Source organism: Dechloromonas sp. ARDL1 (assembly GCF_051122455.1).
Taxonomy (GTDB): domain Bacteria; phylum Pseudomonadota; class Gammaproteobacteria; order Burkholderiales; family Rhodocyclaceae; genus Azonexus.
In genome coordinates this window covers 3,881,472-3,994,679 of the sequence record NZ_CP168939.1, presented here as the reverse complement: position 1 = coordinate 3,994,679, position 113,208 = coordinate 3,881,472, and the positions used below count along the sequence as shown (strand labels likewise).

The window sequence follows — 113,208 nt, the reverse complement described above, 5'->3', positions numbered from 1 at the left end:
ATGCTCGCCGCCGGCCATCGCAACCTGCGCATCGAGCGGCACAGCCTGCCCCTATGGGGCATTCCAGCCGGCCTGCTGTGGGCACTGTCGGAATTCATCCTGACGCCGGAACAATTGCCCGATCTAACCCAGCGTGCGCTCGCCTGGCTCATGCTGATGGCAACCGTGCTGGCCACGGTCGGTACGCTCGACTGGTACTGGACGCGGCAGACCAAGGCGGCGCGCGACGAGGCCTGGTCTTTCATTCATCGCCAGGTAATCAAGATCTGGTGGTTGATGATGGGCTTGGCCACGCTGGCCACCTTCGCCATGTTTTTCTACGGCGGAGCTTACATGGTGTGCGCCGTCTGGCTGGTCTGCCTGGGTATCGGCCTGTATGTGCACGGCTTGTTTTCCGAGGAACTGCTGGAGTGGGCGGGCCTGCTTGCCATGCTGATCGGGATAGGCGGGCTGGTCGCTCAATTCCCTTACGAAACCATGCGCTGGATAGCCGCCGCCGTCTTCGGCATCGGTCTGCCGCTGCTGGGCCTGATGCTGGACCATGGTCGGCATCGTCCTGCCTTGTTCCGACTCGGCCAGATGTTGCTCTGGCTTTCGGCCGTGCTGATCGGCCCGCTGCTCATCGAAACGACTGCCCACCGCGAGGGGATTCCCGACACCCGGGCAGTGCCGCTTGCCGAATTTCGGGCTGACCCGCAGGCCCGGGAAGGTAGCCGCATTGTCGCCATTCCGGCCGGTACCGCCGTTCCGATCGAGCTGGAACTGGGTGGCGACCTGTTCGTTGGCAACGTCGGCAAATCCGGGATGACGCTGAACACCGCGCAAGACATCGAACTGCTCGTCCGCGATGGCGAACTGACCGGTGACGTGCGCCTGGCCGGCGGCGACTGGCAGCAATCGCGCCGCGTACGCTGGATTTCCATTCCCTGGCTGAAAGCAACGCTGACGCCCGCCCAGGGGCCACTCGTGACCGGTAGCCTGATCGTGCAGATTGGCGCCCGCTGAATTCTCTTTCGCTCCTGGAGTCGCTCATGAAAACCTGCCGCCCCACCTTGCTTGTGGTCGTTACCCTCGCGCTCGGCGCCTGTGCCAACCTATCCGCACCTTCGGCGGCCGACATTGCCCGTCTGCCGGTCGTTGACTATGGCCAGAACCCACCCGCCGACGAGTTTGTGCTGCGCTACCCAGCGGGCACCGACCTGCCGGTCATCGCCCGCTTCGAAGGCTCGCTGCTGGAAAAAACCGACCGGGCAATAATGACAGTGCGTATCAAGCGCGATGTATACGTCTATCGGGAGCTGGCCAGCCTCGACGGAAAATCCTGGCAACCCGGCAACCAGGTTGTCGGTGGGCGTGTATGGATGACGCTGCCGGGCCACAAGGATCAAAAACTGGATGCCGTCAGCGCCGGTGAGATCGGTGCCGAATTCAACCTGAAATAGCGACTGATTCCCCATGGAAGAACTCGATCCCCTGCTCCATCAGCCACTCCGCACGCAACTGGTAGCTTTCCTGGCGGGTGCCGGCGAACAGACCTTTTCCGACCTCAAGCGCCAACTCGGCGTATCGGATGGCAACCTGGATGCCCACCTGAAAAAACTGCTGGCTGCCGATTACGTTGCGGTGCGCAAGGAGTCCGGAAACGGCCGGCCGCAGTCGTTCTTCGTACTCACACCACGAGGCTTGGCCGCACTCAACGACTACGTCCGCGCCCTACAGCGCCTGCTGCCGCTGGCCGGCAGCAGCGACGCACTGCCCGCTGGACTTCCCGGCCGCAGGCTTGCGGCCGACTGAGCGACGCCGACTCCTCATCGGGTTGGCGCTATCTCTGTCATGCCATTTGTTGTTCTTCGGCCTGGCTGAGCACCGTCGGATAGCGCATGCTCCGCGCGCAGCATTGCCGCTGATCGTCGCTTTGCAACCGGGAAAGGCCACGAATCCGGTATCGAAAATCGCTCCGTTAGGGGCTGGCAGCTCCCCGATCGTGTCCCCCCCGCCACGGCGGACTACGCCATCCGCAGCCCGAGCGCCATCCGCAACAACGCCAGAAGAAACTCACCAAGCCGGGGCCGGAAGCACGGCGTCTTACCTTCCGGATGCCGCCGGCTTGCTCGACGCCGCTCGGCGACAACTCGACAGCGAAAGCCGCAGGCGGATGCTCGACCCCATGTTTTCGCCCCCCGAAGTATCTGCTCGCGTGCGTCGGACTGATGCATTTGAGCGTGCCTTGGGGACCGGCACGCAACGTGTCGAACAATTGGCTGACGGTTCGGTTCGCGTCACGACCTCCAATGGCCGACAGCATTGCCTGCAGCCGATGCCGGAGGTGGTGGCGCGCGGCCTGCCCCAGGCGCCCATCAGCACGCCGACGAATTGCCCGTGAGTCGGCATCCGGCACCCCGCGCGAAACCGTCTGCCTCCCTAGGCCCAACGCCAACGCGTGGGCAGCAATGCCAAAATTCGCGATCAGGAAAGGATGACTCGAAAACTTGCCGATTGTGAGTCCAAGGCCCGGTCGCATAAGGTGTGCCACAAACACACATTCAGGAGCCGCCATGGACATCACCACGCTGCAAACCCTGCTCTTCGTTCCTGCCGACCGCCCGGAACGCTACGCCAAGGCCTTGGTGAGCGGCGCCGACGCAATCATCATCGACCTCGAAGATGCCGTTGCCACCGCCGCCAAGGACAAGGCCCGCCACATGCTAGCCGACTGGCTGGCAACCCAGCCCGCCAAATGCGTGCTAGTCCGCATCAACGCCATCGACACCCCCTGGTTCGCCAGCGACCTCGAACTCTGCCGGGCCCCTGCCGTCGCCGGCATCGTCTTGCCCAAGGTCGAAAACGCGCAGGCGCTCGCCGACATCGGCGAATTCGCCGGCAAGCCGCTGATGCCCATCATCGAGAGCGCTGCCGGGCTGGCCGCGCTGAACGCCCTGGCCGGCAGCCCGCACGTCGCCCGACTACTCTTCGGGAAACTTGATCTCGCCATCGACCTCGGCCTCGACTATCCGCCACCGCCCGGCGAAGACCCGGAAGAAAACGTCTTTCTCTTCGCCCGCAGCCAGCTCGTCCTAGCCTCACGCAACGCCAGCCTCGCCCCACCTGTCGACGGCGTCTACACCCCCCTCGACGATCCCGACGGCCTGATCCGTTACGCCAGGCGCGGCGCCCGTCTCGGCTTTGCCGGCATGTTGCTGATTCATCCCCGGCAAATCGACCCGGTACGCAGCGCCAACACCCCGAGCCCGGCACAAATCGACTGGGCCACCCGCATCGTCGCAGCCACCGAGAGCGCCGCCGGGAGCGCCACCACGCTCGACGGAAGCATGGTCGACGCCCCCGTCGTCACCCGCGCCCAACGCATTCTCCAGCGTGCCGGAGCGGCTTGAAAATATTCCACCGACACGGCCTGACCAGCTGAACCTTGGCTCACCGCCATCCTCAATCGGCGCGCCGCAGGTGTTCGACCAGCTGCCGCGCATAGCTGGGCAGCGCGTCGAGCGAACGGACTGCGATCTGCAGCCGGCGCTCGGCCCAGTCGTCGGCCAGCGGCACGACGGCGAGTGAGTTGGCATCACCGAAACGTTCGGCCGACGAGCGCGGCACGATGCCGATACCGAAACCGCATTGGGCGAAACGACAGACCGCGTCGAAACTGCGGGTTTCGACGCGGATGTGCATGCTCTTGCCCAGATGCTGCGCTTTTTCGTCGAGAAACGACTGGATCGCCGCCTGCTGGTCGAGGGCGATGAAATCCTCTTCGACCACCGCTTCGAAATGCAGCGCTGTCGCCCCGGCCAGGGGGTGATCACGCGCCATGACGACAACCAGCAGGTCGTCGCGGAAGGGGAAACATTCGAGCCGGCCGGCGTCGACGCTGGCCGCGAAGATACCAACGTCGGCCCGCCCTTCGGCGACGCGGCGAATCACTTCGACCGACAACACTTCCTCAATGCGGATATCGACCTGCTGGTGCTGACGCAGGTAGGCACCGACCGTTTCGGGCAGGAAGCCGAGCATGGCATTGGTGTTGGCAGCCAAGCGCACCAGGCCGCGAAAGCCGCGCGCATGTTCCTGCAGCTCAGCATTAAGCAACTGGAAGTCGTAAAGCCAGCTCCGGGCGTGACGCAGGAAGACACGCCCGGCCGGGGTCAATTCGACGCCGGCCTTGCTGCGGCTGAAGAGAACGCTGCCGGTTTGCTCTTCGAGCTTGCCGATGCGTTTGCTGACGGCGGCCAGCGCCAGATGGCAATGCTGACTGGCGGCGGTCAGCGAACCTTGTTCGGCCGCCGCGACGAATATTTTCAGGTCGCTGGTATCGAAATGCATGCTCGCCCCTCCCTTCGCAATCAGCGAAGGATATACCGAAAAATCGCCGATTAACAAAGAGTTGGCCTGCCCCTAATCTGCTTCCCGAGACGAACCAGAGGAGCAAACAAGATGTCCGGAACAATCGATACCGCCCTGCTGCAACAGTGGCAGGGCCGCCAGGAAGTCCTTTTTGACACCGCCACCGCCTTTCCGCTGCGCGCCCTGAAGGCGACGCTGGAAGCGCCTTACGTCCAATCCAGCAACATGGGCGAAACCTTGCCGCCGCTCTGGCACTGGCTCTATTTTCTGCCGCTGCATGCCCAATCGGCGCTGGGCGCGGATGGCCATGCCAAAAAAGGCGGCTTCCTGCCGCCGGTGCCGCTGCCGCGCCGGATGTGGGCGGGCGGCCGCTTTGGTTTCAGCACCCCGCTGCGCATCGGCGACCCCATGCAAAAGACCTCGACCATCGCTTCAATCAAGGTCAAGGAAGGGCGCAGCGGCCAACTGGTCTTCGTCACCGTGCGCCACGACATCGCAGTTGCCGGGCAGCCCCGCCTGTGGGAAGAGCACGACATTGTTTACCGCGATGCACCCGCTGCCGATGCGCCGATCGTGCCGCCAGTCAAGGCCGAAAGCGGTGCCTGGCGGCGCGAAATTGTGCCCGACGACGTGCTGCTTTTCCGCTATTCGGCGCTCACCTTCAACGGCCACCGCATCCACTACGACCGCCGCTACGTCACCGAAGTCGAAGGCTATCCCGGCCTGATCGTGCATGGGCCGCTGATCGCCACGCTACTACTCGACCTGCTGCAACGGGAAATGCCTGGCGTCGCGCTGACCGGCTTCGAATTCCGCGCCGTGCGACCGACCTTCGATACGCACCACTTCCACGTCAATGGCCAGCCTTCGGCCGACGGCAAGACTATCCGCCTGTGGGCCAGCGACCATGAGGGTTGGCTGACCATGGACGCCACCGCCACCCTGGCCTGAGGTAGAGCGACGATGCAACCCTTGCAAGGTATTACCGTTGTTTCGCTCGAACACGCCATCGCCGGCCCGTTCGCCACGCGCCAACTTGCAGATCTCGGCGCCCGTGTGATCAAGGTCGAACGGCCGGGCAGTGGCGATTTCGCCCGCGGCTACGACAAGCGGGTGCGCGGCCTGGCTTCGCATTTCGTGTGGACCAACCGTTCCAAGGAAAGCCTGTCGATTGACGTCAAGCACCCGCGGCTGGCCGATGCGCTGTTCCGTCTGGTGGCCGGGGCCGACGTGCTGGTCCAGAACCTCGCCCCCGGCGCAGCCGACCGGCTTGGTCTGGGTTACGAGACGCTGGCGGCGATCAACCCCGGCATCATCGTCTGCGACATTTCCGGCTACGGTTCGGACGGTCCCGACCGTGACCGCAAGGCGTACGACCTGCTGATCCAGAGCGAGTCGGGTTTTCTCTCGGTAACCGGCACGCCCGAAGAAATGTGCAAGGCCGGGCCGTCGATTGCCGACATCTCGGCCGGCATGTACGCCTACAGCAACATCCTGGCGGCGCTGCTCGAACGCGGGCGCACCGGCAAGGGCCGGCACATCGATATTTCAATGCTCGAATCGCTCGGCGAGTGGATGAGCTACCCGCTCTACTACGCCATCGACGACCAGCCGCCACCGCCCCGCGCCGGCGCCGCGCACGCGACGATTTTCCCCTACGGCCCATTCGAGGCGTCCGACGGCAATCGCCTCATGTTCGGTCTGCAGAACAACCGCGAGTGGGTCAGTTTCTGCCGCCTCGTCCTGCAGCGCGACGATCTCGCCAACGACCCGGCCTACGCCGACAACGCCGGCCGGCAAGCCGCGCGGCCGACGCTGGAGCCGATGATTCGCGACATCCTGCGCCAACTCCCGCCGGACGAAATACGCCGACGGCTTGATCAGGCGCAAATCGCCAATGCCCGCGTCAATAGCGTGCACGAATTGTGGTCGCATCCGCAACTGGCTGCCCGCCAGCGCTGGCGCAGTGTAGGCACGCCAGCCGGGCCGGTGCCGACACTGCTGCCACCCGGGAGCTGGCCGGAAGCCCCCCGCCTCGACCCGGTACCGGCGCTCGGCGAACACACCGACCGCATTCTCGACACGCTCGGCATTGATGCCGCCGAACGCGCCGCCTTGCGGGCTGCCGGCGCGATCCAGTAAGACCGCCCCCCGGGGCTGCCCGCAGTACCCACACCCATAACAGGAAGAGACATCATGAAAAAACTCGCAACCGCACTCCGTTTTGCACTGCCCCTGGCCCTCGGCATTCTTGCCGTCGGGCCGGCGCTGGCAGCGGACCCCATCGTCATCAAGCTCAGCCACGTCGTCTCGGTCGACACATCCAAAGGCCGTGGCGCCGAACAGTTCAAGAAGCTGGCCGAGGAACGAACGAAGGGCCGCGTGCAGGTGCTGGTCTATCCGAACAGCCAGCTCTACAAGGACAAGGAAGAACTGGAAGCACTGCAACTCGGTTCGGTGCACATGCTGATTCCGTCGCTCTCCAAGTTCGGGCCGCTCGGCGTCAAGGAATTCGAGGTCTTCGATCTGCCCTTTCTCTTCCCCGGCTTTGCCGAGGTGCACAAAATCACCGACGGCCCCCTCGGCCGGCAGATGCTCGACAAGCTTGAACCTCGCGGCATCAAAGGCCTGGCCTTCTGGGACAACGGTTTCAAGGTGATGTCGGCCAACAAGCCGTTGACGCTGTCGAGCGACGCCAAGGGCTTGAAGCTGCGCATCCAGTCGTCGAAGGTGCTCGAAGCGCAGATGCGCACGCTGGGCGCCCTGCCGCAGACCATGGCCTTCTCCGAGGTTTACCAGGCACTGCAAACCGGCGTCATCGACGGCACCGAGCAAACGCCGACACAAAGCTACAGCCAGCGTTTCCATGAAGTCCAGAAACACTATACGGCCACCAATCACGGTTATCTCGGCTACGCCGTCGTGGTCAACAAGAAGTTCTGGGATGGCCTGCCGCCGGATGTCCGCAGCGCGCTGGACAGCGCCATGCGCGATGCCACCGTCTTCGTGAACCAGCTGACCGAGAAGGAAAACGAGGACGACCTCAAGCGTATCGCCGCCTCCGGCAAGGCCAGCGTCACCCAGCTCACGGCCCAGCAGCGGGATGCCTGGCGGCAAGCCCTGCTCCCCACCTATGGGCAGGTCGAATCGCGTCTGCCGAAAACGCTGGTCGAGGCCATCCGCAAGGAAATCGGCGGAAAATAAACCACCATAGGCGGCGACCCCGCCTCCCCTCCCGGAGAAGTCCCCATGCTCGACCACCTGGATCACCTCGTATTGACCACGCGCGACACCGCCGCCTGCATCCATTTCTACGAAACGGTGCTCGGCATGCGGTGTGAAACCTTCGGCGACAACCGCACGGCCTTTGTTTTTGGCCGACAAAAGATCAACCTGCACGAATACGGCAAGGAATTCCTGCCCAAGGCGCACCTGCCGGTTCCCGGTGCGCTCGATCTGTGCTTCATCGCCAGTCGACCGCTGGACGAAGTCATCGCCCACCTGCATGCACATGGTGTCCCCATTGTCGAAGGCCCGGTCAAACGGACCGGCGCGCTCGGCCCCATCCGATCCATCTATGTGCGCGACCCCGATCTCAATCTGATCGAAATCGCCGAAGCTTGGTAAGATCAAGCACTCTCTGGAGAGGTCGCGCCGAAGCATGGTTTGGACAACCCGTCGTCGAGATCGAAAGAACGGCTGTCTGACAATTGTCGGCGCGTGCTCAGACCTCCATCCGGGGTTCTCGATATCACGTCACTTTCTCCGGACCCGAATTGCAACCATCGAACGCTTACGGCACTGGCCTGGCCCTTATTGCCGCACTTGGCTTCTCGCTCAAGGCAATATTCGTCAAGTTGGCCTATCCCTACGGCATCGATGCAATCACCTTGCTCGCCTTGCGTCTCGGCTTTGCGCTCCCTGTCTTTCTATGGGTCGGCCTGTCCAGTCAAAAGGCTGGCGACAGCCTGAGCCGCGAGGATTGGGGAAAGCTCCTGCTGCTGGCCTTCTGCGGCTACTACGGATCGAGTCTGCTCGATTTCTGGGGACTGGAATACATTTCGGCCGGGCTTGAACGGCTGATTCTATTCACCTATCCGACGCTGACCATCCTGATCGGCGTCCTATTCCAGGGCAAGCCCCTCACCCGGCGCGAAGGTATTGCCGTGGCACTGTGCTACACCGGCATCGGATTCGCCTTCGTGCATGACCTCAATTTCGGCGATACGCGCAGCGTGGTGATCGGCGGCGCCCTGGTCTTCGGATCCAGCATTCTTTACGCCGTGTATCTCTCCGGAAGCGGCCCAATGATCACCCGCCTTGGCGCCATGCGCTTCTCGGCGCTGGCCATGCTGATGTCGTCAGCCATGACGCTGCTGCATTTCATGGCCGCCCAGCCGTTCTCGGCTTTCATCCAGCCGCTGCCGGTCTACGGCTGGGGGCTGGCCATGGCCCTGTTTTCAACCATCGTGCCGGTATTCGCCCAGTCGGCGGCAATCCGCCGCATCGGCGCCGGGCGCGCCTCCCTGTATGGCATGGTCGGCCCCATCCTGACCATCGGTTTCGGCTGGTGGCTGCTCGGTGAGCACATTTCCGCCGCGCAGACCGCGGGCGCCGTCTTTGTTGTCGTCGGTATCCTGATCGTCAGCCGCAAGTAGTCGCTTCGGTTAGAATCCGGAGCATGATCGGCATTCTTCTCATCACGCATGGAAGCTATGGCGAGGCGCTCGTTCAGAACGCCTGCCACGTGCTGAACAAGCGCCCGCTGCAACTGAACCAGCTCGGCCTCTCCGCGCAGGACGACCCGCTCGACCTGCTGCCGCTGGCCCGCCAGATGTTGCGCCTGGTCGATAGCGGCCGGGGCGTGCTGGTGCTGACCGACATCTTCGGCGCCTCGCCGGCCAACCTTGCCCTCAAGTTGCTCGATCCGGGCCGTATCGAAGGCTTGGCTGGCGTCAATCTGCCCATGCTGCTGCGCGCCCTGAACTATCGCGACAAGGACTTGGAGACCCTGCTTGTCCGCGCCCGCGATGGTGGCCGCGACGGCATTCTCAACATGCAAGACCATTAACCGGAAACGATTCATGCTGACCCAGGAAACCGAAATCATCAACAAACTTGGCCTGCACGCCCGCGCCTCGGCCAAACTCACCCAGCTCGCCGGCAAGTACAAGTGCGAAGTGTGGATGACCAAGGGAACGCGCCGCATCAACGCCAAGAGCATCATGGGCGTCATGATGCTGGCCGCCGGCAAGGGCTCGAAGGTGACCCTGGAGACTGACGGCGCCGACGAAGCCGAGGCCATGGAGGCCCTGCTCGCGCTGATCGCCGACTACTTTGGCGAAGGGGAATAGACTCGATGAGCTTCACGCTACACGGCCTGGGCGTTTCCGGCGGCATCGCCATCGGGCGAGCCATGCTGATGTCGCACGCGACCCTCGAGGTCGCCCACCTGACACTGGCGCCGCGCCTGATCGACAAGGAAATCGAGCGCTTCGACGCAGCCATCAAGGCGGTCAAGGAAGAACTGATCCTGATGAAGGAAAATACCGAGCACGCGCCGGCCGAGCTCAACGCCTTCATCGACATCCACACCATGTTCCTGGAAGACCCGGAACTGGCCGAAAAGCCGCGCGACATCATCCGCGAGCGACGCTGCAATGCCGAATGGGCGTTGGTCCAGCAAATGGAGCATCTGGTCGACCAGTTCGATCAGTTCGAAGACACCTACCTGCGCGAGCGCAAGTTCGACGTGGTGCAGGTCGTCGAGCGCGTGGTCAAGGAACTGCTCGGCCACCCCGGTCGCGCCGCGCTGAAGAATGCCAAGAAGTCCAAGGAAGAAAGCCTGATCGTCGTCGCCCACGACCTGTCTCCGGCCGACACCATCGCCTTCAAGGAACACCGCTTCGCCTCGTTCATCACCGATGTCGGCGGCGCGACTTCGCATACCGCCATCCTTGCCCGCTCGATGGCAACTCCTGCCGTCCTCGGCCTGGAAAACGCCCGCGGCCTGATCCGTGACGGCGAACTGCTGATTGTCGACGGCCTGCGCGGCGTCGTCATCGTCAATCCGGATCAACGCATCCTCGACGAATACCAGCTGCGCAAGGAACAGATCGAGCTGGAGAAATCCAAGCTCAAGCGCCTGAAGACCGCCAAATCGGAGACGATCGACGGCGTTGAGGTGCAGTTGTTCGCCAATATCGAGCTGCCGGGCGATGTCCCGGTCGCCCTCGACTGCGGTGCCGAAGGCATCGGCCTGTTCCGTACCGAATTCCTCTTCCTCGACCGTGGCGACATGCCCGACGAGCAGGAGCAGTACGAGGCCTACAAGAAAGTGGTCAAGGGCATGGGCGGCCGGCCGGTCACCATCCGCACCTTCGACCTCGGTGCTGACAAGGATCTGAACCCGAACGCCAGCGCCGGCGACCGCGTCAAGACCAACCCGGCGCTCGGCCGCCGCGCCATCCGCCTGTCGCTGGCCGAACCGCGCATGTTCCAGACCCAACTGCGCGCCATCCTACGCGCCTCCAAGTACGGCCCGATCAAGCTGCTCATCCCGATGCTGGCGCATGCCCACGAAATCGACCAAACGCTGGCCGCGCTGGAACAGGCCAAGTCCAGCCTGCGCGGTGAAAAGGTGGCTTTCGACGAAAAAATCGAAGTCGGCGGCATGATCGAGATTCCCGCTGCCGCGCTGGCCGTCGGCCTGTTTCTACGGCGCCTCGACTTCCTCTCCATCGGCACCAACGACCTGATCCAGTACACGCTGGCCATCGACCGCACCGACGAGCAGGTCGCCGCCCTCTACGACCCGCTGCACCCGGCCGTGCTGATGCTGATCGCCCATACGCTGGCCAGCGCCGAGAAGGTCAACGTCCCTGTATCGGTCTGCGGCGAAATGGCCGGCGACCCGGAACTGACCCGCCTGCTGCTCGGCATGGGACTGCGCATCTTCTCGATGCATCCTTCGCAGATACTGAAGGTCAAGCAGCACGTGCTGAAGTCGGAGGTCAACGACCTCGCCCCCAACGTCCGCAAGATCCTCCGCCTGGACGAGCCGGGCAAGCTGCGCGAGGCGCTGGAGAAGCTGAACGGCTGAGGTCCGCGAGAAACCGGTCGGCATGCCGGCCCTCTCGGCAAGCCGCCGGGCTCAGCGAACCTGCATTGATCCCGCCAAGGCTGCCGTTGCCAGCGGCGGTTCGGCGGACAGACCGGCCCGCCGCTTCAGTTCCGCCAGCACTTGCACGGATGTCGCGCGCGAGGCGGCCAGTTGTTCGCGGCGATCCCGCTCGTCGATCAAGGCCCGCGCCTGCTGGCACCAGGCCAGCATCTTTGGCTCATGCGCATGGTGCAGGTGGTGTCGGCGGTGCATCGTAAACCACCGATGCGCCTCGGTTTCATCCACCACGACGCCTTGCCCTGTCTGGTACATCAGCCCGATCTGTAATTGCGATACCTTGTCGCCCTGTTCGGCAGCCTGTCGATACCACTGCAAGGCCTTCGCATAATCCAGAGGCACTCCATCACCGTACTGGTGAATGACGGCCAGGTTATAGGCAGCATCGACATTGCCCTGGTCGGCCCAGGAGCGCCATATCGCTACCGCCCGTTGCGTTTCTCCAGCCTTGTGCGCCATGGCGGCAAGACGCAAATCATCGTCGGCCGGTGTCGCCGATACGGTAACCCCGTACAGGGACAGACAAGCCATCAGGATATGACGGTACAGCAGTCGGCGCATGTTTGGTCTCCAGTCGTCCAGGCCGCCATGACGACTGAGAATCAGCCACGGCGGGATTATCGCCTTGAATGCTATGTCTTCCCCCCCGTGCTTTGGAATTAGACAAATTGTCGCGCGACAATTTGTCACATTCCCGCGTTCCGGCTGAGAGAGGAGAATCCCGCCCACTTACATACCAATAAAGTTCAGGGAGAACCACATGAGGTATCAACTCCGTCCATTGGCGACCGCCGTTGCGCTCGCCTGTACCGCCATGGCCTGGCAACAGGCCCATGCCCAGACGACGCTCAACGAGGTCGTCGTCAACGCCGGCAAGATACGCGATGCAGCGACACCGCAGCAGATCGGCTCGGCGGAGATTTCCGCCCAACACGCCATTACCCGCGACACGGCGGCGCTGCTGCGCGATGTACCGGGTGTCAGCCTTTACGGCGCTGGCGGCGTTTCCAGCCTGCCTGCGATCCACGGCCTGGCTGACGATCGCCTGCGCATCACCGTGGACGGGATGGATTTCATCGCCTCCTGCCCCAACCACATGAACCCGCCGCTGTCCTACCTGGACCCGGCCAACGTCGCCAAGATCAAGGTCTTCGCCGGCATCGCGCCCGTCAGCGTGGGCGGTGACAGCATTGGCGGCGCCATCGTCGCCGAAACCGCGCCGCCGCAGTTTGCCGCCCCCGGCCAGGGCACGCTGACCAAGGGCGAGATCGGTGCTTTCGCCCGCAGCAACAACAATGCCATCGGCGGCAACCTGGCGGCCACGCTGGCCACCGAGAGCCTCAGCATCAGCTACACCGGCGCGCTGGCCAAGGCCGACAACTACAAGGCTGGCGGCGATTTCCGGCAAAACACGGTAACCGGCCGCATCGGCCATACGGTGGCGCGCGATGAAGTCGGCTCCACCGCTTACGAAAGCCGTACCCATACCCTCGGCTTCGCCCTGCGCGGCGGCAATCACCTGGTTGAAGCCAAGTTCGGCTACCAGGATGTCCCGTATCAGCTCTACCCCAACCAACGCATGGACATGCTCGGCAACGAGCAGAAACGCGTCAACCTGCGTTACCTCGGCCAGTTCGACTGGGGTCTGTTCGAGGCCCGCGCCTATCACGAACGCGTCGATCACTTCATGGACTTCGGTGCCGACAAGCGGATCTGGTATGGCGCGTCATCAGGCAGCGGAGCGAACGGCTCGCCGTGTTCGCCGATCAGCAGCACCTGCGCCTACGGCATGCCGATGTACTCCGCCGGGCGGACCACCGGCATCAACCTCAAGGGTGACATCGAGCTCGGCCAGGGCGACCTGCTGCGCCTGGGCGCCATCTACCAGCATTACACGCTGAACGACTGGTGGCCGCCTTCCGGTTCCGGCATGTGGCCGGGCACCTTCGAGAATATCAACAACGGCAAGCGCAATCGCCTGGGCATCTTCTCCGAATGGGAGAAACGCTTCGGGCCGCAATGGACAACCCTGCTCGGCGCCCGCTACGAGCGGGTCGAGAGCGACGCCGGCAACGTTCGCGGCTACGGCACGGCCATGGGCAACCAGCAGGTCGATACCGCCGCCTTCAACCGCCGCAGCCACAACCGCAGCGACGACAACCTCGACCTGACCGCACTGGCCCGCTATACGCCGAGCCAGACTGCCGACATCGAATTCGGCCTGGCCCGCAAGGTCCGCTCACCCAACCTGTACGAGCGCTACACCTGGTCCACCTGGAGCATGGCGGCAGTCATGAACAATTTCGTCGGCGACGGCAACGGCTATATCGGCAACCTCGACCTGAAGCCGGAAAAGGCCTACACCGCCTCCTTCACCTTCGACTGGCACGCCGCCGACCGTAGCTGGGAACTCAAGGCCACGCCGTACTACACCCATGTCGACGACTATATCGATGCCGTCCGCTGTACCGCCGGCTCGGCCTGCACGGCCGCCAACAACAGTACGCGCAACCAGTTCGTGGTGCTGCAGTACGCCAACCAGTCCGCCCGCCTGTACGGCCTCGACCTCTCCGGTCGCGCGCCGCTGGCCAGGACCGGGTTCGGCGAGTTTGGCGTCAAGGGCCTGGTCAATTACACCAAGGGCGAAAACCGCGACACCGGCGACAACCTGTACAACATCATGCCGCTCAACGGCAAATTCAGCCTGACCCACCAATTGGGCGGCTGGGCGAATGCCATCGAATTTGTTGGCGTTCAGGGCAAGCAGGACGTATCGGGGGTGCGCAACGAAATCGCCACTGCAGGCTACAGCCTGACCCACCTGCGCGGCAGCTACACCTGGAAGAACGTACGCGTCGATTTCGGCGTCGAAAACCTCTTCGACCGCTACTACGCCCTGCCCACCGGTGGTGCCTATACCGGCCAAGGCCGGACGATGAGCCTCAACCCGGCCGACGGCAGCATGCCCTGGGGCATTGCCGTCCCGGGCATGGGCCGCTCGTTCTACGCCGGCCTCAACCTGAAGTTCTAGATCACTACCGCCAGCGATCAACCCCGGCCCGGTGCCGGGGTTTTTGCCATCTATATCGGAGATTTCGCATGCCGAGCCCGCACAACAGACCGCGCCAAGCACGCCAGGCCGACCCCGGCGCCGAAATCCACGCCGCCGGCAGCGAGGGCAAGGCATGGCGCGTGAGCGAAGGGGTCATCCGCTTCGACCACGTTGCAGCCGATGGCCATGCCGCCTTTGCCAGCCTGGCCATTGCCGGCGACATCATCGGCTGCGAGACGTTGCTGCTGGGCTGCTATACCTTCCGGGCCACGGCGCTGACCCATTGCCGCCTCGATCCGTGGCCGGAAGGCGGGAGCGCCGACAACGCGACCCTGCTCGCCTCGCTGAGCCGGGCGCAGCAGCGGGCGGCCGATCTGGTGGCGCTACGCGGTGGCCAAGCCAGCGACCGCGTCCTGGGACTGATCCGCCTGCTCACTGACCCAAACGGTCGCGTCGTGTTGCCCACGCGCCAGGACATCGCCGACATCACCGCCCTGCGCTTCGAAACCATTTCCCGCATCGTCAAGCAACTCGAACGCAGCGCGGTCATTCGCCCCATACGCCTCGACGGCGTTCATGCCACGCGCAGTTTCGCGCTGGCAAGCCTGGCGGGCTAGCGCGCCGGTTCGGTCAGAAAAGCGATCTTGACGATGTTGGCTCGCTGGGCTGCCGCCATCACGTCGGCGACTTTTTCGTAGGGCACCTTGCGATCGGCACGCAGATGCAGCTCCGGTTGCCGGCTGCTGGAGGCTGCGAAACGGCCATCCAGCGCATCGCGGGCCAGCGCTTCACCGTTCCAGAAAATCCGCCCGTCGATGTCGATCGCCAACTGGATCACCTCCGGCTTTTCGTCCAGCTTGGTGGCCGAAACCTGGGGCAGGTCGATCGGCACCGCCTGCTGGAAAAGCGGGGCGGTGATAATGAAGATGACCAGCAGCACGAGCATCACATCCACCAACGGCGTGGTGTTGATTTCGGCCATTGGCTGGCCGGCTCCACCTTCGTCGAAACTCCCGAACGCCATGATCAGACCACCTGCTTGGCGCGCGCAGCAGCAATGTCGACCAGCTGGGTATTGCCGCCGACCCGGACGCCGGTTGTCAGGTAGGCGTGCAGGTCATGAGCGAAGCCGTCGAGCTGCACGGCCAGGAGCCGGTTCGAACGCGTGAAGGCATTGTAGGCCAACACGGCAGGAATGGCGACGAAGAGGCCGGCGGCCGTCATGATCAGGGCCTCGCCCACCGGACCGGCCACCTTGTCGAGGACCACTTGGGTGGCGCCGGAAAGCCCGACCAGCGCGTGATAAATGCCCCAGACCGTTCCGAACAGGCCGATGAATGGCGCCGTCGACCCCACCGAGGCAAGAAAGGTCAGCCCGCGCTCGATACGCGCCTGGGTATTGACGATGTGCGAACGCATGGCCCGAGTGACGAATTCGCTGGCGTTGACCCCGGCACCAATACCGCGTGCCGCATTCTGCTGATGCGCCTGCGCGGCATGGGCTCCAGTCAGCGCCAAACCGGCGAAGACACCGGACGGATCGTCGCGGCGCAGGGCCTCAAGCGCCTCGGGCAGCGAATTGGCGCTCCAGAAGGAGTTCAGCACGCGATCCGGCGACCGCGAGGCCCGCCAGGCCGACAGCAGCTTGCCGAGAATGACCGTCCACGAAGCGACCGAAAGCAGCGCCAGTATCACGGCGGTGGTATGTGTCACCAGGTCGCCCTGGCTCCAGAAGTGGGCCAGGCCCATGGATGAATGCATGAAATTTCCTTTGTGAATCAGTCAAGCGCAAAGGCGATCGGGACGACCACCGACGAATCAATCGGCTCATCACCGCGCCGGGCCGGAACAAAGCGCCAGCGCCCCACGGCATCCATGGCCGCGGCATCGAGACGTGGAAAACCGCTCGACTTCGAAACGACCACGTCCAACGCGGCGCCCTGGGCGCTGACACGCACCTTCAGCAGCACCTTGCCCTCCTCGTTCAGGCGACGGGAAAGCGCCGGATAGACCGGCTTCGGGTTATGCAGGTAGTCGGCATCGAAGCGCGCGGCCACCACGGCGACCGGTGCCGGCACCGGTGGTGCGACGGGCTGCGGCACCGGGGGAACCGGCGGTTGCGGGGCCACGATAAAGCTGCTGGGGGCCGCCGGGGCGGGTACTGCCAGAACCGGTTGCGGCTGAACGGGCGGCGGCTTGCGCACTGGTGCTTTTGGCGGCGGGGGCGGCAGAGGCTTCGCTGTAGCCGGCGGCTCCTCGATCATGGGCAATAGCCGGACGCTGATGCTGGACGGCAGGGCAATAAGCTCGTTCTTGACCGAAAAGAAAAGCAGGGCATAGGCCAGCACGGCATGCAACAGGACGACGGCCAGAAGGTTGACAGCCCGCTCCGCTGGCGAGGAATGGGGCTCGACCAGATCCAGAGGCGGCAAGACCAGCGCCTCGCTCACAAGCCTTGATCCATATCAAAATACATATATAAAACAGCCGCTTACGATGAAACACATTGTAATCGAGTGATGTCGCAATGCCGATGCGGCATATTGTCGCAGATTGAAGTTAGCACTTCTCTGCCGATGTGTGTTCCACCACGTTGCCTGCATGTCAGCGTAACGCAATGAGGCGTTCATTGCCGGCCGATACACGCCAGCCGGAAAGTCAGCCAGAAGACGCTACCTTCGCCGAGCACACTGCGGCAGCCAGCATCGCCCCCCATCGCCTGGGCAATCCGCCGGGACATCGCCAGGCCGACGCCGAGGCCGCTGTAGATGCGGCTCTGCGAATTGTCGCCCTGCTCGAAAATCGAGAACAGCCGGCCGATATCCTCGGCGGCAATACCCACCCCCGTATCCTCGACCTCCAGATGCAATACCAACTCGTTCCCTGAAAGCGATTCGACCTTCGTGCGCAACGTGATCCTGCCGGTCGGCGTAAACCGAACGGCGTTATCGATGTAATTGGCAATTGCCCGCCGAATGAGCATGGGGTCACCCACCACCTGGGTATCGCTCACGTCCGTCTCGAGCACGAACTCCAGGCCCTTGGCACTGGCTTGATCGGCAGCCAGACCCGCCATGTCGTCGATCAGCATCGACAGGGTAAACACCTGCCGCTTCAACTCGAGTCGGCCGGAGTCGATCCAGCTCATTTCAAGGATGGTATCGATGGTCCGCGTCAGCCCCTGAGTCGCCGCTTGAAGCCGCTCCGTCAATTGCGTCTGCTTGTCGGTCATTTCCTGACGCTTGAAGATCTGCAACAGGCCGTTGATCTGGTGCAAGGGTGTTCGCATCTCATGGCTCATGTTGGTCAGAAAGCGGCTTTTCACCTCCGACAGCCGCTCGGCAGCCTCGCGCGCCAGCGATAGCTCGCGCGTGCGTTCGCTCACCTGGTCTTCAAGATGGTCACGATACTGCGCCAGCTCGATCTCGAGGGCACGCTGCTCGGTAATGTCGTGCCCGATACACAACAAGCCTTCAAAATGTCCGTTGGTCCCGAGGATGGCGCGATTGAACCAGCGCACCCAGATTCGCCGTCCATCCCGGGTCACGTTTTCGTTCTCGTGCTCGGCATACGCATCGGGATGATCGAGAATAGCCGAGATCACCCCTGGCAAATCGCGCTCCGTCACGCTCTCCGACACCGGAACGATAGTCTCGACGATGGGTCTGCCGATCACTTCGTCGGCATGGAAACCGAACACCCGTTCGGCCACTTCGTTGAAGTACTTCACCTCGCCCGACGGCGACAGCCGGAGAATGATGGCGTTGGCGTTCTCGACCAGCTCGCGGTACTTGCGTTCGGCGCGTTGCCGCTCGCTCGCCTCGCGCTTCAGCGCGAGGTTGATGCGACGCATGCGTGCGGCCACCATCAGCGCGACCACCAGCAGGAACAGCGTGATCGCCATCGACCACAGCAACCAGGCCGGAATCGTCTGACGCCGATCCGGGGCGTAGAGGAAGGATTCGATCTCGAAATCCCCGGGTATCAGCTTCTGGCTGGCATAGACCGCAACCACGTGCCGCCAGCGCCCAGGATTCATGTAGCCGGCCTCGACGATATCCGGTCGTGTCAATTCGCGAATCTGCTCGGCCTCGAAACGCAAGTGCTCCAGCGATTTGCCCTGCGTGTTGTAGCGGTCGACGATCAGCTGCGCGATTTCATCCGAATGGTCCAACGCATAGACCAACCCTTTCAGCGTCGCCTCACGGAAAGCCCGGACCAGCTCGGGACGCTTGTCCAAGGTCGGCTCGACGGTGAACAACATGTTGCCAAACAGGTCTATCCCCGCCGAACGCGGCGTGAGCAGCAGATACTCGTGCTCGCGTCCACGTACCAGGAAAGGCTCGTTCGAGAGATAGACCGCCTTGGCTGCATGCTCGCCGTGATCGACCGAAGCCAACGTCCAGTCGGTTTGCGGCACCAGCTTCAACCGGTTCGCCGGCAAGCCCGACGCTTTCAGATAGGCCTCGATTTCGTCGCGGCTATGCACATCGACGGCAACCGGCCGGTCGGCCAGGTCAGTCACGCTATTGATACCGTTCGCCCGCCGGGCCAGCAGCCCGATCGGCGAATGCTGCATCAGGGCCGCCAGAGCGACTACCGGCTTGCCATGATAGCGGTCGATGACCAGCGATGACGTACCGACGCCGAAATCCGCCTTTCCGGAAAGCACCGTCGACACGGTATCGACGCCCGGATCGCCTTCGAGAATATCGACCGCGAGGCCGGCATCGCGGTAATAGCCCTTGGCCTCGGCGGCATAGAAAGCCGCAAATTCGAACTGATGCTTCCAGGGCAATTGCACTGAAACACGCTCGAGAGCCGGCACCGTGCCAGCCCAGGCAGCGCAGGCGATTACCAGCAAGTAGCGGCAGATCCAAAGCAGAGTGCCAGGATCAAGGCGGACACGCAAAACTCGCCCCCAATCCGCCCGGTTCAATGGACCGGCTGAAATCATGAAAATATCGGCATTGCGTGCCCTGAATGGAACGGTTTGGGAAAGACTTGGCAAGACGGTGTAGGCCTGGACAACGGGGTCTGGAAACGTGGACGTGACGGCGGGGACCGAAGTCCCCGCCGGCTGTCTTGGGTAATAAGGCTTCAGCGGCCCCAGCTAGCCGTTATTAGGCGGCGATAGCGAATTGCTCATCATTGGCAATTATGGATTTGCTTCATTAACGTCGATCGCCTGACGAGTTGCCTGCGCACCTTTGCCCGCCCTGTCGAAGCCAGTACACCCCCATCCAAACGCACTCAGACAAATGCCCTTGGGTGGAGGTGAGGGGAATCGAACCCTTATCTAAGGAAAAAGTTTGAATTTTGACTGTGTGTGTTAGTCACATGCACCGCAGAATAGTCTATACTAAAGCATGCACAACCGTGCACTATTGTAAAAAGCAGTCGTTGTTACACTTAGTGACAACCTGACAGTGGTGAGCAGTTGTTTTTTGAGGTGACCAACCCCATAATCAACTTATGGCTGTTATTCCGGTGACTCGGAAACGCTCTGGACAGGGGTTCGATTCCCCTCACCTCCACCTAAGCCCATAGGGGTACAGGCTGGGAATATACCAAGCTGTTGGCTTAGGTGGGGGTGTACTGGTTTCGACAGGGTGAAAGAAGAGAAGCAGGCAGCTCGAGAGGCGACGGACGTAATCCGCGCAAATCCATAATTGCCAACGATGAGCAATTCGCTATTGCCGCCTAAAAACGGCTAGCCGGGGCTGCTAGAGCCTTGTTACCAAAGATAGCCGGCGGGGACTTCGGTCCCCGTCGTCACGTCTAAGCTATGTGCTTCCACGAGCGCATTTAACGGTTCCCTGATGCCACCTGGCTGACGTATTAAAGGACAGCCACCGACCCTAAGCAGCCTCTCGAGAACCTAACTTCAAACGACCGCAATGTGACTATCAATCGACATCCAGTTACCCCAGACCTCATTTGCATCTCGAACTTACCGAGGGTTCATGGCTAGCAAATCGACAATCAGCGTTGGCTTCGTCGATTGCGCTGTACCGAATCATAAATTATCTCTCAAGCCACTTTAGTAACGTGCTGTATAGCCTGTCAGGGTCAACAGGTTTCGATACAAAGTCATTCATGCCAGCCGCAATACAGCGTTCCTCATCTTCGTTGAAGGCGTTTGCGGTCATTGCCACAATGGGAATGTCCTTACCTGTTTCCAATTGTCGAATGAGCTTGGTTGCCGTCAAGCCGTCCATTTTCGGCATCTGCATATCCATGAAGATTAAGGCATGTGTTCCCGGCTGATGCCAGACGCCTGCTGTGGAGCATGTTCGTTGTGAGGTGCCCCCCGTAATCAGTGCCACCGGCAATTTAGTAAAGTCCGTTTTCGAGAAGGAGAATGGACTTGAAGAAGCGGTTTTCAGAAGAGCAGATCATCGGTTTTTTGCAGCAGGCGGAAGCCGGCGTGGCGATCAAGGAACTGTGCCGGCAACACGGCTTCAGTGACGCCTCGTTCTACAACTGGCGGGCGAAATTCGGCGGCATGTCAGTTCCGGATGCGAAGCGCCTGAAGGAACTGGAAGCCGAGAACGCCAAGCTCAAACGCCTACTGGCCGAATCGATCCTTGATGCCGAAGCTCTCAAAGCGGCCTTGGGCCGAAAGCGCTGAGCCCCCAGCAAAAGCGTGAGTCAGTCATGGTGATGCGGAAAGCGACAGCAATTTCCCAACGCCGTGCCTGCCAGCTGGTGGGTTTGTCACGCACGGTCCTGCATTACGTATCGAAGGCGCAGCCGGAGAACGAGCAGTTGCAAGCCAGGCTGGTCGAACTGGCCGGCGAGCGCCGCCGGTTCGGCTATCGCCGCTTGCATGCGCTGGTTCGGCGAGAGGGCGTTCGAGCCAATCACAAACGGATTTATCGGCTCTACAGTGATGCCGGTCTGTCAGTTCGGCGCCGCAAAAAGCGACATGGTGTGGCTGTTGAGCGGCAGGCACTGGAACGCCCTACCGAGCCCAACCAAGTTTGGTCGATGGATTTTGTCAGTGACGCGCTGGCCAATGGCCGCCGGATCAAGGTGCTGACCATCGTCGATGATTTCAGCAAGGAGGCCATCGATCTCGCGGTCGACTTCGGCATTTCAGGCCATTACGTTACGCGTGTTCTTGATCAGGCGGCTCGCTTCCGGGGCTACCCCAAGGCCATTCGAACTGACCAGGGACCAGAATTTACCGGCAAAGCGCTCGACCAGTGGGCCTGCCAGCATGGCGTTCAGCTCAAACTGATCCAGGCCGGGAAACCCACGCAGAACGCGTTCATCGAGAGCTTCAACGGACGCTTCCGAGATGAGTGCCTGAATGACTATTGGTTTACGAGCTTGCCACAGGCTCGTATCCTGATCGCCGCCTGGCGCCGGGACTACAACCAGCATCGGCCGCACAGCGCATTGAATTATCAAACCCCGGCAGAGTTCGCGGCCGAGCATCGGGCAACCACCTCTGCCCAGCCAGCCGCCGAAGAATGTCTTTAACGGTACAACCCAAGGACTTTTACTAAAACGCCCTTGGCACTAAAACCGGGGGCACCTCAGGCGGCCTGCAATTCGCCAAACAGTTTCAGTGCTGTGCGCCGATCCCGTTTCGGACGGCGGGCATCCGCCTCCAGTGCCTTGATCAGGCGCGCCGCATACGGGGCAATCTTGATGTTCGGGTTCTGCCGTTCGTACTTCGGCTCCGCCCCTTCCGGTGTCCGTAACCAACGTTTGACGGTGTTCCGGCTATACCCCGTCTTCCGCGAAATCTCGGACAGCGATAGGCCATCCCGATAAAACAACCGCCGAATCCTTCCCAGATCCTTCATGGTGATCATCTCCTAAAATCCTGCTCAAAAAATGAGCGGACGAGTTAATCACCCTGGTCAATTTTCAGCGCGCACACCCCCACTTTTCTGGTCAGTTTTCAACGAGCGTCAACACGCTCCGGAGGCGCTGGAATTCGCCGCCCCGTTTCAATCATCATGTCCTCACGAGCAGCTTGTAGCCTCAGCGCTTTCAGCTGACGGCGTAGCTCCGCATTTTCGGCCACCAAGGCAGCATTTTGCTGTTCTAGTTGGTGAACGCGTCTTTCCAGAAGCTTCGCTTTTGTGTCAAGCCCACCCTCGCTACGCACACGGCGACTATTCGATGTAGCGCCCTCTTGAAATGCCTTAACAGGCAAGTCAACCTTGACGTCAGCCAGAAGCGCTTTCAGTTGAGGATTCTTGTAAAACGACTGTCGTGGTATTCCAGAGGCCTCTGCAATGGCACTGATGCTGAGCGCCCCATCTTCGTTGCGAGGCAGCGCATCAACAGATTCCAGATAGGTCCGAAACGTCTGTACGTACTCGGCACCAACCACCTTCCCGCTTTTCATGCCTTCCTCCCAAGCTTTCTTTCCTGCTCAAGAAGGGTGCGATATGCCTGCAAAAATGCCCGAGCACGTTGCCCACTCACGATGACTTGGCGACCAACTGGAGCCGCTAGGTCACGTATTTCCTCTTTTTCAAAATCGACCTGGACAACCTCAAATTCAGCATTGATTCTTTCCAGTATCAGCTTGAGAGCCATGACTGTATTACTGAAGTCGACATGCAGGCTTGCCCCCCCTGAAGGAACCGGATGCTCTTCTTCAGTCAACGCTACCGTTGATGCCGATAGCCTATTTTCCAAGGCGGCAACGCGGCCCCTGAGAGTTTTTGCTTCTAGTCGTGCATCGAAGAGCTTTGCCTTCAGCAACTCAGGCGTCGCGTCATCATCACCAACCAAGGCGCTTGCGCCGGGCTGAGAGGCTAGATGGTTCAGCATAAGGCGCTTGTAAGCGGAATTGCGACACAAAGTAGTTCGATGGACACCTGTCCGCTCGGCCACCTCGGTAGCCAGAGGCTGCAACCCCTCAAATCGCAGCTTTCGCTTCCGTAGAATACTCAGAGCATCCTCAATGAGTCGCAAATTGCTATTTAGCTGGGCTTCTCGATACCCGGAGAAATTATCAGTACCTTTCGGGGCCCCCATTAACGGATTCTCCCGAGCAGACTAGGTCCGGAAACGACCCCAAGTTCGTTTCGTTTGCCGCCTGACAGCATTTCGGCAACTGCAGGAATTCCAACCCCCTTGGCATCGGCCATTGGCTTGATGAGGCTCGCAAAAGCAGCCAATTCGCTGTAAGGCTCGAGGTCCAGAAGCGCGGCATCATCTTCGCGGCCGGCGCGGGCCATGATGATTTGCACATACTTGGTTGCGCGAGCTCTGACCTCGGGTGATTCCAGCGATGGGTAGGCGTTCGAGTCCGCAATCCGCTGAAGGAAGAACTCTGCCGTAGTCGAGTCTCGAGTTATAAGTTGAAGGTGGCGTTTCACCATTTCTGGTTGGTCTGCATGATAGCCCTCATGATGGGGCCCCATACTTTGCATCTTGTCATGCAAAATCTGGGAAGATAGTTGCCAGCCTATAAGCTCTTTTGCATCCAGACTTTGGGTGCGATGCAATGCATCTTTCTGACTTTGCGTCGCACCTTTTCGGGTTGCCAAGGCTTGGATTTGCAGAGCAGTCATCCGAATGCGCTCCTTTAACTCATTTTTCTTGGCTGCGATGGCCGGCAAATGGTCGATGCACTTAACCGCGAGGGGACACAAGCCACAGCGTTGCAATCCCCCAGTCCTAACTATTATTTCCGATGGACACTGATTGCCTACCGGGCAGACATGGGTCGGGTGCCAACGTATGACACTGGATGGACTCCGGCGCAGCAATTCAATACTGCTTTCTTCATCGGATGTCAGGTCATTTAAGGACCACAGCGCGACCCCGGGCATAAATCCGAATTCATGAATCGCCTTATCACGGTCAATTGAAAATGCCGCGCGTACTGAGCTATCAGCGCCTTCGTTATCGATGTACCCCGCTCCACTACCGTCGACGTCATAGGCAACATCTTTTAGCCTTGCCTCAATTCTCTCCAACTTACCGACAATCCGAGCTTTAGAAGGAACTTGGTAGTGGTTGGTGGTTACCGTTTGGGTATGTCCTAACTGTTCGGCGATTTCGGAAACCTCAAGGTCACCGTCCTTCAAGGTTGCATAGGTGGACCGCGTCGCATGCGGCGTATGTACCGTGACAAACTTTACCTTACAGAATTGAAGCGCATCCTTGTCGCGAGTGGTATCCAAAAATGAGCCGCTTGCATCAACTGCGGGCTCAATCGTAACCAAACCAAGCTTCTCCCGGTAACCATCTACACCCCGGAAAGCATTGTTATAAAAATCCTCAAACCCTGTCAGTAACTGGAGCCACCTCACGCTGTAGGTGTTGTCGCCAAATGGCATCATGCCTTTATATGAGCGAAACAAGGGCACAATTGGGTCGAATCTGGAGTTTTTCCTACCTTCATACAGAACTGCCTCATCTACATCCAAATCGGCAACTGCTGCCTGAAAATAAGATTCAGCGAGAAGGCTACGCCGCACCCGCCACGAGACATACGTTGTCCAAGGTTCATCACGAGATTTGTCGGTATTGACCAGAAGAAGGGTGAAGCTCTCAGGCGGCTCCCAAGTATGTAGAAGACCTATTTGCGTATCCACTCTACTTACTGAATCCCAGGCAAACCTGTCTAGCCACTGTACATTCTGTCCGCGGAGCCCTGTCTCCACCATGGTGAGAAGCATTCGAACGATGGTGAGATGCGTAAGCGTCCTTTCATGGCCGTCTGGCGAATAGTTTGAAACAGAGAGAAAGTGGTGCCCGCCAAACAAAGTAGCGGGGATCATTTTGGAGACAGCAGAGGTTGTTAGCGGCGGACGGCGTGGCCGGCCGAATTATCCGCTTGAATTCAAGCGCCGATTGGCCGTGGAAGCTTGCGAGCCCGGGGTGTCGGTGGCGAAGCTAGCGCTGCGGTACGGGCTGAACACGAACATGGTGTTCAAGTGGCGGCGGCAATATCGGGCGGGGCAGTTCGAGATACAGGGCGACTCCAAGGCCGTTGGGATACAGCCTCAGCCCCTGTTCCTGCCCGTAATTGCAGAACCGGCGGGCGACACAAAGGCCACCAAGGCGACGATCACCGCGGCGGCGGGATATATCGAGATCGTCCGGGGCCAGACCAGCGTTCGTGTGTGTGGCGATGTCACGGCCTCGGCACTGCATCTGGTACTGGATTGCCTGGCGTCCAGGGAATGATCGGACTGCCGGTAGGAACGCAGATCTGGCTGGCGGCCGGCGTGACTGATATGCGCCGTGGCTTTGATGGACTGGCTGCCATTGCCCAGGAGCAATTGGCGGCAGACCCATTCAGCGGTCACGTCTTCGTGTTTCGTGGCCGGCGCGGCGACCTCGTCAAACTGCTCTGGTGGGATGGCGATGGTCTGTGCCTGTTTGCCAAGCGGCTCGAACGCGGGCGCTTCATCTGGCCGAATGCCACCGATGGGCGAGTTCATCTGAGCAAAGCCCAACTTGCCATGCTCCTGGAAGGGATCGACTGGCGGCGTCCTGCGCGTACCTGGCAGCCCGAGCGGGCGGCGTAAAGCCGGCCTGCGGGGGCTGTTCACTGCCCCTGAATTCCCGTAGACTTCGGTCATGCCCAAGCCAGACCAATCCTCTACCAGCCAGGCTTCCTGCGAAGTCGATAAGCTGCGCCAGCAGGTTGAAAGGCTGCTTGAGGAGAACGCCCGTCTGAAGCTGCTCGTCGCCAAGTATCGTCGCCTGCACTTTGGCCAGAAATCGGAAACGCTGGCGCAATTGGGGCAACTCGATCTTGGGCTGGCGTTCGAGCCACTGCCGCTCACGCCGGCTTCGCCGATATCGTCCGCGCCGGATAAACCGGCCGACACGCCGCGAATCAGGAACCGCAAGCCCTTCCCGGAAACAGCGCCCCGCGAAACGGTGACGCATATGCCGACGGCAGAGTGCTGTCCGGATTGTGGCGGGCAATTTACGCACCTCGGTGAGGACGTTTCGGAAATGCTCGAGTACGTGCCAGCCAGTTTCAAAGTGATTCGCCATGTGCGGCCGAAACTGGCCTGCACCCGGTGTGATCACATTGCCCAAGCGGCGGCCCCCGCCCGTCCGATTCCCCGCGGCTTTGCCGGTCCTGCCCTGTTGGCTCACGTGCTGGTCGGTAAGTTCTGCGATCACTTGCCGCTGTATCGGCAAAGCGCCATTTATGCACGCAGCGGTCTGGACCTGGACAGGGCACTCCTGGCCGAATGGGTTGGACATTGCCATGACTTGCTCTCGCCGCTGGTGGATGCGATCCGGCGTTATGTCCTGGGCGGCAGCAAGGTACATGCCGATGACACACCGTTACCAGTGCTCGCGCCGGGCAAGGGGCGAACCAAGACCGCAAGGCTGTGGACGTATGTGCGGGATGATCGCCCAGCGGGAAGTGGCGATCCGCCAGCAGTCTGGTTTGCCTACTCGGAAGATCGCAAGGGACAACATCCCCGTGATCATCTGAAATCCTTCCGCGGCATCCTGCAAGCCGATGCTTATAGCGGGTTCGATGCCTTGTACGAGATTGGCAAGATTCAGGAAGCCGCCTGCTGGGCGCACGTCCGGCGCAAATTCGTCGATGTCTATCGGGCCCAGGCTTCGCCCATCGCGGCCGAGGCCATTGCCCAGATTGCCGAGCTGTATGCCGTCGAAAGTCAAATCCGTGGCCGATCGCCCGGTGAGCGGCAGGTCATTCGTCAAGTGCAAGCCTATCCCTTGCTCAAGATCATGCATGCCTGGCTCGACGCTCAGCGCCAGCGGATATCACGCAAATCCGGCCTTGCCGATGCAATCAGCTATGCGCTCAATCACTGGTCTGCGTTGATCCGCTATGCCGCAGATGGCCGAATCGAGATCGATAACAATGCGGCAGAGCGTGCATTACGCGGAGTCGCTTTGGGGCGAAAGAACTACCTGTTCGGCGGCTCGGATGTCGGCGGCGAGCGCGCAGCCAGCATGTATTGCCTGATCGGTAGCGCGAAACTCAATGGGATTGATCCCGAGGCTTACTTGCGGACAGTCCTGACCCGGATTGCCGAGCATCCGATCAATCGGATTCATGAGCTACTCCCGTGGAATCTTTACCCCGATCACGCCACCGTTGAACAGAAAGCTGCCTGAAATGAGTAACGTCATTGCGCTGAAGAAGCCCAGAGCCAAGAAGATTCCCGATCTGCTGCAACTGAAGATTGAGCTGGCCTGGATCAAGCCGACCATCTGGCGGCGCATCCTGGTGCCGGAGTCGATCACGCTGGGCAATCTACATCAGGTCCTGCAAGTCACCTTCGGCTGGTGCGATTACCACTTGCACGAGTTCGACTTTGGTGGCAAGCGCTTCGGCATTCCCGACCCCGAATTCGATTGGGAGCCAGTTCGCCCGGAGACACGAGTCCAGCTCAAAACCGCCTTGGGCGGCATGAGTTCGTTCAAGTACATCTACGACTTCGGCGATCACTGGGAACACCGGGTCAAGGTCGAGAAGAAATTGCCAGGCGATCCCGAATTGAGCCACCGTGCCATGCTCCTGAAAGCCGCGAATGCCACACCTCCGGAAGATGTCGGTGGCGCGCCCGGTTACGCAGACTTCGTGGCAGCCATGACCGACCCCAACCATCCCGAGCACCAGTCGATGTCCGAATGGCACGGCGATGCCTTCGATCCCGCATTCGTGGACGTCGTCGCCATTAGCCTCGCTTTACACGACCTGAAAATCTGATTTCAAGACGGCTTCGGGACGACGCTTACTGAGATGCGGCATATTCAGCACCATGACCCGATTTTCGCCATAATTCAGCCGGCATCCCTTCACATAGATACCAGCAAGCCCTTCTGGATTCGCCTGAATTGAGCGTCTGGCTACCGGATAGATGCTCGGAATCCAACGAATAGGTAGCACCTCTCCTCGGTAGCGCACGTACGGAACATACCCCCAGGCAGCAGTGTTATAGCCATACACCTCACCAAAGGGCAAATTCTTAAATCTATCGGTGCTATAGGCACTTTGTTGCAGGTATTCACCAAAAGCTTCTAGGGCTTGGCAATAGAATACTAAGAGTGGGAACACGTCCTCTGCAAAAGGTACTTTATTGGTTTTGGTTCTTGCTGAGGACTTAACACGGTCAAAGTCGAGGCGAATTGGGTTCACCATCTTCTTTCCAGCAATCAGGTCGTTATCCTCAAATGCGGTGATAACAAACTGAAAGAAGCGCTGCCAATGCCCAAGCATGATGTTTTTCCCATCAGGCAGTGGCCGACGTAAATGCAGTAACTCAACCAGGGTTTTGGGCAGCACCACATCATGGCCGCCTTGCTCACTGTGAAAAACCGTTCGCGATACGAAAAGGTATCGAGCAAAGTGCTTAGGCGCCGATGGCAACTCAACGGAATTTTCTATGTGAGTCTCATTCCACCAAGGCAAGTACATCAGCACATAGTCAACCAACATGTGCAGACTCATGCGGACCTCTTTATCGGTCTCGTAATTGGCTTCTCGGTGCGCAATCCAAGCATTCATGGCCGCGAACCATAACCGGCCCATTTCTTGAATTGGGATGTGCTCACGGCCTGGGTAGGGAGTTGGGGTTTGTAGCCAATTTTCCTTACGAAAATCGGAGTTACGACTCCCCGCCAATGACTCAAAGTAGCGCTCCGGAGCATCAGAGTCTCCGCTAGCTGCGATTTCCCGCAAATTCAAGATGAACGGCGGCTCACCCCGTTCTGCTCTTCGATTTTGGGCCATCTGATTGTTCTTTTGCCGCCGTATCGCAATCAGTTCCGGAGTCTCAACTCGCTCCCGTTTATGTCCATGTACTCGCATCCCGGCAAAGTTTTTCGGGTCACGCCTAAATTCATCAAACGGCATCAGTAAAAACTGCGAAGAAGCTTGCCACATCATAAACTGATGCCGTAGCTCCCGGGGCAGAAGGTTCGGTGCCAATGACTCAAGAGCATATAGGAATGGCAACACAGCCAACGCACTTCCCGTTGCAGCGAGTTCCGGGGCATGACGGACAACTGATTGGGTTACTCGCGCCAAGTCATCAATGGAAACATCGCTCACCTCCCTCCAATCCGTAGCAGAAACCAAGGAGGCGATTCGCCGGGAGCCTCGTTCAGGTAAATCTGGGTCGTCGCGAAGAGCCTTGTATGCTTGCAAGACGAGAGGCCGCACTCGAACTGCCTGGAATTCAGGAAACTCTTCTTTGGAATAGTCTTGATGTGCCGGCAGCAATATTGCTGCGTTGTAGGACAAATCTAGTAACGCAAGATTAACTGCTTCGCGTATCCGTGCCCATTCTCGATAATTTGTTGTATGCGGGAACCCAAGAGTTGCTGCCAGTGCGAACAAGTCCTCAGAGGGGTTAAATATGGCCTTCTTAACCTTACCCCAAACCAACCCCTGTACATCTATTAACTGGCTTTCCAAGGAACACAGCGGTTGTGGCTGCGGCCATGATGGATATGCCGAGAGGGCCATTTCAGAGGCTGCTGCGCGTAATGCAGATGTAGCCAATGGAAAAAACTTCTCGGGCTTAATAGCTAGTTGAATTTCACTCGATTCGTTTATCACCGGCGCGCTCTCGATGTGATTTGACCATCCGTAAGCAACCGGGATGCGATTGCCGGCGGCAACCCTGTCATCGAATCTTGATGCGCCAGCATTGCTTGGTCATGTCGAACAAGCTTTTCCATGAGCTTAGCTGGTCTTGGACGAGCGTATTTTCTTGTTGAATTGATGTCTTCATGGCCCATCAAAAGTTGCACTTCAGCCTCAGTCAAGCCAGGCATAAGCTGACCAGGCACATTGAAATCGTTCAGCATATGCATCCCGTAGGCATGTCGAAGGGAGTGCACTGTCATGACATGTTCAGGGGCAAATGGAGGCCCCTTGATTCCGGCACGAATAACTGCCGCCGTAAAAGCTTCATTCAGAGTTGAATCAGCCGCCTCGCGCAACGGCTTTCCCGCATGCTGGCCACGAAGATACTGGAACACAAAATTATTCCCATCCACTGGCAACACATATTCTTGCTGTCGGTATTGCAGCAAAAACTCGAAGAACCAACTACGATAGGGCTGCCGAAGGTAGGTCCAAGAAACTACGCGGCCCTTGAACCTTGAGAATCTCTCGTCTTCAGGCAAATCTCGGCCATATCGCGTGTAATCTGGGTCGAGCACGTAAACCGTTTCGTTCTCAAAATCGATGTGCTCCCACTCGAGATTGAGTGCCTCCGAGCGACGTATGCCGCTAGCGGCCAACAACGTCCACAAGGCCTTATCTCGCCAAGAGAAGGTCGCCTCCAGAAGCTTAGGAAACTGCGCCATCGGAAACTCAAGCAGCTCGAGGTCCGCCTGCTTTTTCCGCTTGCGCCCGCCCGACAATCCTCTTGGGCGCGACAATTCACTTCCTCTAAAACGAATTACACCGCCTAACATTGACGATTGCTTGATGTGTTGAACCTCGGCTCGAGACAGCATTGATGCGCCGTCAATGGCTTCAAGCAAGGGGGTGTAATCGAGTGTGCTGGCCTCGACCAGCTCTTTGGTCACACCACCGCGCAGCATCGCGATTTCGCGGGCTTCGTTTTCCAGCATGGCACATAACCGCAAGAAGCGATTAAGGGCAGCCAAGGTGTTGTCCCAACTGCCGGGCTGGAGCGCACGAATCTCCAATCGATTAGCGACTCGCTTCAGTGCGGCTTCTCGTTGCCTAAGCTCGTCTGCCACGCCCGTTACATCCCGCTCGATAGCAGTGGCCCCCAGAGAGATGTTCTCTCCATGCGAAAGGAGCAGAAGGTAGTAGTCGATGGCCTGGTTGACTGCACTTCGCGTCACAGGCCCCTTGCCGAGAATTTCAACCTCGTAGAGGTAGTCTATAAACCTGGATACAACAATGGCATAACGCCGTCTTGTTGCAAAGGCATCGCCTGCTATCGAGCGACAAAACTCGTCAAAGACGGGAACGGGAAACCCATCACAATCCGTGAGGCGCCAGCTTACTTTGCCGACGACAACAACCTCTTCCCTTTTTACATTCTTTAAAGACATAAAGCGCTCCCTTGTGCACCGTTATCTTACGCAGATAAAGGTGCACAAGGCAAGCGCCTTAAAAACTTAGAAAAATCTAGGGAGTTATCCACCCTTCGGTCGGATTAAAAGTGCACAAAACACACCCTTAGATAAGAACCCCTGTCCAGAACGCCTCCAGATTGCCGGAATTACAACCATGCTTCGAATTATGGGGGTGGGGTAGGGGTTTTTCAAGCCGCTGCCGATAAAAATCAGTGGCCGCACCACATCCGCATGCCGCCCCCACCAAAGACAGCACGCGACCGCTCGGTTGCCGACAGCGTCGAACGCACGCGCAGGCTGGTCCCGTCGAACAGCACGTTGAAGCGTGCCGGCTCGTTCCAGTCGTCGCAGTAGCGCCACTCCCAGACCAGTTCATCGCGCGCCTTGAAATAGATAGTCCAGGGCTGCACGGGCGGGCCGATGGTACGGACGACATCCTCCTGGGTCATGCCGGCCTGAATGCGCGCGAAGTGCTTCATGGTCAGCACGTTTTCGCGCGACACGAAACGCCCTTGCGCATCGCCCCGCACGAAAAAGGTGTGATATCCCATGGGCCCGAAGGGATAGACCAGCGTTTCGCCGCCATCGGCCTCACGCCAGCGGATGGATGGAATGCCCATGGTCCGTTCGACATCGACCAGCTGGGCGTCGACCGGAACCCGTCCGGCTGCATCGTAGCCAGCGCAACCGGCCAGCAGGCTGATTGCCAGGAAGCAGAGGGCGGCGCGAATACTCATGGCAAACGCTTACTCTCGCTCGGCGCTCAACAGGCGCTCGCAATAGCGGGCGATGAGATCCACCTCCAGATTGACCTTGCTACCGGGCTGCAGGCGATTCAGGGTGGTATTTTCCAGCGTGTGCGGGATCAGGTTGATGGTGAAATCGGTGCCGTTGACTGCATTAGTGGTAAGGCTGGTGCCGTCGACGACGATCGACCCCTTGCGGGCGATGTAGCGGGCGATTTCCTTCGGCGCGCGGATTTCAAGCAGGCGGTTGTCGCCGATCGCATCGAAACGCAGCACTTCGCCAACCCCATCGACGTGGCCGGATACGAGGTGGCCGCCAATCACGTCGGACAGACGCAGGGCCTTCTCCAGATTGACCGGCCCCGGCTCGGCAAGACCGACGGTACACGACAGGGTTTCCGGGGAGACATCGACGGCGAAGGTATTGCCTTCCCTGGCCACCACGGTGAGGCAGACGCCGTTGTGGGCGATGGAGTCACCGAGCGCGACATCGCTCAGGTCGAGTTTGCCGGCGTCGACATGCAGGCGGCAGCCCACTTCGCGAGGCGTGATTTCGGTAATGCGGCCAACTGCCGCAATGATTCCAGAGAACATGAGAGACCCTGTTGATACAAAGCGAACACTTTATCACGCCGAATTGAGCCCTTGCCGGGTACGAAAGCACACCCGGCCAAGGCCTCTGCAACCCGAGGGCCAACGACCGCCTCGGCCCCGCCAATCACGCCCGTGTCATGGCCCTGCCCGAGAGCGAAAACAGGAAACACGCCCACCCTGCATTCAAGAGACGCTCTGCCCCGAAATGGGGCGACGACGCGTGATAGACTCCATTCTTTCCTTTTCCGGGGTGAAATCATGATTAAAAAACTGACCGTCGCCGTTCTCGCCACCTTGTCCACCGCTGCTCTGGCCGACATCAACGTCGGCGTTTCCGTCGCCGCTACCGGCCCGGCCGCCTCGCTCGGCATCCCGGAGAAAAACACCTTCGCCCTGCTGCCGGCAACCATCGGCGGTGAAAAGGTCAATTACATCGTCCTCGACGATGCGACCGACCCGACCGCCGCGACCAAGAACATCAAGAAGCTGATCAGTGAAAACAAGGTCGACGTCGTCGTCGGTTCGACCACCACCCCGAGCTCGCTGGCGATGATGGACGTCGCCGTCGAGAACGAAACGCCGTTGATCTCCATGGCCGGCTCGGCCATCGTCGTCGAACCCATGGACGACAAGCGCAAGTGGGTGTTCAAGACCGCCCAGAACGATGCCCACATGGCCACCGCGCTGGTCCAGCACATGACCGACAAGAACGTGCAGACCGTCGCCTTCGTCGGCTTTGCCGATGCCTACGGCGAAGGCTGGTACAAGGAATTCGCCAAGATCGCCGAAGCCCGCAAGCTGAAGATCGTGGCCAGCGAGCGCTACCAGCGCAACGACACCTCGGTGACCGGCCAGATTCTCAAGATCATCGCCGCCAAGCCGGATGCCGTGCTGATCGGCGGCGCCGGCACCCCGGCCGCCCTGCCGCAGAAGGTACTCAAGGAAAAAGGCTACAAGGGCCTGATCTACCAGACGCACGGCGTTGCCAACAATGACTTCCTGCGCGTCGGCGGCAAGGATGTCGAAGGCGCCTTCCTGCCGGTCGGCCCGATGGTCGTTGCCGCCCAGTTGCCGGCCGATCACCCGGTCAAGAAGTCGGCCATGGAATACGTCACCAAGTACGAAGCAGCCCACGGCAAGGGTAGCGTCAGCTCCTTCGGCGGCCACGCCTGGGATGCCGGCGTGCTGCTGCAGAACGCCGTTCCGGTCGCGCTCAAGAAAGCCAAGCCGGGCACCGTCGAGTTCCGCCGCGCCCTGCGCGACGCGCTCGAAGGCACCAAGAACGTTGCTGGCGCCCACGGCATCTTCAACCTGACGCCGAACGACCACCAGGGCTTCGACCAGCGCGCCCGCGTCATGGTCACCATCGAAAACGGCACCTGGAAGCTCCTGAAGTAATCGGTCACGCGCCCCCGGCGTCGCTCCGCATGCCTGCCACTGGCGGGTAGCGGAGCGACCCGGCGGTCGCCAGGCCCGATGTCCCTGATTTATCGAACCCCCGGCGCGCCTGACGCGCTTTTTCTCTTTTTGTTGGGTCGCTGATGGACCTCCAGATTCTCCTTCTCCTCGGCCAGGACGGCATTACCAACGGCGCCATCTACGCGCTGCTCGCCCTCGCACTGGTTCTTGTTTTCGCCGTCACCCGCATCATTTTCATTCCGCAAGGCGAGTTCGTCGCCTTCGGCGCGCTGACGCTGGCCTCGCTGCAGGCCGGGCAGGTACCGGGAACGGTCTGGCTGCTCCTCGGGCTCGGCTCCGCGGTAGCCTTGCTCGACGGCTATCGGCTGGTCCGCGACGGCCAATTCGCCAAGCTGCCGACGCTGCTCATCACCAACGTCGGCATCCCGCTGCTGGCGGCGGCCGGCCTGTTCGCCATGCCGCCCAGCCAGTTGCCGCTGTGGGGACAGGTCATCCTCGCCATGTTGCTGGTCGTGCCGCTCGGCCCGATGATCTACCGCATCGCCTACCAGCCGCTGGCCAGCGCCTCGGTGCTCGTCCTGCTCATCGTCTCGGTGGCCGTGCACCTGGCCCTGATCGGCCTCGGCCTGCTCTTCTTCGGTGCCGAAGGATGGCGCACCCCGGCCTTCACCGACCTCAGCTTCGAACTGGCCGGCGCGCCGCTGCAGGGGCAGACCATCCTCGTCGTCGTCGCCTCGGCCCTGCTCATCATCGGCCTCTATTTCTTCTTCGAGCGCACCATCTACGGCAAGGCCCTGCGCGCCACTGCCATGAACCGCACCGGCGCCCGGCTGATGGGCATTCCGCCCATCCTCGCCGGCAAGCTGTGCTTCACGCTGGCCGCCGCCATCGGCGCCTTCTCCGGCATCCTGATCGCGCCGATCACCACCATCTACTACGACTCCGGCTTCCTGATCGGCCTCAAGGGTTTCGTCGGCGCCATCATCGGCGGCCTGGCTTCGTACCCCATCGCCGCGCTGGGTGCCATCCTGGTCGGCCTGCTCGAATCCTTCTCCTCCTTCCACGCCAGCGCCTTCAAGGAAGTCATCGTCTTCACGCTGATCATCCCCGTCCTGCTCTGGCGCTCGCTGACCGCGCACCACATCGAGGAAGAAGAGGAAAAGGGCGACGAGGTGACCGGCGGCAACGCCCCCGGCAAGGCCGCTGCAGCTGGCGCGCTACGCCGTCACGCCCCGCTGCTTGCCTTCGTTGCCGTGCTCGCCGTCGCCCCGCAGGTACTGCCCGAGTTCTCGGTCACCCTGCTCAACTACATCGGTCTCTACGCCATCGTTGCGGTCGGCCTCGTGCTGCTGACCGGCGTCGGCGGCTTGACCTCCTTCGGCCAGGCCGCCTTCGTCGGCCTCGGCGCGTACACCACGGCCTGGCTGACCACCGTGCACGGTGTGTCGCCCTGGCTCACGCTGCTCGTCGGCCTGGCGCTGACCGCCGCCGTTGCGCTATCGCTCGGCTTCATCACCCTGCGCATGGGCGGGCACTACCTGCCGCTGGGCACCATCGCCTGGGGCATCAGCCTGTACTTCCTGTTCGGCAACGTCGAATTCCTCGGCGGCCACACCGGCATCACCGGCATCCCGGCCGTCTCTCTGGCCGGCTGGGAACTGAAGTCAGGCCGCGAATTCTTCTACCTCATCTGGCTGATCCTGCTGCTTGCCATCGTCAGCATCAGCAACCTGCTCGACTCGCGCGTCGGCCGCGCCATCCGCGCCCTCAAGGGCGGCACCGTGATGGCCGAGGCAATGGGCGTGAACACCGCTCGCGAAAAGATCGTCATCTTCCTCATCGCGGCCCTGCTGGCCTGCGTCTCCGGCTGGCTGTACGCCCACCTGCAACGCTTCGTCAATCCAACGCCCTTCGCGCTGAACCAGGGTATCGAATACCTGTTCATGGCCGTGGTCGGCGGCATCGGCCATGTCTGGGGTGCGGTACTCGGCGCCGGCGTCATCACCATCCTCAAGCAGTGGCTGCAGGACTGGCTGCCGCAACTGCTCGGCCAGAGCGGCAATTTCGAAATCATCGTCTTCGGCATCGCCATGGTGCTGGTGCTGCAAAAGGCGAGGGCAGGGCTGTGGCCGGTGATCCTGCGCCTGCTGCCGGCCCGCGCGATTCACCGCGAAGTGCCGCAGGCCGAACCGCTGCCGCGCCGCCAGCCGGCCGCCAGCGGCACCGTGCTGCTCGAAGCCAGCGAAGTCACCAAGCGCTTCGGCGGCCTGGTCGCCAACAACAACATGAGCCTGAGCGTGAAGGCCGGCGAGGTCATGGCGCTGATCGGCCCGAACGGCGCCGGCAAGAGCACGATGTTCAACTGCATTTCGGCGGTGAATCCGGCCACCGAAGGCAAGATCGCCTTCCTCGGCGAATCGACGGCCGACCTGCAGGCCCGCGACATCGCCAAGCGCGGCATGAGCCGAACCTTCCAGCACGTGCGCCTGCTCGGCAACATGAGCGTGCTGGAAAACGTCGCCATCGGCGCCCACCTGCGCGGTGGCAAGGGCGTGCTGTCGTCGGCTCTGCGCCTCGACCGCGCCGAGGAAAACCGCCTGCTTGCCGAAGCTGCCCGCCAGATCGAGCGCGTCGGCCTCGCCGAGCACATGTTCGACCCGGCCGGCAGCCTGGCGCTCGGCCAGCAACGCATTGTCGAGATCGCCCGCGCGCTGGCCTCCGACCCCTGCCTGCTGCTCCTCGACGAACCCGCCGCCGGCCTGCGCTACCGCGAAAAGCTGGCGCTGTCCGACCTGCTTCAAAAGCTGCGCGCCGAAGGCATGGGCATCCTGCTCGTCGAACACGACATGGATTTCGTCATGGGCCTGGCAGACCGCATCGTGGTCATGGAATTCGGCGAAAAGATCGCAGAAGGCCTGCCCGAGCAGGTTCAGAAGGACCCGAAAGTACTTGAAGCCTATCTGGGAGGGGTCGAATAATGAGCATGACCCACCTGCACGACAACGAGGTTATCCTCGACGTCAAGAACCTGCGTGTTGCCTACGGCAAGGTCGAAGCCCTGCACGAAGTCAGCCTGACCATCCGCCGGGGCGAGATCGTCACCGTCATCGGCCCCAATGGCGCCGGCAAGACGACCCTGCTCTCGGCCCTGATGGGCCTGCTGCCCTCCAACGGCGACATCGTATACATGGGGCATCCGCAAAAGCAGGATCGCTCGGTCGAGCATCTGGTACGCCACGGCATGACACTCGTACCCGAAAAGCGTGAGCTGTTCGCCGAAATGAGCGTCGAGGACAACCTGCTGCTCGGCGCCTTCGACCGCTACCGCACCGGCCACCGCGACGAGATGGAGACCATGGACGAGGTCTTCGAACTCTTCCCGCGCCTGCAGGAGCGCCGTGCCCAACTGGCCGGCACCCTCTCCGGCGGCGAGCGCCAGATGCTGGCCATGGGCCGCGCCCTGATGGCCAAACCCAAGCTGCTGATGCTCGACGAACCCAGCCTCGGCCTGGCGCCGCTGATCATCAAGGAAATCTTCCGCACCATCTCGGCGCTCAAGGAAACCGGTGTCGCCATCCTGCTCGTCGAACAAAACGCCCGCGCCGCGCTTCAGGTCTCGGACTACGGCTACGTGCTGGAGACTGGCGAGGTATCGCTCGCCGGGCCAAGCGCCGAACTGGCAGCTGATCCGCGCGTCATCGAGGCGTATCTTGGGCTCGGCCAAAAACACTGAGCCGCCACCGCCTGGGATGCCAAGCTTGGCACACCCATGATCCAAAAAAAGGAACCCGATGGGTTCCTTTTTTTGGATGGGCAGCAGTTACCTTCTTGGCATCAGCGTGTGACCGTGTTTCGGCCCGAGCGGCCGGTCACAGAATCAACACATTCTTAATTTTGAATGTCCGCTTTTTACTAGGGCACTTTTGCATGAATGCCCCCAGACGAATGACTCGTCATGTCGCATAGTTTGTATTAAGGTCAGTATCGAGGTACTTGTTTGCAGTCACGGTCGCTCGGCAGCCTTCAACCAATCACCTAAGCCATTGACTCCCAGCGAAAGTAGGGTGTCTTGTGCGACGACCACACGCTGCAGCATCGCTCCATTGTCAGACTCTTCTCGTTCTTCTGCTTCAGCAAAGAGACGGGTCATTAGCTGGGTGAGGCTATCCTGGTGGTCATATAGATATGGTTTGGACTGGCTGACATAGGCCAGATAAATCTCAGTTGCAGCCAGCGCTTGTTCGGGATCAAGCTGCGAGATTGCATTAAGCCATTCATGAAACCCGAAGAGACGATGATGCTTTTTCTCTTTGTCGCTATCGCTTTTGAATACCTCAAAACAACGTCGAATCAGCTCGATCGGAACAGAAATCACTGCTGACTTGTCATGGAAAAGATGCCCCAACTGCTCCGCAACCGCTTCGGCATGAGTAGCGCCAGCATTCAAACCAGCATCCAAACCGGAAAGGCATTGCTCCCGGTGCTGCTGGATATTTTCATAGTTTGTCCAAACGGTGGCTGCCCCCTGCCATGCCTCTGTTTTATCCAAGGCTTTCAAGTCCTCCAACAACTCTGCTAAGTCGATTTGCCGAGCCATGGTCGCCAGCGCCGAAATGCGCCCCCATGTTTCTAGGTCTTTGCCGCTTCCTTCGTTACGAAGACGCGCCAGCAAAGGCCTTACTACTTCGAAATGACTGTGGTAGGCGTAATAAAGGCAGGGCTCCGCGATTTCCCAAAGCCTGTCCGCATCCTGCATGGCGAGATGGAGCAAATCCCATCCAAAATCAAAAGCTTTGCTCTGCAAATATGGCAAGCGCCGCAGGATCAGCGAACGAACCGCAGGGTGTTCGTCACGGGCAAAACGGCGCAAGGCAGGTGCCAGCAATTCAGGAAATTCACTACCGCGCTCGTGCAGGTTATTCGCCACGATCATCAAGGCTTCGGCAACGTCACCCTTCACCATATTGATGCCCATGGAGATCAACCCAACATTATCTCCCTTGATGGGATCGTTTTCATGCAGGCTTTCATAGCCTATGGCAAGAAAAATCAGCCGCTCGGCGTTTTGCGCATCGTATATAACGTTGGAACAGGCTTCCAGCGCATTGGCTGCGGAGCGTCGGCATTGCCAATGCCTAGGATGCCTATCCAGTTCGTCAAGAATCAACCCTGCCAAGACAGAAGCATCGGATTCTTCGATGGGTTCCCATGTGCCGTTGGTTTGCAGGTTGCCATGACGATAAGCCAAGTAAGTGGCGACGCCGTCCATGATGTCGTCCCGAAACCTTTCAGGAATGTCTCCCCAATGGGTAGGCAAAAAGCCCAGGAACCGCATTGGATGGCGAGAGGAGGCCTCTCGTAGTTGCCAGCCAACCTGGCTCTCACCGCCAACCAGAAAGTCATCAAAATTGCTTTTATGCCCTGAGTAGTGCGACAACAAGCGCAACACTACGTCATCATCTGAACTGAGGAATACCTCGTATGAAAACGGTGCGCTTACCCAGCCGCCACGCGAACGAATATCTGGCTGCCGAATCAACGCTCCTGCCTTTTTCTCATATTCATCCATCACCGCTTGCGATGCGGGCGAACGCAGATAGCTCGGAATCGTGACAATCAGTTCTGCTTGTTCCTTCAGTAACCAGAAACTGCGATGTTCATCAGCAAGCTCCTTCTCCCAAATACGCAAGATGCTTGCCATTACAGCATCTTGCGTTGGGATATCAAGGAAGGTAAATGCCGAATGAATCAATGTCCCTAGTTCGTAGGAAAGCTCAAACTCCAGCAAACTGCTATCGCACAACATGCGTCCAATTAAATCAACGTTGGCTTCAGGTAATGCAGTGCAAGCGAGGACGGCGAAGTAGATCAGCGCCCCTTCGCGGTTGAAACACAGGCGTTCACGGTTGTTTTGCCACCAATTCGAGTTTGTTCTTGCGTGATGGAGGATGGCCATCTCAACCGCTTCTAGCAGGGCATTCATACTGCCCGAGTTCCGAGTATCTCTAAAACTATGCGTATCTTCGTATGAGGTTTCACTCAAGAAACCATATCGGTAGCCGATGCGGGTTTCGCCATAGCGCGATAAGCGAACGTTGCTCCAGCGTTCAATCGAATTCAATGCCAAATCAAGTAACGCTGTGGATTTCTCCATGCGTTGCCGAAGCAAATTTTCCTCACTGTCGCCGAACTCATGGGCATGGCAACGCAATTTGCTGTCGAAGCTGTACTCAAGTAAGTCCTCGTCGCTTACGCCATCTGCGATATATCGCCAAAGCAGAACATCATCCGCCACACCTGCCGCCACACAACGTGCGATGGCTCTCCCAAGGGAACTGTGCTTGGAGCGCGGCAGATCGAGCAACCGTTCAAGTAGCGGAACAATTAGTGCAACATTCTTGAGTTTTATGTCAGATAGATGGAACCCAAGCTGCTCTGCAATACCATTGCCGTCCAGCCAATCCAGTGATAGCGCCTCCATCCATAGCTCGAGCACGCTAGCGGCATCTTCGTTTCCCCACTGCGCTATTCGATAAATATGGCTTGTCATCCCCTCGGCATCCCGTGCCCTCCTCAAGTCGGGAACTAGATGCTTTAACCAGAAGTAGTGCCACTCAATTGCCCTGGCACCATAGATCACCTGAAACACGTCGCGGTGGTGTTCGCGCAGATCGCGGATCAATGGCCAGTCCTCATCCTGCGGTTTCTGCTCCGCAAATGATTCGGCAACCAAACGTCTGATGTGGAAGGCCGCATTGCCCGTCAACACGGTACGTAGCTGCTTCCTGAATTCGCGACGCTCGCCCAGCGCCAACTGGGCGACAAAACTGCGAATGCTGGGACGAACAAAAGGAACAGGGGGGAGGCCCTGAATGAATTCGTTCAGCGTAGCGCCACGGCGCACGGCCCCGCTAATGACCAGAACGTCTAGCAAGGTTTGATGCCCGAACGCCAGTTTGCCATCCATGGTTTCCTGAAGAACGTTAAGGCTGCATAGCACCCTGCGAACTTCATGTGATGCGCCGAAACGCTGATGCGGCACGACTAAACTGCGTGAATTCAGCATGTCTGATGCAATGGCTTCTATAGCCTGTATTGCAGCATCCCCCAATGCGTCATTGGTCCGCACGATAATATCGAGATAGCGTTGCGCCAAGGCTTGACTGGTCACCACGTTGAAGCTGCCTCCTCGTTGTGCCAACTCGACGAACAATGCCAGTTCGCGAGGATTCCTTATCAGCTCACGAGTAACCGCGTCGATGGAGAACGTTGCAATCCCCAACTTATCGAGCAGCGGCGCTACTTCGGCATCCCAGTCCAAAGGTTGGCACTTCAACTCGCAATCCCATTTCCGTTCGGCAATTCGACGGTCGTAATGCCTATCAAAGTCGCGGCACGCTGTAACCACGGAGACATTGGGAATCAACAGCAAGCGGTCTATCTGCGCCAAAAAGTAGGTCAGCACGCGATGATCGCGAGCGATGGAGAGCACATCCAGCGAGTCTATGACCACAACCACATGCGTTTTTTCTGCCAGACGGGCAGCTTTCTCGACCCAATCCGACGACAGCCCCTGCGCCTGTCGATCTTGCGCCGTACCCAAGTCGGCGAATTCGCGCGATTGAATGAACAGCGGCGCAATGTCTGAATGGGTTTGTACGCGTTGCTCCAGTGCCTCTTGCAACGCGAGCATTACGCAAGTCTTTCCTGAGCCGGGCAGCCCGGTGAGCAAGATGGCACGCTTCTTTGCATCAATGGCGGCAAGTAGCTCGTTCACTAGCGGGCTGGAAATGCACTGCCCCGCAATATCTCTCCGCCATGCTCTGCCGATCGTCGAGGTGCCGGCAAACGACAAACGTACCTCGGCAAGATCCATGGTGGGGACCAGCATTGCTCCAGCCTCATGAAGAATGGCCTTGAGGTCGTCTTTGGTTAATCGGAACCGAGCAGCGGATGTGCTATCACCCCCCATGCGCATCCCGAGTTGATCGAGGTGCTTCCAAAGAGCATTGAATGCGGCACCAGGATTGCTTGCCATATAGCGCAAGCGTTCCTGTCGCAGATTGGCCAGGCGCTCCAGTCCATCAGTGGTCACAAACTCTGTGCGGCGCAGGAATTCGTAGGCTGAAAGATTGGGAGCGCACGTGGCGAGACGTCCCACCAAATTTGCATTTGTTGCTTGGTGCTCCTTGCCTAAACTTGATTGGTAGCTGGCCTCATCATTCTGAGTCGAGCTGTGCTCTCTCAATTTCGCGAGGTCGCCAAAGTCGTTGCGTGAATAGAAGTGCACCTTGGCATTCTGATTTTTGCCCAGCAAGCTGGAGGCTTTGTCCAGCTCATCCGCGAGGTCGGCTATTGACCATGCCCTGAAATCGGTCTGATTCTTTTTGCACTGACAGGCAATCAGTGTGCCGTCGGCTTTGCCGACCACCACGTCGTCTACCGAATACGCTATCGAATCGATTTCAAGCCAAAGACAGTCCGGATCGGACAGGACTGTCAATGCCCAATCAAATGCCACTAACGTCTGATAACCGTCACCACGGTTTGAGCGTATGCCCGCGATGCTCATCTACTGACTCCTGTTGGAATGCATGCATCCACTTGTTCCGAATACACGCTAGTTTATGACGTAAGCTTCATTAGATATTCGTATCGGACAATCTTGAGCAACCGACCTGCAACATATACCGATATTCCCAGAAGCGGACGCTGAAACGGTCTAGACATTTTCGTTGTCCGGTCGCAAAGGCCGACAAGCCGACTGCCACCCTGCCACAGATTTTTCATTCCATACGGCAGCAGCCCTTCACTAACTCGGTACGTTTTTTATAAACACCTCAATCTGCACCGCCATTCGTGCCACAAGACCCACTGGACTTTGCTACATGATTCGACAATACTCGAATCATGGAAACCTTAAACGCTGCCGAACTGCTTGCTGCACTGGGTCATGAATCCCGCCTGGCCATCTTCCGACTGCTGGTCGAGGCGGGTCCGGATGGGATCAACGCCAGCGCGATTGGCGAGCAATTGGGCATGGCGCCGGCCACGCTGTCGTTCCACCTGGCGCATCTGAGCCGTGTGGGCTTGATTACGGGCGAGCGGGAAAGCCGCTTCATCCATTACTCAGCCAACTACGGCACGATGGATGACCTTATCGCCTTTCTCACGCACAACTGCTGCCAGGGAAACGCCTGTCTTCCCCAAACCGCCTGTTGCGACACCACCGAGAAGCGCCGCGCCAAAACTGGAAAGAAAGCATGATGCCGAACCTCAAGACCGTGCTGGTGTTATGTACCGGCAACTCCTGCCGCTCCCAGATGGGCGAGGCCATCCTGAACCATGACCTTGCCGGCCTCGTACGGGGCATTTCAGCGGGAACCGATCCGCAACCCAAGGTCGCGGATGGCGCCATTGCGGCGCTCAAGCTGGCCGGTCTGCCCACCGAGACGTTGATGCCCAAGCGCGTTGAGGCGGTGATGACGGAAGACATCGACCTGATCGTCAGCGTCTGCGACAACGCCAAGGAAACCTGCCCCGTCTTTCCCCGCCCGGTGAAGCGAATCCATCTTGCTTTCCATGATCCGCATGGCGAGCCGCTGGAGCGCTTCATCGCTGTCCGTGATGACATCCGCGCCCGGCTGGTGCCAGCCGTTCGCGAAGCCTTGGGCGTTTGAGGGGGCGCGATGTCCGCACAATGTGAAATGACGGCAAAACGGGCGGACTGCGCTCCGATGAGCGTTTTCGAGCGTTTCCTGACCGTCTGGGTGTTCCTGTGCATCGTCATCGGTATCGCTGCCGGTCAGTTGGCACCCGAGGTATTTCAGGCCATCGGCCGGCTGGAAGTTGCCCGGGTCAATCTGCCCGTCGGCTTGCTCATCTGGGTGATGATCATCCCAATGCTGGTGAAGGTTGATTTCGGTGCCTTGGCCGAGATCAAGCAGCACGTGCGCGGCATTGGCGTCACGCTGTTCGTCAACTGGCTGGTGAAGCCGTTCTCGATGGCTTTTCTCGGCTGGTTGTTCATCCGCAATCTGTTCGCGCCCCTGTTGCCGGCCGAACAGCTGGACAGCTACATTGCCGGTCTCATCCTGCTGGCTGCCGCACCGTGCACCGCCATGGTTTTTGTGTGGAGCCGGCTGACCAACGGACACCCGCTGTTCACGCTGTCGCAGGTCGCAATCAACGACACCATCATGGTCTTTGCGTTTGCACCACTGGTCGCTTTCCTGCTCGGGATTTCGTCGATTACCGTGCCCTGGAACACGCTACTGACCTCGGTTGTACTCTATATCGTGATCCCGGTTGCGCTGGCTCAACTCTGGCGCAGATCCCTGCTTGCCAAAGGGCAGGCCGCATTCGACGCCGCCATGGCCAGGATCGGCCCGTGGTCCATCTCGGCGTTGCTGGCAACGCTGGTGCTGTTGTTTGCCTTCCAGGGCGAAGCCATCCTCAGGCAGCCGCTGGTCATTGCGCTGCTGGCGGTGCCCATCCTGATTCAGGTGTTCTTCAATTCGGCACTGGCCTATTGGCTGAACAAGACGGTGGGCGAAAAGCATAACGTCGCCTGCCCATCCGCGCTGATCGGGGCTTCCAATTTCTTTGAACTCGCCGTCGCTGCCGCCATCAGCCTGTTCGGGTTCGAATCGGGAGCGGCTCTGGCTACCGTCGTCGGTGTTCTCATCGAGGTGCCGGTCATGTTGCTGGTGGTCAAGGTCGTGAACGCCTCGAAGGGGTGGTACGAAACGGCGTAGCCAAGCCGCGCAACAGGGAGTCAAACATGAACTGGATGATGACCGCGTTTCAAGGAGGGCTCGATAGCCTGGCCGCCTATCTCGCCGCCCATGTGCTGCTTTGCCTGGTGCCGGCTTTCTTCATCGCCGGGGCGTTGTCGGCCTTGGTGCCACAGCAGTCGATCATCCGTTTTCTCGGGCCGGATGCGCCCAAGTGGAAATCCTATTCCGCCGCCGCTGGCGCCGGGAGCTTGCTGGCCGTTTGCTCGTGCACCATCCAGCCCTTGTTCGCCGGTATCTACAAGAAAGGCGCCGGCCTTGGCCCGGCCATTACCTTCCTGTTCTTCGCGCCGGCGGCCAACATTCTGGCCCTGGCCTATACCGGCGTCGCGCTGGGCGCCGAGTTCGCCATCGCCCGCATCCTGTTGGCACTGTCATTCGGGGTCGGCATCGGGATGATCATGGCCATCATTTTCCGCGAGACGGATGTTGCCCGTGTCGCTGATGCCCGAACGTTTGCCGAAGGGGGCGACATTCCCGGTAAAACGCTGCTTTTTGTCGGTGCCTTGGTTGCCTTGTTGATTTCCGGCACCTTGAAGCTGGATTTCCTCAAGGCTGTTTTGTTCAGCGCAGAACTGCCTTGGCAGGGTGCTTCCGCCATTCAACAAACGCTCGACCGGTGGGTGCCGGTCAACGAGAGTATCGGTGCCGAAGGGCTGAGTCTGCAGGGCGCGCTCCTGATTGTCCTGCTGGCGGGCATCGGCATTTTCGCCTGGCGAGGACTGGGCAAGGTCGACGAAGGCTTCAATCGTTTCACCCCGATCGCGCTGGGATTGACCCTGCTGACCCTCATGTTCGCTGCGCTGGGCTTCACGGTGGGCAACGCGGGCGTTACGCTGGTGGTCACCGGCAGGACCGTGGCAGTGACATTGTTCTGTCTCGCGCTCGTGCCATTGGCTCGCCGCTTTGATGACTGGGATGTGCAGCAATGGCTATGGGAAACCTGGCGATTCGTGAAGATGATTTTTCCCTTGTTGGTCGTGGGCGTGTTCGCGGTTGGCGTCATCCGGGTTTTCATCCAGCCCGAGTGGATTCGGGCAATAGCCGGCGAGAACACCTTGTTGGCCAATCTGGCAGGCGTGGTTTTCGGGGTCTTCATGTATTTCCCGACACTGGTCGAAGTCCCGATTGCCAAGATGTTCCTGTCGCTCGGCATGCACCCGGGCCCGCTGATTGCCTATCTGATGGCCGACCCGGAGCTATCCTTGCAAAGTATCCTGATTACCGCAGCCATCATCGGCAAGCTGCGGGCTTGGACTTACGTCGGGCTGGTTGCCCTGTTTTCAACCATCTCGGGATTAGCCTACGGCGCCTGGGTCAATGGCATGTCGCCATGGATGCTGGCCGGTTTCGTTGGCAGCTTCATCGCCCTCATCATCGGCTCGTTGCAGTGGGTTGAATCCTGTCGCCAGGGAAAATCAAGGAGGGCATGATGCTCATCAAGATACTGGGAAGTGGCTGCGCCAAATGCAATCGTCTGGAACAGCTGACCCGCGATGCGGTAGCCGAACTCGGGGTGGAAGCCTCCTTGAATCGCCCCGGGTTTCGTAGAGGCTCCGAGGTTTAAGTGCAGGCGGTCGTTGCCTGCACAAGGGATTGTGAATAGTACCGTTCCTCCGCCTCGGCGGGCGGGATGTTTCCGATGGGCTCGAGGAGTCGAGTGTGATTGAACCAAGTCACCCAAGTCAGGGTGGCCAGCTCCAGGGACTCGATGGTTTTCCAGGGGCCCCGGTGATAAACCAATTCGGCTTTGTAGAGGCCGTTGATGGTTTCAGCCAGGGCATTATCGTAAGAGTCGCCTTTGCTGCCGACAGAGGGCTCGATGCCTGCTTCGGCCAGCCGCTCGGTGTAGCGGATGGAAACGTACTGGCTTCCCCTGTCTGAGTGATGAATCAGTGCCCCGTCACGCTTGGGCTGTCGGTCATACAGCGCCTGCTCAAGCGCATCGAGGACAAAATCGGTACGCATTGACCTGCTGACACGCCAGCCGACGATACGACGAGCGAAGACATCAATCACAAAGGCGACATAGACAAATCCCTGCCAAGTAGAGACATACGTAAAATCAGAGACCCACAGTTGGTTCGGGCGCTCGGCCTTGAACTGGCGATTCACCCGATCCAGCGGGCAAGGCGTACGGGTGTCGCTGAAGGTCGTTTGCATGATCTTGCCGCGCCTGACGCCTTCCAGGCCAAGATGCTTCATCAGCCGTTCGACCGTGCAACGCGCCACGGGCGTTCCCTCACGGAGCAATTGCCGCCAAACCTTGCGGACACCATAGACTTGGAAATTGGCCTGCCAAACCCGTTGAATCTGAGGAATCAGCAATTCATCCCGTTGCGCCCTGGCGCTCCGCAGGGAAGGATTGCGTTGCCGGGCAGCGTGACGCCAATAGCCAGACGGGGCAACCTGCAATAGCTTGCAGAGCGGCTCGACCCCATATGTCTCCCGGTGCCGGTCAATAAATGTCCTCACTTCTTCTTGAGGCGGTCGAGCTCCGCCTGCGCGAAAAACGCACTGGCTAGCCGCAGAATTTCGTTGGCCTGACGGAGCTCCTTGTTCTCCCGCTCCAAGGCTTTCATACGCTCACGCTCATCGGTGGTTATCCCATCGCGCCGGCCCGTATCCACTTCATGTCGCTTGACCCAGTCATGCAACGTCTGGGCTGCGCAACCAATCTTCGGGGCTATCGATTCAATGGCTGCCCATTGCGACGGATGTTCTTTGCGGGCTTCTTGTACCAGCCTCACCGCACGTTCTCTGACTTCAGGGGAATATCTGTTTGATTTGCTCATCATGGCTCCATTCTCTCAGGTAATGGAGCCTCCTCAATTCCCGGGGCGATTCACCTTCGAGCATGTGAAGGAGATGGACAAAATCATGGCCTATCCGATCATGACAACGCCGGCACTCGTGGTCGACGAACAGGTGCTGGTTTCAGGGCGGATGCCCAGCAAGGATGAGTTGCTGGCTTGGCTGGACAGGCGATGAAGCGGATAGTGGCCGGTGGGGAAGGCATCGCCCCCTTAACCGGCCAACGCAGCGTTGACCTCCCGGGCGATAGCCCGCAAACACAAGATTTCAGCGTTGTCCCCGTTCCTCATCGCGACGCCGCGGTGCTTCGTGGCCATCCGGTGAGGTGGGCTGCTGACGCGGCGGGTCGACTCGGGGAGGAGGCGGAGCGCTCGGTTGCGGCTGGGGAGGGCGCTCCATGCGCGGCATCTCCCGAGGTGCTTCACGTGGCGCTTCCCTACGCTGCTCACGTTCCTGCATCTGAACGGCGGGTTGCGCACGCTCTTCCCGGCGCATGCCTGGCGCTGGCATCTCCCGGCGAAGCGGCACCGGAGCCGATTGGGTTTCCTGGGGGCGGGACATCTCGCGCATTTCGCGGCGCTGCTCGCGCTCCTGCGGGGAAAATGCCGGATGCGACCGCTCATTCCTGCGTACCTCGGCGGCCGGTACTTCCCGATAGACCGGGGAACTCGGGGGCATTGCCTCCTGCCGGCGAGGGGTGTCGCGCGGCCCGGCGGGCTGCGCAGCGCCCTCCGGCGACCGTAACTCTCTGTCCTGGCGCTGCATTTCGCGCATTTCCCTGCGTGGCTGACGTTCCTGCTGCGTGAAGGCGGGTTGCGAACGCTCGTCGCGGCGGGACTCGCCGATGCCCTCGCGAGCCGGGCCGATTGCCGGCGGACGCCCTGTTTGAACCGGCGCGGCACCCGGCGGCAAGATTTCCCGATGCCGAGGTTGGGCTGTGCTTTCAGCCTCGCGGCCTCGCCTGTCCATGAGCGGCATTCCCTCCGGAGTATGGGGTCGATCGCCGCGGGTGCCCTCGGGGATGGCCTGGCGCGGCGACGGCAGTTCGCCATCGCGCAATGGCCGGCGCTCCGCCCTCGGATTGCGCTGGGCATCGAATTCCCGTCCCTGCGGATGCATGGCGGCCGGGGCGGGGGCTACCCACTGGGCGCTGGGGGCCTGCCGGGCGAGTGGTGCCCGGTCGAGGTCGCGGCGTTCGCGGTGGCGTATCTCGCTGGCCGAGATCGGACGACCTTCCTGCATCTGCCGCGCCGGCACGACGGTAACCGCCTGTGGCGAGGCATGGTGGGTGTAGGCTGGCGGAGCACCGCGCACGACCCGTTCGATATGGGTAACGTTGGTGACGTGGGTGATGTTGATCTGCCGCACATAGGTCGGGCTGTAGCGATAGGCCGGGACATAGACTTCGCGCGGGGCGAGGGGGAACCAGCCGACGGCGGGCGCCGAGCCGAAGCTGAAGCTGACGTTCCAGCCCGGGTTGCCGACCCAGCCGACCAGCGCCGGCGCATAGACCGGGCGGGCAACAATACGCCCCGGAACCCAGCCCCAGCGCCCGGCGATCAAGGCCCAGCGCCCGTAATGGAAGGGTGCGAAGCCCCATGGTGCCTGGTCGATCCACGTCCAGCCCCAGGGCGCGACCCATGCCCAGCGGCCGTGACGATAGGGTGCCCAGTCGCTGGCGACGCCGCGCGGGTACCAGACGGTGCCGTAGTCGCTGGTCGTTCGCCAGTCGCCGTAGGCGTCGAGATCCTGGTAGCCGGTCATATGCGGCGAGACGTGGCGGCGGGCCGTGTCCGCCAGGGTGGCGTTCTCGCGCTGCGCCACCCATTGGTCGAAGCCGTCGTAGGCGCGGGCGGCTTCCAGTCGTTCGCCACCATCGCTGTCCAGCACGGCCATCTGGCCTGCCGCCACGGGCAGGGTCCGCCGGCCATTTTCGAAGGTGGCACGGCCGGCCAGGACCGTCAATTCGCTGCGCTCGGCATACACATTGATGCGATAGCGGCCCGGCGTCAGGAAACGCACGTTGCCGTCTGGCGTCATGACCTCCACGTCGTCGGCCTGATCGCGGTCGAGCACGGTGACTGCCAGCGTGCCGCCGCTGAGGCGGACATCGACGCGGTGGTCGTCGACAACCGGAAACTCGACCTCGCTGTCGCGGCTGAGGCGGTAGGCGGTCGAGCCGATCCACACTTCGGCGCGCCCATTGCGGCCACTGTCGAGCACAGCGCCGCTGCTGACCGGCCAGTTGAGGGTGGCCGCTCCGCCTTGCTCCTTCCGGTCGACCTTGAAGCCGACATCGCCCTCAAGGTAGGACAGCCGGCCGACACGGCCCGGTGGGTCAAGCTGGGCCAGCGCTGGCCAGGCGATGAGCAGCAGGATGGCAAGGAAAAGGCGGCGGAGGGACTGCAGCATCTCGGACTCCCGGAATGGGGAAGGCCTGCGCACGCGGCAGGCGACAAGCAATCAACGCATCACTTCGGCAAACGGATGATCGACTGCCAGCGGTAAATGGTTTCAAAATGTTGCGCCCCCGACGGGGCGCAGGACTCAGCTGTTGTCGATGGCGATGCCGTATTTCTTGGCGACCGACATATACAACTGCCGTGCCGAGGCGACCTTCGGGTTCTTGCGGTCCTTGCGCTGCGCTCGCTGCAGGTAGTCGAGCGCCCTTTCGGCCAGCACGGCATCCCAGCCCTTCTTCTCCATCAGCGTATAGATGGCCTTGGCCGCATTGACCAGGAACTGCAGGTTGGGCACCTGTTCGACAGCCTGGATCAGCAGTTGGACAGCGCCTTCGAGATCGCCGCTGCGGGCGGCCATGACCCCGCGGTTGTTCAGGTCGACGATTTCCTTGCCGACCTGATCGAGAATGGCCTTGCCCGCCTCGGCCTGCCCGGTTTTCTCGAAAACGTTGGTGATGTGGTTGATCAGGTGGGAATCCTCGTGGTTCTCGGCGGCCACCTGACGCATGATCTGGTTCGCCTCGCTTTCCTTGCCCGTCGCGAAGCAGGCGTGGGCCAGGTCGACGGCCAGGCGCTGCGAGACATGCTTGCCCTTTTCGGCCGCTTCGGCCCGAATCTGGCGTTGCAAACCCAGCGCCTGATCGACCAGCCCCTTGGCCTTTTCCTCGGCCCCTTCGGCATGCAGGCACAGGCTTTCGGTAAGCAGGGCGGCCAGTTCAGCCTGCTTGTCGCCACGCCACTCCCGTTTCATTTCCGCCGCGATCTTGCGCGATGCTTCAACATGTCCGCGCTCGACCAGCACGCGCGACAGGTTGGCAAAGTCGTCCACGGTGCGCAGGCTGGAACCCTTGCTGCGCTCGATGACCTTGCCGTAGGCCTTCTCGGCAGTCAGCAGATCCTTGTTGCGGGCGGCCACATCGCCCACCATGCGCTGGCGCAGGGTGTTGTGCGGCGAGGCATCGGCTGCCCGCTGCAAGGACTGCTGGGCATCGGCCAATCGCCCCTGCGCCTCGTGAACCGACGCCAGGAAATCGTAGGCCGAGAGGAATTCCGGCGTTTCCTGCGTCACCTGCTCGGCCAGCTGCTCGGCCTCGTCGAGCGCCCCACGGTCACGCAAGGCCGTCGCCAATCCCATCTTGGCCCACGGCACGACCCGCCCCTCGAGCACGCGGCGGAACACCTCTTCGGCCTCACGCGTCCGCCCCAACTGGTGCAGTAGTTCGCCCTTGAAGCGCAAGGCGTCGTACATGTACAACGGCTGCTGCTGGATCACCCGGTCGCAGGCGGCAATCGCCTCTTCCAGCGAGCCATTCTCGATCTGCGTGTAAATACGCCCCAGCACGTGCTTCTTGTAGATCACCTTGACCAGCCGGCCCTGCAACTGCTCGGCGGTGAACGGCTTGATCAGGTAATCGTCGGGCGCCAGTTCGGCCAGCGCCACGACATTGGTGTAGCTGCGCTCGCTGGTGATGATCATGTACACCGTAGACAACGGGATCAGGTGGGCGTGCCGCAACTCCTCGAGCAATTGCTGGCCGTCGCGCCCGTCGTCGAGGACGAAATCGGACAGGATGATGTCGAAGCGGTTGCTCTTGACCTGGCGAATCACCTCCGCCGAGTTGCCGGCGCCATGCACGGCCGTGACGCCCAATGCCCCCAGCATCAGGCGCAACGCATCCCGCGCCGGCGGATGGCGGTCGACGATCAGAACGCGCTTCTTGGACAAGGACTGCTGCAGGACCAGCAGCATCTCGTCGTTGTCCAGCGGGCTCGCTCCCTTGGTTTGGCTCGTGCTCATGGCATCAAATTACTTGAGATCGCCAGACGCGGCAAGCCATTCGGCCGCCCCACGGCCAGCCGGCGCCATTCAGCGCAGGCCGGGATATATTCTGCAAGCAGAGTCTGGAATACTCGCCGAACCGGTATTCGCCAAAGGAGCGACGATCATGAAAGCTGTACGGAACATCCTGCTGGCCTGGCTGTGGCTGACACTTTGCCCGGCCGCTTTCGGGCAGACGGTCGTGGACATCCCGACGCGTCCCGAGGTAAGCCAGCGCCTGCTGGTCATTCCCGCCGCCAGCCCCCGCGCAACCGTCATCCTGCTGGCCGGGGGACACGGCGGACTGGGCATTTTCGCCAATGGTTCCTTCCGCTGGGGGGAAGGCAACTTCCTGATCCGCAGCCGCCAGATGTTCGCCGAGCAGGGGCTGAATGTGGTGATCGTCGACGCCCCGTCCGACCGGCAGAACGCGCCCTATCTGGCCGGATTCCGCCAGACGGCGGAGCACGCCGCCGACATCAAGGCGGTCATCGCCTGGGCACGGGTTCAATACCCCGGCCCGGTGTGGCTGGTCGGAACCAGTCGCGGCACGCAATCGGCAGCCTTCATCGGAACACAGCTGCAAGGCCCGGATGGGCCGGACGGCCTGGTGTTGACCGCGACCATCCTGAGCGACAACAAGGGACGCGCCGTTCCGGCAATGGCGCTGGATAAACTGCGCATTCCCGTGCTGCTTGTCCATCATGAGCAGGACGGCTGCAGCCACTGCGCCTACGCCGACATCCCGGGCTTGCAGGAAAAACTCCGCCACCTGCCGCGCACCGGCTTGTTGAGCTTCCAGGGCGGCGCCAATCGGGGCGACCCGTGCGAAGCCTATGCCCACCACGGCTTCAACGGCCTGGAAAAAGAGGTCGTCGCACAGATCGCGACTTGGATTCTATCCACTGAAAACTGATCGCCAGCGGGCCGCTTCAGGCGCGATAAACCTGTGTTTTTTCAGCCACCTGACGTAAAATCCGCGGTCCGATACTGCGCTGCAACAACCCCATCCCGATGCTCTATCCCACCCGTTTCGATGTCATCGTCGTCGGCGGCGGTCACGCCGGCACCGAAGCTGCGCTCGCCGCAGCGCGGACGGGAGCGAACACGCTGCTGCTCACCCACAACCTCGACACCCTCGGGGCGATGAGCTGCAACCCGTCGATCGGCGGCATCGGCAAGGGCCATCTGGTGCGCGAGGTCGATGCGCTGGGCGGCGCCATGGCAGCCGCCACGGATGAATCCGGCATCCAGTTCCGCATCCTCAACGCCTCGAAAGGCCCGGCCGTGCGCGCCACCCGCGCCCAGGCCGACCGCGTGCTGTACAAGCAGGCCATCCGTACGCGCCTGGAAAACCAGCCTAACCTGACTATCTTCGCCCAAGCCTGCGACGACCTGATCATCGAAGGCGACCGCGTTGCAGGCGCCGTCACCCAGCTCGGCATCCGCTTCATGGCGCAGGCGGTGGTGCTGACCGCCGGCACCTTCCTCAACGGCAAGATCCACGTCGGGCTGGAAAACTACACCGGCGGCCGCATGGGCGACCCCCCGTCGGTCTCGCTGGCGGCCCGCCTGAAGGAGCTGAACCTGCCGCAAGGCCGCCTGAAGACCGGCACGCCGCCGCGTCTGGACGGCAAGACCATCGATTTTTCGGTGATGGAGGAACAGCGCTCGGACGATCCGCTGCCCGTCTTCTCTTTCCTCGGCAACGCCGTGCAGCACCCGAGGCAGCTGCCGTGCTGGATCACCGAGACCAACGAGCGCACGCACGACATCATCCGCAGCGGCCTCGACCGCTCGCCGATGTACACCGGCGTCATCGAAGGCGTCGGCCCGCGCTACTGCCCCTCGATCGAGGACAAGATCCACCGCTTCGCCGACCGCAACCAGCACAACGTCTTCCTCGAACCGGAAGGCCTGACCACACACGAGATCTACCCGAACGGCGTGTCGACCAGCCTGCCTTTCGACATTCAGCTCGCCCTGGTGCGCTCGATCCGCGGCATGGAAAACGTGCACATCCTGCGCCCCGGCTACGCCATTGAATACGACTTCTACGACCCGCGCGGCCTCAAGGACACGCTGGAAACAAAAGCCATCAACGGCCTGTTCTTCGCCGGCCAGATCAATGGCACCACCGGTTATGAAGAAGCTGCCGCCCAAGGACTACTCGCCGGTATCAACGCCGTGCGCCACGTGAAGGGCGAAGCAGGCTGGTGCCCGAAGCGCAACGAGGCCTATCTCGGCGTACTGGTCGACGACCTGATCACGCGCGGCGTCTCCGACCCCTACCGGATGTTCACCAGCCGCGCCGAGTACCGCCTCAGCCTGCGCGAGGACAACGCCGACCTGCGCCTGACCGAACAGGGCCGCGCCCTCGGCCTGGTCGACGATATCCGCTGGGAAGCCTTCTGCCGCAAGCGCGACGCCATCGCCGCCGAGCAGGAGCGCCTGAAATCGACGTGGATCAACCCGAAGATCACGCCGGCCGAAGATTGCCTGCGCGTGCTGGGCAAGGCCATCGAGCACGAATACAACCTGTTCGAATTGCTGCGCCGCCCGGAAGTCAGCTACGCCAGCCTGCTCACCCTGCCCGGAGCCGGCGAAGCCCAAGGCGACCCGCTGGTCGTCGAGCAGCTCGAGATTTCAGCCAAGTACCAGGGCTACATCGACCGCCAGGCCGAGGAAGTCGCCAAGTCGGCCAGCTACGAGAACACCGCGCTGCCAGCCGATCTCGACTACAACGCCGTGGCTGGCCTGTCCAACGAGGTCAAGCAAAAGCTGGCCCAGCACAAGCCGCAGACCATCGGCCAGGCCTCGCGCATCCAGGGCATCACCCCGGCCGCCATCTCGCTGCTGCTGATCCACCTCAAGCGGCACAACCTGTCGCAGGCGGCGGCATGAGCAGGAAGCAAGCTTCCGCGACGAGCGAGGCACAGCGTGGAATGCGACCGCCCGCGAGTGCCGCCCCGGCCGCTCAAGAAAAAGCACTCGCCGTGTCGCCGCTGCCAATCGGCCGCGACCCTCATCCTGCGATCGGAGCGGCCGCATGAGCGCACTGGCGGCAGGCCTCGCCGAGCTTGGCATCGAACTGTCCGCTGGCCAGCAGGACAAGCTGCTCGCCTTTCGCGACCTGCTGCTCAAGTGGAACAAGACCTACAACCTGACCGCGCTGCGCGATCCGGAACAGGCCATTTCTCACCATCTGCTCGATTCGCTGGCGATCCTGCCGCATGTCGGCTCCGGTCCGCTGCTTGATGTCGGCTCCGGCGGCGGTCTGCCCGGCATCCCGCTGGCCATTGCCCGGCCGGAACTGTCGGTCAGCATGGTCGACACCGTGCAAAAAAAGGCGACCTTCCTGCAACAGGCCGCCATCCAGCTCGGCCTAAGGAATGTTGCGGCGCACCACGCCCGCGTCGAACAATTGCCCGGCCAGTATGAACAGATCAGTTCGCGCGCTTTCGCCGAGCTCAAGCTCTTCACCGACCTGACCCGTCACCTGCTCGCTCCCGGCGGGCGCTGGCTGGCCATGAAGGGCGTCCGCCCCGATGACGAAATCGCCGCGCTGGCAAGCGACATCGTCGTCGAGCACATCATTCCGCTGCACGTGCCCGGCCTCGACGCCGAAAGACATCTCATCATCCTGAAAGCGGGCTCATGAAAGTACTCGCCATCACCAACCAGAAGGGCGGCGTCGGCAAGACGACAACGGCCGTCAACCTCGCCGCCTCGCTCGGCGCCGAGGGCAAGCGCGTCCTGCTCATCGACATGGACCCGCAGGGCAACGCCACCACCGGCTCCGGGATCACCAAGAAGGAAGCGCTGCCGACCGTCTACCAATTGCTGATCGGCGCCGCCTCGCTGGTCGAGGTCTGCATCAAGACCGACTTCGCCTTCGACATCCTGCCGGCCAACCGCGAATTGGCTGGCGCCGAGGTCGAACTGATCGAGCTCGACAAGCGCGAATTCCGCCTCAAGGCTGCGTTGCAGCAGAACCACGACGAATACGACTTCGTCCTCATCGACTGCCCGCCGGCGCTCAACATGCTGACCGTCAATGCGCTGGTCGCCGCCGACTCGGTGCTGATCCCGATGCAGTGCGAGTACTACGCACTGGAAGGCCTGTCCGATCTCGTCGAAACCCTGCGCAAGGTGCGCCACGGCCTGAATTCCCGCCTCGAAATCGAAGGCCTGCTGCGTACCATGTACAACGGCCAGAGCACGCTGACCCAGCAGGTGTCGAACGAGCTGGAAACGCACTTCGGCAACAAGGTTTACCGGACCATCGTGCCGCGCAACGTCCGCCTGGCCGAAGCGCCCTCCTATGGCAAGCCGGTCATCGCCTTCGACAAGAACTCCCGGGGCGCGCAGGCCTATGCCGCCCTGGCCAGGGAAATCCTCGAAAGGACTCCAGCATGATCAAGATGAAAGGACTCGGCCGCGGCCTCGACGCCTTGCTGGCCGGCACCGACGAAAAACGCGCCGACGAACAGCGCAGCCTGCCCATCGAACGCCTGAGGCCCGGCAAATATCAGCCGCGCACCCGCATGGACCAGGAGTCGCTCGGCGAACTGGCCGCCTCGATCAAGGCCCAGGGCGTCATGCAACCCATCCTGGTCCGCGCCGTCGACAAGACGCCGGGGGCCGAACGCTACGAAATCGTTGCCGGCGAACGCCGCTGGCGCGCCTCGCAGCTCGCCGAGCTGAGCGAAGTGCCGGTCCTCGTCCGCGACATCCCGGACGAGCAGGCGCTGGCCATGGCGCTGATCGAGAACATCCAGCGCGAGAATCTCAATCCACTGGAGGAGGCCCAAGGGCTGCAGCGCCTGATCGACGAATTCGGGCTGACCCACCAGCAAGCCGCCGACGCGGTCGGCCGCTCCCGCCCGGCCGCATCGAACCTGCTGCGCCTGCTGCAACTGAGCCCTCCAGTTCAGGAACTGCTGATGACCGGCAAGCTCGATATGGGCCACGCCCGCGCCTTGCTGCCGCTCACCGGCGCCCAGCAGATCGCCGCCGCCCAGCGCATCGTCCAGAAAGGCCTGTCGGTCCGCGAGGCAGAACGCCTGGTTCAGCAAATCACGAATCCGGCCAGGAAGCCGGCCGAACAGCCGGTCGACCGCGACCTCCTGCGCCTGCAGGAAGAGCTGGCCGACGGCCTCGGCGCCAACGTGCAGATCAAGACCAACAAGAAAGGGGCCGGCAAGGTGACCATCGAATTCGGCAGCCTCGAACAGCTCGACGGCCTCCTCGCCCGCCTATCCACGTAACCGATGTCACTAAACGTAACGCACTGTCTCTACGGGAAAACCCCTAATTTGTGCGCCGCGGAAATTGACTCTTATGTAAGACTTGGTTACACTCTCGGGGTTTTTGATCGAGGTATGTCTTGCACCCGCAGGTAAGCTGGATTCTCAGTCGCCAAGCGGCATTGATCGTCGTTCTCGCCCTTGCGGCATGGCTGGCGTTCGGTGATCTTGCAGGCATCTCGACACTGATCGGGGGATCAATCGGCATCGTCGCCAACCTGGGTTATGTACTCCGGGCCATGCGACTGAATGTCGGACTGGACCCGGTAAAAGCTTACCGGGCGCAGACTGCGGGCGAGGGGTTCAAGTTTCTTCTCACGCTCATCGGCTTCGCCCTTGTGTTTTTGAAGTTCAAGGAGGTGGCGGTCGTTCCGCTCTTTCTTGGATACGGATCGACGATTGTCATCTTCTGGGTGGCACTCTTGAAGCAACGTTGAGCTGACTGGAGAAATCATGAGCGCTGAAGGCGGCCTGACCACAACAGGTTATATCCAACACCACCTGACCAACTTGGCCGTCTGTTCCGACGCAGCCAAGGATGCCGCTGGCCACTGCCACGGCTTCTGGACCTTCCACCTCGACACCCTGCTGGTTTCCGGCCTCCTCGGCCTGATCGTCTTCGGCCTGATGGCCAAGGCCGCAGGCAATGCCAGCGCCGGCGTTCCGGGCAAGCTGCAGAACTTCGTCGAAATGGTCGTCGGCCTCGTCGACCAGCAGGTGCGCGACACCTTCCACGGCAAGAGCGCCCTGGTCACTCCGCTGGCCATCACCATCTTCGTCTGGGTGTTCGTCATGAACGCCATGGACTTGATTCCGGTCGACTTCCTGCCGGTCGCTGCCAGCGCCGTCGGCGTGCACTACTTGAAGGCAGTGCCGACCACCGACCCCAACCTGACTTTCGCGATGTCCATCACCGTGTTTTTCATCATGCTGTGGATGAACGTCAAGGTGAAGGGTTTCGGCGGCTTCATGCACGAAGTCTTCTCCGCACCGTTCGGCGCCAAGCTCGCCCCGGTCAACTTCATCTTCCGCGTCGTCGAAGACATCGCCAAGCCGATCTCGCTGGCACTGCGTCTCTTCGGCAACATGTATGCCGGCGAAATGGTCTTCATCCTGATCGCCTTGCTCGGCATCTGGCAGCTCCCGCTGGCTTTGCCCTGGGCCCTGTTCCACATTCTGATCATCACGCTGCAAGCCTTCGTGTTCATGATGCTGACCATCGTGTACATGTCCATGGCTTCCGAGTCGCACTAAGTCGTTTTTGTTTTCCCGTAGTTTTTACTTTTAACCCCGCATTAACCTACCTTACTGAGGAGTAAACATGGAACTCGCAACCGTTCTCTCCAACACCGCTATCGCTGTTGCCATCCTGATCGGCGCCGGCGCTCTGGGCACCGCTATCGGCTTCGGTATTCTCGGCGGCCGCTTCCTGGAAGGCGCTGCCCGTCAGCCGGAAATGATCCCCACCCTGCAAGTCAAGATGTTCATCGTCGCCGGTCTGCTCGACGCCGTGACCATGATCGGTGTTGGTATCGCTCTGTTCCTGCTCTTCGCAAACCCGTTCCTGGCTCTGCTGAAGTAATCATTCACGCCCCTGAAACCCTTATCACCAGGAGGTTAGCGTGAACATCAACGCTACACTGATTGGCCAGGCAATCTGGTTTGCTCTCTTCATCTGGATCACGATGAAGTACGTCTGGCCGCCGCTGCAAAAGGCAATGGCGGACCGTCAGGCACAGATCGCTGAAGGCCTGGCTGCAGCCGAGCGCGGCAAGCACGAGCAAGAGCTCGCTGCCAAGCGTTCCGCTGATGCGCTGCGTGAAGCCAAGGAGAAATCCGCGGAATTCGTGGCTCAAGCCGAAAAGCGTGCGCAACAGATCGTCGAAGAAGCCAAGGGCAATGCCAAGGTTGAGGCCGACAAGATTGTCGCCGGCGCCAAGGCAGAAATCGAACAGGAAGTCGAACGTGCCAAGCAGCAACTGCGTGAGCGCGTCGCCGAACTGGCGGTTGCCGGTGCCGAGAAGATCCTGCGCAAGGAAATCAATGCGTCCGTGCATGCAGACATGCTGGGCGCCCTGAAACAGGACCTGTAAGCAATGGCTGAATCCGTCACTATCGCCCGTCCTTACGCCGAAGCGCTGTTTCGCGCTGCCAAGGAAAGCGGCAATCTGGCCAAGTGGTCCGAGCAGATCGCCCTGCTGGGGCAGGTGGCTGCCAATCCCGAAGCCCGTGCGGCAGTCGGCGATCCGAACGTGGCAGCCCCGCAACTGGTCGACCTTTTCCGGTCTGCCTGCGGTACGGCGGTAGGTACGGAGCTGGCGAACTTCATCCAGCTGCTGTCCAACAACGACCGTCTGGGGCTGTTGCCGGAAATCGCCGGCTTGTACGAAAGCTACAAGCAGGCCGAGGAAGGCACCAAGCAGGCCGAAATCGTTTCGGCCTTCCCGATCGATGATAACCAGGTGAAAGCCCTGGTACCGCAACTCGAAGCCGTCTTCAAGACCAAGCTCGAAGCAGCAGTGTCGGTTGACCCGACCCTGATCGGCGGTATCAAGGTAATCGTTGGCGACCAGATGCTGGATGCTTCAGTCCGCGGCAAGCTTGACGCCATGGCTACGGCGCTGAACAACTAGGAGAATTTCATGCAGTTGAATCCTTCCGAAATTTCTGAACTGATCAAGAGCAAGATCCAGAACCTGCAAGGCGCATCGGAAGTGCGCACGCAGGGCACGGTGGTGTCCGTCACCGACGGTATCTGCCGTGTGCACGGCCTGCAAGACGTTATGCAGGGCGAAATGCTGGAATTCCCCGGCAACACGTTCGGCATGGCGCTCAACCTCGAGCGCGACTCTGTCGGCGCCGTTGTTCTTGGTGAATACGAGCACATTTCCGAAGGCGACGTGGTCAAGACCACCGGTCGCATTCTGGAAGTCCCCGTTGGCCCGGAACTGCTGGGTCGCGTGGTCAACTCCCTCGGCCAGCCGATCGACGGCAAGGGCCCGATCAATGCCAAGCTGACCGACAAGATCGAAAAGGTCGCGCCGGGCGTTATTTGGCGTCAGTCCGTTTCCCAGCCGGTGCAGACCGGTCTGAAGTGCGTTGACTCCATGGTGCCGGTCGGCCGTGGCCAGCGCGAGCTGATCATCGGCGACCGCCAGACCGGCAAGACCGCCGTCGCTGTCGACGCCATCATCAACCAGAAGGGCAAGGGCCTGTTCTGTGTTTATGTCGCCGTCGGTCAGAAGGCCTCCACCATCGCCAACGTCGTTCGCAAGCTGGAAGAGCATGGCGCGATGGAATACACCATCGTTGTCGCCGCTCCGGCTTCGGAATCCGCCGCGCTGCAGTATCTGGCTCCCTACGCCGGCTGCACGATGGGCGAATACTTCCGCGACACCGGTGAAGACGCCCTGATCATTTATGACGATTTGACCAAGCAGGCTTGGGGCTACCGTCAGGTTTCCCTGCTGCTGCGCCGTCCGCCGGGCCGCGAAGCCTACCCGGGCGACGTGTTCTATCTCCACTCCCGTCTGCTGGAGCGCGCCGCTCGCGTTTCCGCCGCCTGGGTCGAGAAGCTCAGCAATGGCGCCATCAAGGGCAAGACTGGTTCGCTGACCGCCCTGCCGGTTATCGAAACCCAGGCTGGTGACGTTTCCGCTTTCGTTCCGACCAACGTGATTTCCATCACCGACGGTCAGATCTTCCTGGAAACCGACCTCTTCAACGCTGGTATCCGTCCCGCGATCAACGCCGGTATCTCCGTGTCCCGCGTCGGTGGCGCTGCCCAGACCAAGCTGATCAAGAAGCTCGGTGGCGGTGTCCGTCTGGCCCTGGCCCAGTACCGCGAACTCGCTGCCTTCGCCCAGTTCGCTTCCGATCTCGACGAAGCGACCCGCAAGCAGCTGGAGCGTGGCCGTCTGGTTACCGAGCTGATGAAGCAGCCGCAATACTCGCCGATGAGCATCTCCGAAATGGCCGTCACGCTGTACGCAGCTGACAAGGGCTACTTCGACGATGTCGAAGTCAAGCGTGCTCTGGAATGCGAAAAGGCCATGATCGGTTACCTGAAGACCAACTGTGCCGACCTCATGAAGACCATGGAGTCGACCGCTGATCTGAGCGCCGATTCCGAGAAGGCACTTGCTGCCGGCATCCAGGCTTTCAAGAGCAGCTGGGTCTGATCTAGGAGAACGCCATGCCTAGCGGCAAGGAAATTCGCAACAAGATCAAGAGCGTCGAAAACACGCGCAAGATCACCAAGGCCATGGAGATGGTGGCTGCATCCAAAATGCGCAAGGCGCAGGACCGGATGCGTGCTGCCCGTCCCTACGGCGAGAAGATCCGGCGCGTTGCAGGCAACCTGTCTCATGCTTTGACCGAATACCGCCACCCGTTCCTGGTGAACCGCGAACAGGCCAATGTCGGCCTCGTTCTGGTCACCTCGGACAAGGGCCTGTGCGGTGGCTTGAACTCCAACCTCCTTCGCGTCGCTGTGGCGAAGATGAAGGAATTCGAGTCTCAGGGCAAGAAGCTTCAGGCAACCTGCATCGGCAACAAGGGCTTCGGCTTCATGCAGCGCTCCGGTGCCAAGATCGTCTCGCACGTGACCGGTCTGGGCGACACGCCTCATCTGGAAAAGCTGATTGGGCCGGTCAAGGTTCAACTCGACGCCTACATGAAAGGCGAGATCGACGCGTTGTATATCGGCTATACCCGCTTCATCAACACGATGAAGCAAGAACCGGTGTTCGAACAATTGCTCCCGCTTGCCGGCGATACCGTCGGTAGCGCCTCGCACAAGTGGGACTATGTGTACGAACCGGAAGCCAAGTCGGTCATCGACGATCTGCTGATCCGCTATGTCGAAGCATTGATTTATCAGGCCGTCGCAGAAAATATGGCCTCCGAGCAGTCCGCCCGGATGGTTGCCATGAAGTCTGCTTCGGACAACGCCAAGACCGTAATCGGCGATTTGAAGCTGGTTTACAACAAGGCCCGTCAGGCTGCGATTACCAAGGAACTCTCGGAAATCGTCAGCGGCGCCGCCGCGGTGTGACGCGTAGATTTTTATTTTTGGGGATTTGAATATGAGTCAAGGTTCAATCGTTCAGTGCATCGGCGCCGTTGTGGACATCCACTTCCCGCGCGACGCGATGCCGAAGGTCTACGACGCGCTCAAGCTGGATGCTTCCGAAGCAAACGGCATGGCTGAAGACGGCCTGACCTTCGAAGTGCAACAACAACTGGGTGACGGCGTTGTCCGTACCATCGCCATGGGTTCGTCCGACGGTCTGCGTCGCGGCATGAAGGTGAACAACACCGGCGCCGGCATCTCCGTGCCGGTCGGCATGGGCACCCTGGGCCGCATCATGGACGTTCTCGGTCGTCCGATCGACGAAGCCGGCCCAATCGACACCAACGAGCTGCGTGTTATTCACCAGCCCGCTCCGAAGTTCGACGAACTGTCCTCCTCCGTCGATCTGCTCGAAACCGGCATCAAGGTTATCGACCTGATCTGCCCGTTCGCCAAGGGCGGCAAGGTCGGCCTGTTCGGTGGTGCCGGCGTCGGCAAGACCGTCAACATGATGGAACTGATCAACAACATCGCGAAGCAGCACTCCGGCTTGTCCGTGTTTGCTGGCGTGGGCGAGCGTACCCGTGAAGGTAACGACTTCTACCACGAAATGAAGGACTCCAACGTTCTCGACAAGGTCGCGATGGTGTTCGGTCAGATGAACGAGCCGCCGGGCAACCGTCTGCGCGTCGCCCTGACCGGCCTGACCATGGCCGAGCGTTTCCGTGACGACGGTCGTGACATCCTGTTCTTCGTCGACAACATCTATCGCTACACCCTGGCCGGTACCGAAGTGTCCGCGCTGCTGGGCCGTATGCCTTCCGCCGTGGGCTACCAGCCGACGCTGGCCGAAGAAATGGGCCGTCTGCAAGAGCGTATCACCTCGACCAAGGTTGGCTCGATCACCTCGATCCAGGCCGTTTACGTCCCTGCTGACGACTTGACCGACCCGTCTCCGGCCACCACCTTCCTGCACCTCGACTCCACGGTCGTGCTGTCGCGTGACATCGCCTCGCTGGGTATCTACCCGGCCGTTGATCCGCTCGACTCCACCTCCCGCCAGCTCGACCCGCAGATCGTGGGCGAAGAGCATTACGCCGTTGCCCGTGCCGTGCAGATGAACCTGCAGCGCTACAAGGAACTGCGTGACATCATCGCGATTCTGGGTATGGACGAACTGTCTCCTGAAGACAAGCTGGCCGTGTCCCGTGCTCGTAAGATTCAGCGCTTCCTGTCGCAGCCGTTCCACGTTGCTGAAGTCTTCACCGGCTCGCCGGGCAAGTTCGTTTCCCTCAAGGACACGATCAAGGGCTTCAAGGGCATCTGTGCTGGCGAATACGATCACCTGCCGGAACAAGCGTTCTACATGGTCGGCGGTATCGAGGAAGTCATCGAAAAGGCCAAGACGCTGCAGTAACGCAACGTCTAAAAGGAGCTAGTAATGGCTATGACTGTTCATTGTGATGTCGTCAGCGCTGAGGAATCAATCTTCTCCGGCCTGGTTGAAATCGCAGTATTCCCGGGTGAATCCGGGGAGCTCGGCATCCTGCCGCGTCACACGCCGCTGCTGACCCGCATCAAGCCGGGCACCATTCGTCTGAAGGTGCCCGACCAGAGCGAGTTCGAGCTGGTGTATGTGTCCGGTGGCATGCTCGAGGTTCAGCCCGACATGATTACCGTGTTGGCTGATACCGCGATCCGCGCCCACGACCTTGACGAAGCCAAGGCACTCGACGCCAAGAAGCGTGCCGAGGAAGCGCTCGCCAATCGGAATGCCGAGATGGACTACGCGGCAGCCGAAGCAGAGCTGGCACAAGCTGTCGCTCAGTTGCAAGCAATTCAGCGTCTGCGCAAGCACACGCACTGATCCGATAACAACGGACAAAAAAGGCAGCCTAGGCTGCCTTTTTTATTGGCCTGCTTTTCCCGTCTAAATGCGGGAGAGACGTTTTTCCAGACGCGCCACGTCATCACGCAAGGCATTCACCGCATTACCGAATGCTGCGGCATCGGCTTTTCCTGGCAATAGCCCGGATTCCTCGACAGCATATTCATGGAGATTTGTCAGGGCATTAGCGGCGCCCTGACGCAAGCTGCCGGCAACGGAGCGTCCGATACGGACGAGTCGATATGCAGGTATATCGCCGATCACGGCGGCCAAGTCAGCTTCAATATCCCATTCAAGATTGCGAAAGACAAATGCAAGACTCTCCGCAACGTCAACGGAACCTTCCAGCTTAACCGACGAAAACAGCTGGTCGCGCTCGAGTAGCACGCGAACGGGGGCATCCGGCGGCAACGTCAGTCGCACATCTGGATCATCGCTTCCAGTGGCAAGATGAAACATGCCGGCGTGGTCCAGAGCGAGCCGAATCGAGAACAACGGCCCGGCCACAACCAGCAATTGCGCACCGGCATGCTTTCTCAAGCGCTCCTGAGCCCATGGTGCGCTAGCAATCAAGTGGTTCAGGCCACGAACCCCGAGGTGCCTGACGAAATCCATGCCGCGTGTGTGCCTTAGAACTTGTAACCGCGATGCAGGGCAACGACACCCAGGGCGAGATTGAAGTACTCGACCTTTTCGAGGCCGACATTTTCCATCATGGTTTTCAACTCTTCCTGGCTCGGATGCATGCGGATCGATTCGGAGAGATAGCGATAGCTGTCGGCATCGTTGGTAACCAGCTTGCCAACACGTGGAATGACCTGGAACGAATAGAAATCGTAGGCCGGCGCCAGCGGTTTCCAGATTTGTGAAAATTCGAGTACCAGCAAGCGCCCACCCGGACGCAGAACACGACGCATTTCGGCCAGCGCCAAATCCTTGTGGGTCATGTTGCGCAAACCGAATGCGACGGTGACGCAATCGAACCAATCGTCGGGGAAAGGAAGCTTTTCGGCGTCGCACTGGGCAACCGGGAGCAGGTGTCCCTTGTCGAGCAGACGATCCCGACCGTGGGCCAGCATGGCATTGTTGATGTCCGTTAGCCAGACCTGCCCGCTTTTCCCGACTTTCTTGGCAAAGGCCAGCGACAGATCGCCGGTGCCACCGGCAACGTCCAGAACACGCGAGCCTTCGCGCACGCCGCTGCGCTGAATGGTGAACGCTTTCCACAGACGGTGCATGCCTGCTGACATCAGATCATTCATCAAGTCGTAACGGCTGGCGACTGAATCGAAGACATCGGCGACGCGACGGGCTTTTTCCTGCTCGGCGACGGTTTCGTAGCCAAAATGTGTGGTTTCGTTGCTCATGACTTTAATGGTGATGGCCGCAACCGCCGCCCGAAGCGGGGCGCGAGGTGGTATCGATATCGCGGGACAGGCCTTGATCCTCGATCTGTTTCAGGTATTCCTGCCACAGCTCGTCATGGTGCTTACCCAGGTTGTAGAGCATGTCCCACGAATACAGTCCGCTGTCGTGCCCGTCGGAAAATACTAGGCGCAGCGCATAGGTACCGACTGGTTCGATACGTTCGATATCGACGTTGCGCTTGCCAGTTTGCAGGGTTTCCTGCCCCGGCCCGTGGCCGCGCGCTTCAGCTGAGGGCGTGTAGACGCGCAGATATTCGAAGTCCAGCGCATAGGCCTCGCCGCCTTCGTAGATCAGCTCGAGGCGCCGGGATTTCTGGTGCAGTTTGATTTCGCTCGGTATCGGCGTATCGCGGTCTATACCCGCCATGGTGTCCTCCGGGAGTAAGGGCGATAGTTTAGCGCACTCACTCCCCGGAAGCGCGAAGATAGGTCAAAGTCGCTGGAAGCTGATTCGATCGAAATCAGTACCGCACTGCAGCATGTGGTTCATGCGCAGTTGCCCCGATTCGCCGCCTTCAGTGAAGAAATCGAGCATCCGGCTGGCTTGGTACAAACCCGAAGGAAGAACGATCGAGGCCTCCTCGCCGATGGCCGGAAGGGCCGGCAGCAGGAAGGCCTGTACATAACGCTCGGCGTTGCCACCACCCTGGATCGCCTGGCGTATGCCAATCCCCGTCGGCATTCCGGGAAGCGTGGCAAGGCCGACCACTAATCCTCCAGCTTCGTCCTGCATCAACCACGTTGCCTGCGCCAGCAGGAAGTGATCACCGTCATGGGGATGGAGCGCCATCAACTGCCCGTGCATGATCCGCTGACCGGCACAGCTGCGCGTCAGGCGAAAGCCGTTAGCCGAATGGTTGATGACGTGCCACTCATCCACCGGAAAACTGATTTGTGGCTTGATGGCCAGCATCTGCCCCGGCTCGACCCGATCGCGGAAGGTGAATAGCTGATCGAATTCGCTACGGGAGTAACTGGATGCGGAATCCGGCTGCGTAAACTCGCTGCCGGTCAGACAATAATGCATCGCTTCGAAACCTACCGCCACGCGCGCAATCCCTTCGGTCGCGAAACGGCGGAATCGGCGCGGTGACGCCGCCTGACTCCATGGACGCACCAAATGTTCGAGCAGGGCGACCACATGCCCCGAAGTTTCTTCTCCCAATCCCAGCTGCGACGGTGTCACGCGCTGCCTGAGCTGGCTCAGCATATGCGCAACCTGCAGCGCAAGCCGCGAGGTATCCAGGCGCCGCGCATCCGCGCTCGGTTCCTCGCTATAGGTCGTTGGATGCAGCGGTACATCCTTCATTAACTCGATCAGATAGGGCGGAACCTCCAGATCGTCGTCGAGTTTATGGATGGAAACCAGCGGTGCCCACATGCCGGCCCAGCGCCGGATCAGATTCAGATTGCGCACACTATTGCTGTACGGACTGGCGATTTCGATCAACAGCAGCGTGGCGTATGCCGCCGCGCAATGGGTGGCTTGCAGGCTGCTCTCGAGCACGTCTTCGACTGGCGTATAAGCAACGCCCCACTCCTCGGCGCTTGCGTAGTAGCCATGCATGTCGAGCCAGATGCCAGGTGGCAGTTCGCGCCGTGCGCGGTAATGCTCGAGGATGACCATGCCGGTGTAGTACAGGCAACGATGCAGGATGGTCGCCACCAAATTCACGTATTGCGGATTCTGCGCATCCGGCCGTTCGAGCCGGGCGCACATCGCGTAGGCCTTGCCCATCTTGCGCCAGGCAGCCACCACCTGCTGGAAGTAGCTTTCCTCCTCGTTACCAAAGGGGATGGCCCGGTTGTGATACCGCCGCGCCATTTCTTCCTCGACGAAACACAGCGGTGCGCGCGCCTGCTCCAGCAACGCGAGCATAATGCCCGGGTCGGGCGGCGATAGCAGCAAGGCGTCGAGAAAGCGCATCAACTGCCGTTCGCTCAGCAGCGGATTGGCCAAGGCCAGTTGGGCGAGATAGTCCGAACCGCTGCGCAGGTCGGTGATCGTCAGGGGAAGCTCGCTACCGGTCGTGTTCATTGTCATTGCCCCCCTTCAAGATGCCGCAGCGCGTGCGACAACGCGGCAGCAAGCTCGGCATCACCAACGATGGTGCGTTGTACAGCGCTTTCGCGCCGCACGCTTCCCCAAACCGGCTCGGGAAAATGCCGGTCATCCCGCCAGCGGGGGATGACGTGCCAGTGCATGTGCGGCACGACATTGCCGAAACTGGCCAGATTAATCTTGTCTGGGGAATACAACTGCCTAATCACCGCCTCGACAGCGAAAACCACCTGCATCAGATAATTGCGGGCACTCTCCGGCAGGTCGGTCATTTCACGCACATGATCCTTCCAGATCACCCGGCAAAAGCCCGGATAAAACGGATCATCGACCCGAATGACCCGACAGGCCCCGGATTGCCAGAGGAGCGTTCCTCCGGATTGGACACAAAGTTCGCAGGATGGGCTGCCGGCTTCCACGTTTTCGCGCTCCAGTAACAATTGGATGTATACAGGAGTTAAATATCACGGACAGCTGCCGTAAACGAAACAACTATTTCACGGACAACAGCCGACAGGTGCAATGATCAGAGGAGGACGCGCTCGATACCGCCGTTGTTCGCCTTGCCGACGTAATCCGCCATCCAGTTGTTACCGAGCAGGTGCTTGGCCATTTCGACCACGATGTAGTCGGCCTTGGTATCGGCGTCGTCATCATAGCGCGACAGGCCCTGCAGACAGGCCGGGCAGGAGGTCAGAATTTTGACGTCGCCCTTGAAGCCGTCGGCGCGCAACTTCTCGGCACCCTTCTCGATTTCCTGCTGCTTGCGGAACTTCACCTGGGTGGCGATATCCGGCCGCGAATAGGCAAAGGAACCGGAGTCGCCGCAGCAGCGGTCGGACAGCGGAACCTCCTGGCCCATCAGCGACTTGGTCACCGCCAGCGGGTTATAGGCCTTCATCGGCGTGTGGCAGGGGTCGTGGTACATGTAGCGCGTACCCTCGACGCCTTCCAGCTTGACGCCCTTTTCCATCAGGTATTCGTGGATGTCGAGCAGGCGGCAGCCCGGGAAGATCTTTTCGAACTGGTACTTCTGCAGCTGGTCCATGCAGGTGCCGCAGGACACGATCACCGTCTTGATGTCGAGGTAGTTCAGCGTGTTGGCGACGCGGTGGAAGAGCACGCGGTTGTCGGTGGTGATCTTCTGGCCGGTATCCTCATCGCCGGACGAAGTCTGCGGGTAGCCGCAGCACAGGTAGCCCGGCGGCAGCACGGTGGTGGCGCCGACTTCGTAGAGCATCGCCTGCGTAGCCAGGCCGACCTGCGAGAACAGACGCTCGGAACCGCAGCCCGGAAAGTAGAAGACGGCATCCGACTCCTCGGTCGTCTTCTGCGGGTTGCGGATGACCGGGATCACCTTGTCGTCCTCGATGTCGAGCAGACCGCGCGAGGTGCGCTTGGGCAGGTTGCCCGGCATCGGCCGGTTGAGGAAGTGGATGACCTGTGTCTTGACCGTCGGCGCCCCCACGGTGGCCGGCGGATGGGCGCGATTGTCCTGCACCAGGCCGACGGCCTTGGCCGCCTTATGGGCCAACCGCTGGGCCTTGAAGCCGAAATCCATCATCACGCCGCGCATCAGCTTCAGCGTCGCCGGGTCCTTGATGCTCAGGAAGGCCATCGACGCGGCCGTACCGGGGCTGAAACGCTTCTTGTCCTGCTTGCGCAGGAAATTGCGCATGGCGACCGAGACGTCGCCGAAGTCGATATCGACCGGGCAGGGCTTCACGCAGCGATGGCAAACCGTGCAGTGGTCGGCGACGTCATTGAATTCATCGAAATGCTTCAGCGAAATGCCGCGCCGGGTCTGTTCCTCGTACAGGAAGGCCTCGACTAGCAGCGAAGTGCCGAGAATTTTGTTGCGCGGGCTGTAGAGCAGGTTGGCGCGTGGCACGTGGGTCGAGCAGACCGGCTTGCACTTGCCGCAGCGCAGGCAGTTCTTGACCATGTCCGAAATCTTGCCGATCTCGGACTGTTCCATGATCAGCGACTCGGTACCGAGCAGGCTGAATGACGGCGTGTAGGCGTTGCCCATGTCGCCGCCGGGCATCAGCTTGCCCTTGTTGAAGCGGCCTTGCGGATCGACCTTCTGCTTGTAGGCACGGAAGGGGCCGATTTCGTCGTCGGACAGGAACTCCAGCTTGGTGATGCCGATGCCGTGCTCGCCGGAAATGACGCCATCCAGCCCGCGCGCCAGGTGCATGATGCGTTCAACGGCCTTGTGCGCCGTCTGCAGCATCTCGTAATTGTCGGAGTTGACCGGGATGTTGGTGTGCACGTTGCCGTCGCCGGCGTGCATGTGCAACGCGACGAAGACGCGGCCGCGCAGCACCTCCTTGTGGATGCCCTCAACACGCTCAATGATCGGCCGGTACAACGTGCCGTCGAAAATCTTGCTCAGGCGCGCCTTCAGCTCCTGCTTCCACGAAGTGCGGACCGAGAAGTCCTGCAGGCGGTGAAAAAGAACCGGATTGGCCGCCCTGTTGGTCAGCTCGCCGGCTACCACGCCGTATTCGGCAAAGTGCGCCTCGGCTTCGGCCAGCGGCATGTCCAGGTTATCCAGCAGCCAGGCCCAGCGACGGCGCACCGAGGCCACGTAATCGAGCGCGGCTTGTCGGCGGTCGCCGATCAGCACGGCCTTATCGACGTTGGCATCACCTTCGTGCAGCGGCAGATCGCCCTGCAGGAATTCGGACAGCGCGTCGCACAGGGCCAGCTTGTTCTGCGTCGACAGCTCGATGTTGATACGTTCGATACCATCGCAGTACTCGCCCATGCGCGGCAGCGGGATCACCACGTCTTCATTGACCTTGAAGGCGTTGGTGTGGCGCGAGATGGCGGCGGTACGCGACCGGTCGAGCCAGAATTTCTTGCGCGTCTCGGCATCGACGGCGATGAAGCCTTCGGCGGCACGCAGGTTGCACATGCGGACCACTTCCGAAGCGGCGGCCATCACGGCCTTTTCGTCGTGGCCGACGATGTCGCCGATTAGCACCATTTTCGGGCGGCCATGGCGCTTGGCCTTGGTCGCATAGCCGACGGCCTTCACATAACGCTCGTCGAGGTGTTCGAGGCCGGCCAGCTGGACGCCGGCCGCATGAGCGGCACCGCCCGGCTTGAAGTAATCGGTGATCTCGACGATGGCCGGCACGGCTTCGCGCACTTGTCCAAAGAATTCGAGGCAGACGGTACGTGCCACCGGCGGCATCTTGTGCAGCACCCAGCGGGCGGCGACGATAATGCCGTCGGTGCCTTCCTTCTGCACGCCCGGCACACCGCCGAGGAACTTGTCGGTCACGTCCTTGCCCAGGCCGACCTTACGGCAGGCCGCGCCCGGCATGCTCAGGATTTCTTCCTTGAGCAGCTTCTTGCCGCTCGGGTCGAAGCGCTTGAGGCGGAATTCGACCAGTTCCTGCTCGTGAATCTTGCCGTAGTTGTGGTTGAGGCGTTCGACTTCCAGCCAGTTGCCGTCCGGATCAACCATCTTCCACCACGCCAGGTTGTCGAGCGCGGTGCCCCACAGCACGGCTTTCTTGCCGCCGGCGTTCATGGCGATGTTGCCGCCGATGCAGGACGCCGAGGCCGAGGTCGGGTCAACGGCGAAGACGCGGCCAGCCAGCGAGGCGGCTTCGGAGACGCGGTCGGTAACCACGCCGGCCCCGGTGCGAATGGTGGCGTAAGGTTCGCTATGGCCGGGGAGAACGATGTTCTCGACCGGGCTCATGTCGATCAGCTTCTCGGTGTTGATCACCGCCGAGTAAGGCGTCAGCGGCACGGCGCCGCCAGTGTAGCCGGTGCCGCCCCCACGCGGGATGATGGTCAGGCCGGCTTCGAAGCAGCCGCGCACGAGGTGGCCAATTTCTTCCTCGGTATCCGGGTAGAGAACGACGAAGGGGTATTCGACACGCCAGTCGGTGGCGTCGGTGACGTGCGAGACGCGGGCCAGCCCGTCGAAGGCGATATTGTCCTTGCGCGTGTGCTTGCCGAGAATCTTCTGGACCTTGCGACGCAGGTCGTAGGTTTCGGAAAAACGTGCGGCGAAGCGGTCGACAGCAACCTGCGCCGCCTCGACCAGGCGCTTGACCTTGGCCGAACGCTCCGGGTCTTCCGACTCGCTCTCGGCGCGGCGCTTCTCGACTTCCTTCAGGCGATGGCGCAGGGCATTGACCAAGGCGTCGCGCCGCTCGCGGTTGTCGAGCAGATCGTCTTCCAGATACGGGTTGCGCTGCACGACCCAGATGTCGCCCAACACCTCGTAGAGCATGCGCGCCGAACGGCCGGTGACGCGCTCGCCGCGCAATTCGTCGAGCACCGCCCAGTTATCGGCGCCGAGCAGACGAATGACGATCTCGCGATCGGAAAACGAGGTGTAGTTGTAGGGGATTTCGCGCAGGCGGGCAGTCATGGAAGCAGCCGGGGTCTATCAAAAGGTGGATTTTAGCGTATTGCGGCACAACACGAGGGGCCGGTAGACCCCAAAAGGCTGCTTCGGTTCAGTTCAGCAGGGTGCTTTGCGCAACCAGCCAGTAACGGGCGAACTTGCCCGCCGCCATGAACAGGCAGCAAGGCAGCCAGTGCAGGCGCAGCCAGCCGGCGGCGACACATAGCGCGTCGCCGATCAGCGGCGCCCAGGCGAGCAGCAGGGCCGGGCTGCCCCATTTTTCGAGCTTGTCCTTGTGCGGCAGTTTTTCCAGCCTTTGCCAGCGCGGCAGGAAGCGGCCACACCACCACGAGGTCATGCCGCCCGCCGTGTTGCCCAGCGTGGTCAGTGCCAGGGCCGGAGCGACTTCGCCCGGATGGAGTTTCAGGAATCCCCAGAGCAGGGCCTCCGAACCGCCGGGTAGCACGGTCGCCGACAGGAAACTGGTCAGTAGCAGGCCCCACAACCCGCTTTCCGCCGTGACGTTTAGCCACTCCACCCGTAGAATCTCCCTTTTGCCTGAATGAGTTGCGCCCAATGCACCCGGATTATCTCGAAAAAGTTCTCAATGCACAGGTTTATGACGTGGCCGTCGAAACGCCGCTCGACCTGGCCGGCAACCTTTCCGCCCGGGTTGGCAACAAGATTCTGCTCAAGCGAGAGGACATGCAGCCGGTTTTCTCGTTCAAGCTGCGCGGTGCCTACAACAAGATCGCCAGCCTGTCGGCGGAAAAACTGAAGCGGGGCGTCATCTGTGCATCCGCCGGCAACCACGCCCAGGGCGTCGCCCTGTCGGCGGCCAAGCTAGGCTGCCGGGCGGTGATCGTCATGCCGGAGTCGACGCCGGGCATCAAGATCGACGCGGTTCGCCGCCGCGGCGGCGAGGTCGTGCTCGCCGGCTCGTCGTATGACGACGCCTATGCCAAGGCGCTGGAGCTGGAAAAATCCGAGAAGCTGACTTTCGTGCACCCTTTCGATGATCCGGAAGTGATCGCCGGGCAGGGCACGGTCGCCATGGAAATCCTGCGCCAGCATTCGCGCCACAACGGGCCGATCCATGCCGTATTCTGCGCCATCGGCGGCGGCGGGCTTGCCGCCGGGGTGGCCGCCTACATCAAGCGCCTGCGCCCCGAGATCAAGGTCATCGGCGTCGAGACCTACGACGCCGACGCGATGAAGCAATCGCTGGCCGCCGGCAAGCGCGTGCGCCTCAACCAGGTTGGGCTGTTCGCCGACGGCACGGCGGTCAAGTTCGTCGGCGAGGAAACCTTCCGCGTCTGCAAGGAATATCTCGACGAAGTCATCCTGGTCGATACCGACGCCATCTGCGCGGCGATCAAGGATGTTTTCGAGGACACTCGCTCCATCCTCGAACCCTCCGGCGCGCTGGCCGTGGCCGGCGCCAAGGAATACGCCCGCCAGAACAAGCTCAAGGACAAGAACCTGGTCGCCGTGACGTCCGGTGCCAACATGAACTTCGACCGCCTGCGCTTCGTTTCCGAACGCGCCGAGTTCGGCGAGCGCCGCGAGGCAGTTTTCGCCGTGACGCTGCCGGAGAAGCCCGGTGCCTACAAGAAATTCCTGGCGCTGATCGGCAACCGTAACGTTACCGAATTCAACTATCGCTACCATACCGACCGCGAGGCGCACGTCTATGTCGGCGTTCAGGTGGCCGACCGCAAGGAATCGCTGAAGCTGCTCGAAAACCTGCAGAAGCACGGCTACCCGACGCTCGATCTGACCGAGGACGAGATGGCGAAGAACCATGTTCGCCACATGGTCGGCGGCCATGCGCCGGCAGTCTGCGAGCAGGAGAAGAATGGGGGCATGAAGGAACGGGTCTACCGTTTCGAGTTCCCCGAACGGCCGGGCGCGTTGATGAACTTCCTGACCCAGATGAGCGCCGGCTGGAACATCAGCCTGTTCCACTACCGCAACCATGGCGCCGACTATGGCCGCGTACTGGTTGGCATCCAGGTGCCGCCGAAGGATATGACCGAATTCAAGCACTTCCTGAAGAATCTCGGCTACGCTCATTGGGACGAGAGCGAGAATCCGGCCTACAAGCTCTTTCTCGGCTGATTCGACAACTGCTACAGGGCGTTTTCAGTCTAAATTACCCAACAATATTAATATTCGTTGGGTAATTCTCAACGCCAGCGTATAGTTACCCAATGCTAGTGCATTTCGTTGGGTAACCCATGCTCACCAAGCCGCTCTTCCACCGTCACGAGGCCTTGTATTGCGCCCAATACCGGGAACTGAAAGAGCGGTCGCTCACCGCCGATGCCTTTCTGCCCGGCACTCCGGGAACCCTGCACCGGCGTAACGGAACCGGATACGCCTACTGCTATCGCGTCTTTTATCCGGTGCCCGGCATACAGGCTGAAACGCTGGTCGGACGCGCCGACGACCGGGCAGCCGTCGCCGCCATGGGCCAACGGATGACAGATGCCGCGTGGGCAGCCAGACAGGTCGCCGCCCTGCGCAAGGCCGGATTTCAGGTTGCCGACAAGCGCATGGCCCGACTGCTGGTCGAGTTGCACAATCTCGCCGCCTTCTCCGCCGGTCTGCTCGTTGTGGGCGAATTGGCCATACAGGCCTGGCTGAACGAGCTGGGCGTCACCCCCCGTTCGGGGCGCCGAGCGGCCTCGACCATCACCTGCCTGCAGCTGGGCGCCCAGCCCGCATTTCTCGATTTGCCGATCGTCCCCCGACTGCCATTCGTGCCGGTCGATGATGGATCAGCGATAGGAACAGGCCTAGCTGGCCTCGACACGCTTCGTGTTTGGCTCGGCTTCGCCGGTCAGAACGTCGAGCCCACGGTAGCGAGTCGGGGCTGGATGGCCCGCGCGGCAACGGCTTACGATTATCTGCTCGAAGCGCCGGAATCAGCTGCCATGCTCGCCGGCGGCCATTGCATTCCGGTGCTCCTGCCATCCGCAGGGCGACTGGTCTGGCACACGCTGTTCGACTGCGCGTCCGCTGCCGCCACCGAGCGGGCGGCGCCGGTCCGCGCCCAAGTGCTGGCCCTGGCGGCGGCGCTGATCGAACACGACCCGTGGGCGCTCCTCACCGCCTGGGAAAAGGCCCCCGCCACGCTGACCGAGCCGATTCGCTCCTTGCGCCTCGCACTCGTGGCTGAGGCTGCCGCTCACGCCGAACTGTGCGACTTGCTCGACGACTGCCTGCGCTGAACGCGGCAGTCGCCGACACTCACACGGTCACGACGATGCGCCCGTCAATACCGCCCGTTTTCATACGGCTGAAGATGGCATTGATGTTGTCCAGCTTGTCCATGCTGTAGTGGGCAGCAACCTTGCCTTCGCCGGCGAATTCCAGTGATTCCTGCAAATCCTTGCGGGTGCCGACAATCGAGCCGCGTACCGTCTTGGCATTGAGGACGACGTCGAAGATCGGCAGGTCGAAGCTACCGGGCGGCAGGCCGACCAATGACATGGTGCCTCGCTTGTGCAGCATGCCCAACGCCTGGCTGAAAGCGGGCCGTGAAACGGCGGTTACCAGCGCGCCGTGGGCGCCGCGAATCTGGCTCTGCACCAGCTGCACCGGATCGCTGCTCGCGGCATTGATGACCTCGTCGGCCCCCAGGCTGCGCGCCAGGGCCAGCTTGTCGTCGGCCACATCGACGGCGATGACGTGGAAGCCCATTGCCTTGGCGTATTGCACCGCCATGTGGCCCAGACCGCCGATGCCGGAAATGACCACCCAGTCGCCAGGCTTGCAGTCGAGTACCTTGAGGCCCTTGTAAACCGTCACACCGGCGCACAGCACCGGGGCAGCCGGCGCGAATTCAAGGCTATCAGGCAGTTTGCCAACATAGGCCGGGTCGGCCAGCACGTACTCGGCGTAACCGCCGTTCACCGAATAACCCGTCATCTGCTGGCTGTCGCACAAGGTTTCCCAGCCGGTGATGCAGTGCTCGCAATGACCGCAGGCCGTATGCAGCCACGGCACGCCGACGCGGTCGCCTTCCTTGACCCAGGTGACGCCCGCCCCGACCTTGGCGACATAGCCGACGCCTTCATGGCCGGGGATGAAGGGCAACGGTGGCTTGACCGGCCAGTCGCCATCGGCGGCGTGCAAATCGGTATGGCAAACGCCGGAGGCTTCGATCTTGACCAGAATCCTGCCCGCGGGAACCTCGGGAACGGCCACCTCTTCGATGACCAAGGGCTGGCCGTAAGCATGGACGACGGCCGCTTTCATTGTTGCTGCCATGATCTACTCCTTGTGAGAGTCTGGAATACGCCGGATAGGCGATTGATTGGCACCGGCAAATGCCTGACCGGCACCGCTGCCAACCAATCTAAGCCGTTTTGCAGCGTGCCGGTTTGCGTTTGGTCAACAATCGGCAAGGAACGAGGCGAGATGCCAGCCCCGGCTGGCAAGGCATGGCTATTCAGTTGTCCAACAAGGTCATGTGCCGCGCCTGCCAGTCGAGTACGGCTGTGCGCGTGCTCATTTTCGCCGCCAACGCGGGATATTCCCGACGGACGACATCGGCGGCGAAGGCGGACAGAAAACGAGATTTCAGCTCGGCCCGTGCCCGGTCGACGCCGATTTCATCGAATGGAACCGAGGCCAGTAACAGGAACCCGTCGGATGGAATACGCCCGGCCTTCATGTTGTTCTCGATAATGCCGGCAGCCTTGCGCACCGGGTCGGCCAGATCGGGGCTGTAAGGCCCGATGATCAGCGCCAGGTTGGGGGTATGCAGGAAATCGAAGCCACGCCCCACGCAGATCACCCATTCGCGATGCTCGATATCGAGTAGACGTTCGCGGTGCGCCGTCTGACTTCGGATTTCGGCGATATGGTCGAGGTTGCCGCGCAGCAGGGGAAGCAGATCCTGGCGCATCTGGGCCGGCATATCGGGGAGCAGGGCGGTCAGGCGAGGTTCGAGCGCATCCCGGTCGGCATCGTCCAAGACCGCCAGATCAAGCACCTCGCCATGCGTGCCGTGGACCGACAATGCCTCCTCGTCGGTTTCGAAACCGCAGACCAGCGGATAGACGGTACCGTGTCCGGCGCCGAAAAGCTGGGTCATCTGGCTGCGGATCTGCTGGGTATGCGCAATGGCGGCGGCCGTGTCGTAGGCGAAACCGGCGCAGCCGCGTTTCGGGTTGCCGCGCGACCAATGGTAGGTGATCAGGAACAATACGCGACGCCCGGCAGCGGTCATGCGCAGGGTGTGATGGACAACCACTTCGCCAAGGTGCGGCCAGCCGAGATCGAACATGCCGCCCAGGTTGCGGAAGGGCATCAGGATGCCGGCGGGCGTGTTGGTGGCGACCGGAATATTGATCCGCCCGTCCATGCATTTGAGCACGGCGATAGCTGTCGGATGCTCGGCCAGATAGCGCTGCCGCCCCAGCCAGGCCTCGGGGCTGCGAAACGTCTCGCCATGTCGACGGGCGAGATCGAACAGCCAGTCGATCCGCTGGCCGATGGGTTGGTTGTGGATATCGGTCATGTCCCCTCCGAGGACGCATAGGGCGTCGCGGATTGTGTTTTTTCGGTGTCGCTCTCGCTGGAGCGTCCTGTCTTTGTACCGTCGACAGACGGTGACATAAATTTCCGTTGGTTATATTTATGTAAAAAATCATTCTTTCTGGAAATATCACAACCTGACTAGACTCCGGTCATACGAAATTTTTATCGATTGATTGGAGTCCCTCATGCGCAAGATTGCCCTGTTATCGGCCCTGACCCTCGCTTTCGGCATCGGCTCGGCCATCGCCCAGACCACGCTGCTCAACGTCTCCTATGACCCCACCCGCGAGCTCTACAAGGAGTTCAACGCTGCTTTCAACAAGCACTGGCAGGGCAAGACCGGCCAGAACGTTCAGGTCCGCCAGTCACACGGCGGTTCCGGCAAGCAGGCCCGCTCGGTGGCCGACGGCCTCGAAGCCGATGTCGTGACGCTGGCACTGGGCTACGACATCGATGCGCTGGCCGAGCGGAAACTGATTCCGACCGACTGGCAGAAACGCTTCCCGAACAATTCCTCGCCCTACACCTCGACGGTCGTCTTCCTTGTCCGCAAGGGCAACCCGAAGGCCATCAAGGACTGGAACGACCTGGCCAAACCGGGCGTCGGGGTCATCACCCCCAACCCCAAAACCTCCGGCGGCGCCCGCTGGAACTATCTGGCGGCCTGGGCCTGGGCGCTCAAGCAGCCGGGCGGCAACGAGCAGAAGGCCAAGGAACTGGTCACCGCCATCTTCAAGAACGTGCCAGTGCTCGATTCCGGCGCCCGCGGCTCGACCACGACCTTCGTCGAGCGCGGCCTGGGCGACGTGCTGGTGACCTGGGAGAACGAAGGTATCCTCGCCGTCAACGAACTGGGCAAGGACAAGTTCGACATCGTCTATCCCAGCCTCTCCATCCTCGCCGAGCCACCGGTCGCGGTGGTGGACAAGGTGGTCGAAAAGCGCGGTACGCGACTGACGGCACAGGCCTACCTCGACTACCTGTATTCGGAGGAAGGCCAGCAGATTGCCGCCAAACACTACTACCGCCCCACTCACCCCAAGGTTGCGGCACAACACGCCAAACAGTTTCCCAAGCTCAAGTTGGTGACCATCGACGACACCTTCGGCGGCTGGCAGAAGGCACAAAAGACGCACTTCGCCGACGGTGGCACCTTTGACCAGATCTACCTGAAGAAATAACCCGCGCCATGCCCGTCGAAGACCTGATCCGCTACTTCAATGCCGCCGACGCCAGCAGCGACAGCACGCTGTACGTCGCCGGCGACCGCGTCGAAGCCTGGCATGGCGGCCTGCATCTCGGTTCGCTGTTCCAGCCCATTGCTGACTTGCGCAGCGAATGCGTGCTTGGGCATCAGGCCAGCCTGACCGTGCGCCGCACCGACGGCGCCTACCTGCCGCCCGAAACCCTCTTCGACAGCTGTGCCGACGGGCCGGCCGTGGTGTATCTCGACCGCCTGTGCCGCACCTTGCACGCCCTCAACTTCCTGGCCCAACACCGATCCACCGGCGGCTATCTGCAGGTCGGGGTCCATCCGCGCCACCTGCATGCCGTCAGCAACCAGCATGGGCTGGTCTACGAGGCCATCCTGAAACGATGCGGCCTGGGACCGGCCGATATCGTGCTCGACATCGACGCCGACACCAGCGAACTGGGCAGCCACGGTGCCCATGCCCTGGCCAGCTACCGCCTGCGCGGCTACCGGCTGGCCCTGCACGGGCCGGAACAAGCCCTGGCCCTGCCGGCCGTGCTGGCATTACGACCCGACATCCTGCGCATCGCGGCAGCCGACCCCTCCGCCTGCGCCACCGTACCGCGCTCGGCAATGCGGATCGAGATCGCCGGCATCGACGACGGCGAGGCACTCGGGAATGCGCTGAGCAACGGAGCCGATCTTGGCACCGGCCGCCTGTTCGGCGAACCGTCCACGGCCTGCCGAGCCACACACACCGGGGCGAGAAACCCCTACAATCCCCCTTCTTCGTACGGAGCCCGACCATGAAAATCGCCAACAACGTCACCGAACTCGTCGGCAACACGCCGCTCGTCAAGCTCAACCGCGTGACCGCCGGCGGCGGCGCCACCGTCGTCGCCAAGCTGGAATTCGTCAATCCCGGCCACAGCGTCAAGGACCGCATCGCCGTTGCCATGCTCGACGCCGCCATCGCCGCCGGCAAGATCGGCCCCGATACCGTCGTGCTGGAACCGACCTCGGGCAACACCGGCATCGGCCTGGCCATGGTCTGTGCCGCGCGGGGCATCAAGTGCGCCTTCACGATGCCCGAAACCATGAGCCGCGAGCGCAAGCTGCTGCTCAAGGCCTACGGCGCCGAACTGATCCTGACCCCGGGGCCCGAAGGCATGGGCGGCGCCATCGCCAAGGCCAAGGCACTGGCTGAAAGCGACGCAAAATATTTCATCCCGCAGCAGTTCGAGAACCCGGCCAACCCGGAGATTCACCGCAACACGACGGCCGAGGAAGTCTGGCGCGATACCGACGGCCAGGTCGACATCTTCGTATCGGGCGTCGGCACCGGTGGCACTGTGACCGGCGTCGGCGAAGTGCTGAAGGCGCGCAAGCCGGGCGTCAAGATCGTCGCCGTCGAACCCGATGCCTCGCCGGTGCTGTCCGGCGGCCAGAAGGGCCCGCACCCGATCCAGGGCATCGGCGCCGGTTTCGTGCCGGGCGTGCTGAACACCGGTGTCTACGACGAGGTGATCCGCGTCACCAACGACAACGCCTTCGCCACCGCCCGCCGGATGGCGACCGAAGAAGGCCTGCTCGTCGGCATTTCTTCCGGCGCCGCCACCTGGGCCGCGCTGGAACTGGCCAAGCGGCCCGAAAACGCCGGCAAACTGATCGTCGTGATCATCCCTTCCTTCGGCGAGCGCTACCTGTCGACGGCGCTCTACCAGCACCTCGAGGTCTGAGGCGCTGCGCTTGAGCCCCTTCGATACTGTCATCGACCGCCGCGACTCGGATTCCGAGAAGTGGCGGAAATACGCCGGCCGTGACATCCTCCCGCTGTGGGTCGCCGACATGGATTTCGCGGCACCACCAGCAGTCCTCGCCGCGCTGCACCGGCGCCTGGAACATGGCGTGTTGGGCTATGGCGGCCCTTGGTCGTCGCTGACGGAGTCGGTACTTACTCACCTTGAAAACGAGTACGCGTGGCGCATCGAGCCGGAGTGGATCATCTGGCTGCCGGGCCTGGTCAACGGGCTTAACGTCGCCTGCCGCAGCATCGACGGCGAGGTGCTGACGGCCGCGCCGATCTACCCGCCCTTCCTGTCCGCCCCCCATCTTTCCGGCCACAAGCTGAACCGGATCGACCTGAGCTGCACCGGCACCCGCTGGCACTGGGACATGGATGTACTGCAACAAGCCACGACACCTGCAACCCGCCTCTTCCTGCTCTGCCACCCGCACAACCCGGTCGGCCGCTGCTGGAGCCGGGATGAGCTGCTGGCCCTGGCCGGGCATGTCGAAGCCAACGACCTGATCGTCTGCTCCGACGAAATCCACTGCGGGCTGATCCTCGACGAGGACAAGCGGCACATCCCGTTCGCCAGCCTGTCGCCGACCATCGCCCAACGCACCATCACCCTGATGGCGCCGTCCAAGACCTTCAACATTCCCGGCCTCGGCTGTGCCTTCGCAGTCATTTCCGACCCCGCCCTGCGCCGCCGCTTCGAACGCACCATGCTCGGCATCGTCCCGCATGTGAACGTGCTCGGCCTCGCCGCCTGCGAAGCGGCTTTCCGCGACAGCGGCGACTGGCACCGCGACCTGATCGTCTACCTGCGCGGCAACCGCGACCGCGTCGCCGAAGCGATGTCCGGCTTGCCCGGCGTGCGCACGGCCCCCGTCGAAGCCACCTACCTGGCCTGGCTCGACATCCGCGACCTGCAGCTGAACGATCCTGCCGCCCACTTCGAAGCCCACGGCCTCGGCCTATCAGACGGCGCCGCGTTCGGCTGCCCCGGTTGGCTGCGTCTCAATTTCGGCTGCCCGCGAGCGACGCTGGACGAAGCCCTGCGCCGTTTCGAGCAAGCCTGCCGCGCCGTATGAATAGCTACACGCTGACCCTGGCCATCTTGCTCGCCGCCTCCATCCTGCAAATCTGGACCAGCGCGCTGGCCATCGAGAGCGTCCTGCGTCGCCAGCAACCCAGTGGCCTGCGCCGCATCTGGCTGGCCGTCGCCGGCACCGCCATGCTGTTCGCGCTGCACGACGGCTATGCGCTCGAACTTGCCCTGCGCACCGGCATCTACGACCAGCGCCAAGCCATCCTGGTCGGTCTCGCCGCACTGACGATGGCCTACGCCATCCACGGCTTCAGACGGCGGGAAGCCTGACCGCTCCGGCTTCGGTCACCAGCCAGTCGAGGCGCTGGTCATGCGCTTCCGGACGGATGGTCGGCAAGCGATTGATCTCGAATCCGACCCCCACCGCCAGCGGGCGAGGGGAGAGGGCGGCCAGCGTGCGGTCGAAATAGCCGCCGCCGTACCCCAGCCGATAACCATCCGCGTCAAAGCCGTTGAGCGGCAGCAACAACATGTCGGGCTGCACGAATTCGCCGGCGGTCGGCGTCGGAATACCGTAACGATCGGCGGCCAGCTGCGTATCGGGCGTCCACAACCGGAAGGCCAGCGGTGCGCCTTCCCGAACCACAACCGGCAAGGCGGCCGATACCCCTTGTGCTGCCCAGCGGGGAATGGCCGCCCGCACATCGGGTTCGTGCTTGATCGGCCAGCAGAACGCCACGATGCGCGGCAGCGGCAGAGCCGTCAGCAGATGGTCCACGATGCGGGCCGACAGGGCTTCGTGTCCGGCATCACTCAATGCCGCCCGTCGGGCCACCATGTCGCGCCGCAATGCCCGGCGCCAGGCCGTGTTATCCTCGTTCGATTCTTGCATCGCCATAATCTAGCATGAAGTTTCACGCCCGCCTTACCCCCTTGGCACTGGGCCTTGCGCTCTCGCTGTCCGCCTTCGCCCAGAATGGCGACATGGCCTTCCTGACTGCCCGCGACGCCTTCCGCGCCGGCAACCTGAACAAGCTGGAACAAGCCATCGGCCAACTCGGCAACCACGAACTCACGCCCTATGCCGAGAACTACCGGCTGCGCATGTGGATGGACAAGGGCGACCCGGGCAATCTGCGCGACTTCCTGCAACGTTACGAAGGCAGCTACGTCGCCGAAAAACTGCGGGCCGACTGGATACGCTGGCTGGGCAAGCGTTCGGCCTGGAACGAGGTCGATGCCGAATTCCCCCGCTTGCTCGCCCCCGAACCCGACGTCAGCTGTTACAGCCAGCAGGCCCGCCTCGCCCGCGACGATCGCAGCGTGCTGGCCGAAGCGGAAAAACAGTGGCTGACCATGCTGGAGCCACCCGAGCCCTGCCGCCCCATTTTCGATGCCCTCGTCGCCAGCCAGAAGATGAGTACCGACGACGTCTGGGCGCGGGCTCGCCGCCAGGTCGAGGCCAACCGCCCGGGCTGGGTCCGGACGACGCTGAATTATCTGCCCGACAGCCAGATGCCGGACAACCGGCAGCTCGACAACGCCCTCAGCAGCGCCATGGGCTACCTGATCAAGCAGGGCACCGGCAACGGCAGCCGCGCCGGCCGCGAACTGGCCGCCTTCGCCATCGCCCGCGTTGCCGCCAACGACCCGCGCACCGCCGCCGACGAGCTGGAACGGCTCAAGGGCAAGCTGCACGACAGCGAACGCCAGTGGGCGTGGAGCCAGATCGCCCTGCAGGCGGCCAAGAAGCACGCCCCGGAAGCAGTCGGCTGGTACAACCAGGCCGGCAAGACCCCGCTCTCGGAAGACGCTGCCCAATGGAAGGTGCGGGCCGCGCTACGCGCTCAGGAATGGGGCGTCGTCCGCAACACCATCGAGGCCATGCCGGCCGAACTGGCAGCCAAGCCTGAATGGATCTACTGGCTGGGCCGGGCACTGCATGCCGGTGGTCGCACCAGCGAAGGCAACGCGCTATTCGAGAAAATCGCCGGACAGCCCAATTTCTACGGCAACCTCGCCGACGAGGAACTCGGCCACACCGTTCTGCCGCCCCCCAAGGCCAAGGCGCCGACCGCCGAGGAACAGCGCGTCGCCCGCGACAATCCGGGCATCCGTCGTGCCCTGGCCTTCTTCCGCAACGATATGCGCACCGAGGCGGTCAAGGAATGGAACTGGTCGCTGCGCGGCATGGATGACCGCGAACTGCTCGCCGCCGCCGATCTCGCAAAACGTAACCAGATCTGGGACCGCGCCATCAACACCGCCGACCGGACCAAGAACGAGCATGACTACACGCTGCGTTTCCTCGCTCCCTACGGCGAAACGGTACGCCCGGCCGCCCAGAACCAGTCGCTCGACGACGCCTGGGTGTACGGCCTGATGCGCCAGGAAAGCCGCTTCATCACCAACGCCAAGTCCAATGTCGGCGCCTCCGGCCTGATGCAGCTGATGCCGGCCACCGCCAAGTGGGTGGCCAGGAAAATCGGCCTGCGCGACTTCAGCCATGGGCGGGTCAACGATACCGAAACCAACGTTCTGCTCGGCACCACCTACATGCGCCTGGTCATGGAAAACCTCGACAACCACCCGGTGCTCGCCTCCGCGGCCTACAACGCCGGCCCCGGCCGTGCCCGCAAGTGGCGCGCCGACCGCCCGCTGGAAGGCGCGATCTACGCCGAGACCATCCCGTTCAGTGAAACGCGCGATTACGTCAAGAAAGTAATGAGCAACGCGGTCTATTATTCAGCTATCTTCAATGGCAAACCCGATTCGCTGAAAGCCCGCCTCGGCACCATCGGCGCTCGCACGGCGGATGTTCCCAAGGATTCCGACCTCCCCTGATCCGCCATGGCCATACATTCCGACTCCTTCGAGGTACTGCGCAACTGCCGGGCACTGTTCATCAAGCATCTCGGCGCCCTGCTGCAGGATAGCCATCTGGTTTCCGCCCCGGCCGTCGCCGCTATTCAGGATGGAGCGGCAGCCTACTTCGACGAAGTCATCGCCACCGACAAGCGGGGCAGTTTTGCCGACGAAGTCGACGGCCTGACCGCCTCGCGCATCACCCTGCTCGCCGAGGATGACCTCGAACTGGGCATCCGCCTCGACAACCTGACCGCCCGGCTGTTCGAGAACTCGGGGGACAGCCTGTGGAAGCTGCATCTGCGCTTCGTCACGCTGCTGCGCCGCCCCGATTTGCCGAAAAGCGACAACCCGGTCGGGCCGAAAAGCATCTGCCGGGGGCTCGATGCCTTGTTCGCCGCTGCCGGTGCCGGCAGCCTCGACGACAAGCTCAACCTGCTCGACCAGTTCGAAACCCATCTGCGTCGGAACCTGCCCGGTCTGTACGCGGAGCTGAACGCCTTTCTCGAGAATGCCGGCATCGATACCGCCCAGCCGGCCATCATCACCGCCGCTGACGGCACGATGCAGCCCCGGGAAACGCCCGCCACCGCCTCTGGCAGCGCCCTCCAAAGCTTGCAGCAACTGCTGACGGCCCGCCTGCCAGCCACCCCGCAAGGTGCGGCCTTGCCATCCGGCGCGGCGGCCAGTCTGCTCAGCCAGTCGGCCCTTGAACAGCTGATGTTCCGGCTCGAAGCACTTGAACGGATAGGGCGCTTCGGCCCGCCGGTGATTCCCGGCAGCAAGCCCGCCAACGAACCCATGATGCCTGCGCTGTTTGCGGAGGGCGCCGCCCCCGAGGCACCGAAAATCATCCGCTCGGGTGAACTCGGCATCCCGAAAACGACCACCGAAAGCGTTGCCATCGACACCCTGGCGATGATCTTCGAAGCCATCTTCGCCGACCCGGAACTGCCCGACGCGCTGAAGGCCATCATCTCCAGCCTGCAGATCAAGCTGCTCAAGATGGCGATGAAGGACAGCACGTTGTTCACCGACACAGCGCATCCGGCCCGTCTGGTCCTCGATCGCATGGCTGAAGCCGCGCAGGGGCTGCCTCTCGACGTCTCGCCGCGCCACCCGGTTTGCGTCCGCCTGTTCGAACTGGCTTCCCACCTGCGTCTGGAGCCGGGAAGCGACAAGGAGGCGTTCGCCACCACGCTGGGTGACCTCGACGCCCTGATCACCCGTCGCCGTGAGCAGATCGCCGCCGACGCGGCACGCTACCAGCCCTTGCTCGAACAGCTGGACCGGCAGGACGTGCTGGCGAGCCGCGTGACGCAGATCATCCGCGCCGCGCTGCAGAAAAGCCCGCCCGAACCCGTCCGCCACTTTCTCGACCGGACCTGGCGCCAGGCACTGCTGCACATCGGTCGCGAGGCCGGCCCGGACAGCCCGCCATGGCAGGAGTACGCCGCTGCCATCGACGAACTGTTGTGGTCCCTTCTGCCCAAGACGGCCGCCGAAGAGCGCAAACAACTGGCCCAGCGCGTGCCGCCCATGCTCAGGACGCTGAAAGCGGGGATGGAGCGTGCCGGCTTGCCGAACAGCGAGCAGGAAGCCTTTCTCGATACCTGCTTCCAACTGCAGACCCAGGCCCTGCGTGCCACTTCCGGCACCAGCACAGAAAATGCCGGCAGTCCGTCGGTCGAGCCATCAGACAGGGCCCCAGGCGAGCCGGTAAGCAGCCAGCTGCGGTCTGGTGACCTCGTTCTGCTCAGCTTCGATTTCCCGGAACCTCAATCGCCACCGGCTCGCGTACCGGCCTATGCGCCGGGCGACTGGATCGCCGCGGTGCTCGGCGATGGCGAGCCGCGCACCGGGATGGTTGGCCGCATCAGTCCCGACACGCGACGCGTTCTCCTGCTCAATCCGGAAACCGGGCTCGCGGCCGCCGTTCACCCGGCCATCCTCGACCATCAGTTCCGCGACGGCAGCGCCGAAATCCGCTCCAGCCGTTCCTTGTTCGACCTTGCGGCACAACGCGCCCTCGGTCAGGCGGGCAAGCAGGCCGGCGATGCATAGCCGCCTACCAAGCCATCCGGCCGCCCGAAAATGGTCAAATTGCCTTAAAATCCGACTTTTACGAACGATACAAGTTTCCGGGGTTCCACATGGACATCAAAAAGGTCTTGCTGCTGGGGGGTAGCGGTTTCATCGGCACCTACATCGCCAATCGCCTGTCGCAACGCGGTATCGAAGTCACCATCCCGACGCGCCGCCGCGAACGCAACAAAGCGCTGATCATCCAGCCGGGCGTCGACATGCCGGAAGCCAACATCGGCTGCGAAAAGACCTTGACCGAACTGATGCGCGGCCACGATGCCGTGATCAATCTGGTCGGCATCCTGCACAGCCGCGACGTCGTGCTGCCCTACAGCCGCGACTTCGCCGAAGCCCACGTCGAACTGCCGAAGAAAATCGTTGCTGCCTGCAAGGCCACCGGCGTCCGCCGCCTGGTGCACATGAGCGCGCTGAATGCCGACCCCAAGGGCCCGTCCGAATACCTGCGCTCCAAAGGTGATGGCGAAGCCGTGGTGCTCGCCGCCAAGGGTGACCTGGACGTCACCGTCTTCCGTCCGTCCGTCATCTTCGGCCTCGGCGACTCCTTCCTGTCGATGTTCGCCAACATCCTGAAAAAAGTGCCGTTCTTCCCCCTCGGTTTCGGCCATGCCCGCTTCCAGCCGGTGTGGGCTGCCGATGTCGCCGACGCCTTCGTCGATGCACTGGGCGACGTGAATACCTATGGCCAAACCTATGAGTTGGCCGGTCCGAAGGTTTACACCCTGCGCGAACTGGTCGACTACACCAAGGAACTGACCGGCAGCACCGCTACCATCGTGCCGCTGTCGGAAGGTTGGGCCTACCTGCAGGCCGGCCTGATGTGGCTGGCCCCGAGTCCGATGTTGTCGCCCGACAATCTGCGCTCGATGGAAAAGGACAGCGTCTGCGAAGGCGCCTCCAAGGCACCGGCCAACTGGCGCCCGACCGCGCTGGAAGCCATTGCGCCGACCTATATCGCGTTGAAGACGCCGAAAGGCAAGCTGGACAGCTTCCGCTACCGCGCCGGCCGCTGAACAGGCGGCCCGCCTCGCCAGCTGTGCAGATTTACCTCGTCGGCGGTGCCGTCCGTGACGAACTGCTCGGCCGGCCCAACGCCGACCGCGACTACGTGGTCGTCGGCACCACCCCGGAAGCCATGCTCGACAAGGGCTTCCGGCCGGTGGGCAAGGATTTCCCGGTCTTCCTGCACCCCGAGACACACGAGGAATATGCGCTGGCTCGCACCGAGCGCAAGACCGGCCGCGGCTATCACGGCTTTGCCTTCCATGCGGCCCCCGATGTCACGCTCGAAGAGGACCTCACCCGCCGCGACCTGACCATCAACGCCATGGCCAGGGCCGCCGACGGCAGCCTGATCGACCCCTTCCGCGGCCAAGCCGACCTGCAGGCCAAGGTATTGCGCCATGTCGGCCCGACCTTTGCCGAAGACCCGGTGCGCATCCTGCGTCTTGCCCGCTTTGCGGCCCGCTTCAGCGACTTCTCCGTCGCGCCGGAAACGCTCGAATTGATGCGCGGCATGGTCGCCGACGGCGAAGTCGATCACCTGGTCGCCGAGCGCGTCTGGCAGGAACTGGCCAAGGGACTGATGGAAGAGAAGCCGTCGCGGATGATCGAGGTGCTGCGCGATTGCGGCGCCTTGGCTCGCCTGCTGCCGGAGGTCGACAAGCTGTTCGGCGTGCCGCAACGCGCCGATTACCACCCGGAGATCGATACCGGCATTCATACGCTGATGGTCATCGACCAGTCAGCCCGGCGCGGCTTCGCTCTGCCGGTCCGTTTCTCGGCGCTGACTCACGACCTCGGCAAGGCGGAAACGCCGGCCGACATCCTGCCGCGCCACCTCGGCCACGAGGAACGCAGCGTGCGCCTGACCGAGCAGCTTTGCGCCCGGCTGCGTGTGCCCAACGACTGCCGCGACCTGGCTCTGCTGATGGCCCGCTACCACGGTAACGTGCATCGTGCAGCGGATCTCAAGGCAAGCACCCTGGTCACGCTATTCGAGAAAACCGACGCCCTGCGTCGGCCGGAGCGCTTCCAACAGCTGCTCGATACCTGTCTGTGCGACTATACCGGCCGCCTGGGCTGGGAAAACAGGGCCTACGACAGCCCGCAGCGCTTGCTGGCGGCACTCGCTGCCGTCCAGGCCGTACCGGCCGGGGAGATCGCTACCGCCTGCGCCGACAAGGGACGGATACCCGAACGCATCCACATGGCCCGGGTGCTCGCCGTCAAGCAGGCCTTAAATGAGCCGGGAGAGCAGCCAGAGCAATAGCGAAAAAATGATCGTCGTGGCAACCGGAAACGCATAGTTCCGGCCGCGGAAGCGGAAGGCGAAATCACCCGGCAGCTGGCCGAAGCGAATGAAGCGCGCCAGATGCGGCGCGATGATGCCCAACAGGAAAATCGCCACCACCAGCGTCAATAACCACTTCAGCATCGTTGCCCGGCTTTACCCTAAAAACCCTATTAGAACACGGCACCAACCGACCTCATGCTAAAAACACAGACCATCGCCGGCCTCGAAATTTTCTCCTGCCTGCCCGACCGTGAAACCGACAAGCCGTCCTTACTGTTCGTGCACGGTGCTTTCGCTGGCGGCTGGATGTGGACCGAAACCTTCATGCCCTTCCTCGCCCAGGCCGGCTACCCCTGCCATGCGCTCTCGCTGCGCGGCCACGGTGGCAGCGAGGGCCGAGAGCATATCAACTGGCACTCGGTCGCCGATTACGTAGACGACCTGAAGACCGTGACCGACTGGCTGGGAGAAGAGCCCGTCCTGATCGGCCACTCGATGGGCGGCTTCATCGTGCAGAAGTATCTCGAACATCGCCCGGCCCAAGCTGTCGCACTGATCTGCTCGGTGCCGCCGCAAGGCCTGATCGCCTCCCAGTTTCACCTGCTGTTCAGCAAGCCGCACCTGTTCCTCGAACTCAACCGCATCCTGAGCGGCGAATACACCGACACGGCAACGCTGCGCGAAGCCTTGTTCGCCGGCGATGTTGACGAGGCCATGCTGGCGGCCTGGATGACCAAGATGCAGAACGAATCGCAGCGCGCCATCCTCGACATGACGATGTTCAACCTGCCCAATCTCTTCTCGATGCACCGCCCGCCGATGCTGATCGTGGGCGCAGAAGACGACGTACTGGTTCCCGCTTTCCTGGTCCAGACGACAGCCAGCACCTACGGCCAGCGCCCCCACATTTTCCGTCGCATGGGGCATGCCGTAACCCACGAAAAAGAATGGCCGCTCGTGGCGGCCTGTTTGCGCGACTGGCTGGAAGAACTCAAGCCCTGACGTCGATGTTGTTGCCGAGGTTGGGCGGGTTGCTGGCGACCTGCGGCAAGGCTTGCAACAGTTGCAAGGCCCCTTGCGCCTCGATATCGATGGCCTTGCGGAGCACCGCGGTACTGACCGCATCCGACAGTTGCGTCGGAGTCAGCGTCGAGGCTTGACCGGAAATTGATGCAATGTCCATCTTGCGCTACCTCCGTTTAGGACACATTATCCCTTCAGTGTATCCGAGCCTGCGACAAGTTCAATGAGCGATTTCGACCCGACCGGCCAACTTTCAGCAATCAGCCAGGCCATTCGTGCCAAGCGCGAACGCAAGAACCCGACCACGCAAGACATCGAGGCATTGGAAGCGGCGCTCGTCGCGGATATCGAAGCCTTCGACCTGGACGCGGCCGAACGCCGGGCCCGCCGGGAATATCTCGCCAGCAGCGGCGCCGGAATGGCCGACTCGGAACTGGTATTTCCTGAAATCGCCCCCCGGAAATCATCCGAGGCCCCGCCCGCATCGCCGCCCATATCGCAACCCACAGCATTGGTCGAGCCGCCCCCTACCGCGCAAAACCTTGCCGATGCTCCGGCGCCGGCGGTCGCGACGGGTGGCCTGCTCGACCAGTTGCGACGCCAGGCGGAAATCCGCCAGCGGGAAATCCACAGCGCGCTGGCCGAGCGAACAGCCACCAACGAGGCAATCGACCAGGCCTTGAAGCACCTCTTTTTTTTCCTGCATGAACTCGTCCAGCAGTTGAACATCGTCAAGCCGGGCATCCCGCGCGACTATCCGCTGCTCGAAAAATACCAGCTGAGCCGCCTGGCCTGGCAGGAAGGATTCGCCGACTACCGGACGCAAAGTCAGAGTGCTGGCGCATTGGTCGAGCTGGTCACCTTTTCATACCGCCTGAACGGGCCCGGCTTACTGGTAATCGGGCGCGATGGTCCGGCTGTCGAGCGTTTCCGAACCATGCTCTTCGATTTCGGCCTGCCGTTCACCTGCAAGGAATTCAAGAACGAACGCCGGTATGTCGAACATGCCGAATTCGAGATTCGCAGCGATGTCAGTGTCAGTGTTCGCTGGCGTGCCGATTTCACCAAGGGCGCCATCATCGTCGAAGCACGCAACCTCGAACGCCTGGGCAGCACGGTCCACACCTTGCGCCCCGAGGCCATCGACCAGGCCTTGCTGGACGACTTCGGACACCTCGTCCTCGGCCAGCCCAACCGCTTCCGGGAGCTGGCCAAGCGCTGAACAGGCCTAGTAGCCAGTCACGCAGGTTTGGGTCGATGCCGAGGCACGCATCCGCGCCCCGGTCGCGCGAAGCGAACTGCAGTCATGGCCGCAGCCATGGCGAGGATGAGCGACAAAGCGCGCAGGGATGCGGCGCGTGCCGAACATAGCCGAACCTGCGTGACTGGCTACTAAAGCCGCCAGCCTTGGTCGCCGCTGGCAAAGCCGAGGAGGGCATCGTCGATGCCGCGTCCGATGGCGATGACCTTGAACAGTTCTCCCATCTCGTGCGGCATCAGGAGCGTATTGACGGCTCCGCTCGCCCGGATGTACTCCGGCGTGCCGCCGGGTATTTCGCCCAGCAAATCGAGGATGCCGCAATTCAGCAGGAATTGCCCCTGGCTGGCATAGCCGAGCAGGTCCAGCCCCGCGCCATGCGCCCCGGCGATCACCGCCGTGAAATCGACATGGACCGTGACATCCTGCAGCCCCGGCAAATAGAACGGATCGGGATGGGCATGATGCCGGTAGTGGCACATCAAGGTGCCGCGACCGCGCTGTTGGTGATAAAACTCACGACGCGGAAAGCCGTAGTCGATCAGGAGCAGGGCGCCCCGATCGAGACGGTGCCCCCATTCGGCCGCCCAGGACGACACCGCCAGGCTGATTTCACTCTCAAAACCCGGCGGCAGCTGACATTGCTCGCCGATTTGCCGGGCAGCGGCAAGCAGGGCACCGCTTGCCGGACGCTCCTCCCAGACAAAGCCCGCATCCCCATCAAGCGCGACACCGCGATCGAAAATGCCATTTTCTCGCCAGGCCACGACATGGGCCGGCATGGCGTCGAGCAGTTCGTTGGCGACCACCGCGCCGGAAAAGTGATCCGGCAATCGATCCAGCCAACTCACCCGTGGCAGTAGATGGGGGACCGCCGCCGCCAGGGTTTGTTGCTGCCGTTCGCGCAGGTCGGCGGATAGATCGAGGATGAAATAGCGCTCCGGCAACCGTCCCAGATGCTCCAGTTCGAGCAGGAGATCTGCCGCGAGTTGACCGGAGCCGGCACCGACTTCGAGCACGTACGGCGACGACAGGGTCATTACCTGCATGACCTGGCGGGCCAGCGCCCGTCCAAACAAGGCAGAAATCTCCGGTGCCGTCACGAAATCGCCGGCGGCACCGAATTTGCGTGCACCGGCCGCGTAATAGCCCAACCCCGGGCGATAGAGCACCTGCTCCATGAAGCACGCGAACGAAATCCAGCCGCCGGCAGCCACGATGTCGTTCTCGATAGCCTGGGTCAGACGCTGGCTATGGGCGATCGCATCGGGAGGAGGAGCTGGAAGATTATTCATCGTAATTGAAAAAAATATCGATTTTAAGATAAGCGCAACACAAGCGCTCTATGTTATTTTTGTCATCAGATCATACAGGGGAGAGCACCCGTGCAGATCAATCAAGTCATCAGCCGCAAACCGAGCGAGCTCGGTCGCGCCCTCGCGCCCCTGGCCGGTCAACGGAGCGATCTGCTCCTGGTCTTCGGAGCGATCAATCATTTTACCCATCCTGGCCTTCACCAGTCCTTGGCAGACATTGCCCCGCAAGCTTGCTTGCTCGGCTGCTCCACCGCCGGCGAAATTTCAGCCGCCGGCGTCGATGATGGAACCTGCTGCATCACGGCAGTCACCTTCGACAAGGTTGGGCTGAAGCCCGCCAGCACGACTCTAAATGGCATGGACGACTCGTTTGCCGCCGGCGAACGTATCGGCCGGCAAATCCAGGCACCTGACCTCAAGGCTGTTCTGGTCTTTGGCCCCGGGGTCCGGATCAACGGCAGCGCCTTGGTCGACGGTATCTCCAGCATTATTGGCCTCGCTGTTCCCATCACCGGCGGCCTGGCCGGTGATGGCGGCGCGTTCAAGGAAACCTTCACCCTTGGCCTGGACGGCATCAGCAACGATGCCGTGGTAGCCGTCGGCCTGAGCGGTGACAGCCTCCGTTTCGGGCACGGCTCCTTCGGCGGCTGGGAGCCTTTCGGACCGGCCCGCAAAGTAACGCGCTGCGAGGGCAACATCTTGTACGAACTCGACGGCGAACCGGCGCTGGAAATCTACAAGCGTTACCTCGGCGACCATGCCCGCAGCCTGCCAGCCTCGGGCCTGCTATTTCCCTTCGCGATGCTCGGCGACGACCACAACGCCATCGGCTTGATTCGTACCATCCTCGGGGTCGATGAAGCCTCGGGCAGCCTGATCCTGGCCGGCGAAATCGATGCCAACGGCTACCTTCGCCTGATGCATGCCAGCACCGACAAGCTGGTGAATGGCGCCGAAGCAGCCGCCGAGGCAGCGGCCGGCGTGTTCCAGTCAACGGAAAAGACGCTCGCCATCCTGGTCAGCTGCGTCGGTCGCAAGCTGGTCATGGGAAGCCGGGTCGACGAGGAGGTCGAGGCCGTAGGCGATGTATTCCGCAGCAAGGCAACCCTGAGCGGATTCTATTCCTATGGCGAGATCAGCCCCTTTACTCCGGGATCGTCCTGCAAATTACACAATCAAACGATGACCATCACCTGCCTCGGTGAAACCTGAACCGATTCGACATGCAGAAAACCCTCCTGCGGCAACTGAAACGCAGCCTTGGCATCACGGACGAAGCGGCTTTGACGGCTTTGCTGGCCGACATGCCAGCCGCCATGACCAATGCCGACCCGGCACTACGTCCGCTTCTGAAGGGATTGGGCGATTTTTTGGCAAAGGTCGATGCCACGTACGAACAATACGAACGCGACCTTGAATTGCGGACACGCAGCCTGGAAATTTCATCCTTCGAGCTGAGTACCGCCAACGAGAGGCTTCGCCAGTCGCTAGCCGGCCGGGAAAACGCACTGCGCTCGCTCCGTCAGACCATGAACGAACTGCTTCCGGGAGGTGCAGGGAGTGATTCTGAGCAACTGGCCGACGAAGAAATTGGAGTACTTTCCGAGCGCATCGCTGCCGTTGTTGCGGAAAACGAGTTGAGTCGACACGAGCTCGCCAACCAGAAATTCGCACTTGATCAGCACGCCATCGTCAGCATCACCGATACCCAGGGAACCATCCTGTATGCCAACGACCGTTTCTGCGAGATCAGCGGCTATCCACGCGAGGAGTTGCTGGGGCAGAACCACCGGATCATCAAATCAGGGCATCACCCCTCCGAACTGTATCGCGACCTATGGACAACCATCTCGGAAGGCCGCGTGTGGCGAGGCGAAATGTGCAACCGCACCCGCCAAGGGAGTACCTACTGGGTCAACGCCACCATCGTGCCCCTGCTTGGCCCGCAAGGTATCCCCGAACGCTACATCGGTATCCGGACCGACATTTCCGATCGAAAACGCATCGAGGCGCAGCTCTCCGAACAATTGCATCTGGTCGAGGAGCTGATCGAAACCGTTCCCTTGCCGATCTACATCAAGAATGCCGAAGGACGCTACGTGCGCGTCAACCGGGCTTTCGAAGCGTTCTCCCAGATACCCCGCGAATCCGTGCTGGGGCGCACGCTGCACGACCTGCTCCGCCCCGAGGATGCTAGAGTGCATGTCGCCAAGGATGCCGAACTGTTCACCAAAGGTGGAACTCAATCCTATGAGGCGCAGATCCACCTCAAGGACGGGTCCCATAACACCATCTACAACAAGGCAGTGCTGACCCGCCCCGACGGCAGTATTTCCGGCTTGATCGGCACGATCATCGACATTACCGACCGCAAGCAGGCTGAAGCCGACATGCTGCGCGCCAAGGAAATTGCAGAGGCCGCCAGCAAGTCCAAGAGCGATTTTCTGGCCAACATGAGCCATGAAATCCGGACGCCAATGAACGGGGTGATCGGCATGACCGATCTCGCACTCGAAACCCCCCTCAATCCGGAGCAGCGGGAGTATCTGACCATCGTCAAATCGTCGGCCGAATCCTTGCTGACCGTCATCAACGACATCCTCGATTTTTCGAAGATCGAAGCCGGCAAGATGATCGTCGAGGATATCCCTTTCGATCTGCATCGCCTGATTACCGACACGCTGAAGCCGCTGGCCCTGAAGGCCCACGAAAAGCGGCTCGAGCTACTGAGCGACCTGCCGGCGGATATCCCGCGCTTTGTCCGGGGCGACCCCGGCCGCCTGCGGCAGGTACTGGTCAATCTGATCGGCAACGCCATCAAGTTCACCACGCAGGGCGAAATATCCCTGACTGCCGAGTTCATGCAGCAGCAAGAACAGTATGCCGTTCTCCATTTTGCGGTCCACGACACCGGTATTGGCATCGCACCGGACAAGCAGGAGGTCATTTTCGACGCCTTCGCTCAGGAGGACACGTCAACGACCCGGAAATACGGTGGGACTGGGCTCGGCCTATCAATCTGCCGGCGCCTCGTCGAATTGATGCGAGGATCGATGTGGCTGCACAGCAAAGTCGGCGAGGGAAGCACCTTTCATTTCTCCCTGCAACTCCGGCTAGCCGACAGCAAGGGATTTGATGCGCCACCTGTCGTCGATGTAAAAGGGCACCATCTGCTGGTGGTCGATGACAACGCAACCAATCGTCGGATTCTGAAAGGCATGCTGGCCACCATGCAGGTCACCGCGCAATGCGTCGACTCTGGTGCCGCCGCACTGAGGGCGATGCGAAACACTGACAAGCCAATCGACTGCATCCTGCTCGATGCGCAGATGCCGGAAATGAACGGCTACGAACTCGCCAGCCGACTACGTGCCGAGCACAAGGTGCTCCCGCCGATGCTCATGCTTTCTTCCGGTGCCTCACGGGGCGACGCCCTGCGCTGCGAGGAATCCGGAATCGCCGGATTCTTCGCCAAGCCGATTTCTAATGACGCGTTGATGACCACCCTCGGACGCCTGTTCGCGGCCCCGGCGCTCCCGCCGGAGGGTAATCCCCTGCTCACCCGCCACGCCCTGCGCGAATCCCAGCAATCACTGCGAGTCCTGCTGGTTGAAGATCATCACACAAACCAAAAACTCGCCCTGGGACTGCTCGCCAAATGGGGACACGAAGCCACGCTGGCGCAAAACGGCCAGGAGGCGCTGGATATTCTCAGCAACCACCGCTTCGACGTCATCCTGATGGATATGCAGATGCCGGTCATGGGCGGCATCGAGGCCACGCAACACATACGGGCGCGCGAAACCTCGCAGGGCCTGCCCCGGACACCGATCATTGCCATGACCGCCGCCGCCATGCATGACGACAGGGAGGCCTGCATTACCGCAGGTATGGACGACTACCTATCCAAGCCAATCAAGGTCAGGGAATTCCAGCAAAAACTTGCCGCCTATGCCCGAACTGTCTGATTAGACATCGAAAATTACCTGTCCGACAGCTTATCCAGAGAGTAAACTTGCGGCTTTTCGCAATCGCGGGTCGGGTCACTCCGTCAGTCACAATGAACAGCTCCAACACCCTGCAAAAACTCCGCAAGTTCCTCGAAGGTCGCACCGGCAAGGCGATCATCGACTACAACATGATCGAGGACGGCGATACCGTGCTCGTCTGCGTTTCCGGCGGCAAGGATTCCTATACCCTGCTCGCCATGCTGATGGCCCTGCAGCAGCGCGCCCCGGTCAAGTTCCGCCTGATCGCCATGAATCTCGATCAGAAACAGCCCGGCTTTCCGGCCGATGTCCTGCCGAATTACTTCAAATCGATCGGCATCGACTATCGCATCATCGAATCCGACACCTACTCCATCGTCAAGGACAAGATTCCCGAAGGCAAGACCACCTGCTCGCTCTGTTCCCGCCTGCGCCGGGGCATCATCTACCGTACCGCGAAGGAGTTGGGGGCCAACAAGATCGCCCTCGGCCATCACCGGGACGACATGGTACATACGCTCTTCCTGAACCTGCTGTTCGGCGGCAAGATCAAAGCCATGCCCCCCAAGCTGGTCACCGACGACAAGGCCCATGTCGTGATCCGCCCGCTCGCCTATTGCGCCGAGGTCGATATCGCCAAATTCGCCCGTGGCATGGAGTTTCCGATCATTCCCTGCAACCTGTGTGGCTCTCAGGACAATCTGCAGCGCCAGAAGATTCGTGAAATGATGCAGGAATGGGATAAACGCTACCCGGGACGTACCGAATCGGTATTCACCGCCATGCAGAATGTTGTTCCATCGCACCTGGCCGATCTGGACCTCTTCGACTTCCATGGCCTGACCCTCGACACCCCGGTCGACGAGGGCGATATCGCCTTCGATAGCCCCGAAATGCCTATCAGTGGAACCATCCCTATAAGTCTAAAGGCATAATGCATAATGAGGGCAGAGCAGCATATAATCTGCTTTCGATAATTTTTCCATTTCCATTTCCGGTCCTGGCTAAGCAATGAGCGCTACGCAACGCAGATTGACGGTCATGTTCGCCGACGTTTCCGGCAGTACGGCGCTTTTCGAAAAACTAGGCGACCGGGAAGCCATGCATGCCGTCGAGCGCTGCCTGAAGCGCATGAAGCGCTCCATCGACGGCTACAAGGGAAAGACGGTCCAGATTGTCGGCGACGAATTACTGGCCGCCTTCGAGACTGCCGAAGAGGCCTGCCAGGCTGCAATCGACATGCAACAACGCATCGCCGACCTGCCACCGGTTTCCGGCCTGAAGCTGACTATCCGTATCGGTCTCCACAGCGGGGTCGTGCAGGAAAGCGAGGGCAAGCTGAGTGGGGCGGCTGTCAGCACGGCGGCACGCATCGCCGGCATTGCCCGACGCGACCAGATCCTGTGTAGTTCGGAGCTGGTCGGGGAGCTGCCTCAACCCGGGATCATCACCGTCGATCCCATGCCCAAGCTGGGCACCGTTGCCGAAAACGGAACCGAACTATCGCTCTTTCAGGTGCACTGGCCCAGCTACCAAGGAACCTCATCACCCCTCTCGACTTTCGGCGAAGTCAGCCGTCTTCCAGTCGAACGCCTGTGCATCCGTTATCGCGGCAAGGCCTTTCTGGTCGATGAAAAGACCCCGGTCCTCACAATCGGCCGCGACCTCGGCTGCAAACTGACCATCGACGACCGCAAGGCTTCGCGCCAACATGCCCGCGTCGAACGCCGCAACGACGGCTTCTACCTGATCGATACCAGTACCAATGGCACTTTCGTGACCTTGTCCGGCCGCCAGGAAGTCATGGTTCGCCGCAATGAGATGCAACTCGACGGCAAAGGCAAATTCGGGTTCGGCAGCTCCGCCAACGACCCACAGTCGGACCTCGCCGACTTCGAGCATCTGTAAACGGCAATCGGCCGCCTGAAGGCGGCCGACGTCGGATATATTTCTTCTCGGTTCGGATTACTTTGCGGCAGCGTCAGCCGAGCATTTCTTCATGAAGCTGTTCTTGGCGGCACCGGCCAGTTTCTTTTCCTTGGCCTTTGCGGCGCACTCGGCGTTTTCGGCGGGAGCCCCGGCGTCGGCTTGGCATTTCTTCATGAAACTGTTCTTGGCAGCGCCAGCCAGCTTCTTTTCGGCTGCGCGGGCAGCACAATCGTCGGCGGCATAAACGGCATTGGCGGAAAACGCGACAAGCAGCAGCGCGATCAGTTTTTTCATGGTGGATGTCCCCCGTAGTGTGCAAAAACGCCGACGTACTATCAGCGATTCATGCGTCATCGTCAAGCATCATGCGCTGCTGGCGATCCATGAAATCCTGCAGGCTATCGATGCCCCGCAATTGCAGGATGGTGTTGCGTACCGCCGCCTCGAGCAGGACCGCCAGGTTGCGACCGGCCGCCACGGGAATGACGACCTTGCGCACCGGAACCCCCAACACCTCCTGGGTCTGGGCATCCAGGGGGAGACGGGGCGCATCGGCTGCGGCAGCCGTCTTTTGCAGATGAACAATCAGCTTGAGCTTCATTTTCCGGCGCGAGGCGGTTTCGCCGAAGATGGTCCGGATATTGAGCAGCCCGAGCCCACGCACCTCGAGGAAATCCCGCAGCATGCCGGGGCAGCGGCCTTCGATGGTGGTCGGCGCAATTCGTGCCATCTCGACCACATCGTCGGCGACCAAGCCATGCCCCCGGGAGATGAGTTCGAGTGCCAGTTCCGACTTGCCGACCCCCGAATCGCCGGTAATCAGTACGCCCATCCCCAGGACATCCATGAAGACGCCATGGAGGCTGACGGTGTCGGCGAGGCGGGCCGATAGATAGATACGCAGCAGGTCGATGACTGCCGAGCAGGGCTTGGGCGAGTTGATCAACGGCGTACCTGTCTGGGTACAGGTTTCCACCACTTGGGACGGCGGCGTCAGGCCATCGGCGACAATGACGGCTGGCGGCTGAGCACTGAGCAGGTCGACAAACATCTGGCCGAAACGCCGCTCGCCAATGTGCATCGCCCAGTCATACTCGGCCAGGCCAAGCACCTGCACACGCTCTGGGTGAATGATGTTGATATGACCAACCAAATCGGCCCCGTAGCTGTTGGAGCCCTTGATTTCGATGCGACGGTCTGCGTTCTGACCAATATGCCAGTTCAGCAGCAACTTTTCCCGATTATCCTTGTATAGCTGAACCAGACTGACGTGACGCACGACTGGAACTCAGGACTGAAATAGCGCTAAAACCGCGGTCGAATCGGCGGCCGTCTGCAGCTTCTCCCGGAATCCCCGGTCCGAAAAACGCTGGGCCAGTTCCGAGAGGATCTGGAGGTGCTGCTCGGTCGCCTGCTCGGGAACGAGCAGGACAAACAACAGGTCGACCGGCCTGCCGTCCGGAGAGTCGAAGGGCACCGGTGTTGTCAGGCGCATGAATGCGCCGGCAGCCTGCTTGAGGCCCTTGATGCGCCCATGCGGAATGGCGACGCCTTGACCCAAACCGGTGGAACCGAGTTTTTCACGGGCAAACAGGCTGTCAAAAATGGTCGAGCGGGCCAGACCCAGACGGGTTTCGAACAGGATGCCGGCTTGTTCGAAAACGCGTTTCTTGCTGCTGGCTTCGAGATTCAGCAGCACCTGATCGGCACTCAGTAGATTGTTGAGAGGGTTCATAAGAGTGGATAAAACAAAGCCGCAGCTTACGCTGCGGCCATTGGGCGCTTATTCGGCGGCATGCAGCCCGGGCTTTTCACCGCGATGGTGATCCTGGACCTTTTGCTTGTGCTTCTGGACCTGTCGGTCAAGCTTGTCGAACATCGAATCGATGGCGGCATAGAGATCGTCGCCGGACTCTTCGACATGCATGTCCTTGCCCGGAACGTGCACGGTGACTTCAGCCTTCTGCTTCAGCTTTTCGACAGACAGCACCACGTTGACGCCGGTCACTTTATCGAAGTGACGGACCACGGGATCCAGCTTGTTTTCCACGTATTCGCGCAGTGCGGGGGTTACTTCGATGTGATGACCACTGATCTGCAGATTCACTTTTTTCTCCTCTCTCTACAGGGTCTTGCGTAAATTGACCGGTGGGATGTTGAGCGACTCGCGGTATTTGGCTACCGTACGTCGGGCAACTACGATTCCCTGCTGGCCTAGTATTTCGGATAATTGGCTATCCGACAAGGGCTTCTTGCCTTCCTCGGCTCCGATCAATTGCTTGATCAAGGCCCGGATGGCCGTGGCAGAACAAGCCCCACCGGTATCGGTGGCGACATGGCTGCCGAAGAAGTATTTCAGTTCGAAAATGCCGCGCGGCGTGGCCATGTATTTCTGGCTGGTCACGCGCGACACCGTCGATTCGTGCAGGCCGAGGATGTCGGCGATTTCACGCAGGACCAGTGGCCGCATGGCGACTTCGCCATGCTCGAAGAACTGGCGCTGGCGGTCGACAATGGCCTGCGTGACGCGATGGATGGTATCGAAGCGCTGCTGGACGTTCTTGATCAGCCAACGAGCCTCCTGCAACTGGGTGGACATGTTGCCGTTGCCGCGCCGCTGCTTGGCGAGAATCTCGGCATACAAACGGTTGATGCGCAGACGGGGATAGGCGTCCGGGTTGATGTAGGCCGTCCACTTGCCCTTGAGCTTTTTCACAATCACGTCAGGCGTGATGTAGCGTGCCTCGACCTGAGCATAGCCAGCAGCCGGACGCGGGTTCAGGCTGGTGATCAGGGATTGGGCGGCCTTCAGATCCTCGTCGTCATAGCCGGTGACTCGACGCAACTTGGCGAAATCGCGGGCCGCCAGCAATTCAAGGTGTTTCTCGACGATGACCAGCGCCACGTTGCGATCGTACTCGTCCGGCAAGGCCTTCAGTTGCAGGCGCAAGCATTCCTGCAGATTGCGCGCACCGATTCCGGTCGGGTCGAAGTTCTGGATGTGACGCAGCGCGATTTCGAGCTCTTCGAGCTCGATCTCGTATTCCGGCGGCAGGGTTTCCCACAGCTCCTGCAGGGACGCCGAGAGGTAGCCGTCGTCGTCGAGCGCTTCGATCAGGAAGCGAACCAGACTGCGGTCGCGCTCATTCAGCTGGGTCATCCCGAGTTGCCAGCCAAGATGCTCGCGCAGGCTGACGTTGGCAGCATGAATATCCTGGCTGTCGCTGTCATCGTCTTCGTCGCGGCCGGCTCCGGTAAAAGTGCCAGCATCGGAAGCCCAGCGGTCGTCATCGACCTCGGAAGGCGAACTCGGCGGTTCGGTTTCGCGGTCCTCGCGCGGCTCGCGCTCTTCACTGCTCTCGCTGCGCGACTCCTCGTTGCGCGGGGAATCAAACTGCTGGGCGTTGGCGAACGACTCCGGCCCCTCGTCCTCGCGTTCCAGCATGGGATTTTCGAGCAGGTAGCGCTCGATTTCCTGCTGCATCTCGATGGTCGACAACTGCAGCAGCTTGATCGACTGCTGCAACTGCGGGGTCAGCGCCAGATGCTGGGATAGTTTGAGTTGGAGTGCCGGCTTCATCGGTTGGGGTCTGGTGCGGCTCGGTCAGAGCTTGAAGTGCTCGCCGAGATATACCTTGCGCACGCTTTCATTCTCCACGATTTCAGCTGGCCGTCCAGCAGCAAGTACATTACCGGCATTGATGATGTAGGCGTGATCGCAGATGCCGAGGGTCTCACGGACGTTGTGGTCGGTGATCAGCACACCAATGCCGCGCTCCTTCAGGAAGCGGATGATCTTCTGGATTTCCAGCACGGCGATTGGATCGACCCCGGCGAACGGTTCGTCAAGCAGGATGAAGCGCGGGCTGGTGGCCAGCGCCCGGGCGATTTCGACGCGGCGCCGCTCACCACCGGAGAGGGCGGCCGCATTGACGTGGCGCACGTGGTCGACATGCAACTCCTTGAGCAGGCCTTCCAGGCGGTCGTTCAGTTCGGCTTCGGGCAGCTTCTGCAGTTCGAGGACGGCGCGGATGTTTTCCTCGACGTTGAGCTTGCGGAAGACCGAGGCTTCCTGCGGCAGATACGACAGTCCGAGGCGCGCCCGGCTGTGCATCGGCTGGTGCGTCAGGCGGTTGTCGTCGATATGGACTTCACCGCCATCGGCCGCGACCAGGCCGACGATCATGTAGAAACAGGTGGTCTTGCCTGCGCCGTTCGGACCGAGCAGGCCGACCACCTCGCCCGACTTGACCTCGAAGGAAACGTCCTCGACGACGGTCCTCGCCTTGTAGCGCTTCTTCAGGTTGTTGGCGGTCAGTTTGGCGGCAGACGTGGTCATTGCTCGAGACCGCGCAGGACGCGGCGGATGGCTTCGCTGGAAAAACCGCGATATTGCAGGAAACGCTGCTGTTTGGCACGCTCTTCCGGCGATTGCGGCAATTCCCTGAACTTGCGCTGCCAGACGCTGCGGCAGCGTTCGGTTTCATCGCCCCCCTCCGGAAGCGCGGCAGCGATTTCTTCGTCAGCAACGCCTTTCTGCCGTAATTCCTGCTTCAGCCGCGCATTGCCGTAACGCCCGGCGCGCGCCACGACGCGCTGGGCGGCATAGCGGGTATCGGACAGCAGGCGTTCGCTTTGCAGGGTGTCGAGCACGGCGTCGAGTTCTTCCTCGGATTCGGCATGCGATGCGAGCTTGGTCTTCAACTCGGCCCGGCTGTAATCGCGCCGGGTGAGTAGTTGCAGGGCCCGCACGCGCAGGTCAGGCATCGGCCTTGGCTTTGGTCGGCTTGATCACGGTGGTGCTGGCGGCCTCGCGGATGCCGGCTTCGATTTCGGCGGCGATTTCCGGGTTGGCCTTTAGGAATTCGCGGGCATTGTCCTTGCCCTGGCCGATTTTCTCGCCCTTGTAGGCGTACCAGGCACCTGATTTGTCGACCAACTTGTGGGCGACGCCCATTTCGACGACTTCGCCCTGGCGGGAAATACCTTCGCCGTAGAGGATGTCGAAGATGGCTTCGCGGAACGGAGGAGAAACCTTGTTTTTGACAACCTTGACCTTGGTTTCGCTACCGATGACCTCGTCGCCCTTCTTGATCGAACCGATGCGGCGGATGTCGAGGCGGACGGAAGCATAGAACTTCAGCGCGTTGCCGCCGGTGGTGGTTTCCGGCGAACCGAACATGACGCCGATCTTCATGCGGATCTGGTTGATGAAGATAACCAGCGTGTTGGTCTTCTTGATATTGGCAGTCAACTTGCGCAGCGCCTGCGACATCAGGCGGGCGTGCAGGCCGACCATCTGGTCGCCCATTTCGCCTTCGATTTCGGCACGCGGGGTGAGGGCGGCGACCGAGTCGACGATGATGATGTCCACCGAGCCGGAGCGGACCAGCATGTCGGCGATTTCCAGCGCCTGTTCGCCGGTGTCCGGCTGCGAAATCAGCAGGTCGGAGACATTGACGCCGAGCTTCTGGGCGTATTGCGGATCGAGCGCGTGTTCGGCGTCGATGAAGGCCGCCGTGCCGCCGAGCTTCTGCATTTCGGCGACGACCTGCAGACAGAGCGTGGTCTTGCCGGACGATTCCGGGCCGTAGATTTCGACGACGCGGCCGCGCGGCAGGCCACCGACACCAAGCGCGATGTCGAGGCCAAGCGAACCGGTCGACACGACTTGAATGCCTTCGTCGATTTCGGCGTCGCCCATCTTCATGATGGAGCCTTTGCCGAATTGCTTTTCGATTTGTTGCAGCGCTGCGGCGAGCGCCTTTGCCTTGTTGTCGTCCATGGTGTGACCTCGAAAATTTGAGCGGATTATGGCACAGGGGCCAAAGATGGAATAGAAATTGCAGGAAACCGTTTATCCGGCCCGGCCCAAACGCGGTATATTCGCCCCCGATAACGGCCAACCGGATACTGTGTATACGTACAGTACATTGACCCGCCTTTTCTTGGCAAGAAAATTCTTCATGTCGATCAGACGCTTACCCATCCTTCTCCTGCTACTGGCCGGCACGGCCGCCAGCGGTGCGCCGGCGCCCTGGTACTGGTGGACAAGCAAGGTGGACGGTGCCCGGGGCTGCATGCAGACCTCGCCGGGACCGGGCTGGAGCCAGGAACCGATGGCTTTCAAGGATGCCCGCTGCCGAATTCGCCTCGCCCCCCGATGACTGCCTATCTGCCCCCACCCCCTGGCGCTTCGCCCGTTGTTTTTGCCGACGATTTCCTGATCATTGCCGAAAAACCCTGCGGTCTCTTGTCGGTTCCCGGCCGTGGCGAGCACAAGGCGGATTGCCTGCTCAGCCGGGTGCAACAGGAGTACCCGGATGCGCTGACCGTGCATCGACTGGACATGTCGACCTCCGGCATCCTGGTCTTTGCCCGCGGCGCCGACATGCACCGCCGTCTCTCCAAGATGTTCCAGGACCGCCAGGTGGACAAGCTCTACGTCGCCGTGCTAGCCGGCCTGCTGCCCTACGACGAAGGCGGCGTGGACCTGCCGCTGATCGTGGACTGGCCGAACCGGCCGAAGCAGAAAGTCGATTTCGATCTCGGCCGCCCCTCGCAAACGCGCTTCCGTGTGCTCGGCCGCGATATCGAGAAGCAGACGACCCGCGTCGCACTGGAACCGGTCACCGGCCGTTCGCACCAGTTGCGGGTGCATATGATGTCCTTGCAACACCCCATTCTCGGCGACGATCTGTACGGTGGTGTAGCGGAAAAAATGGCCGATCGCCTGCTGCTGCATGCGATGAATCTGGGCTTTGCGCATCCGGCAACCGGCGAGCGCATGGATTTTCACAGCGAGCCACCTTTTTGACGTCGCGAAAACGCGCAATAACCTTATAATCCGCGCAATTTCAACCCCTTAGCTTGTCGGTTGCGCGCCCATGCTGATCTGGTTCGTCGTTCTCTACCTGCTTCTTTCCATCGGCATCGGCCTCTACGCGGCCACCCGCGTTCATAGCGCCAAGGACTTCGCCGTCGCCGGCCGCCACCTGCCGCTACCGGTGGTCACCGCCACCGTGTTCGCCACCTGGTTCGGCGCCGAGGCCGTGTTCGGCGTCTCCGCCACCTTCGTCAAGGAAGGGCTGACCGGCGTCGTCGCCGACCCCTTCGGCTCGTCGATGTGCCTGATCATCGCCGGCTTCTTTTTCGCCAAGAAACTCTACAAGCTCAATATCCTGACGCTGGGCGACTACTTCCGCATGCGTTACAACCGCAGCGTCGAAGTGCTGACCACGCTGTGCATCGTCGCCTCCTACCTGGGCTGGGTATCGGCCCAGATCAAGGCGCTCGGCCTGGTCTTCAACGTCGTGACCAACGATTACATCAGCCAGACGGCCGGCATGATCCTCGGTGCCGCCATCGTGCTCACCTACACCACCTTCGGCGGCATGCTCTCGGTGGCCATCCTCGATTTCGTGCAGATGGGCGTCATCATGGGCGGCATGCTCTACATCGCCAGCGTCGTCGCCGTGCCTGCCGGCGGTGTCGAAACCGTGATCCAGCACGCTTCTGCTGCTGGCAAGCTCGATTTCTTCCCGCCGCCCGACCCGTGGCTGTGGCTGACCTTCCTTGGCGCCTGGATCACCATGATGCTCGGCTCCATCCCGCAGCAGGACGTCTTCCAGCGCATCACCTCGGCCCGGACCCAGAAGATCGCGCTGTGGGGTTCGGTCATCGGCGCGACGATCTACTTCTGCTTCGCCTTCGTGCCGATGTTCATCGCCTATTCGGCGACGCTGATCGACCCCGAACTGTTCAACGGCCTGCTCAAGACCGATTCGCAACTGGTGTTGCCGACGCTGGTCCTGCAGCACACCCCGGTTTTTGCCCAGGCCATCTTCTTCGGTGCCGTGCTGTCGGCCATCATGAGTTGCTCGTCGGCCACGCTGCTGGCGCCGTCGGTGGCCTTCTCGGAAAACATCGTGCGCGGCTTCTACCCCAACATGGGCGACCACCAGTTCCTGAAGGTCATGCGAACCTCCATCGTCTGTTTCGCCATGGTCGTGCTCGGTTTTGCGCTGTATTCCAACGCCAGCATCTTCAAAATGGTCGAAAACGCCTACAAGGTAACGCTGGCCGGCGCCTTCGTGCCGCTGTTCTTCGGTGCCTTCTGGAAACGGGCGACGACACAGGGCGCGCTGGCTGCCATTTTCGGCGGACTGATCTCCTGGCTGCTGGTCGAAACGCTGATCGGCGAAGCCAGCCTGGTCCCGCCCCAGTTGATCGGCCTCGGCATCAGCATCGTCGGCATGCTCGTCGGCTCGCTGCTGCCGCAATGGGTCGGCCACAAGCAAGCAGCCGAAGATATTCACGAGGCCTTGCATCACCGGGCTGCTGCCGAAACGCACCACGTCGCCGAGCAACCGCATCGCCACTAACCTCATTCACACTGTGGCCAAAACACGGACATTTGGCCACCGGCCGCAAATCAATGTTTCGAGACAGCAAAGCTGACGCCCTGCCGGAAAGCCCATAAAATCGGGGCATGCCCCATTCCAGCCTCGGCCCCGTCCGTTTTGCCACTTATCTCGCACTCGCCTGGTGTGGCCTGGTCGTCTATGGCAGCCTGCACCCGTTCAGCGGCTGGCGCGACACCGGCGTCTCGCCGATCGCCTTTCTCGAAGGCGGCTGGCCGCGCTACTGGACAACTTTCGACCTAGCCGCCAACGTGGCCGTCTACCTGCCGCTCGGCTTTTTCCTGACGTTGGCGCTGAGCCGCCTGCCCGCTCGCTTCACGGCCCCGGTCGTTGCCACGCTGCTTGCAGCCAGCGTCAGTTTCGGACTGGAAACCGTGCAGACCTGGCTGCCGTCGCGCGTGCCTTCGAACCTCGACCTCGCCTGTAACAGTCTGGGCGGACTGCTCGGTGCATGCTGGGCGAAAGCGGTCGGTCCGCGTTTCTTCGCCCGCGTCATCGCCCTCGAGCACCGCCTGATCGCCCCGATCCCGCACGCCGAGCTTGGCCTGACCCTGCTCGGGCTGTGGCTGCTCGTTCCGCTGTCACCCGAAACACTCCTCTTTGGCGCCGGCGATGTCCGCCAGCTATTCGGGCTGACCGGTGCCGTCCCCTTCGCCGCCGAAAGCTTCGTCATGATCGAAGCCAGCATTACCGCCTTCAATACGGTAGCGGTGGGGCTCATCGTGCGCATGCTGAGCGCCCGCCTGGCGGTGGCCTACGCCGTCGTACCGCTCTTCCTGCTGCTCAGCCTGATCGTCGCCACGCTCGCCACCGCCATTCTGGTCAGCCCCGCCGATGCCTTTTCCTGGCTGACACAGGGTTCCCGCCTCGGGCTGATGCTTGGCGTGGCCATTCTCGCCATCGCCATCGCCCTGCCACCGACACCGCGCCTGATGATTGTCGCCCTCTCGCTGATGGCGGGAACCGTGCTGGTCAACCTGGCCCCGCCCAATCCCTATTCAGCTGCCGCCCTGGCGACCTGGCGCCAGGGACACTTCCTCAACTTCAACGGCTTGACCCGCCTGGTCGCCACGGCCTGGCCCTTCCTTACGCTCCCTTTCCTGTTCCTGGCCAGCCGGCGCGGTTAATCCCCCCCTGCCGGCCGGGCTGCGCTAGACTGGCGAGGAAGCCTTTGCACGACAGGACAGCCATGCTTGTTCATGACAGCGACAGACGCAGGGACGACCCTGCTTCCCGAAAGGTGGCGTGGCACGCCCACTCCCCCGAGTCGGCAACACGGGAAATGGACGTTGATGGCACCCAAGGACTTTCCGAAGCGGAAGCGGCTGATCGTCTCACCCGCCACGGCCCCAACCGGCTGACCGAACGCCCGGGCAAACCCGCTTGGCAACGCTTCGCCGCCCAACTCGGACAGCCGCTGGTACTGGTTCTGCTCGCGGCTGGCGTGATTACCGCCGCCTTGGGCGAAACAGTCGACGCCAGCGTCATTTTCGGTGTCGTCCTGGTCAACGCCCTGATCGGTTACTGGCAAGAGGCCAAGGCCGAGGGGGCGCTCGCCGCGCTGGCGCGCAGCGTGACCACGCCGGTCATCGTCCGGCGCGACGGACATCGTCGACAGCTGGATGCCAGCAAGCTGGTGCCGGGCGACATCGTCATGCTGGCGGCTGGCGACCGGATTCCGGCCGACCTGCGCCTCTTGCAGCAACATGAACTGCACACCGATGACTCGATGCTGACCGGTGAATCGCAGCCGATCAACAAGCATATCCAGGCCCTGCCGGCCGATACCGTTCTAGCCGAGCGCACCAACATGGCATGGGCCGGCTCCACGGTGGTGATGGGGCAAGGCTGCGGACTGGTTGTCGCAACCGGGGATGCCACCGAAACCGGACGCATCGCCGGGCTGATCGCCGCCGCCCCCGACTTGGTTACCCCGCTGACGCGCAAGATGGCGCGCTTTTCCAGTTGGCTGCTGTGGGCCATCACGGCGCTGGCCGGGCTGACCTTTGCCGTTGGGCTAGCCCGCGGCGAAACGGGTTTCGACATGTTCATGGCCGCCGTCGCGTTGGCCGTTGGCGCCATACCGGAAGGCTTGCCGGCCGCGGTGACCGTCACCCTGGCCATCGGCGTCGCCCGCATGGCGAGGCGCCGGGCGATCATCCGCCATCTGCCGGCGGTCGAAACGCTGGGCAGCACGACGGTGATCTGTTCCGACAAGACCGGCACGCTGACCGAAAATGCCATGACCGTCCGGGTGCTGTGGTGCGGCGGCAAAGGCTATGCGCTCAGTGGTCAGGGCTATGCGCCGACAGGCGACATCCGCCATGACGAAATGCCCGCCGCCATGACCGGCGCTATCCGCGAATGCCTGATCACCGGCGCCTTGTGCAACGATGCCTCGCTGCGCCAGGAGCACGGCCGCTGGCTGATCACCGGCGACCCGACCGAAGCCGCGCTGCTCGTCGCGGCCCGCAAGGGAGGGGAGGACGAACATGCCTTGCGCCTCGCCCATCCCCGCCGGAACGAGTTGCCCTTCGACGCCAGCCGGCAATACATGGCCACCGCCAATGGCGGCGATACGGAATGCGTGCTCCACGTCAAAGGCGCGCTCGAGAAGCTGCTGCCGCGTTGCGTCGACCAGTTGGCTACCGACGGCAGCAGCCGCCAGCCGCTCGATACGGCGGCCGTCGAACGCGCTGCCCAAGCCTATGCCGAGCAGGGCATGCGCCTGCTGCTCATCGCCCGCCGCGCGCTGGCGACTGCCGACGAGCTGAGCGATGCGTCGGTTGCCGGACTGACCCTGGTCGGCCTGGTCGGCATGATCGACCCGCCCCGAAAGGCTGTCATCGGCGCCATCCGCAACTGCCATTCGGCCGGAATCCGGGTCAAGATGATCACCGGAGACCACGCCGTCACCGCGCTCGCCATCGCCCGCCAGATCGGCATCGACGCCGGCAGGGCGCTGACCGGCCGCGAACTGGCGGTACTCGACGATGCCGCCCTGGCCGAAGCGGCGCACGCAACCGACGTGTTCGCCCGCGTCGAACCGGAACAAAAACTGCGCCTAGTGCGCGCCCTGCAAGACCGGGGCGAAGTTGTCGCCATGACCGGCGACGGCGTCAACGACGGCCCCGCCCTGAAACAGGCCGACATCGGCGTCGCCATGGGCCTGGCCGGTACCGAGGTCGCCAAGGAAGCCGCCGCCATGGTGCTCACCGACGACAATTTCGCCAGCATCGAGGCCGCCGTCGAGGAGGGCAGGGGTGTCTGGGACAACCTGGTCAAATTCATCACCTGGACGCTGCCGACCAATTTTGGCGAAGGCCTGGTCATTGTCGTCGCCATCCTGTTCGGGGCGACGCTGCCGATCACGCCGCTGCAGATACTGTGGATCAACATGACCACCGCCGTGCTGCTCGGCCTGCCGCTCGCCTTCGAGCCGATCGAACGCGGCATCATGCGTCGCCCGCCCCGGCGGCTCGACCAGCCGGTGCTCGACGCCGCCCTGATCCGGCGCATCGTGCTCGTGTCGCTGCTTTTGCTGACGGGTGCCTTCGGCCTCTTCCTGTACGAACTGGAGCAAGGACATACCCTGGCCGAAGCGCGCACGGTCGCCGTCAATGTCTTCGTGATGGTCGAAGCGGCCTACCTGTTCAATTGCCGCTCGCTGACCCAGGGTTTCTGGAAGCAGGGGCTGTTCTCGAACCCGTGGATCTGGGCCGGCATCGGCACCATGGTCGCGCTGCAGATGGCACTGACTTACCTGCCATTCATGAATGCGCTGTTTCAGACGGCGCCGATCGGAATGGAGGAATGGCTGAAGATCCTTGCTATCGCAATCGTCAGTTCGCTGCTGATCGGACTGGAAAAGGCGATCACCACACGCAAGCCTTGATCGCCCTCCTGATCACCGGAAACTGCGGAAATGGACACGTTTCGGCGCAGAGGCCTGGCTTAGAATGGCGTAAGCTTGTAACAAACATGAAACAAGAATAACCGGCACTGCGGAGGAGATACCTTGGGAAAAACATCCTTGCTCGCGGGGTCGCTTGCCCTGGGCTGGGCACTGACTGCCTGCACCCCTCCCGAACCCATACGCATCGCCCTCTTGGCCGGTCTCTCCGACCGTGGCTCCGACTTCGGCGAGAGTGTCCGCAACGGGGTGATTCTCGCCATCGAGCAGCAAAACGAGGCGGGCGGCATCAATGGCCGCAAGATCGAACTGATCGTCCGTGACGACGGGCAAGACAAGGCAAAGGCCGAGCTGGCCGCCCGGGAGCTGATCGCCCTGCACCCCGACATCATCATCGGCCCGGTCACCAGTTCAATGGCCACCGTCGTCATTCCGCTGATGGACAAGGCCGGCCAGATCATGATCAGCCCGACGGTCGCATCGACCAATTTTTACGGCAAGGACGACAACTTCTTTCGGGTCAATTGCACCACCCGCGAAGCCGCCATCCAGCATGCCCGGGTGCTTTACGAACGTGGCGCGCGGCGGGCCGGGCTGGCGTTCGATGCCTCGAACCTGCCCTTCAGCGGCACCTGGGTCGAGGCTTTCTCGGCCGAGTTCGAGAAACTGGGCGGTAGCACCAGCGCGACCGCCGGGTTCGAGTCGGCCGGCAGCACCCGCTTTTCGGATGTCGTCGCCCGCCTGCTCGCAGCGAAACCCGATGCCCTCGTGCTGGTGGCCAGCACGCTCGATACCGCGCGCCTGGCCCAGCAGGCCCGGCGGCAGGCTCCCGGCTTGCCGCTCAGCTCGTCCGAATGGGCGGCCTCGGCCGAGGCGCTGATCGAAATGGGCGGCAGCGCCGTCGATGGCCTGCTGATGACCCACGCCTACAACCGCAGCGACGACAGCGCGGCCTACCAGAACTTCCGGAATGCCTTCAAGCAACGCTTCCAGCGCGAGTTCGGCTCATTTTCGCTGCTCGCCTACGATACGGCCAACATCGTGTTCGCCGCCATGAAAAAACGGCAGGCCGGCGAAGGCATGAAACGGGCGCTGCTCACATACGGGCCGTATCAGGGCGTGCAGCAGGAAATCCGCTTCGACGCCAATGGCGATGCGACCCGCAAGGTTTATTTCACCGAGATTCGCGGCGATGCTCCGGTACAGGTGAAGTGATGAAAACCCAACTGCGTGAATGGCCCTTGCATGCTTACTTGGGGGTGCTACTCGCCGTCACGTCGATGCTGACCTTCCTCATCGTCGGCTCGATCTTCCTGCTGATCCGGATTCCACAACTGGAATCAGAAATTCGCACCCGCGCCGAAAGCGATGCCCGCGAACTGGCCTTCCGCATCGAAATGCAGATGCTGGCGCAACAGGAACAGCTGGCCCTGGTCGCCACCGCCTTGCTTAACAGCGAAGCACCGGCCACCCTGATCAGTCAGGCAGTGGTAGGCGGCAAGGTGTTCCGGGCGCTGTACCTGCTCTCGCCGCAGGGCGAGGTGATCAATGCCGGACTGACCCCCGAGTATCGCCATCTTGAACGCGAAGTGCTCGGCAGCGACCTGTCGGCGACACCGCTCTTCCGCGAAGCCCGCCAACGGGTCGCGCCGGTGTGGAGCGACAAGTACCTCTCGTCGCTGAGCGGTGTCGTCACCGTCGGCCTGGCCATGCCGGCCAGCGGCGGCCGCGTCCTGCTCGCCGAAATACCGCTCGATTACCTGCTCAACATCCTCGACCGCAATCCGGCCGACAAACATCGGGCTATCTGGGTTATCGATCAACGGGGCGAACTGCTGGCCGACACGGAATCGACCAAGCTACTCGGCGGCCTCAACCTCTACAACTCGCCCATACTCAACGCCGTCCTCAAGGGCACGGAGCTCCCCACCCAGTTCAGTTTTGCCGATCGGCAGTACTACGTCGGCGGCGCGCGCTCGCAAGCGCTCGGCTGGTCGTTCATCGCCCGCCTGCCAGCCGGTTTCGCCAACCCGGAAATCCGCATGACGGTGCTGATCGTGGTCGGCGGCTTCCTCGCCTCGCT

The 113,208-nt window shown here is 61.5% G+C and carries 107 protein-coding genes, 2 other RNA genes, 1 pseudogene and 1 other annotated feature (2 of these 111 running past the window's edge); of the genes and pseudogenes, 69 read left to right on the top strand and 41 right to left on the bottom strand.

Annotated elements, in window-relative coordinates:
* The 5 genes from AB6Q56_RS19745 to AB6Q56_RS19725 form a co-directional block, all read left to right on the top strand.
* Positions 1–1,005 carry the 3' portion of a hypothetical protein gene (locus tag AB6Q56_RS19745; RefSeq protein ID WP_434514727.1) on the top strand. 39 nt of this gene lie to the left of the window's left edge, so 1,005 of the gene's 1,044 nt are visible here — the last part of the coding sequence; its start codon lies off the left edge, out of view; it ends in the stop codon at positions 1,003–1,005.
* 26 nt (positions 1,006–1,031) lie between these two features.
* Complete coding sequence (locus AB6Q56_RS19740) at positions 1,032–1,442, top strand: hypothetical protein (RefSeq protein WP_434514726.1); 411 nt, start codon at positions 1,032–1,034, stop codon at positions 1,440–1,442.
* A gap of 13 nt (positions 1,443–1,455) precedes the next feature.
* Positions 1,456–1,794, top strand: a complete 339-nt coding sequence (locus tag AB6Q56_RS19735; protein ID WP_434514725.1) for a transcriptional regulator — start codon at positions 1,456–1,458, stop codon at positions 1,792–1,794.
* 313 nt (positions 1,795–2,107) lie between these two features.
* Positions 2,108–2,383 (top strand): hypothetical protein, encoded by a 276-nt coding sequence (locus AB6Q56_RS19730; protein ID WP_434514724.1) that lies wholly within the window; start codon positions 2,108–2,110, stop codon positions 2,381–2,383.
* Positions 2,384–2,555: 172 nt separating this feature from the next.
* Positions 2,556–3,392: an HpcH/HpaI aldolase/citrate lyase family protein gene (locus AB6Q56_RS19725; protein ID WP_434514723.1), complete on the top strand. Its 837-nt coding sequence runs from the start codon at positions 2,556–2,558 to the stop codon at positions 3,390–3,392.
* A gap of 52 nt (positions 3,393–3,444) precedes the next feature.
* Here AB6Q56_RS19725 and AB6Q56_RS19720 read toward each other — a convergent pair whose 3' ends face one another.
* Entirely contained in the window at positions 3,445–4,332 is an 888-nt protein-coding gene (locus tag AB6Q56_RS19720) for a LysR substrate-binding domain-containing protein (protein WP_434514722.1), read from the bottom strand.
* A 111-nt stretch (positions 4,333–4,443) separates the two neighbouring features.
* Here AB6Q56_RS19720 and AB6Q56_RS19715 point away from each other — a divergent pair, with 111 nt between their 5' ends.
* The 8 genes from AB6Q56_RS19715 to ptsP all read left to right on the top strand — a co-directional run bounded on the left by AB6Q56_RS19715 (position 4,444) and on the right by ptsP (position 11,455).
* Complete coding sequence (locus tag AB6Q56_RS19715) at positions 4,444–5,304, top strand: FAS1-like dehydratase domain-containing protein (RefSeq protein ID WP_434514721.1); 861 nt, start codon at positions 4,444–4,446, stop codon at positions 5,302–5,304.
* A gap of 12 nt (positions 5,305–5,316) precedes the next feature.
* On the top strand, positions 5,317–6,495 hold the full coding sequence (locus AB6Q56_RS19710; protein ID WP_434514720.1) for a CaiB/BaiF CoA transferase family protein: 1,179 nt from the start codon (positions 5,317–5,319) through the stop codon (positions 6,493–6,495).
* 54 nt (positions 6,496–6,549) lie between these two features.
* Positions 6,550–7,557: a TRAP transporter substrate-binding protein gene (locus AB6Q56_RS19705; RefSeq protein WP_434514719.1), complete on the top strand. Its 1,008-nt coding sequence runs from the start codon at positions 6,550–6,552 to the stop codon at positions 7,555–7,557.
* A 45-nt stretch (positions 7,558–7,602) separates the two neighbouring features.
* Positions 7,603–7,980, top strand: coding sequence for a VOC family protein (locus AB6Q56_RS19700; protein ID WP_434514718.1), 378 nt, complete (start codon positions 7,603–7,605; stop codon positions 7,978–7,980).
* A gap of 149 nt (positions 7,981–8,129) precedes the next feature.
* Entirely contained in the window at positions 8,130–9,011 is an 882-nt protein-coding gene (locus AB6Q56_RS19695) for a DMT family transporter (protein ID WP_434514717.1), read from the top strand.
* 23 nt (positions 9,012–9,034) lie between these two features.
* Positions 9,035–9,424: a PTS sugar transporter subunit IIA gene (locus tag AB6Q56_RS19690; protein WP_434514716.1), complete on the top strand. Its 390-nt coding sequence runs from the start codon at positions 9,035–9,037 to the stop codon at positions 9,422–9,424.
* A gap of 13 nt (positions 9,425–9,437) precedes the next feature.
* Positions 9,438–9,707, top strand: a complete 270-nt coding sequence (locus tag AB6Q56_RS19685; RefSeq protein ID WP_434514715.1) for an HPr family phosphocarrier protein — start codon at positions 9,438–9,440, stop codon at positions 9,705–9,707.
* 5 nt (positions 9,708–9,712) lie between these two features.
* Complete coding sequence (gene ptsP / locus AB6Q56_RS19680; RefSeq protein WP_434514714.1) at positions 9,713–11,455, top strand: phosphoenolpyruvate--protein phosphotransferase; 1,743 nt, start codon at positions 9,713–9,715, stop codon at positions 11,453–11,455.
* Positions 11,456–11,506: 51 nt separating this feature from the next.
* On the opposite strand, the gene AB6Q56_RS19675 is transcribed toward ptsP, so the two are convergent.
* Positions 11,507–12,094, bottom strand: coding sequence for a tetratricopeptide repeat protein (locus tag AB6Q56_RS19675; protein WP_434514713.1), 588 nt, complete (start codon positions 12,092–12,094; stop codon positions 11,507–11,509).
* A 199-nt stretch (positions 12,095–12,293) separates the two neighbouring features.
* On the opposite strand from AB6Q56_RS19675, the gene AB6Q56_RS19670 reads away from it, so the two are divergent.
* Together AB6Q56_RS19670 and AB6Q56_RS19665 are read left to right on the top strand one after the other, a co-directional pair.
* Complete coding sequence (locus AB6Q56_RS19670; protein ID WP_434514712.1) at positions 12,294–14,564, top strand: TonB-dependent receptor plug domain-containing protein; 2,271 nt, start codon at positions 12,294–12,296, stop codon at positions 14,562–14,564.
* Between the two features lie 68 nt (positions 14,565–14,632).
* Positions 14,633–15,202: a Crp/Fnr family transcriptional regulator gene (locus AB6Q56_RS19665; RefSeq protein WP_434514711.1), complete on the top strand. Its 570-nt coding sequence runs from the start codon at positions 14,633–14,635 to the stop codon at positions 15,200–15,202.
* Here the strand turns inward: AB6Q56_RS19665 and AB6Q56_RS19660 are convergent.
* The 5 genes from AB6Q56_RS19660 to ssrA (AB6Q56_RS19640) form a co-directional block, all read right to left on the bottom strand.
* Entirely contained in the window at positions 15,199–15,609 is a 411-nt protein-coding gene (locus AB6Q56_RS19660; protein ID WP_434514710.1) for an ExbD/TolR family protein, read from the bottom strand. The two genes, AB6Q56_RS19665 and AB6Q56_RS19660, sit on opposite strands and share 4 nt — an antisense overlap.
* A 2-nt stretch (positions 15,610–15,611) precedes the next feature.
* The gene (locus tag AB6Q56_RS19655; RefSeq protein ID WP_434514709.1) at positions 15,612–16,346 is read right to left on the bottom strand and encodes a MotA/TolQ/ExbB proton channel family protein; all 735 of its coding nucleotides are present in this window, start codon (positions 16,344–16,346) and stop codon (positions 15,612–15,614) included.
* A gap of 17 nt (positions 16,347–16,363) precedes the next feature.
* Positions 16,364–17,035 (bottom strand): energy transducer TonB, encoded by a 672-nt coding sequence (locus AB6Q56_RS19650; RefSeq protein WP_434514708.1) that lies wholly within the window; start codon positions 17,033–17,035, stop codon positions 16,364–16,366.
* 176 nt (positions 17,036–17,211) lie between these two features.
* Positions 17,212–19,542 carry an ABC transporter substrate-binding protein gene (locus tag AB6Q56_RS19645; RefSeq protein ID WP_434514707.1) on the bottom strand — a complete coding sequence of 777 codons (2,331 nt, stop codon included), beginning with the start codon at positions 19,540–19,542 and terminating at the stop codon, positions 17,212–17,214.
* A gap of 95 nt (positions 19,543–19,637) precedes the next feature.
* Positions 19,638–19,954, bottom strand: a transfer-messenger RNA (tmRNA) gene (gene ssrA / locus AB6Q56_RS19640).
* A gap of 64 nt (positions 19,955–20,018) precedes the next feature.
* Between ssrA (AB6Q56_RS19640) and ssrA (AB6Q56_RS19635) the strand changes: the two genes are divergently transcribed.
* Positions 20,019–20,363, top strand: a transfer-messenger RNA (tmRNA) gene (gene ssrA / locus AB6Q56_RS19635).
* Positions 20,364–20,611: 248 nt separating this feature from the next.
* Here the strand turns inward: ssrA (AB6Q56_RS19635) and AB6Q56_RS19630 are convergent.
* Entirely contained in the window at positions 20,612–20,815 is a 204-nt protein-coding gene (locus AB6Q56_RS19630; protein WP_434514706.1) for a response regulator, read from the bottom strand.
* Positions 20,816–20,955: 140 nt separating this feature from the next.
* On the opposite strand from AB6Q56_RS19630, the gene AB6Q56_RS19625 reads away from it, so the two are divergent.
* Positions 20,956–22,076 (top strand): IS3 family transposase gene (locus AB6Q56_RS19625; protein ID WP_434517116.1). Its coding sequence is split into 2 segments (ribosomal slippage): positions 20,956–21,205 and positions 21,205–22,076, totalling 1,122 coding nucleotides; the frame shifts between segments, so codons are not numbered across the junction.
* 56 nt (positions 22,077–22,132) lie between these two features.
* On the opposite strand, the gene AB6Q56_RS19620 is transcribed toward AB6Q56_RS19625, so the two are convergent.
* The 4 genes from AB6Q56_RS19620 to AB6Q56_RS19605 form a co-directional block, all read right to left on the bottom strand.
* Positions 22,133–22,414, bottom strand: a complete 282-nt coding sequence (locus tag AB6Q56_RS19620) for a helix-turn-helix domain-containing protein (RefSeq protein WP_434514705.1) — start codon at positions 22,412–22,414, stop codon at positions 22,133–22,135.
* An 89-nt stretch (positions 22,415–22,503) separates the two neighbouring features.
* Positions 22,504–22,956 (bottom strand): DUF6262 family protein, encoded by a 453-nt coding sequence (locus tag AB6Q56_RS19615; RefSeq protein ID WP_434514704.1) that lies wholly within the window; start codon positions 22,954–22,956, stop codon positions 22,504–22,506.
* Positions 22,953–23,387, bottom strand: a complete 435-nt coding sequence (locus AB6Q56_RS19610) for a hypothetical protein (RefSeq protein WP_434514703.1) — start codon at positions 23,385–23,387, stop codon at positions 22,953–22,955. The genes AB6Q56_RS19615 and AB6Q56_RS19610 overlap by 4 nt, the downstream gene beginning before the upstream one ends.
* A 206-nt stretch (positions 23,388–23,593) precedes the next feature.
* Positions 23,594–25,348, bottom strand: coding sequence for a hypothetical protein (locus AB6Q56_RS19605; RefSeq protein ID WP_434514702.1), 1,755 nt, complete (start codon positions 25,346–25,348; stop codon positions 23,594–23,596).
* Positions 25,349–25,427: 79 nt separating this feature from the next.
* Between AB6Q56_RS19605 and AB6Q56_RS19600 the strand changes: the two genes are divergently transcribed.
* From AB6Q56_RS19600 to AB6Q56_RS19585, 4 genes are read left to right on the top strand one after another with little or no spacing between them, the layout of a single operon-like run.
* The gene (locus tag AB6Q56_RS19600) at positions 25,428–25,757 is read left to right on the top strand and encodes a transposase (RefSeq protein ID WP_434517123.1); all 330 of its coding nucleotides are present in this window, start codon (positions 25,428–25,430) and stop codon (positions 25,755–25,757) included.
* Positions 25,754–26,101: an IS66 family insertion sequence element accessory protein TnpB gene (tnpB, locus tag AB6Q56_RS19595; RefSeq protein WP_434513754.1), complete on the top strand. Its 348-nt coding sequence runs from the start codon at positions 25,754–25,756 to the stop codon at positions 26,099–26,101. The genes AB6Q56_RS19600 and tnpB overlap by 4 nt, the downstream gene beginning before the upstream one ends.
* A 52-nt stretch (positions 26,102–26,153) precedes the next feature.
* Positions 26,154–27,689 (top strand): IS66 family transposase, encoded by a 1,536-nt coding sequence (tnpC, locus tag AB6Q56_RS19590; protein WP_434513753.1) that lies wholly within the window; start codon positions 26,154–26,156, stop codon positions 27,687–27,689.
* Position 27,690: 1 nt separating this feature from the next.
* Positions 27,691–28,284, top strand: coding sequence for a plasmid pRiA4b ORF-3 family protein (locus AB6Q56_RS19585; protein WP_434513752.1), 594 nt, complete (start codon positions 27,691–27,693; stop codon positions 28,282–28,284).
* On the opposite strand, the gene AB6Q56_RS19580 is transcribed toward AB6Q56_RS19585, so the two are convergent.
* The 4 genes from AB6Q56_RS19580 to AB6Q56_RS19565 all read right to left on the bottom strand — a co-directional run bounded on the left by AB6Q56_RS19580 (position 28,264) and on the right by AB6Q56_RS19565 (position 32,980).
* Positions 28,264–30,138 (bottom strand): hypothetical protein, encoded by a 1,875-nt coding sequence (locus AB6Q56_RS19580; protein WP_434514701.1) that lies wholly within the window; start codon positions 30,136–30,138, stop codon positions 28,264–28,266. The genes AB6Q56_RS19585 and AB6Q56_RS19580 overlap by 21 nt on opposite strands.
* Complete coding sequence (locus tag AB6Q56_RS19575) at positions 30,135–31,616, bottom strand: tyrosine-type recombinase/integrase (protein WP_434514700.1); 1,482 nt, start codon at positions 31,614–31,616, stop codon at positions 30,135–30,137. The genes AB6Q56_RS19580 and AB6Q56_RS19575 overlap by 4 nt, the downstream gene beginning before the upstream one ends.
* 233 nt (positions 31,617–31,849) lie before the next feature.
* Positions 31,850–32,377, bottom strand: a complete 528-nt coding sequence (locus AB6Q56_RS19570; protein WP_434514699.1) for a hypothetical protein — start codon at positions 32,375–32,377, stop codon at positions 31,850–31,852.
* Positions 32,378–32,386: 9 nt separating this feature from the next.
* Positions 32,387–32,980, bottom strand: a complete 594-nt coding sequence (locus AB6Q56_RS19565) for a riboflavin synthase (RefSeq protein WP_434514698.1) — start codon at positions 32,978–32,980, stop codon at positions 32,387–32,389.
* A 258-nt stretch (positions 32,981–33,238) separates the two neighbouring features.
* On the opposite strand from AB6Q56_RS19565, the gene AB6Q56_RS19560 reads away from it, so the two are divergent.
* From AB6Q56_RS19560 to AB6Q56_RS19545, 4 genes and pseudogenes are all read left to right on the top strand, one after another.
* Positions 33,239–34,378 carry an ABC transporter substrate-binding protein gene (locus tag AB6Q56_RS19560; protein WP_434514697.1) on the top strand — a complete coding sequence of 380 codons (1,140 nt, stop codon included), beginning with the start codon at positions 33,239–33,241 and terminating at the stop codon, positions 34,376–34,378.
* A 143-nt stretch (positions 34,379–34,521) separates the two neighbouring features.
* Positions 34,522–35,556: pseudogene (locus AB6Q56_RS19555) on the top strand (branched-chain amino acid ABC transporter permease); the annotation flags it as partial.
* A gap of 78 nt (positions 35,557–35,634) precedes the next feature.
* Positions 35,635–37,377 carry a branched-chain amino acid ABC transporter ATP-binding protein/permease gene (locus AB6Q56_RS19550; RefSeq protein ID WP_434517182.1) on the top strand — a complete coding sequence of 581 codons (1,743 nt, stop codon included), beginning with the start codon at positions 35,635–35,637 and terminating at the stop codon, positions 37,375–37,377.
* On the top strand, positions 37,377–38,132 hold the full coding sequence (locus AB6Q56_RS19545) for an ABC transporter ATP-binding protein (RefSeq protein WP_434514696.1): 756 nt from the start codon (positions 37,377–37,379) through the stop codon (positions 38,130–38,132). The genes AB6Q56_RS19550 and AB6Q56_RS19545 overlap by 1 nt, the downstream gene beginning before the upstream one ends.
* Before the next feature lie 270 nt (positions 38,133–38,402).
* Here the strand turns inward: AB6Q56_RS19545 and AB6Q56_RS19540 are convergent, their stop codons facing one another.
* Positions 38,403–42,971 (bottom strand): AAA family ATPase, encoded by a 4,569-nt coding sequence (locus AB6Q56_RS19540; RefSeq protein WP_434514695.1) that lies wholly within the window; start codon positions 42,969–42,971, stop codon positions 38,403–38,405.
* A 338-nt stretch (positions 42,972–43,309) separates the two neighbouring features.
* Between AB6Q56_RS19540 and AB6Q56_RS19535 the strand changes: the two genes are divergently transcribed.
* The 5 genes from AB6Q56_RS19535 to AB6Q56_RS19515 are packed head-to-tail and all read left to right on the top strand — an operon-like array spanning position 43,310 to position 46,762.
* Positions 43,310–43,666, top strand: a complete 357-nt coding sequence (locus tag AB6Q56_RS19535) for an ArsR/SmtB family transcription factor (RefSeq protein WP_434514694.1) — start codon at positions 43,310–43,312, stop codon at positions 43,664–43,666.
* Complete coding sequence (locus AB6Q56_RS19530) at positions 43,663–44,079, top strand: arsenate reductase ArsC (RefSeq protein ID WP_434514693.1); 417 nt, start codon at positions 43,663–43,665, stop codon at positions 44,077–44,079. Before AB6Q56_RS19535 ends, AB6Q56_RS19530 begins: the two co-directional genes overlap by 4 nt.
* A gap of 9 nt (positions 44,080–44,088) precedes the next feature.
* A complete protein-coding gene (gene arsB / locus AB6Q56_RS19525) occupies positions 44,089–45,156 on the top strand; it encodes an ACR3 family arsenite efflux transporter (protein WP_434514692.1) in 1,068 nt (355 codons plus the stop codon).
* A gap of 26 nt (positions 45,157–45,182) precedes the next feature.
* A complete protein-coding gene (locus AB6Q56_RS19520) occupies positions 45,183–46,628 on the top strand; it encodes a permease (protein ID WP_434514691.1) in 1,446 nt (481 codons plus the stop codon).
* Positions 46,625–46,762, top strand: coding sequence for a thioredoxin family protein (locus tag AB6Q56_RS19515; RefSeq protein WP_434514690.1), 138 nt, complete (start codon positions 46,625–46,627; stop codon positions 46,760–46,762). The genes AB6Q56_RS19520 and AB6Q56_RS19515 overlap by 4 nt, the downstream gene beginning before the upstream one ends.
* On the opposite strand, the gene AB6Q56_RS19510 is transcribed toward AB6Q56_RS19515, so the two are convergent.
* Positions 46,759–47,990, bottom strand: a protein-coding gene (locus tag AB6Q56_RS19510) for an IS3 family transposase (protein WP_434517128.1) whose coding sequence is annotated in 2 segments (ribosomal slippage) — positions 46,759–47,702 and positions 47,702–47,990 — 1,233 coding nt in all. Because the reading frame shifts where the segments join, the coding sequence is not laid out codon by codon here. The two genes, AB6Q56_RS19515 and AB6Q56_RS19510, sit on opposite strands and share 4 nt — an antisense overlap.
* Positions 47,596–47,712: a sequence feature (AL1L pseudoknot), on the bottom strand. It overlaps the preceding gene by 117 nt.
* Before the next feature lie 73 nt (positions 47,991–48,063).
* Between AB6Q56_RS19510 and AB6Q56_RS19505 the strand changes: the two genes are divergently transcribed.
* On the top strand, positions 48,064–48,186 hold the full coding sequence (locus AB6Q56_RS19505) for a thioredoxin family protein (RefSeq protein ID WP_434514689.1): 123 nt from the start codon (positions 48,064–48,066) through the stop codon (positions 48,184–48,186).
* Positions 48,187–48,276: 90 nt separating this feature from the next.
* On the opposite strand, the gene AB6Q56_RS19500 is transcribed toward AB6Q56_RS19505, so the two are convergent.
* Positions 48,277–50,421 carry a DUF6600 domain-containing protein gene (locus AB6Q56_RS19500; protein ID WP_434514688.1) on the bottom strand — a complete coding sequence of 715 codons (2,145 nt, stop codon included), beginning with the start codon at positions 50,419–50,421 and terminating at the stop codon, positions 48,277–48,279.
* A gap of 135 nt (positions 50,422–50,556) precedes the next feature.
* The gene (locus AB6Q56_RS19495) at positions 50,557–52,269 is read right to left on the bottom strand and encodes a response regulator (RefSeq protein ID WP_434514687.1); all 1,713 of its coding nucleotides are present in this window, start codon (positions 52,267–52,269) and stop codon (positions 50,557–50,559) included.
* Between the two features lie 148 nt (positions 52,270–52,417).
* Between AB6Q56_RS19495 and AB6Q56_RS19490 the strand changes: the two genes are divergently transcribed.
* From AB6Q56_RS19490 to AB6Q56_RS19425, 14 genes are all read left to right on the top strand, one after another.
* Positions 52,418–53,206, top strand: a complete 789-nt coding sequence (locus tag AB6Q56_RS19490; RefSeq protein WP_434514686.1) for an alpha/beta hydrolase — start codon at positions 52,418–52,420, stop codon at positions 53,204–53,206.
* A gap of 98 nt (positions 53,207–53,304) precedes the next feature.
* Entirely contained in the window at positions 53,305–55,194 is a 1,890-nt protein-coding gene (gene mnmG / locus AB6Q56_RS19485) for a tRNA uridine-5-carboxymethylaminomethyl(34) synthesis enzyme MnmG (protein WP_434514685.1), read from the top strand.
* Positions 55,195–55,339: 145 nt separating this feature from the next.
* Complete coding sequence (gene rsmG, locus AB6Q56_RS19480) at positions 55,340–55,951, top strand: 16S rRNA (guanine(527)-N(7))-methyltransferase RsmG (RefSeq protein ID WP_434514684.1); 612 nt, start codon at positions 55,340–55,342, stop codon at positions 55,949–55,951.
* On the top strand, positions 55,948–56,709 hold the full coding sequence (locus tag AB6Q56_RS19475) for a ParA family protein (RefSeq protein WP_434514683.1): 762 nt from the start codon (positions 55,948–55,950) through the stop codon (positions 56,707–56,709). The genes rsmG and AB6Q56_RS19475 overlap by 4 nt, the downstream gene beginning before the upstream one ends.
* Positions 56,706–57,560 carry a ParB/RepB/Spo0J family partition protein gene (locus tag AB6Q56_RS19470; protein ID WP_434514682.1) on the top strand — a complete coding sequence of 285 codons (855 nt, stop codon included), beginning with the start codon at positions 56,706–56,708 and terminating at the stop codon, positions 57,558–57,560. Before AB6Q56_RS19475 ends, AB6Q56_RS19470 begins: the two co-directional genes overlap by 4 nt.
* A 119-nt stretch (positions 57,561–57,679) precedes the next feature.
* Positions 57,680–58,036 (top strand): ATP synthase subunit I, encoded by a 357-nt coding sequence (locus AB6Q56_RS19465; RefSeq protein ID WP_434514681.1) that lies wholly within the window; start codon positions 57,680–57,682, stop codon positions 58,034–58,036.
* A 16-nt stretch (positions 58,037–58,052) separates the two neighbouring features.
* Complete coding sequence (gene atpB, locus AB6Q56_RS19460; protein ID WP_434514680.1) at positions 58,053–58,853, top strand: F0F1 ATP synthase subunit A; 801 nt, start codon at positions 58,053–58,055, stop codon at positions 58,851–58,853.
* A 67-nt stretch (positions 58,854–58,920) separates the two neighbouring features.
* The gene (gene atpE, locus AB6Q56_RS19455) at positions 58,921–59,181 is read left to right on the top strand and encodes a F0F1 ATP synthase subunit C (RefSeq protein ID WP_117610057.1); all 261 of its coding nucleotides are present in this window, start codon (positions 58,921–58,923) and stop codon (positions 59,179–59,181) included.
* 40 nt (positions 59,182–59,221) lie between these two features.
* Positions 59,222–59,692, top strand: coding sequence for a F0F1 ATP synthase subunit B (locus AB6Q56_RS19450; protein WP_150428349.1), 471 nt, complete (start codon positions 59,222–59,224; stop codon positions 59,690–59,692).
* 3 nt (positions 59,693–59,695) lie between these two features.
* Positions 59,696–60,232 carry a F0F1 ATP synthase subunit delta gene (locus tag AB6Q56_RS19445; RefSeq protein WP_434514679.1) on the top strand — a complete coding sequence of 179 codons (537 nt, stop codon included), beginning with the start codon at positions 59,696–59,698 and terminating at the stop codon, positions 60,230–60,232.
* A gap of 9 nt (positions 60,233–60,241) precedes the next feature.
* Positions 60,242–61,780, top strand: a complete 1,539-nt coding sequence (gene atpA, locus AB6Q56_RS19440) for a F0F1 ATP synthase subunit alpha (RefSeq protein ID WP_434514678.1) — start codon at positions 60,242–60,244, stop codon at positions 61,778–61,780.
* 14 nt (positions 61,781–61,794) lie between these two features.
* The gene (gene atpG, locus AB6Q56_RS19435) at positions 61,795–62,655 is read left to right on the top strand and encodes a F0F1 ATP synthase subunit gamma (protein ID WP_434514677.1); all 861 of its coding nucleotides are present in this window, start codon (positions 61,795–61,797) and stop codon (positions 62,653–62,655) included.
* Between the two features lie 31 nt (positions 62,656–62,686).
* On the top strand, positions 62,687–64,090 hold the full coding sequence (gene atpD / locus AB6Q56_RS19430) for a F0F1 ATP synthase subunit beta (protein WP_434514676.1): 1,404 nt from the start codon (positions 62,687–62,689) through the stop codon (positions 64,088–64,090).
* A gap of 24 nt (positions 64,091–64,114) precedes the next feature.
* Entirely contained in the window at positions 64,115–64,540 is a 426-nt protein-coding gene (locus AB6Q56_RS19425; protein WP_295009269.1) for a F0F1 ATP synthase subunit epsilon, read from the top strand.
* Positions 64,541–64,603: 63 nt separating this feature from the next.
* Here AB6Q56_RS19425 and AB6Q56_RS19420 read toward each other — a convergent pair whose 3' ends face one another.
* From AB6Q56_RS19420 to AB6Q56_RS19390, 7 genes are all read right to left on the bottom strand, one after another.
* A complete protein-coding gene (locus AB6Q56_RS19420) occupies positions 64,604–65,101 on the bottom strand; it encodes a ubiquinone biosynthesis accessory factor UbiJ (protein WP_434514675.1) in 498 nt (165 codons plus the stop codon).
* 89 nt (positions 65,102–65,190) lie between these two features.
* Positions 65,191–65,928: a bifunctional demethylmenaquinone methyltransferase/2-methoxy-6-polyprenyl-1,4-benzoquinol methylase UbiE gene (ubiE, locus tag AB6Q56_RS19415; protein ID WP_434514674.1), complete on the bottom strand. Its 738-nt coding sequence runs from the start codon at positions 65,926–65,928 to the stop codon at positions 65,191–65,193.
* Positions 65,929–65,932: 4 nt separating this feature from the next.
* Positions 65,933–66,355 carry a gamma-butyrobetaine hydroxylase-like domain-containing protein gene (locus AB6Q56_RS19410; RefSeq protein WP_434514673.1) on the bottom strand — a complete coding sequence of 141 codons (423 nt, stop codon included), beginning with the start codon at positions 66,353–66,355 and terminating at the stop codon, positions 65,933–65,935.
* Positions 66,356–66,418: 63 nt separating this feature from the next.
* A complete protein-coding gene (locus tag AB6Q56_RS19405; protein WP_434514672.1) occupies positions 66,419–68,032 on the bottom strand; it encodes a hypothetical protein in 1,614 nt (537 codons plus the stop codon).
* A complete protein-coding gene (locus AB6Q56_RS19400) occupies positions 68,029–68,469 on the bottom strand; it encodes an HIT family protein (protein ID WP_434514671.1) in 441 nt (146 codons plus the stop codon). Before AB6Q56_RS19400 ends, AB6Q56_RS19405 begins: the two co-directional genes overlap by 4 nt.
* Positions 68,470–68,576: 107 nt before the next feature.
* Positions 68,577–72,452 (bottom strand): DUF3683 domain-containing protein, encoded by a 3,876-nt coding sequence (locus AB6Q56_RS19395; RefSeq protein ID WP_434514670.1) that lies wholly within the window; start codon positions 72,450–72,452, stop codon positions 68,577–68,579.
* 88 nt (positions 72,453–72,540) lie between these two features.
* Positions 72,541–72,966, bottom strand: coding sequence for a YqaA family protein (locus tag AB6Q56_RS19390; RefSeq protein WP_434514669.1), 426 nt, complete (start codon positions 72,964–72,966; stop codon positions 72,541–72,543).
* Positions 72,967–73,004: 38 nt separating this feature from the next.
* On the opposite strand from AB6Q56_RS19390, the gene ilvA reads away from it, so the two are divergent.
* Both ilvA and AB6Q56_RS19380 read left to right on the top strand, forming a co-directional pair.
* On the top strand, positions 73,005–74,549 hold the full coding sequence (ilvA, locus tag AB6Q56_RS19385) for a threonine ammonia-lyase, biosynthetic (RefSeq protein ID WP_434514668.1): 1,545 nt from the start codon (positions 73,005–73,007) through the stop codon (positions 74,547–74,549).
* 119 nt (positions 74,550–74,668) lie between these two features.
* Positions 74,669–75,664 carry a hypothetical protein gene (locus AB6Q56_RS19380; RefSeq protein ID WP_434514667.1) on the top strand — a complete coding sequence of 332 codons (996 nt, stop codon included), beginning with the start codon at positions 74,669–74,671 and terminating at the stop codon, positions 75,662–75,664.
* Between the two features lie 19 nt (positions 75,665–75,683).
* On the opposite strand, the gene adhP is transcribed toward AB6Q56_RS19380, so the two are convergent.
* Both adhP and AB6Q56_RS19370 read right to left on the bottom strand, forming a co-directional pair.
* The gene (adhP, locus tag AB6Q56_RS19375) at positions 75,684–76,706 is read right to left on the bottom strand and encodes an alcohol dehydrogenase AdhP (RefSeq protein ID WP_434514666.1); all 1,023 of its coding nucleotides are present in this window, start codon (positions 76,704–76,706) and stop codon (positions 75,684–75,686) included.
* Positions 76,707–76,887: 181 nt separating this feature from the next.
* Positions 76,888–77,961 (bottom strand): hypothetical protein, encoded by a 1,074-nt coding sequence (locus tag AB6Q56_RS19370; RefSeq protein ID WP_434514665.1) that lies wholly within the window; start codon positions 77,959–77,961, stop codon positions 76,888–76,890.
* A 205-nt stretch (positions 77,962–78,166) separates the two neighbouring features.
* Between AB6Q56_RS19370 and AB6Q56_RS19365 the strand changes: the two genes are divergently transcribed.
* The 5 genes from AB6Q56_RS19365 to AB6Q56_RS19345 are packed head-to-tail and all read left to right on the top strand — an operon-like array spanning position 78,167 to position 82,340.
* Positions 78,167–79,162, top strand: coding sequence for a sulfate ABC transporter substrate-binding protein (locus AB6Q56_RS19365; RefSeq protein ID WP_434514664.1), 996 nt, complete (start codon positions 78,167–78,169; stop codon positions 79,160–79,162).
* Between the two features lie 8 nt (positions 79,163–79,170).
* Complete coding sequence (locus tag AB6Q56_RS19360) at positions 79,171–79,983, top strand: EAL domain-containing protein (protein WP_434514663.1); 813 nt, start codon at positions 79,171–79,173, stop codon at positions 79,981–79,983.
* The gene (gene cysK, locus AB6Q56_RS19355; protein ID WP_434514662.1) at positions 79,980–80,912 is read left to right on the top strand and encodes a cysteine synthase A; all 933 of its coding nucleotides are present in this window, start codon (positions 79,980–79,982) and stop codon (positions 80,910–80,912) included. The genes AB6Q56_RS19360 and cysK overlap by 4 nt, the downstream gene beginning before the upstream one ends.
* A 10-nt stretch (positions 80,913–80,922) precedes the next feature.
* Positions 80,923–82,053, top strand: coding sequence for a MalY/PatB family protein (locus tag AB6Q56_RS19350; RefSeq protein ID WP_434514661.1), 1,131 nt, complete (start codon positions 80,923–80,925; stop codon positions 82,051–82,053).
* On the top strand, positions 82,050–82,340 hold the full coding sequence (locus AB6Q56_RS19345; protein ID WP_434514660.1) for a hypothetical protein: 291 nt from the start codon (positions 82,050–82,052) through the stop codon (positions 82,338–82,340). Before AB6Q56_RS19350 ends, AB6Q56_RS19345 begins: the two co-directional genes overlap by 4 nt.
* On the opposite strand, the gene AB6Q56_RS19340 is transcribed toward AB6Q56_RS19345, so the two are convergent.
* Positions 82,321–82,902: a 5-formyltetrahydrofolate cyclo-ligase gene (locus AB6Q56_RS19340; protein WP_434514659.1), complete on the bottom strand. Its 582-nt coding sequence runs from the start codon at positions 82,900–82,902 to the stop codon at positions 82,321–82,323. The two genes, AB6Q56_RS19345 and AB6Q56_RS19340, sit on opposite strands and share 20 nt — an antisense overlap.
* A 14-nt stretch (positions 82,903–82,916) precedes the next feature.
* On the opposite strand from AB6Q56_RS19340, the gene AB6Q56_RS19335 reads away from it, so the two are divergent.
* From AB6Q56_RS19335 to AB6Q56_RS19320, 4 genes are all read left to right on the top strand, one after another.
* Positions 82,917–84,854, top strand: a complete 1,938-nt coding sequence (locus tag AB6Q56_RS19335; protein ID WP_434514658.1) for a transglycosylase SLT domain-containing protein — start codon at positions 82,917–82,919, stop codon at positions 84,852–84,854.
* A gap of 6 nt (positions 84,855–84,860) precedes the next feature.
* Complete coding sequence (locus AB6Q56_RS19330; RefSeq protein WP_434514657.1) at positions 84,861–86,939, top strand: DUF1631 family protein; 2,079 nt, start codon at positions 84,861–84,863, stop codon at positions 86,937–86,939.
* A gap of 89 nt (positions 86,940–87,028) precedes the next feature.
* Positions 87,029–87,991 carry a complex I NDUFA9 subunit family protein gene (locus AB6Q56_RS19325; RefSeq protein WP_434514656.1) on the top strand — a complete coding sequence of 321 codons (963 nt, stop codon included), beginning with the start codon at positions 87,029–87,031 and terminating at the stop codon, positions 87,989–87,991.
* Between the two features lie 23 nt (positions 87,992–88,014).
* The gene (locus AB6Q56_RS19320) at positions 88,015–89,250 is read left to right on the top strand and encodes a multifunctional CCA addition/repair protein (RefSeq protein ID WP_434514655.1); all 1,236 of its coding nucleotides are present in this window, start codon (positions 88,015–88,017) and stop codon (positions 89,248–89,250) included.
* On the opposite strand, the gene AB6Q56_RS19315 is transcribed toward AB6Q56_RS19320, so the two are convergent.
* A complete protein-coding gene (locus tag AB6Q56_RS19315; protein WP_434514654.1) occupies positions 89,218–89,415 on the bottom strand; it encodes a DUF2905 domain-containing protein in 198 nt (65 codons plus the stop codon). The genes AB6Q56_RS19320 and AB6Q56_RS19315 overlap by 33 nt on opposite strands.
* A gap of 54 nt (positions 89,416–89,469) precedes the next feature.
* On the opposite strand from AB6Q56_RS19315, the gene AB6Q56_RS19310 reads away from it, so the two are divergent.
* A complete protein-coding gene (locus AB6Q56_RS19310) occupies positions 89,470–90,276 on the top strand; it encodes an alpha/beta hydrolase (RefSeq protein WP_434514653.1) in 807 nt (268 codons plus the stop codon).
* Here the strand turns inward: AB6Q56_RS19310 and AB6Q56_RS19305 are convergent.
* Positions 90,266–90,457 (bottom strand): YjfB family protein, encoded by a 192-nt coding sequence (locus AB6Q56_RS19305; RefSeq protein ID WP_434514652.1) that lies wholly within the window; start codon positions 90,455–90,457, stop codon positions 90,266–90,268. The two genes, AB6Q56_RS19310 and AB6Q56_RS19305, sit on opposite strands and share 11 nt — an antisense overlap.
* A gap of 63 nt (positions 90,458–90,520) precedes the next feature.
* Here AB6Q56_RS19305 and AB6Q56_RS19300 point away from each other — a divergent pair, with 63 nt between their 5' ends.
* A complete protein-coding gene (locus AB6Q56_RS19300; RefSeq protein ID WP_434514651.1) occupies positions 90,521–91,519 on the top strand; it encodes a hypothetical protein in 999 nt (332 codons plus the stop codon).
* Positions 91,520–91,689: 170 nt separating this feature from the next.
* Here the strand turns inward: AB6Q56_RS19300 and AB6Q56_RS19295 are convergent, their stop codons facing one another.
* Positions 91,690–92,850, bottom strand: coding sequence for a class I SAM-dependent methyltransferase (locus AB6Q56_RS19295; RefSeq protein WP_434514650.1), 1,161 nt, complete (start codon positions 92,848–92,850; stop codon positions 91,690–91,692).
* 90 nt (positions 92,851–92,940) lie between these two features.
* On the opposite strand from AB6Q56_RS19295, the gene AB6Q56_RS19290 reads away from it, so the two are divergent.
* From AB6Q56_RS19290 to AB6Q56_RS19275, 4 genes are all read left to right on the top strand, one after another.
* On the top strand, positions 92,941–94,083 hold the full coding sequence (locus AB6Q56_RS19290) for an FIST signal transduction protein (RefSeq protein ID WP_434514649.1): 1,143 nt from the start codon (positions 92,941–92,943) through the stop codon (positions 94,081–94,083).
* 11 nt (positions 94,084–94,094) lie between these two features.
* On the top strand, positions 94,095–96,839 hold the full coding sequence (locus AB6Q56_RS19285) for a response regulator (protein WP_434514648.1): 2,745 nt from the start codon (positions 94,095–94,097) through the stop codon (positions 96,837–96,839).
* Between the two features lie 92 nt (positions 96,840–96,931).
* Positions 96,932–97,795, top strand: a complete 864-nt coding sequence (gene ttcA, locus AB6Q56_RS19280; protein WP_434514647.1) for a tRNA 2-thiocytidine(32) synthetase TtcA — start codon at positions 96,932–96,934, stop codon at positions 97,793–97,795.
* 76 nt (positions 97,796–97,871) lie between these two features.
* Positions 97,872–98,768, top strand: coding sequence for an FHA domain-containing protein (locus AB6Q56_RS19275; RefSeq protein WP_434514646.1), 897 nt, complete (start codon positions 97,872–97,874; stop codon positions 98,766–98,768).
* A gap of 57 nt (positions 98,769–98,825) precedes the next feature.
* On the opposite strand, the gene AB6Q56_RS19270 is transcribed toward AB6Q56_RS19275, so the two are convergent.
* The 8 genes from AB6Q56_RS19270 to recA are packed head-to-tail and all read right to left on the bottom strand — an operon-like array spanning position 98,826 to position 104,574.
* Positions 98,826–99,083, bottom strand: coding sequence for a hypothetical protein (locus AB6Q56_RS19270; protein WP_434514645.1), 258 nt, complete (start codon positions 99,081–99,083; stop codon positions 98,826–98,828).
* Positions 99,084–99,132: 49 nt separating this feature from the next.
* On the bottom strand, positions 99,133–100,068 hold the full coding sequence (gene hprK / locus AB6Q56_RS19265) for an HPr(Ser) kinase/phosphatase (protein WP_434514644.1): 936 nt from the start codon (positions 100,066–100,068) through the stop codon (positions 99,133–99,135).
* Between the two features lie 9 nt (positions 100,069–100,077).
* On the bottom strand, positions 100,078–100,524 hold the full coding sequence (gene ptsN, locus AB6Q56_RS19260; RefSeq protein ID WP_434514643.1) for a PTS IIA-like nitrogen regulatory protein PtsN: 447 nt from the start codon (positions 100,522–100,524) through the stop codon (positions 100,078–100,080).
* Positions 100,525–100,572: 48 nt separating this feature from the next.
* Positions 100,573–100,896, bottom strand: coding sequence for a ribosome hibernation-promoting factor, HPF/YfiA family (hpf, locus tag AB6Q56_RS19255; protein WP_434514642.1), 324 nt, complete (start codon positions 100,894–100,896; stop codon positions 100,573–100,575).
* Between the two features lie 15 nt (positions 100,897–100,911).
* Positions 100,912–102,369 carry an RNA polymerase factor sigma-54 gene (locus AB6Q56_RS19250; protein ID WP_434514641.1) on the bottom strand — a complete coding sequence of 486 codons (1,458 nt, stop codon included), beginning with the start codon at positions 102,367–102,369 and terminating at the stop codon, positions 100,912–100,914.
* 24 nt (positions 102,370–102,393) lie between these two features.
* Positions 102,394–103,128 (bottom strand): LPS export ABC transporter ATP-binding protein, encoded by a 735-nt coding sequence (lptB, locus tag AB6Q56_RS19245; RefSeq protein ID WP_434514640.1) that lies wholly within the window; start codon positions 103,126–103,128, stop codon positions 102,394–102,396.
* Positions 103,125–103,556 (bottom strand): recombination regulator RecX, encoded by a 432-nt coding sequence (gene recX / locus AB6Q56_RS19240; RefSeq protein ID WP_434514639.1) that lies wholly within the window; start codon positions 103,554–103,556, stop codon positions 103,125–103,127. The genes lptB and recX overlap by 4 nt, the downstream gene beginning before the upstream one ends.
* Entirely contained in the window at positions 103,549–104,574 is a 1,026-nt protein-coding gene (gene recA, locus AB6Q56_RS19235) for a recombinase RecA (RefSeq protein ID WP_150428393.1), read from the bottom strand. The genes recX and recA overlap by 8 nt, the downstream gene beginning before the upstream one ends.
* Positions 104,575–104,755: 181 nt before the next feature.
* Between recA and AB6Q56_RS19230 the strand changes: the two genes are divergently transcribed.
* The 7 genes from AB6Q56_RS19230 to AB6Q56_RS19200 all read left to right on the top strand — a co-directional run.
* Complete coding sequence (locus tag AB6Q56_RS19230; protein ID WP_434514638.1) at positions 104,756–104,956, top strand: hypothetical protein; 201 nt, start codon at positions 104,756–104,758, stop codon at positions 104,954–104,956.
* The gene (locus tag AB6Q56_RS19225; protein WP_434514637.1) at positions 104,953–105,606 is read left to right on the top strand and encodes an RluA family pseudouridine synthase; all 654 of its coding nucleotides are present in this window, start codon (positions 104,953–104,955) and stop codon (positions 105,604–105,606) included. Before AB6Q56_RS19230 ends, AB6Q56_RS19225 begins: the two co-directional genes overlap by 4 nt.
* A gap of 70 nt (positions 105,607–105,676) precedes the next feature.
* Positions 105,677–107,173 (top strand): sodium:solute symporter family protein, encoded by a 1,497-nt coding sequence (locus AB6Q56_RS19220; protein WP_434514636.1) that lies wholly within the window; start codon positions 105,677–105,679, stop codon positions 107,171–107,173.
* A gap of 107 nt (positions 107,174–107,280) precedes the next feature.
* Positions 107,281–108,339: a VanZ family protein gene (locus tag AB6Q56_RS19215; protein ID WP_434514635.1), complete on the top strand. Its 1,059-nt coding sequence runs from the start codon at positions 107,281–107,283 to the stop codon at positions 108,337–108,339.
* Between the two features lie 155 nt (positions 108,340–108,494).
* The gene (locus AB6Q56_RS19210) at positions 108,495–111,107 is read left to right on the top strand and encodes a cation-transporting P-type ATPase (protein WP_434514634.1); all 2,613 of its coding nucleotides are present in this window, start codon (positions 108,495–108,497) and stop codon (positions 111,105–111,107) included.
* A gap of 123 nt (positions 111,108–111,230) precedes the next feature.
* Positions 111,231–112,340, top strand: a complete 1,110-nt coding sequence (locus AB6Q56_RS19205) for an ABC transporter substrate-binding protein (RefSeq protein ID WP_434514633.1) — start codon at positions 111,231–111,233, stop codon at positions 112,338–112,340.
* Positions 112,340–113,208, top strand: the 5' portion of a protein-coding gene (locus AB6Q56_RS19200) for a cache domain-containing protein (protein WP_434514632.1). Its footprint extends 103 nt past the window's final position; only the first 869 of its 972 coding nucleotides appear in the window; the start codon lies at positions 112,340–112,342; the stop codon falls past the right edge of the window. Before AB6Q56_RS19205 ends, AB6Q56_RS19200 begins: the two co-directional genes overlap by 1 nt.

What these genes read in the sequence shown, in the direction of transcription:
- AB6Q56_RS19740 (WP_434514726.1), top strand. Translation starts at nt 1,032, where the DNA reads ATGAAAACCTGCCGCCCCACCTTGCTTGTGGTCGTTACCCTCGCGCTC.
- AB6Q56_RS19735 (WP_434514725.1), top strand. Translation starts at nt 1,456, where the DNA reads ATGGAAGAACTCGATCCCCTGCTCCATCAGCCACTCCGCACGCAACTG.
- AB6Q56_RS19725 (WP_434514723.1), top strand. Translation starts at nt 2,556, where the DNA reads ATGGACATCACCACGCTGCAAACCCTGCTCTTCGTTCCTGCCGACCGC.
- AB6Q56_RS19720 (WP_434514722.1), bottom strand. Translation starts at nt 4,332, where the DNA reads ATGCATTTCGATACCAGCGACCTGAAAATATTCGTCGCGGCGGCCGAA.
- AB6Q56_RS19715 (WP_434514721.1), top strand. Translation starts at nt 4,444, where the DNA reads ATGTCCGGAACAATCGATACCGCCCTGCTGCAACAGTGGCAGGGCCGC.
- AB6Q56_RS19710 (WP_434514720.1), top strand. Translation starts at nt 5,317, where the DNA reads ATGCAACCCTTGCAAGGTATTACCGTTGTTTCGCTCGAACACGCCATC.
- AB6Q56_RS19705 (WP_434514719.1), top strand. Translation starts at nt 6,550, where the DNA reads ATGAAAAAACTCGCAACCGCACTCCGTTTTGCACTGCCCCTGGCCCTC.
- AB6Q56_RS19700 (WP_434514718.1), top strand. Translation starts at nt 7,603, where the DNA reads ATGCTCGACCACCTGGATCACCTCGTATTGACCACGCGCGACACCGCC.
- AB6Q56_RS19690 (WP_434514716.1), top strand. Translation starts at nt 9,035, where the DNA reads ATGATCGGCATTCTTCTCATCACGCATGGAAGCTATGGCGAGGCGCTC.
- AB6Q56_RS19685 (WP_434514715.1), top strand. Translation starts at nt 9,438, where the DNA reads ATGCTGACCCAGGAAACCGAAATCATCAACAAACTTGGCCTGCACGCC.
- ptsP (WP_434514714.1), top strand. Translation starts at nt 9,713, where the DNA reads ATGAGCTTCACGCTACACGGCCTGGGCGTTTCCGGCGGCATCGCCATC.
- AB6Q56_RS19675 (WP_434514713.1), bottom strand. Translation starts at nt 12,094, where the DNA reads ATGCGCCGACTGCTGTACCGTCATATCCTGATGGCTTGTCTGTCCCTG.
- AB6Q56_RS19670 (WP_434514712.1), top strand. Translation starts at nt 12,294, where the DNA reads ATGAGGTATCAACTCCGTCCATTGGCGACCGCCGTTGCGCTCGCCTGT.
- AB6Q56_RS19665 (WP_434514711.1), top strand. Translation starts at nt 14,633, where the DNA reads ATGCCGAGCCCGCACAACAGACCGCGCCAAGCACGCCAGGCCGACCCC.
- AB6Q56_RS19660 (WP_434514710.1), bottom strand. Translation starts at nt 15,609, where the DNA reads ATGGCGTTCGGGAGTTTCGACGAAGGTGGAGCCGGCCAGCCAATGGCC.
- AB6Q56_RS19655 (WP_434514709.1), bottom strand. Translation starts at nt 16,346, where the DNA reads ATGCATTCATCCATGGGCCTGGCCCACTTCTGGAGCCAGGGCGACCTG.
- AB6Q56_RS19645 (WP_434514707.1), bottom strand. Translation starts at nt 19,542, where the DNA reads ATGATTTCAGCCGGTCCATTGAACCGGGCGGATTGGGGGCGAGTTTTG.
- AB6Q56_RS19630 (WP_434514706.1), bottom strand. Translation starts at nt 20,815, where the DNA reads ATGCCGAAAATGGACGGCTTGACGGCAACCAAGCTCATTCGACAATTG.
- AB6Q56_RS19620 (WP_434514705.1), bottom strand. Translation starts at nt 22,414, where the DNA reads ATGATCACCATGAAGGATCTGGGAAGGATTCGGCGGTTGTTTTATCGG.
- AB6Q56_RS19615 (WP_434514704.1), bottom strand. Translation starts at nt 22,956, where the DNA reads ATGAAAAGCGGGAAGGTGGTTGGTGCCGAGTACGTACAGACGTTTCGG.
- AB6Q56_RS19610 (WP_434514703.1), bottom strand. Translation starts at nt 23,387, where the DNA reads ATGCTGAACCATCTAGCCTCTCAGCCCGGCGCAAGCGCCTTGGTTGGT.
- AB6Q56_RS19605 (WP_434514702.1), bottom strand. Translation starts at nt 25,348, where the DNA reads ATGATCCCCGCTACTTTGTTTGGCGGGCACCACTTTCTCTCTGTTTCA.
- tnpB (WP_434513754.1), top strand. Translation starts at nt 25,754, where the DNA reads ATGATCGGACTGCCGGTAGGAACGCAGATCTGGCTGGCGGCCGGCGTG.
- tnpC (WP_434513753.1), top strand. Translation starts at nt 26,154, where the DNA reads ATGCCCAAGCCAGACCAATCCTCTACCAGCCAGGCTTCCTGCGAAGTC.
- AB6Q56_RS19585 (WP_434513752.1), top strand. Translation starts at nt 27,691, where the DNA reads ATGAGTAACGTCATTGCGCTGAAGAAGCCCAGAGCCAAGAAGATTCCC.
- AB6Q56_RS19575 (WP_434514700.1), bottom strand. Translation starts at nt 31,616, where the DNA reads ATGTCTTTAAAGAATGTAAAAAGGGAAGAGGTTGTTGTCGTCGGCAAA.
- AB6Q56_RS19570 (WP_434514699.1), bottom strand. Translation starts at nt 32,377, where the DNA reads ATGAGTATTCGCGCCGCCCTCTGCTTCCTGGCAATCAGCCTGCTGGCC.
- AB6Q56_RS19565 (WP_434514698.1), bottom strand. Translation starts at nt 32,980, where the DNA reads ATGTTCTCTGGAATCATTGCGGCAGTTGGCCGCATTACCGAAATCACG.
- AB6Q56_RS19560 (WP_434514697.1), top strand. Translation starts at nt 33,239, where the DNA reads ATGATTAAAAAACTGACCGTCGCCGTTCTCGCCACCTTGTCCACCGCT.
- AB6Q56_RS19545 (WP_434514696.1), top strand. Translation starts at nt 37,377, where the DNA reads ATGAGCATGACCCACCTGCACGACAACGAGGTTATCCTCGACGTCAAG.
- AB6Q56_RS19540 (WP_434514695.1), bottom strand. Translation starts at nt 42,971, where the DNA reads ATGAGCATCGCGGGCATACGCTCAAACCGTGGTGACGGTTATCAGACG.
- AB6Q56_RS19535 (WP_434514694.1), top strand. Translation starts at nt 43,310, where the DNA reads ATGGAAACCTTAAACGCTGCCGAACTGCTTGCTGCACTGGGTCATGAA.
- AB6Q56_RS19530 (WP_434514693.1), top strand. Translation starts at nt 43,663, where the DNA reads ATGATGCCGAACCTCAAGACCGTGCTGGTGTTATGTACCGGCAACTCC.
- arsB (WP_434514692.1), top strand. Translation starts at nt 44,089, where the DNA reads ATGTCCGCACAATGTGAAATGACGGCAAAACGGGCGGACTGCGCTCCG.
- AB6Q56_RS19520 (WP_434514691.1), top strand. Translation starts at nt 45,183, where the DNA reads ATGAACTGGATGATGACCGCGTTTCAAGGAGGGCTCGATAGCCTGGCC.
- AB6Q56_RS19515 (WP_434514690.1), top strand. Translation starts at nt 46,625, where the DNA reads ATGATGCTCATCAAGATACTGGGAAGTGGCTGCGCCAAATGCAATCGT.
- AB6Q56_RS19505 (WP_434514689.1), top strand. Translation starts at nt 48,064, where the DNA reads ATGGACAAAATCATGGCCTATCCGATCATGACAACGCCGGCACTCGTG.
- AB6Q56_RS19500 (WP_434514688.1), bottom strand. Translation starts at nt 50,421, where the DNA reads ATGCTGCAGTCCCTCCGCCGCCTTTTCCTTGCCATCCTGCTGCTCATC.
- AB6Q56_RS19495 (WP_434514687.1), bottom strand. Translation starts at nt 52,269, where the DNA reads ATGAGCACGAGCCAAACCAAGGGAGCGAGCCCGCTGGACAACGACGAG.
- AB6Q56_RS19490 (WP_434514686.1), top strand. Translation starts at nt 52,418, where the DNA reads ATGAAAGCTGTACGGAACATCCTGCTGGCCTGGCTGTGGCTGACACTT.
- mnmG (WP_434514685.1), top strand. Translation starts at nt 53,305, where the DNA reads ATGCTCTATCCCACCCGTTTCGATGTCATCGTCGTCGGCGGCGGTCAC.
- rsmG (WP_434514684.1), top strand. Translation starts at nt 55,340, where the DNA reads ATGAGCGCACTGGCGGCAGGCCTCGCCGAGCTTGGCATCGAACTGTCC.
- AB6Q56_RS19475 (WP_434514683.1), top strand. Translation starts at nt 55,948, where the DNA reads ATGAAAGTACTCGCCATCACCAACCAGAAGGGCGGCGTCGGCAAGACG.
- AB6Q56_RS19470 (WP_434514682.1), top strand. Translation starts at nt 56,706, where the DNA reads ATGATCAAGATGAAAGGACTCGGCCGCGGCCTCGACGCCTTGCTGGCC.
- atpB (WP_434514680.1), top strand. Translation starts at nt 58,053, where the DNA reads ATGAGCGCTGAAGGCGGCCTGACCACAACAGGTTATATCCAACACCAC.
- atpE (WP_117610057.1), top strand. Translation starts at nt 58,921, where the DNA reads ATGGAACTCGCAACCGTTCTCTCCAACACCGCTATCGCTGTTGCCATC.
- AB6Q56_RS19445 (WP_434514679.1), top strand. Translation starts at nt 59,696, where the DNA reads ATGGCTGAATCCGTCACTATCGCCCGTCCTTACGCCGAAGCGCTGTTT.
- atpA (WP_434514678.1), top strand. Translation starts at nt 60,242, where the DNA reads ATGCAGTTGAATCCTTCCGAAATTTCTGAACTGATCAAGAGCAAGATC.
- atpG (WP_434514677.1), top strand. Translation starts at nt 61,795, where the DNA reads ATGCCTAGCGGCAAGGAAATTCGCAACAAGATCAAGAGCGTCGAAAAC.
- atpD (WP_434514676.1), top strand. Translation starts at nt 62,687, where the DNA reads ATGAGTCAAGGTTCAATCGTTCAGTGCATCGGCGCCGTTGTGGACATC.
- AB6Q56_RS19425 (WP_295009269.1), top strand. Translation starts at nt 64,115, where the DNA reads ATGGCTATGACTGTTCATTGTGATGTCGTCAGCGCTGAGGAATCAATC.
- ubiE (WP_434514674.1), bottom strand. Translation starts at nt 65,928, where the DNA reads ATGAGCAACGAAACCACACATTTTGGCTACGAAACCGTCGCCGAGCAG.
- AB6Q56_RS19410 (WP_434514673.1), bottom strand. Translation starts at nt 66,355, where the DNA reads ATGGCGGGTATAGACCGCGATACGCCGATACCGAGCGAAATCAAACTG.
- AB6Q56_RS19405 (WP_434514672.1), bottom strand. Translation starts at nt 68,032, where the DNA reads ATGACAATGAACACGACCGGTAGCGAGCTTCCCCTGACGATCACCGAC.
- AB6Q56_RS19395 (WP_434514670.1), bottom strand. Translation starts at nt 72,452, where the DNA reads ATGACTGCCCGCCTGCGCGAAATCCCCTACAACTACACCTCGTTTTCC.
- ilvA (WP_434514668.1), top strand. Translation starts at nt 73,005, where the DNA reads ATGCACCCGGATTATCTCGAAAAAGTTCTCAATGCACAGGTTTATGAC.
- AB6Q56_RS19380 (WP_434514667.1), top strand. Translation starts at nt 74,669, where the DNA reads ATGCTCACCAAGCCGCTCTTCCACCGTCACGAGGCCTTGTATTGCGCC.
- adhP (WP_434514666.1), bottom strand. Translation starts at nt 76,706, where the DNA reads ATGGCAGCAACAATGAAAGCGGCCGTCGTCCATGCTTACGGCCAGCCC.
- AB6Q56_RS19370 (WP_434514665.1), bottom strand. Translation starts at nt 77,961, where the DNA reads ATGACCGATATCCACAACCAACCCATCGGCCAGCGGATCGACTGGCTG.
- AB6Q56_RS19365 (WP_434514664.1), top strand. Translation starts at nt 78,167, where the DNA reads ATGCGCAAGATTGCCCTGTTATCGGCCCTGACCCTCGCTTTCGGCATC.
- AB6Q56_RS19360 (WP_434514663.1), top strand. Translation starts at nt 79,171, where the DNA reads ATGCCCGTCGAAGACCTGATCCGCTACTTCAATGCCGCCGACGCCAGC.
- cysK (WP_434514662.1), top strand. Translation starts at nt 79,980, where the DNA reads ATGAAAATCGCCAACAACGTCACCGAACTCGTCGGCAACACGCCGCTC.
- AB6Q56_RS19345 (WP_434514660.1), top strand. Translation starts at nt 82,050, where the DNA reads ATGAATAGCTACACGCTGACCCTGGCCATCTTGCTCGCCGCCTCCATC.
- AB6Q56_RS19340 (WP_434514659.1), bottom strand. Translation starts at nt 82,902, where the DNA reads ATGCAAGAATCGAACGAGGATAACACGGCCTGGCGCCGGGCATTGCGG.
- AB6Q56_RS19335 (WP_434514658.1), top strand. Translation starts at nt 82,917, where the DNA reads ATGAAGTTTCACGCCCGCCTTACCCCCTTGGCACTGGGCCTTGCGCTC.
- AB6Q56_RS19330 (WP_434514657.1), top strand. Translation starts at nt 84,861, where the DNA reads ATGGCCATACATTCCGACTCCTTCGAGGTACTGCGCAACTGCCGGGCA.
- AB6Q56_RS19325 (WP_434514656.1), top strand. Translation starts at nt 87,029, where the DNA reads ATGGACATCAAAAAGGTCTTGCTGCTGGGGGGTAGCGGTTTCATCGGC.
- AB6Q56_RS19315 (WP_434514654.1), bottom strand. Translation starts at nt 89,415, where the DNA reads ATGCTGAAGTGGTTATTGACGCTGGTGGTGGCGATTTTCCTGTTGGGC.
- AB6Q56_RS19310 (WP_434514653.1), top strand. Translation starts at nt 89,470, where the DNA reads ATGCTAAAAACACAGACCATCGCCGGCCTCGAAATTTTCTCCTGCCTG.
- AB6Q56_RS19305 (WP_434514652.1), bottom strand. Translation starts at nt 90,457, where the DNA reads ATGGACATTGCATCAATTTCCGGTCAAGCCTCGACGCTGACTCCGACG.
- AB6Q56_RS19300 (WP_434514651.1), top strand. Translation starts at nt 90,521, where the DNA reads ATGAGCGATTTCGACCCGACCGGCCAACTTTCAGCAATCAGCCAGGCC.
- AB6Q56_RS19295 (WP_434514650.1), bottom strand. Translation starts at nt 92,850, where the DNA reads ATGAATAATCTTCCAGCTCCTCCTCCCGATGCGATCGCCCATAGCCAG.
- AB6Q56_RS19285 (WP_434514648.1), top strand. Translation starts at nt 94,095, where the DNA reads ATGCAGAAAACCCTCCTGCGGCAACTGAAACGCAGCCTTGGCATCACG.
- ttcA (WP_434514647.1), top strand. Translation starts at nt 96,932, where the DNA reads ATGAACAGCTCCAACACCCTGCAAAAACTCCGCAAGTTCCTCGAAGGT.
- AB6Q56_RS19275 (WP_434514646.1), top strand. Translation starts at nt 97,872, where the DNA reads ATGAGCGCTACGCAACGCAGATTGACGGTCATGTTCGCCGACGTTTCC.
- AB6Q56_RS19270 (WP_434514645.1), bottom strand. Translation starts at nt 99,083, where the DNA reads ATGAAAAAACTGATCGCGCTGCTGCTTGTCGCGTTTTCCGCCAATGCC.
- ptsN (WP_434514643.1), bottom strand. Translation starts at nt 100,524, where the DNA reads ATGAACCCTCTCAACAATCTACTGAGTGCCGATCAGGTGCTGCTGAAT.
- AB6Q56_RS19250 (WP_434514641.1), bottom strand. Translation starts at nt 102,369, where the DNA reads ATGAAGCCGGCACTCCAACTCAAACTATCCCAGCATCTGGCGCTGACC.
- lptB (WP_434514640.1), bottom strand. Translation starts at nt 103,128, where the DNA reads ATGACCACGTCTGCCGCCAAACTGACCGCCAACAACCTGAAGAAGCGC.
- recX (WP_434514639.1), bottom strand. Translation starts at nt 103,556, where the DNA reads ATGCCTGACCTGCGCGTGCGGGCCCTGCAACTACTCACCCGGCGCGAT.
- recA (WP_150428393.1), bottom strand. Translation starts at nt 104,574, where the DNA reads ATGGACGACAACAAGGCAAAGGCGCTCGCCGCAGCGCTGCAACAAATC.
- AB6Q56_RS19230 (WP_434514638.1), top strand. Translation starts at nt 104,756, where the DNA reads ATGTCGATCAGACGCTTACCCATCCTTCTCCTGCTACTGGCCGGCACG.
- AB6Q56_RS19225 (WP_434514637.1), top strand. Translation starts at nt 104,953, where the DNA reads ATGACTGCCTATCTGCCCCCACCCCCTGGCGCTTCGCCCGTTGTTTTT.
- AB6Q56_RS19220 (WP_434514636.1), top strand. Translation starts at nt 105,677, where the DNA reads ATGCTGATCTGGTTCGTCGTTCTCTACCTGCTTCTTTCCATCGGCATC.
- AB6Q56_RS19215 (WP_434514635.1), top strand. Translation starts at nt 107,281, where the DNA reads ATGCCCCATTCCAGCCTCGGCCCCGTCCGTTTTGCCACTTATCTCGCA.
- AB6Q56_RS19210 (WP_434514634.1), top strand. Translation starts at nt 108,495, where the DNA reads ATGGACGTTGATGGCACCCAAGGACTTTCCGAAGCGGAAGCGGCTGAT.